Source organism: Streptomyces sp. NPDC048565, from assembly GCF_040650935.1.
Lineage (GTDB): Bacteria > Actinomycetota > Actinomycetes > Streptomycetales > Streptomycetaceae > Streptomyces.
The window spans coordinates 55,755-167,359 of the sequence record NZ_JBEZIH010000017.1 but is presented as its reverse complement, the minus strand read 5'-3'; the positions used below and the strand labels follow the sequence as shown (position 1 = coordinate 167,359).

108 protein-coding genes, 1 pseudogene and 1 riboswitch (2 of these 110 cut by a window edge) are annotated in these 111,605 nt (G+C 71.7%); of the genes and pseudogenes, 60 read left to right on the top strand and 49 right to left on the bottom strand.

All coding sequences use genetic code 11. From position 1 onward, the window contains the following. Positions 1-1,234 carry the 5' portion of an ABC transporter permease gene (locus AB0C75_RS21495; protein WP_362893131.1) on the bottom strand. 116 nt of this gene lie to the left of the window's left edge, so only the first 1,234 of its 1,350 coding nucleotides appear in the window; its start codon is at positions 1,232-1,234; the stop codon falls past the left edge of the window. Positions 1,235-1,237: 3 nt separating this feature from the next. After that, a complete protein-coding gene (locus AB0C75_RS21490) occupies positions 1,238-2,041 on the bottom strand; it encodes an ABC transporter ATP-binding protein (protein WP_362893129.1) in 804 nt (267 codons plus the stop codon). A 200-nt stretch (positions 2,042-2,241) separates the two neighbouring features. Between AB0C75_RS21490 and AB0C75_RS21485 the strand changes: the two genes are divergently transcribed. Beyond that, positions 2,242-2,520 (top strand): metal-sensitive transcriptional regulator, encoded by a 279-nt coding sequence (locus AB0C75_RS21485; protein WP_362893127.1) that lies wholly within the window; start codon positions 2,242-2,244, stop codon positions 2,518-2,520. 21 nt (positions 2,521-2,541) lie between these two features. On the opposite strand, the gene AB0C75_RS21480 is transcribed toward AB0C75_RS21485, so the two are convergent. The 3 genes from AB0C75_RS21480 to AB0C75_RS21470 all read right to left on the bottom strand — a co-directional run bounded on the left by AB0C75_RS21480 (position 2,542) and on the right by AB0C75_RS21470 (position 4,681). Next, positions 2,542-3,042, bottom strand: coding sequence for a hypothetical protein (locus AB0C75_RS21480; RefSeq protein ID WP_362893125.1), 501 nt, complete (start codon positions 3,040-3,042; stop codon positions 2,542-2,544). 97 nt (positions 3,043-3,139) lie between these two features. Beyond that, complete coding sequence (locus AB0C75_RS21475; RefSeq protein ID WP_362893123.1) at positions 3,140-3,292, bottom strand: hypothetical protein; 153 nt, start codon at positions 3,290-3,292, stop codon at positions 3,140-3,142. A gap of 162 nt (positions 3,293-3,454) precedes the next feature. Continuing rightward, on the bottom strand, positions 3,455-4,681 hold the full coding sequence (locus AB0C75_RS21470; RefSeq protein WP_362893121.1) for a S8 family peptidase: 1,227 nt from the start codon (positions 4,679-4,681) through the stop codon (positions 3,455-3,457). 332 nt (positions 4,682-5,013) lie between these two features. On the opposite strand from AB0C75_RS21470, the gene nadE reads away from it, so the two are divergent. The 4 genes from nadE to AB0C75_RS21450 all read left to right on the top strand — a co-directional run bounded on the left by nadE (position 5,014) and on the right by AB0C75_RS21450 (position 8,759). Then, a complete protein-coding gene (gene nadE / locus AB0C75_RS21465) occupies positions 5,014-5,862 on the top strand; it encodes an ammonia-dependent NAD(+) synthetase (RefSeq protein ID WP_362893119.1) in 849 nt (282 codons plus the stop codon). A 24-nt stretch (positions 5,863-5,886) separates the two neighbouring features. Then, positions 5,887-6,861 carry a prolyl aminopeptidase gene (gene pip, locus AB0C75_RS21460; RefSeq protein ID WP_362893117.1) on the top strand — a complete coding sequence of 325 codons (975 nt, stop codon included), beginning with the start codon at positions 5,887-5,889 and terminating at the stop codon, positions 6,859-6,861. Positions 6,862-6,906: 45 nt separating this feature from the next. After that, on the top strand, positions 6,907-7,902 hold the full coding sequence (locus AB0C75_RS21455; RefSeq protein WP_362893115.1) for an aldo/keto reductase: 996 nt from the start codon (positions 6,907-6,909) through the stop codon (positions 7,900-7,902). Between the two features lie 266 nt (positions 7,903-8,168). Further along, complete coding sequence (locus AB0C75_RS21450; protein ID WP_362893113.1) at positions 8,169-8,759, top strand: Uma2 family endonuclease; 591 nt, start codon at positions 8,169-8,171, stop codon at positions 8,757-8,759. A gap of 70 nt (positions 8,760-8,829) precedes the next feature. Here AB0C75_RS21450 and AB0C75_RS21445 read toward each other — a convergent pair whose 3' ends face one another. Together AB0C75_RS21445 and AB0C75_RS21440 are read right to left on the bottom strand one after the other, a co-directional pair. Next, positions 8,830-10,164, bottom strand: a complete 1,335-nt coding sequence (locus tag AB0C75_RS21445) for an MFS transporter (protein ID WP_362893111.1) — start codon at positions 10,162-10,164, stop codon at positions 8,830-8,832. Positions 10,165-10,254: 90 nt separating this feature from the next. After that, entirely contained in the window at positions 10,255-10,695 is a 441-nt protein-coding gene (locus AB0C75_RS21440) for a MarR family transcriptional regulator (protein WP_362893109.1), read from the bottom strand. Positions 10,696-10,828: 133 nt separating this feature from the next. Between AB0C75_RS21440 and AB0C75_RS21435 the strand changes: the two genes are divergently transcribed. Continuing rightward, the gene (locus tag AB0C75_RS21435) at positions 10,829-11,044 is read left to right on the top strand and encodes a hypothetical protein (RefSeq protein ID WP_362893107.1); all 216 of its coding nucleotides are present in this window, start codon (positions 10,829-10,831) and stop codon (positions 11,042-11,044) included. A 45-nt stretch (positions 11,045-11,089) separates the two neighbouring features. Here AB0C75_RS21435 and AB0C75_RS21430 read toward each other — a convergent pair whose 3' ends face one another. Further along, positions 11,090-12,541: an NCS2 family permease gene (locus AB0C75_RS21430; RefSeq protein WP_362893105.1), complete on the bottom strand. Its 1,452-nt coding sequence runs from the start codon at positions 12,539-12,541 to the stop codon at positions 11,090-11,092. A gap of 185 nt (positions 12,542-12,726) precedes the next feature. Here AB0C75_RS21430 and AB0C75_RS21425 point away from each other — a divergent pair, with 185 nt between their 5' ends. Together AB0C75_RS21425 and AB0C75_RS21420 are read left to right on the top strand one after the other, a co-directional pair. After that, positions 12,727-13,032, top strand: a complete 306-nt coding sequence (locus AB0C75_RS21425; protein ID WP_362893103.1) for a DUF2530 domain-containing protein — start codon at positions 12,727-12,729, stop codon at positions 13,030-13,032. 127 nt (positions 13,033-13,159) lie between these two features. Beyond that, complete coding sequence (locus AB0C75_RS21420; RefSeq protein WP_362893101.1) at positions 13,160-15,568, top strand: HAD-IC family P-type ATPase; 2,409 nt, start codon at positions 13,160-13,162, stop codon at positions 15,566-15,568. 27 nt (positions 15,569-15,595) lie between these two features. Here the strand turns inward: AB0C75_RS21420 and AB0C75_RS21415 are convergent, their stop codons facing one another. Next, positions 15,596-16,447, bottom strand: coding sequence for a DUF5707 domain-containing protein (locus tag AB0C75_RS21415; RefSeq protein ID WP_362893099.1), 852 nt, complete (start codon positions 16,445-16,447; stop codon positions 15,596-15,598). 255 nt (positions 16,448-16,702) lie between these two features. Between AB0C75_RS21415 and AB0C75_RS21410 the strand changes: the two genes are divergently transcribed. Further along, entirely contained in the window at positions 16,703-16,930 is a 228-nt protein-coding gene (locus tag AB0C75_RS21410; protein WP_362893097.1) for a hypothetical protein, read from the top strand. Positions 16,931-16,960: 30 nt separating this feature from the next. Here AB0C75_RS21410 and AB0C75_RS21405 read toward each other — a convergent pair whose 3' ends face one another. Both AB0C75_RS21405 and AB0C75_RS21400 read right to left on the bottom strand, forming a co-directional pair. Continuing rightward, positions 16,961-20,140, bottom strand: a complete 3,180-nt coding sequence (locus AB0C75_RS21405) for a molecular chaperone Hsp90 (protein ID WP_362893095.1) — start codon at positions 20,138-20,140, stop codon at positions 16,961-16,963. Between the two features lie 238 nt (positions 20,141-20,378). Further along, entirely contained in the window at positions 20,379-21,314 is a 936-nt protein-coding gene (locus AB0C75_RS21400) for a DUF3027 domain-containing protein (RefSeq protein ID WP_362893093.1), read from the bottom strand. A gap of 461 nt (positions 21,315-21,775) precedes the next feature. Between AB0C75_RS21400 and AB0C75_RS21395 the strand changes: the two genes are divergently transcribed. The 4 genes from AB0C75_RS21395 (at position 21,776) to AB0C75_RS21380 (ending at position 25,416) form a co-directional block, all read left to right on the top strand. After that, positions 21,776-23,239 carry an MFS transporter gene (locus AB0C75_RS21395; protein ID WP_362893091.1) on the top strand — a complete coding sequence of 488 codons (1,464 nt, stop codon included), beginning with the start codon at positions 21,776-21,778 and terminating at the stop codon, positions 23,237-23,239. A 27-nt stretch (positions 23,240-23,266) separates the two neighbouring features. Further along, positions 23,267-23,749: a DUF2771 domain-containing protein gene (locus AB0C75_RS21390; protein WP_362893089.1), complete on the top strand. Its 483-nt coding sequence runs from the start codon at positions 23,267-23,269 to the stop codon at positions 23,747-23,749. A gap of 70 nt (positions 23,750-23,819) precedes the next feature. Further along, complete coding sequence (locus tag AB0C75_RS21385; protein ID WP_362893087.1) at positions 23,820-24,539, top strand: futalosine hydrolase; 720 nt, start codon at positions 23,820-23,822, stop codon at positions 24,537-24,539. After that, positions 24,511-25,416, top strand: coding sequence for a 1,4-dihydroxy-6-naphthoate synthase (locus AB0C75_RS21380; protein WP_362893085.1), 906 nt, complete (start codon positions 24,511-24,513; stop codon positions 25,414-25,416). The genes AB0C75_RS21385 and AB0C75_RS21380 overlap by 29 nt, the downstream gene beginning before the upstream one ends. A 24-nt stretch (positions 25,417-25,440) precedes the next feature. Here AB0C75_RS21380 and AB0C75_RS21375 read toward each other — a convergent pair whose 3' ends face one another. Beyond that, a complete protein-coding gene (locus AB0C75_RS21375; RefSeq protein WP_362893083.1) occupies positions 25,441-25,824 on the bottom strand; it encodes a cold-shock protein in 384 nt (127 codons plus the stop codon). 165 nt (positions 25,825-25,989) lie between these two features. On the opposite strand from AB0C75_RS21375, the gene AB0C75_RS21370 reads away from it, so the two are divergent. Continuing rightward, the gene (locus AB0C75_RS21370; protein ID WP_362893081.1) at positions 25,990-26,226 is read left to right on the top strand and encodes a hypothetical protein; all 237 of its coding nucleotides are present in this window, start codon (positions 25,990-25,992) and stop codon (positions 26,224-26,226) included. Between the two features lie 25 nt (positions 26,227-26,251). On the opposite strand, the gene AB0C75_RS21365 is transcribed toward AB0C75_RS21370, so the two are convergent. Continuing rightward, complete coding sequence (locus AB0C75_RS21365) at positions 26,252-26,869, bottom strand: HAD hydrolase-like protein (protein ID WP_362893079.1); 618 nt, start codon at positions 26,867-26,869, stop codon at positions 26,252-26,254. Positions 26,870-27,038: 169 nt separating this feature from the next. On the opposite strand from AB0C75_RS21365, the gene AB0C75_RS21360 reads away from it, so the two are divergent. Genes AB0C75_RS21360 through AB0C75_RS21345 form a run of 4 tightly spaced genes read left to right on the top strand, consistent with a single transcriptional unit; the run spans position 27,039 to position 30,997 of the window. Then, positions 27,039-28,049: an iron ABC transporter permease gene (locus AB0C75_RS21360; protein ID WP_362893077.1), complete on the top strand. Its 1,011-nt coding sequence runs from the start codon at positions 27,039-27,041 to the stop codon at positions 28,047-28,049. Further along, the gene (locus AB0C75_RS21355; RefSeq protein WP_362893075.1) at positions 28,046-29,131 is read left to right on the top strand and encodes an iron ABC transporter permease; all 1,086 of its coding nucleotides are present in this window, start codon (positions 28,046-28,048) and stop codon (positions 29,129-29,131) included. Before AB0C75_RS21360 ends, AB0C75_RS21355 begins: the two co-directional genes overlap by 4 nt. Next, positions 29,128-30,006 carry an ABC transporter ATP-binding protein gene (locus AB0C75_RS21350; RefSeq protein WP_362893073.1) on the top strand — a complete coding sequence of 293 codons (879 nt, stop codon included), beginning with the start codon at positions 29,128-29,130 and terminating at the stop codon, positions 30,004-30,006. Before AB0C75_RS21355 ends, AB0C75_RS21350 begins: the two co-directional genes overlap by 4 nt. Before the next feature lies 1 nt (position 30,007). Beyond that, positions 30,008-30,997, top strand: a complete 990-nt coding sequence (locus AB0C75_RS21345; RefSeq protein WP_362893071.1) for an iron-siderophore ABC transporter substrate-binding protein — start codon at positions 30,008-30,010, stop codon at positions 30,995-30,997. 70 nt (positions 30,998-31,067) lie between these two features. On the opposite strand, the gene AB0C75_RS21340 is transcribed toward AB0C75_RS21345, so the two are convergent. From AB0C75_RS21340 to AB0C75_RS21330, 3 genes are all read right to left on the bottom strand, one after another. Then, on the bottom strand, positions 31,068-31,610 hold the full coding sequence (locus AB0C75_RS21340) for a TetR family transcriptional regulator (protein ID WP_362893069.1): 543 nt from the start codon (positions 31,608-31,610) through the stop codon (positions 31,068-31,070). Between the two features lie 13 nt (positions 31,611-31,623). Beyond that, positions 31,624-32,205 carry a sugar O-acetyltransferase gene (locus AB0C75_RS21335; protein WP_362893067.1) on the bottom strand — a complete coding sequence of 194 codons (582 nt, stop codon included), beginning with the start codon at positions 32,203-32,205 and terminating at the stop codon, positions 31,624-31,626. A gap of 140 nt (positions 32,206-32,345) precedes the next feature. Further along, on the bottom strand, positions 32,346-33,590 hold the full coding sequence (locus tag AB0C75_RS21330) for a hypothetical protein (RefSeq protein ID WP_362893065.1): 1,245 nt from the start codon (positions 33,588-33,590) through the stop codon (positions 32,346-32,348). Positions 33,591-33,654: 64 nt separating this feature from the next. On the opposite strand from AB0C75_RS21330, the gene AB0C75_RS21325 reads away from it, so the two are divergent. Beyond that, complete coding sequence (locus AB0C75_RS21325) at positions 33,655-36,165, top strand: helicase C-terminal domain-containing protein (protein ID WP_362893063.1); 2,511 nt, start codon at positions 33,655-33,657, stop codon at positions 36,163-36,165. Positions 36,166-36,279: 114 nt separating this feature from the next. On the opposite strand, the gene AB0C75_RS21320 is transcribed toward AB0C75_RS21325, so the two are convergent. Further along, complete coding sequence (locus AB0C75_RS21320) at positions 36,280-37,140, bottom strand: hypothetical protein (RefSeq protein ID WP_362893061.1); 861 nt, start codon at positions 37,138-37,140, stop codon at positions 36,280-36,282. 71 nt (positions 37,141-37,211) lie between these two features. Beyond that, positions 37,212-38,027, bottom strand: a complete 816-nt coding sequence (locus tag AB0C75_RS21315; RefSeq protein ID WP_362893059.1) for a uracil-DNA glycosylase — start codon at positions 38,025-38,027, stop codon at positions 37,212-37,214. 147 nt (positions 38,028-38,174) lie between these two features. Here AB0C75_RS21315 and AB0C75_RS21310 point away from each other — a divergent pair, with 147 nt between their 5' ends. Both AB0C75_RS21310 and AB0C75_RS21305 read left to right on the top strand, forming a co-directional pair. Then, complete coding sequence (locus AB0C75_RS21310) at positions 38,175-38,612, top strand: DUF5980 family protein (protein WP_362893057.1); 438 nt, start codon at positions 38,175-38,177, stop codon at positions 38,610-38,612. Positions 38,613-38,784: 172 nt separating this feature from the next. Next, positions 38,785-40,428 (top strand): DNA repair helicase XPB, encoded by a 1,644-nt coding sequence (locus AB0C75_RS21305; RefSeq protein ID WP_362893055.1) that lies wholly within the window; start codon positions 38,785-38,787, stop codon positions 40,426-40,428. A 53-nt stretch (positions 40,429-40,481) separates the two neighbouring features. Here AB0C75_RS21305 and AB0C75_RS21300 read toward each other — a convergent pair whose 3' ends face one another. Together AB0C75_RS21300 and AB0C75_RS21295 are read right to left on the bottom strand one after the other, a co-directional pair. Then, positions 40,482-40,673 carry a hypothetical protein gene (locus AB0C75_RS21300; RefSeq protein ID WP_362893053.1) on the bottom strand — a complete coding sequence of 64 codons (192 nt, stop codon included), beginning with the start codon at positions 40,671-40,673 and terminating at the stop codon, positions 40,482-40,484. 117 nt (positions 40,674-40,790) lie between these two features. Continuing rightward, positions 40,791-41,771, bottom strand: a complete 981-nt coding sequence (locus AB0C75_RS21295) for a zinc-dependent alcohol dehydrogenase family protein (RefSeq protein WP_362893051.1) — start codon at positions 41,769-41,771, stop codon at positions 40,791-40,793. 148 nt (positions 41,772-41,919) lie between these two features. On the opposite strand from AB0C75_RS21295, the gene AB0C75_RS21290 reads away from it, so the two are divergent. Both AB0C75_RS21290 and AB0C75_RS21285 read left to right on the top strand, forming a co-directional pair. Continuing rightward, entirely contained in the window at positions 41,920-42,300 is a 381-nt protein-coding gene (locus AB0C75_RS21290; protein WP_362893049.1) for a helix-turn-helix domain-containing protein, read from the top strand. Positions 42,301-42,614: 314 nt separating this feature from the next. Beyond that, the gene (locus AB0C75_RS21285; RefSeq protein WP_362893047.1) at positions 42,615-44,726 is read left to right on the top strand and encodes a UvrD-helicase domain-containing protein; all 2,112 of its coding nucleotides are present in this window, start codon (positions 42,615-42,617) and stop codon (positions 44,724-44,726) included. A gap of 58 nt (positions 44,727-44,784) precedes the next feature. Here the strand turns inward: AB0C75_RS21285 and AB0C75_RS21280 are convergent. Next, positions 44,785-44,973 (bottom strand): annotated as a pseudogene (locus tag AB0C75_RS21280) (PT domain-containing protein); the annotation flags it as partial. Between the two features lie 161 nt (positions 44,974-45,134). Between AB0C75_RS21280 and AB0C75_RS21275 the strand changes: the two are divergent. After that, complete coding sequence (locus AB0C75_RS21275; protein ID WP_362893045.1) at positions 45,135-46,094, top strand: lytic polysaccharide monooxygenase; 960 nt, start codon at positions 45,135-45,137, stop codon at positions 46,092-46,094. A 192-nt stretch (positions 46,095-46,286) separates the two neighbouring features. Here the strand turns inward: AB0C75_RS21275 and AB0C75_RS21270 are convergent, their stop codons facing one another. From AB0C75_RS21270 to AB0C75_RS21260, 3 genes are all read right to left on the bottom strand, one after another. Next, positions 46,287-46,976: a copper homeostasis protein CutC gene (locus AB0C75_RS21270; protein WP_362893043.1), complete on the bottom strand. Its 690-nt coding sequence runs from the start codon at positions 46,974-46,976 to the stop codon at positions 46,287-46,289. A 204-nt stretch (positions 46,977-47,180) separates the two neighbouring features. Beyond that, a complete protein-coding gene (locus AB0C75_RS21265) occupies positions 47,181-48,590 on the bottom strand; it encodes a lipase family protein (protein ID WP_362893041.1) in 1,410 nt (469 codons plus the stop codon). Positions 48,591-49,073: 483 nt separating this feature from the next. Further along, positions 49,074-50,540 carry an FAD-dependent monooxygenase gene (locus tag AB0C75_RS21260; protein ID WP_362893039.1) on the bottom strand — a complete coding sequence of 489 codons (1,467 nt, stop codon included), beginning with the start codon at positions 50,538-50,540 and terminating at the stop codon, positions 49,074-49,076. 63 nt (positions 50,541-50,603) lie between these two features. Between AB0C75_RS21260 and AB0C75_RS21255 the strand changes: the two genes are divergently transcribed. Next, complete coding sequence (locus tag AB0C75_RS21255) at positions 50,604-51,221, top strand: TetR/AcrR family transcriptional regulator C-terminal domain-containing protein (protein WP_362893037.1); 618 nt, start codon at positions 50,604-50,606, stop codon at positions 51,219-51,221. A 183-nt stretch (positions 51,222-51,404) separates the two neighbouring features. On the opposite strand, the gene AB0C75_RS21250 is transcribed toward AB0C75_RS21255, so the two are convergent. From AB0C75_RS21250 to AB0C75_RS21230, 5 genes are all read right to left on the bottom strand, one after another. Continuing rightward, the gene (locus AB0C75_RS21250) at positions 51,405-52,349 is read right to left on the bottom strand and encodes a CU044_5270 family protein (protein WP_362893035.1); all 945 of its coding nucleotides are present in this window, start codon (positions 52,347-52,349) and stop codon (positions 51,405-51,407) included. Further along, complete coding sequence (locus AB0C75_RS21245) at positions 52,342-53,103, bottom strand: RNA polymerase sigma factor (RefSeq protein WP_362893033.1); 762 nt, start codon at positions 53,101-53,103, stop codon at positions 52,342-52,344. Before AB0C75_RS21245 ends, AB0C75_RS21250 begins: the two co-directional genes overlap by 8 nt. Positions 53,104-53,188: 85 nt before the next feature. Beyond that, a complete protein-coding gene (locus tag AB0C75_RS21240; RefSeq protein ID WP_362893031.1) occupies positions 53,189-54,049 on the bottom strand; it encodes a biotin-dependent carboxyltransferase family protein in 861 nt (286 codons plus the stop codon). Continuing rightward, positions 54,046-54,702, bottom strand: a complete 657-nt coding sequence (locus AB0C75_RS21235) for an allophanate hydrolase subunit 1 (RefSeq protein WP_362893029.1) — start codon at positions 54,700-54,702, stop codon at positions 54,046-54,048. Before AB0C75_RS21235 ends, AB0C75_RS21240 begins: the two co-directional genes overlap by 4 nt. Beyond that, positions 54,699-55,448, bottom strand: coding sequence for a 5-oxoprolinase subunit PxpA (locus AB0C75_RS21230; RefSeq protein WP_362893164.1), 750 nt, complete (start codon positions 55,446-55,448; stop codon positions 54,699-54,701). Before AB0C75_RS21230 ends, AB0C75_RS21235 begins: the two co-directional genes overlap by 4 nt. Positions 55,449-55,598: 150 nt before the next feature. Here AB0C75_RS21230 and AB0C75_RS21225 point away from each other — a divergent pair, with 150 nt between their 5' ends. Together AB0C75_RS21225 and AB0C75_RS21220 are read left to right on the top strand one after the other, a co-directional pair. Beyond that, on the top strand, positions 55,599-56,243 hold the full coding sequence (locus AB0C75_RS21225) for a hypothetical protein (protein ID WP_362893027.1): 645 nt from the start codon (positions 55,599-55,601) through the stop codon (positions 56,241-56,243). 145 nt (positions 56,244-56,388) lie between these two features. Beyond that, positions 56,389-57,681, top strand: a complete 1,293-nt coding sequence (locus AB0C75_RS21220) for a Cmx/CmrA family chloramphenicol efflux MFS transporter (protein WP_362893025.1) — start codon at positions 56,389-56,391, stop codon at positions 57,679-57,681. A 113-nt stretch (positions 57,682-57,794) separates the two neighbouring features. Here AB0C75_RS21220 and AB0C75_RS21215 read toward each other — a convergent pair whose 3' ends face one another. Together AB0C75_RS21215 and AB0C75_RS21210 are read right to left on the bottom strand one after the other, a co-directional pair. Next, positions 57,795-58,094 (bottom strand): DUF4031 domain-containing protein, encoded by a 300-nt coding sequence (locus AB0C75_RS21215; protein ID WP_362893023.1) that lies wholly within the window; start codon positions 58,092-58,094, stop codon positions 57,795-57,797. Further along, positions 58,091-58,459 (bottom strand): hypothetical protein, encoded by a 369-nt coding sequence (locus AB0C75_RS21210; RefSeq protein WP_362893021.1) that lies wholly within the window; start codon positions 58,457-58,459, stop codon positions 58,091-58,093. Before AB0C75_RS21210 ends, AB0C75_RS21215 begins: the two co-directional genes overlap by 4 nt. Positions 58,460-58,630: 171 nt before the next feature. On the opposite strand from AB0C75_RS21210, the gene AB0C75_RS21205 reads away from it, so the two are divergent. The 3 genes from AB0C75_RS21205 (at position 58,631) to AB0C75_RS21195 (ending at position 62,303) form a co-directional block, all read left to right on the top strand. Further along, complete coding sequence (locus AB0C75_RS21205) at positions 58,631-59,548, top strand: MurR/RpiR family transcriptional regulator (protein ID WP_362893019.1); 918 nt, start codon at positions 58,631-58,633, stop codon at positions 59,546-59,548. Positions 59,549-59,652: 104 nt separating this feature from the next. Next, a complete protein-coding gene (murQ, locus tag AB0C75_RS21200) occupies positions 59,653-60,621 on the top strand; it encodes an N-acetylmuramic acid 6-phosphate etherase (protein ID WP_362893017.1) in 969 nt (322 codons plus the stop codon). A gap of 35 nt (positions 60,622-60,656) precedes the next feature. Beyond that, positions 60,657-62,303, top strand: a complete 1,647-nt coding sequence (locus tag AB0C75_RS21195; RefSeq protein ID WP_362893015.1) for a PTS transporter subunit EIIC — start codon at positions 60,657-60,659, stop codon at positions 62,301-62,303. A 38-nt stretch (positions 62,304-62,341) separates the two neighbouring features. Here AB0C75_RS21195 and AB0C75_RS21190 read toward each other — a convergent pair whose 3' ends face one another. Then, positions 62,342-62,947: a Uma2 family endonuclease gene (locus AB0C75_RS21190; RefSeq protein WP_362893013.1), complete on the bottom strand. Its 606-nt coding sequence runs from the start codon at positions 62,945-62,947 to the stop codon at positions 62,342-62,344. A gap of 226 nt (positions 62,948-63,173) precedes the next feature. Here AB0C75_RS21190 and AB0C75_RS21185 point away from each other — a divergent pair, with 226 nt between their 5' ends. The 3 genes from AB0C75_RS21185 to AB0C75_RS21175 all read left to right on the top strand — a co-directional run bounded on the left by AB0C75_RS21185 (position 63,174) and on the right by AB0C75_RS21175 (position 64,944). Further along, positions 63,174-63,341 carry a hydrophobic protein gene (locus AB0C75_RS21185; protein ID WP_362893011.1) on the top strand — a complete coding sequence of 56 codons (168 nt, stop codon included), beginning with the start codon at positions 63,174-63,176 and terminating at the stop codon, positions 63,339-63,341. A 162-nt stretch (positions 63,342-63,503) separates the two neighbouring features. After that, complete coding sequence (locus AB0C75_RS21180; RefSeq protein ID WP_362893009.1) at positions 63,504-63,857, top strand: PRC-barrel domain-containing protein; 354 nt, start codon at positions 63,504-63,506, stop codon at positions 63,855-63,857. A 97-nt stretch (positions 63,858-63,954) separates the two neighbouring features. Next, positions 63,955-64,944, top strand: coding sequence for a hypothetical protein (locus AB0C75_RS21175; protein ID WP_362893008.1), 990 nt, complete (start codon positions 63,955-63,957; stop codon positions 64,942-64,944). On the opposite strand, the gene AB0C75_RS21170 is transcribed toward AB0C75_RS21175, so the two are convergent. Next, on the bottom strand, positions 64,919-65,152 hold the full coding sequence (locus AB0C75_RS21170; protein WP_362893006.1) for a hypothetical protein: 234 nt from the start codon (positions 65,150-65,152) through the stop codon (positions 64,919-64,921). The genes AB0C75_RS21175 and AB0C75_RS21170 overlap by 26 nt on opposite strands. Continuing rightward, on the bottom strand, positions 65,142-65,381 hold the full coding sequence (locus AB0C75_RS21165; protein WP_362893162.1) for a hypothetical protein: 240 nt from the start codon (positions 65,379-65,381) through the stop codon (positions 65,142-65,144). Before AB0C75_RS21165 ends, AB0C75_RS21170 begins: the two co-directional genes overlap by 11 nt. A gap of 118 nt (positions 65,382-65,499) precedes the next feature. Between AB0C75_RS21165 and AB0C75_RS21160 the strand changes: the two genes are divergently transcribed. Both AB0C75_RS21160 and AB0C75_RS21155 read left to right on the top strand, forming a co-directional pair. After that, on the top strand, positions 65,500-66,342 hold the full coding sequence (locus tag AB0C75_RS21160) for a helix-turn-helix transcriptional regulator (RefSeq protein ID WP_362893004.1): 843 nt from the start codon (positions 65,500-65,502) through the stop codon (positions 66,340-66,342). Next, positions 66,323-66,589, top strand: a complete 267-nt coding sequence (locus AB0C75_RS21155; protein ID WP_362893002.1) for a DUF397 domain-containing protein — start codon at positions 66,323-66,325, stop codon at positions 66,587-66,589. The genes AB0C75_RS21160 and AB0C75_RS21155 overlap by 20 nt, the downstream gene beginning before the upstream one ends. An 85-nt stretch (positions 66,590-66,674) precedes the next feature. On the opposite strand, the gene AB0C75_RS21150 is transcribed toward AB0C75_RS21155, so the two are convergent. Continuing rightward, complete coding sequence (locus AB0C75_RS21150) at positions 66,675-66,914, bottom strand: hypothetical protein (RefSeq protein ID WP_362893000.1); 240 nt, start codon at positions 66,912-66,914, stop codon at positions 66,675-66,677. Between the two features lie 387 nt (positions 66,915-67,301). Between AB0C75_RS21150 and AB0C75_RS21145 the strand changes: the two genes are divergently transcribed. Next, positions 67,302-69,083: a histidine kinase gene (locus AB0C75_RS21145; RefSeq protein WP_362892998.1), complete on the top strand. Its 1,782-nt coding sequence runs from the start codon at positions 67,302-67,304 to the stop codon at positions 69,081-69,083. Between the two features lie 35 nt (positions 69,084-69,118). Further along, positions 69,119-69,772 (top strand): response regulator transcription factor, encoded by a 654-nt coding sequence (locus AB0C75_RS21140; protein ID WP_362892996.1) that lies wholly within the window; start codon positions 69,119-69,121, stop codon positions 69,770-69,772. Positions 69,773-69,859: 87 nt separating this feature from the next. Here the strand turns inward: AB0C75_RS21140 and AB0C75_RS21135 are convergent, their stop codons facing one another. Next, on the bottom strand, positions 69,860-70,813 hold the full coding sequence (locus AB0C75_RS21135) for an NAD(P)-dependent alcohol dehydrogenase (RefSeq protein ID WP_362892994.1): 954 nt from the start codon (positions 70,811-70,813) through the stop codon (positions 69,860-69,862). Between the two features lie 59 nt (positions 70,814-70,872). Between AB0C75_RS21135 and AB0C75_RS21130 the strand changes: the two genes are divergently transcribed. Then, positions 70,873-71,526 (top strand): helix-turn-helix domain-containing protein, encoded by a 654-nt coding sequence (locus AB0C75_RS21130; protein WP_362892992.1) that lies wholly within the window; start codon positions 70,873-70,875, stop codon positions 71,524-71,526. Positions 71,527-71,635: 109 nt separating this feature from the next. Here AB0C75_RS21130 and AB0C75_RS21125 read toward each other — a convergent pair whose 3' ends face one another. Continuing rightward, on the bottom strand, positions 71,636-74,380 hold the full coding sequence (locus AB0C75_RS21125; RefSeq protein WP_362892991.1) for an AAA family ATPase: 2,745 nt from the start codon (positions 74,378-74,380) through the stop codon (positions 71,636-71,638). Between the two features lie 337 nt (positions 74,381-74,717). Between AB0C75_RS21125 and AB0C75_RS21120 the strand changes: the two genes are divergently transcribed. From AB0C75_RS21120 to AB0C75_RS21110, 3 genes are all read left to right on the top strand, one after another. Next, a complete protein-coding gene (locus AB0C75_RS21120) occupies positions 74,718-75,377 on the top strand; it encodes a response regulator transcription factor (RefSeq protein WP_362892989.1) in 660 nt (219 codons plus the stop codon). A gap of 164 nt (positions 75,378-75,541) precedes the next feature. Continuing rightward, a complete protein-coding gene (locus AB0C75_RS21115) occupies positions 75,542-76,225 on the top strand; it encodes a DUF4255 domain-containing protein (RefSeq protein ID WP_362892987.1) in 684 nt (227 codons plus the stop codon). Continuing rightward, positions 76,222-78,351 carry an ATP-binding protein gene (locus AB0C75_RS21110; RefSeq protein ID WP_362892985.1) on the top strand — a complete coding sequence of 710 codons (2,130 nt, stop codon included), beginning with the start codon at positions 76,222-76,224 and terminating at the stop codon, positions 78,349-78,351. The genes AB0C75_RS21115 and AB0C75_RS21110 overlap by 4 nt, the downstream gene beginning before the upstream one ends. Before the next feature lie 34 nt (positions 78,352-78,385). Here AB0C75_RS21110 and AB0C75_RS21105 read toward each other — a convergent pair whose 3' ends face one another. Continuing rightward, positions 78,386-79,771 (bottom strand): hydrolase, encoded by a 1,386-nt coding sequence (locus tag AB0C75_RS21105; RefSeq protein ID WP_362892983.1) that lies wholly within the window; start codon positions 79,769-79,771, stop codon positions 78,386-78,388. Positions 79,772-80,029: 258 nt separating this feature from the next. Between AB0C75_RS21105 and AB0C75_RS21100 the strand changes: the two genes are divergently transcribed. The 4 genes from AB0C75_RS21100 (at position 80,030) to AB0C75_RS21085 (ending at position 82,787) form a co-directional block, all read left to right on the top strand. After that, positions 80,030-81,619: a phage tail sheath subtilisin-like domain-containing protein gene (locus tag AB0C75_RS21100; RefSeq protein WP_362892981.1), complete on the top strand. Its 1,590-nt coding sequence runs from the start codon at positions 80,030-80,032 to the stop codon at positions 81,617-81,619. Positions 81,620-81,685: 66 nt separating this feature from the next. Then, positions 81,686-82,129, top strand: coding sequence for a phage tail protein (locus tag AB0C75_RS21095; protein ID WP_104787890.1), 444 nt, complete (start codon positions 81,686-81,688; stop codon positions 82,127-82,129). Then, entirely contained in the window at positions 82,129-82,632 is a 504-nt protein-coding gene (locus AB0C75_RS21090; protein ID WP_362892980.1) for a hypothetical protein, read from the top strand. The genes AB0C75_RS21095 and AB0C75_RS21090 overlap by 1 nt, the downstream gene beginning before the upstream one ends. After that, positions 82,629-82,787: a DUF6760 family protein gene (locus AB0C75_RS21085; protein ID WP_362892978.1), complete on the top strand. Its 159-nt coding sequence runs from the start codon at positions 82,629-82,631 to the stop codon at positions 82,785-82,787. The genes AB0C75_RS21090 and AB0C75_RS21085 overlap by 4 nt, the downstream gene beginning before the upstream one ends. 53 nt (positions 82,788-82,840) lie before the next feature. Here AB0C75_RS21085 and AB0C75_RS21080 read toward each other — a convergent pair whose 3' ends face one another. Then, positions 82,841-83,113: a hypothetical protein gene (locus AB0C75_RS21080; protein ID WP_362892976.1), complete on the bottom strand. Its 273-nt coding sequence runs from the start codon at positions 83,111-83,113 to the stop codon at positions 82,841-82,843. A 1,627-nt stretch (positions 83,114-84,740) separates the two neighbouring features. Between AB0C75_RS21080 and AB0C75_RS21075 the strand changes: the two genes are divergently transcribed. From AB0C75_RS21075 to AB0C75_RS21040, 8 genes are all read left to right on the top strand, one after another. Further along, positions 84,741-86,576 (top strand): hypothetical protein, encoded by a 1,836-nt coding sequence (locus AB0C75_RS21075; RefSeq protein WP_362892974.1) that lies wholly within the window; start codon positions 84,741-84,743, stop codon positions 86,574-86,576. Positions 86,577-86,653: 77 nt separating this feature from the next. Beyond that, entirely contained in the window at positions 86,654-87,076 is a 423-nt protein-coding gene (locus tag AB0C75_RS21070; protein ID WP_362892972.1) for a phage tail protein, read from the top strand. Between the two features lie 28 nt (positions 87,077-87,104). Next, positions 87,105-87,827 carry a LysM peptidoglycan-binding domain-containing protein gene (locus AB0C75_RS21065; protein WP_362892970.1) on the top strand — a complete coding sequence of 241 codons (723 nt, stop codon included), beginning with the start codon at positions 87,105-87,107 and terminating at the stop codon, positions 87,825-87,827. Continuing rightward, complete coding sequence (locus tag AB0C75_RS21060; RefSeq protein ID WP_362892968.1) at positions 87,827-89,737, top strand: VgrG-related protein; 1,911 nt, start codon at positions 87,827-87,829, stop codon at positions 89,735-89,737. The genes AB0C75_RS21065 and AB0C75_RS21060 overlap by 1 nt, the downstream gene beginning before the upstream one ends. Before the next feature lie 142 nt (positions 89,738-89,879). Next, on the top strand, positions 89,880-90,335 hold the full coding sequence (locus AB0C75_RS21055) for a GPW/gp25 family protein (protein WP_362892966.1): 456 nt from the start codon (positions 89,880-89,882) through the stop codon (positions 90,333-90,335). Next, the gene (locus tag AB0C75_RS21050; RefSeq protein WP_362892964.1) at positions 90,335-92,293 is read left to right on the top strand and encodes a putative baseplate assembly protein; all 1,959 of its coding nucleotides are present in this window, start codon (positions 90,335-90,337) and stop codon (positions 92,291-92,293) included. The genes AB0C75_RS21055 and AB0C75_RS21050 overlap by 1 nt, the downstream gene beginning before the upstream one ends. A 23-nt stretch (positions 92,294-92,316) precedes the next feature. Further along, entirely contained in the window at positions 92,317-92,874 is a 558-nt protein-coding gene (locus tag AB0C75_RS21045; protein ID WP_362892962.1) for a phage tail protein, read from the top strand. Then, the gene (locus AB0C75_RS21040) at positions 92,871-94,274 is read left to right on the top strand and encodes a zinc ribbon domain-containing protein (RefSeq protein ID WP_362892960.1); all 1,404 of its coding nucleotides are present in this window, start codon (positions 92,871-92,873) and stop codon (positions 94,272-94,274) included. Before AB0C75_RS21045 ends, AB0C75_RS21040 begins: the two co-directional genes overlap by 4 nt. Before the next feature lie 113 nt (positions 94,275-94,387). Here the strand turns inward: AB0C75_RS21040 and groL are convergent, their stop codons facing one another. From groL to thrC, 4 genes are all read right to left on the bottom strand, one after another. Beyond that, positions 94,388-96,010 (bottom strand): chaperonin GroEL, encoded by a 1,623-nt coding sequence (gene groL / locus AB0C75_RS21035; RefSeq protein WP_362892958.1) that lies wholly within the window; start codon positions 96,008-96,010, stop codon positions 94,388-94,390. Positions 96,011-96,365: 355 nt separating this feature from the next. Then, entirely contained in the window at positions 96,366-96,572 is a 207-nt protein-coding gene (locus AB0C75_RS21030; protein WP_003967346.1) for a cold-shock protein, read from the bottom strand. 415 nt (positions 96,573-96,987) lie between these two features. Then, entirely contained in the window at positions 96,988-97,263 is a 276-nt protein-coding gene (locus tag AB0C75_RS21025; RefSeq protein WP_362892957.1) for a MoaD/ThiS family protein, read from the bottom strand. Positions 97,264-97,296: 33 nt separating this feature from the next. Beyond that, positions 97,297-98,595, bottom strand: coding sequence for a threonine synthase (gene thrC / locus AB0C75_RS21020; RefSeq protein ID WP_362892955.1), 1,299 nt, complete (start codon positions 98,593-98,595; stop codon positions 97,297-97,299). An 18-nt stretch (positions 98,596-98,613) separates the two neighbouring features. Continuing rightward, positions 98,614-98,741, bottom strand: a riboswitch (SAM riboswitch). A 153-nt stretch (positions 98,742-98,894) separates the two neighbouring features. On the opposite strand from thrC, the gene AB0C75_RS21015 reads away from it, so the two are divergent. Next, a complete protein-coding gene (locus AB0C75_RS21015; protein WP_362892953.1) occupies positions 98,895-99,845 on the top strand; it encodes a glucosyl-3-phosphoglycerate synthase in 951 nt (316 codons plus the stop codon). Positions 99,846-99,909: 64 nt separating this feature from the next. Further along, positions 99,910-101,286: a trehalose-6-phosphate synthase gene (locus AB0C75_RS21010; protein WP_362892951.1), complete on the top strand. Its 1,377-nt coding sequence runs from the start codon at positions 99,910-99,912 to the stop codon at positions 101,284-101,286. A 25-nt stretch (positions 101,287-101,311) separates the two neighbouring features. On the opposite strand, the gene AB0C75_RS21005 is transcribed toward AB0C75_RS21010, so the two are convergent. Next, the gene (locus AB0C75_RS21005; protein ID WP_362892947.1) at positions 101,312-101,737 is read right to left on the bottom strand and encodes a helix-turn-helix domain-containing protein; all 426 of its coding nucleotides are present in this window, start codon (positions 101,735-101,737) and stop codon (positions 101,312-101,314) included. A gap of 119 nt (positions 101,738-101,856) precedes the next feature. Here AB0C75_RS21005 and AB0C75_RS21000 point away from each other — a divergent pair, with 119 nt between their 5' ends. Beyond that, the gene (locus tag AB0C75_RS21000) at positions 101,857-102,501 is read left to right on the top strand and encodes an NAD(P)H-dependent oxidoreductase (RefSeq protein ID WP_362892945.1); all 645 of its coding nucleotides are present in this window, start codon (positions 101,857-101,859) and stop codon (positions 102,499-102,501) included. 2 nt (positions 102,502-102,503) lie between these two features. On the opposite strand, the gene otsB is transcribed toward AB0C75_RS21000, so the two are convergent. The 4 genes from otsB to AB0C75_RS20980 form a co-directional block, all read right to left on the bottom strand. Beyond that, positions 102,504-103,355 (bottom strand): trehalose-phosphatase, encoded by an 852-nt coding sequence (otsB, locus tag AB0C75_RS20995; RefSeq protein WP_362892943.1) that lies wholly within the window; start codon positions 103,353-103,355, stop codon positions 102,504-102,506. Positions 103,356-103,417: 62 nt separating this feature from the next. Then, on the bottom strand, positions 103,418-104,956 hold the full coding sequence (locus tag AB0C75_RS20990) for a hypothetical protein (protein ID WP_362892941.1): 1,539 nt from the start codon (positions 104,954-104,956) through the stop codon (positions 103,418-103,420). A gap of 128 nt (positions 104,957-105,084) precedes the next feature. After that, positions 105,085-105,429 carry a DUF3263 domain-containing protein gene (locus AB0C75_RS20985; protein ID WP_362892939.1) on the bottom strand — a complete coding sequence of 115 codons (345 nt, stop codon included), beginning with the start codon at positions 105,427-105,429 and terminating at the stop codon, positions 105,085-105,087. 22 nt (positions 105,430-105,451) lie between these two features. Then, on the bottom strand, positions 105,452-106,726 hold the full coding sequence (locus tag AB0C75_RS20980; RefSeq protein WP_362892937.1) for an extracellular solute-binding protein: 1,275 nt from the start codon (positions 106,724-106,726) through the stop codon (positions 105,452-105,454). A 197-nt stretch (positions 106,727-106,923) separates the two neighbouring features. On the opposite strand from AB0C75_RS20980, the gene AB0C75_RS20975 reads away from it, so the two are divergent. The 3 genes from AB0C75_RS20975 (at position 106,924) to AB0C75_RS20965 (ending at position 110,115) form a co-directional block, all read left to right on the top strand. Then, entirely contained in the window at positions 106,924-107,856 is a 933-nt protein-coding gene (locus AB0C75_RS20975; RefSeq protein WP_362892935.1) for an ROK family protein, read from the top strand. Beyond that, positions 107,856-109,010: an N-acetylglucosamine-6-phosphate deacetylase gene (gene nagA, locus AB0C75_RS20970; RefSeq protein ID WP_362892933.1), complete on the top strand. Its 1,155-nt coding sequence runs from the start codon at positions 107,856-107,858 to the stop codon at positions 109,008-109,010. Before AB0C75_RS20975 ends, nagA begins: the two co-directional genes overlap by 1 nt. 172 nt (positions 109,011-109,182) lie before the next feature. Further along, the gene (locus AB0C75_RS20965; RefSeq protein ID WP_362892931.1) at positions 109,183-110,115 is read left to right on the top strand and encodes a 1-phosphofructokinase family hexose kinase; all 933 of its coding nucleotides are present in this window, start codon (positions 109,183-109,185) and stop codon (positions 110,113-110,115) included. An 18-nt stretch (positions 110,116-110,133) separates the two neighbouring features. Here AB0C75_RS20965 and AB0C75_RS20960 read toward each other — a convergent pair whose 3' ends face one another. Next, on the bottom strand, positions 110,134-111,084 hold the full coding sequence (locus AB0C75_RS20960; RefSeq protein ID WP_362892929.1) for an NADP-dependent oxidoreductase: 951 nt from the start codon (positions 111,082-111,084) through the stop codon (positions 110,134-110,136). Between the two features lie 48 nt (positions 111,085-111,132). Here AB0C75_RS20960 and AB0C75_RS20955 point away from each other — a divergent pair, with 48 nt between their 5' ends. Next, on the top strand, positions 111,133-111,605 hold the 5' portion of the coding sequence (locus AB0C75_RS20955) for a helix-turn-helix domain-containing protein (RefSeq protein ID WP_362892927.1). The gene runs 148 nt beyond the window's last position; 473 of the gene's 621 nt are visible here — the first part of the coding sequence; it begins with the start codon at positions 111,133-111,135; the stop codon falls past the right edge of the window.

Sequence of the window (111,605 nt, the reverse complement as noted above, 5' to 3'; positions counted from 1 at the left end):
CGGGGCCCTGGTTCGGCAGGGTCCGGTCGGTGCGGACCATCGTGAACGGGATGATGCCCGCGATCCCGGCGAGCGTGCCGAGGACGAGGCCGGTCAGCGTGAGGATCGCCGCCTCGAGGCCGACCACACGCAGGACCTGGCCGGGGGTCGCCCCGGCGAGGCGCTGCTGGCCGAACTCACGGCTGCGGTAGGAGGTGGCGGCGTACAGGCTGTTGATGAGCATGATGCAGGAGAAGACGACGATGATGCCGACCACGACCAGGTTGAGCGTCTCCAGGTTCTTGTCCTCGACGGTCTTGTCCAGGCCGGACCTGGTGACCCAGTCACTCTCGACACCCTGGATGTAGAGGGTGGCGGTGGCCACGCCCGTGAAGATGATCATCGGCATGAGTACTCCGGCCGCTTCCGCGCCACGGCGGCGCAGATTGCTCGTACTCAGATGGGCGCCCGCGCCGCCGATCGCGGCGATGGGGCCTCGCAGCAGCCCCAGGAGCCCGCCCAGCAGGGTCGGGGCGAGGACGGCGAAGCCGACGGAGAGCAGGATGGCCCCGTAGGCGGGGAACATCATCAGCATCTCCTCGGTGCTGTCCATGGCGTACGTGGTCAGGACCGCCCCCACGCCGGCCACCACCGCGACGCAGCCCGCCACCGTACGGCCCCTGGACCTGCGCCTGACCGGGCCACCGCCGGCTCCGGCAGCGGCCCTGGTCGCGCGGCGTACGGCGAGGAACGCGGCGCCGGCGGAGGCGAGGAACGCCACGGCGAAGCCCGATCCGACGGCCATCACACCGAACGCGGGACCGACGTCCGCCGCGACCTGGCCGCTGTCCTTGAACAGGTCGAGCAGGATCCGGCCGCCGAGCACGGCGGGCCCGACGGCGAGCGCCGCGCCGATGAGTGCCACCACGGCGGCCTCTCCGACGACCATGCGCGTGACCTGGGCGGGAGTTGCCCCGGTGCAGCGCAGCAGATGGATCTCGTCGGAGCGCTGGCGGACGCCGACGGTGAGGGTGGACGCGATGGCGAAGAAGACGAGGAGGGAGCCGTATCCGCCGACGACGGTCGCGGAGAGGGTCATGGACTCCGAGCTGACCTCGTCGACCCCGGGGGCCGCCGCCGTGTCGTTGAGGGAGCCGAAGGTCATGATGATCACGGCGCCGAGGAACGCCGAGAGCAGGGTCGCGAGGAAGCGCCCCGGGCGCTTACGGATGGACCGCATGGCCAGGAAGAACATCGCTCACACCTCCATCAAGGGGCTGTCGTCCACGCGCCGTTCGGCCGCGCGGTCGCCGAGGTGGGTCATGCGTTCGGCGACGGCCTCGGCGGTGGGAGCGGTGAGATGTCCCGCAAGCCGCCCGTCCGCGAGGAAGAGCACCGAGTCGGCGTAGGAGGCGGCCACCGGGTCATGGGTGACCAGCACGACGGTGCCGCCGTGCAGACGGACGCTCTCCTTGAGCAGGCCCAGCACATCGCGTGCGCTGCGCGTGTCCAGGGCGCCGGTCGGCTCGTCGGCGAAGATGACGCCCGGCCGGGCGACCAGGGCGCGGGCGATGGCCACGCGTTGGCGCTGTCCGCCGGAGAGCTCGTCGGGGAAGTGACCGAGCCGCTCGCCGAGACCGACCTGCGCGAGGACCGCGCGGACGCGCGCCGGGTCGGCCCTGCGGCCGGCGAGCCGGAGCGGCAGCGCGGTGTTCTCCTCGACGGTCAGGGTGGGCAGCAGGTTGTACTGCTGGAAGATGAAGCCGATCCGGTCCCGCCGGAACTTCGTGAGCGCTGCCTCACCGCCGCCGGTCATCTCCTCGCCGTCGACGAGGATCTGCCCCCGGTCGGGGCGGTCCAGGCCCGCCGCGCACTGGAGCAGCGTGGACTTCCCGGAGCCCGACGGGCCCATGACCGCGGTGAAGCTCCCCCTCGACAGGCTCAGGGTCACCCCGTCCAGGGCGGTCACCGCGCCGTCGCCGGTTCCGTACACCTTGCTCACCGAAACCAGCCGCAGAGCCTCGGCGGACCGGCTCGTGGGCTGCCGCTTGCGATCGGACATGGCCATCCACCCTCTGCTCGTCGGACGCGCTCTGCGCCACGTCGACGACGCTACGGACGGGGGCCGGTGACCACACTGGGCCCCGCACCCGAGTACGGGAGGGGTGCTGGCTACACCCCGGCCGGGGACGGCACCCCGGGTACGATACCCCCCTGGGTATATACGTACGGGTATGCCCCGCCCCTGACGTGGGAGGAACCATGCAGCTCGACATGGCGGCCGACGAACTGAAGTCCGTCCTCAACCGGTTGCGCAGGGCGCAGGGTCAGATCGCCGGGGTCATCAGGATGATCGAGGAGGGCAGGGACTGCGAGGAGGTGGTCACACAGCTGGCCGCCGCGTCCCGGGCCCTGGACCGGGCGGGGTTCTCCGTCATCGCGACGGGACTCCAGCAGTGCCTGGCCGACGAGGCCCGGACACCTGCCGACAAGGACCGGATGCGCGCCCGCCTGGAGAAGATGTTCCTCTCCCTGGCCTGAGCCCACCCGCGACTCCCGCGACTACCGCTCGGGGAACGGCCCCCCGCACGCGCTGCAGAACTTCGGCGCCCGGTCCGCCGACAGCCGTCCGCACTCCGGGCACACCAGGTCCAGCATGCAGGGCGCCTCGCCGCCCTCGTACGCGGGAGTACGCACCGTCGGCTTGATCGTGAGCCCCGGACGCCGGCGGTGCACCGTGAGGTACGTCAGCCCGTCCGGCCCGGCCGCGAGCGCGCGACGCGAGGTACGCGGCAGCCAGGTGACCGTCGTCGGGGCCAGGTCCAGTCTCTCCCCACCACCCGTACGCAGGCTGCCGCCGCCCGCGAGGACGACGAGCAGCACGTCCAGGACGTCCTCCTGGTGCTCGGCGACCCCCGCGCCCGGCGGCAGACGCACGACATTGGCGTCCAGCTCCCGGCCCTGCTCGGCGAGGTGCCAGAGCGCGCCGCGCTCACCGGGTGCGGCGGACGCGAGGAGCTCGTCCAGCACGGCGAGCACCTGCGGGGTGGCTTCGTCGTCCATGCCGCGGCCTCCTGGTCGTCGCTCACAAGCCGTCGGGCCGGCCTGGTCGAAGCGGGCCGCCCAGTCTTTCACGGCGTGCGGCGTCCGGGAGCGTGCGTCACTTCTGCCGGGCGACGGTCTCCGGGAGCGGGGTGCAGAAGATGGTCGCGCCGACGTCGGCGAGCCCCTTCTTCACGCCGTACGTGGGGGCGTTTCCATGTGCTGTGGTGCCTTCTGGGGAGACGAGCGGGCGACAGCCGGGCCCGCGCATCCCCCGCACCACCAGATCTCGGTCGATCTCGCCATGACACCGAAATACCGCCGCCGCAAACGGTCCGGACATGTCCCGGCATGACCGCCGGTGGCGCGTACGGAGGATCGCCCCGTACGCGCCCGCCGGCACGTGCTCCCGGGTCGTCAGGTCGTCAGGTCGTTACGGGACGAGCTTGAGCAGCTTGTTCGGGGATCCGGTTCCGACGCCGGTGAGGGTGCCGGACGTCGCGCCGTTCACGAGGGCCGAGGCCACCGCCGCCGGGGAGGCGCCGGGGTGGTTCGTCAGGTAGACCGCCGCTGCACCGGAGACGTGCGGTGCGGCGAAGGACGTGCCGTCACCGGTGTAGGTGGCGGTGTCCGAGCTGTTCCAGCCGGCGGTGATGCCGGAGCCCGGCGCGAAGATGTCCACGGCGGGGCCGTAGTTCGAGTAGCTCGCGCGCGCGTCGGTCCGGGTCGTGGCTCCGACGGTGATCGCGGTGGCGACCCGTGCCGGGGAGTAACCCGATGCGGGCGCGCCCGAGTTGCCGGCCGCGATGGAGTACGTGACCCCGGACGCGATCGACTTGGTCACCGCCGCTTCCAGCGTGGTGCTGGCGGCGCCGCCGAGCGACACGTTCGCCACGGACGAGGCGACGTGGTTCGCGGTGATCCAGTCGACGCCTGCGATGACCCCGGCCGTGGTGCCGGAACCGTCGTCGCCGAGGACCCGCACGGCGACGATCTTCGCCTTCTTCGCCACCCCGTAGGTGCTGCCCGCGACGGTCGTGGCCACATGGGTGCCGTGGCCGTAACCGTCCTGGGCGGTGGTGTCGTCGTCGACGAAGTCGTAGCCGTACGAGGCCCGGCCGCTGATCTCCTGGTGGGTGATGCGTACACCGGTGTCCAGGACGTAGACGGTGGTGTCACCACCGGCCGTGTCCGGGTAGGTGTACGTGCCGCTCAGCGGGAGGGCGGCCTGGTCGATCCGGTCGAGGCCCCAGGGTGCGTTGCTCTGGGTGGCGGTCGCGTGGACCTTCTGGTCCTGCTCGACCGATGCGACCGCAGGGTCGGCGGCGAGCCGCTCGGCCTCGGTGCTGCTGAGCGTGGCCGCGTAGCCGTTCAGCGCCGAGGTGTAGGTGCGCTCGACCTTGCCGCCGTGGTCGGCTATCAGCTGCTTGCCCCGCGCCGCGGACGCCTTGAACCCGGCCGTCTTCTCGAGCGTGACGATATAGCTTCCGGGCACCGCCCCGGCTGCCCCCGCGTGCAGGACTCTGCCTTCGGTCTTGGCGGCCTGTGCGGGTAAGGCCGCGCCCACGCCGACCGCCAGGGCCAAGGTCGTCGCGGTCGCGATCGCTGCCGCGATCCGCCTCCTGGTGTGACGCACCGCTGTGTTGCGCACTGCTGCCATCGGGACTTCCTCCTCGAACACCGGCGCGTCAGGGGTTTGACGTGCCGTCGGGTGTGGCGTACGGGGTTCGTCCGCCGAGCACGACGATGTCCCGGTGCGTTCCGGCGGAGCAAGGAAGTCGAGGCAACTGTCATGAGCGCGCCACGGTGTTGACCGTGCGTCCACCCGGCGTCACACGCGGCAACACAGGCTTCGCCTGCCGGCCACGATGCGGACACCCCGCGCCGCCCCGGTCACCGGCTTCGCACGCATCGCCGCCGACCTGCGGGATGAGGCCCTGGGTAGGGTGGGCGCGACAGCGCGCATCGTGCAACCCGAACCGAGGAGCAGACGTGAGTGAGCCGGCGTCCATCGCCCCGCAGAAGGCGATCGCCCTGCAGAAGGCGATCGCCCAGGAGCTGGAGGTCGCCGAGACCTTCGACGCCGAGCAGGAGATCGAGCGCCGTGTGGCCTTCCTCACCGAGCGGCTGACCTCCACGGGGCTGCGCTCCCTGGTGCTCGGCATCAGCGGCGGCGTCGACTCCACCACCGCGGGCCGGCTCTGCCAGCTCGCCGTCGAGCGGGCCCGTGCCGCGGGCCACGAGGCCCGGTTCCACGCGATGCGACTCCCCTACGGGGTCCAGGCCGACGAGCACGACGCCCAGCTCGCCCTCTCCTTCATCCGGGCCGACCAGATACTGACCGTGGACATCAAGCCCGCGACCGACGCCACGCAGGAGTCCCTGCTCACCGGCGACGTCGCCTTCCGCGACCCCCACCACCAGGACTTCGTGGTCGGCAACGTCAAGGCACGGCAGCGCATGATCGCCCAGTACGCGGTGGCCGGAGCGCACAGCGGCCTCGTCGTCGGCACCGACCACGCGGCCGAGGCGGTCTCCGGCTTCTTCACCAAGTACGGTGACGGCGCCGCCGACCTGGTCCCGCTGACCGGGCTGACCAAGCGCCGGGTGCGCGCCGTCGCACAGGCGCTGGGCGCGCCCGCCGAGCTGGTGGGGAAGGTGCCGACGGCCGACCTGGAGACGCTCGACCCCGGCAAGACCGACGAGCACGCGCTCGGGGTCACCTACGACGCCATCGACGACTTCCTGGAAGGCAAGCCGGTCGACGAGCAGACCTTCGACACGATCGTCCGCCGCTACCGCCTCACCGACCACAAGCGCCGGCTGCCCATCGCCCCGTAGCGCGGTTCCGGAGGAGGAATCTTCATGCCCCGTGACCCCGACTCGCAGTACCCGCCGATCGAGCCGTACGACCGGGGCATGCTCGACGTCGGCGACGGCAATCGCGTGTACTGGGAGGTCTGCGGCAACCCCGCCGGCAAACCCGCCCTCGTCGTCCACGGCGGACCCGGCTCCGGATGCGGCGCCGGGGCGCGGCAGCGCTTCGACCCCGACCTCTACCGCGTCGTGCTCTTCGACCAGCGCAACTGCGGCCGCTCCACCCCGCACGCGAGCGACCCGGCCGTCGACATGCGGCACAACACGACGGCGCACCTGATCGCAGACATGGAGCTCCTCCGTGCCCACCTGGGCATCGAGCGGTGGCTGCTGTACGGGTGGTCCTGGGGCTCCACGCTGATCCTCGCGTACGCCGAGGAGCACCCCGAGCGCGTCTCGGAGATCGTGATCCCCGCCGTGACGACGACCAGGCGCAGCGAGATCGACTGGCTGTACCGGGGCGCGGGGCAGTTCTTCCCCGAGGCGTGGGACCTGTTCCGGGCGGGCGTCCCGGAGGCGGAGGGCCCCGGGGACCTCATCGCCGCGTACGCCCGGCGGACCGAGAGCCCCGACCCCGAGGTACGGGCGAAGGCCACGGCCGACTGGTGCGCCTGGGAGGACGCGGTGCTGTCCACGGAGACACACACGGGCCCGCCCCCCTTCAGCGGTCGGCCGGGCCGCGACCAGCTGGCGCTGGTCCGGATCTGCGCGCACTACTTCTCCCACGCCGCCTGGCTGGAGGAAGGACAGCTGATCCGCGACGCCGGCCGCCTCGCGGGCATCCCCGGCGTCCTGGTCCACGGCCGCTTCGACCTGGGCGGCCCGCTGGGCACCGCCTGGGAGCTGGCCAAGGCCTGGCCTGACGCCGAGCTGACGGTGATCGACGACGCGGGCCACCTCGGCTCCCCGGCGACCCGCCGCGCGGTCCTCGCGGCACTGGACCGGTTCGGGCGGCGCGCCTGAGCCGCCCTTGCTTCGAGCGCGCTCGAAGGAGTTGGCTTGGGACTCATGAAGTACACACAGCTTGGACGCACCGGACTCAAGGTCAGCCGCCTCGTGCTGGGGACGATGAACTTCGGCCCCCAGACCAACGAGAGCGACAGTCACGCGCTCATGGACGCCGCCCTGGAGGCCGGCGTCAATTTCTTCGACACCGCGAACGTCTACGGCTGGGGCGAGAACAAGGGCCGCACCGAGGAGATCCTGGGCACCTGGTTCGCGCAGGGTGGCGACCGCCGTGACAAGGTCGTCCTCGCCACCAAGGTCTACGGCAACATGGGGGCCGACGGCGAGGCGTGGCCCAACCACGACAAGCTGTCCGCCCTCAACATCCGCCGCGCCGTCGACGCCAGCCTCAAGCGCCTGCAGACGGACCACATCGACCTGTACCAGTTCCACCACGTCGACCGGGACACCCCGATCGACGAGATCTGGCAGGCCATCGACGTACTGATCCAGCAGGGCAAGATCCTTTACGCGGGCTCGTCCAACTTCTCCGGCTACAAGATCGCCCAGGCCAACGAGCGGGCCAGGCAGCGGGGCAGCTACGGCCTCGTCAGCGAGCAGTGCATCTACAACCTGATGGAGCGCGGGGCCGAGATGGAGGTCATCCCGGCCGCCCAGGAGTACGGCCTCGGCGTCATCCCCTGGTCGCCCCTGCACGGCGGGCTGCTCAGCGGCGCGATCCGCAAGGAGCGCGAGGGCGGCAGCTCCCGGTCCACCTCGGGCCGCGCCGGCGCCGCTCTCGCCGACCCGAAGCAGCGGGCGCAGATCCAGGCGTACGAGGACCTGCTGGAGAAGCACGGCATCGAGCCCGGCGAGGCCGGTCTGGCCTGGCTGCTCACCCGTCCCGGTGTCACTGGCCCGATCTCCGGCCCGCGCACCCGCGAGCAGCTCGACTCGGCGCTGCGCGCGGTGGAGCTGGAGCTTTCGGACGAGGTGCTGGCCGCCCTGGACGAGATCTTCCCGGGCCCTGGCCCGTCGCCGGAGAACTTCGCCTGGTAACACGCGACGCGCGTGGCCGTGGCTTCCGCCCCCGGGTTCAGCCCCCGAGGGCGGAAGCCACGGCCACGACGACGAACATCAGCACGAGCACGACCGCCATGATGCGGTTTCTGGTCTTGGGGTCCACCCGACGAGCGTAACCGCCCACCTCACCACCCCGACGCCCAGGCCCACACCATCCTGCGTCCCGGCGTGTCCTGGGGTCCGGGCCTATCGTTGTACCGCGCGGCTGCCCCGCACACGCGGCGGCGGGGAGGAGCGCCACGATGACCGTCGTAGAGACCGACAGGATCGAGATGGCCGAACCGAGCGACGAGCGGACTCTGGACTCCATGTTCGAGTGGCTCGAGAAGATGCCTGTCCCCGAGGGATTCAAGAGCGAGATCGTCGGGGGAAACATCTTCATGTCGCCGCAGCGGGACAACCACTGGGACATCATCGCCGACCTCTACGATCAGCTCCGGACCGTCTACCCGCGTAAGCGACTGAAGTCGGACGTACGAGTTGACTTCCCCGGTCATCTGAACGGGTTCTCGGCCGACCTGCTGGCACTGGCGGAGGACGCCCCGAAGGACGGCAAGGGGAATTGGCTGTTCACCGGCGTCGAGTTCGTCGCGGAGGTGATCTCGAGAGGGACCGCCGCCAATGACTACGGGCCGAAGAAGGACGCCTATGCGGCCGGTGGTGTCCCGGTCTATCTGATCGTCGATCCTTACGCGGGTAAGTGCCATCTCTTCCGTTCCCCGCGGAACGGGGAGTACGGAAGCGAACTGACCGCCGTCTTCGGCACAGCCATCGACCTCACCGAGTCCGGTGTGGGGGTCACTCTCGCCACCGAGGACTTCGGCCGCGACTGACACGCCCCGCACGCTGTGCGAAGCGGCTCCGGGGGAGTGCTCCGGAGCCGCTTCGCAGCGCGGGGACGGCTCAGACCGCCGTCGCCAGCTGCTCGCGCGGGACGAACCGCACGTGCGGGTGGCCGGGACGCAGGTCGACCTTGAGGCGCAGGCCGCCGACGCGGGTCAGCATGAAGCCGACACCCAGCGCGGCCACCATCGAGACCGCCCCTCCGGCCGCCATGCCTGTGCGGGCGCCGTAGGTGTCGCTGATCCAGCCGACGATCGGGGCGCCGACCGGCGTGCCTCCGGCGAAGACCATCATGTAGAGGCTCATCACCCGGCCCCGCATCTCGGGGTCGGCGGCCATCTGGACGCTCGTGTTGGCGCTGATGTTGGTCGTCATACCGATCATGCCGATCGGCACCAGCAGCACCGAGAACAGCCAGACGGAGGGCGACACGGACGCGGCGACCTCCAGCAGTCCGAACACCGTGCCCGCGCCCACCACCATCCGCAGCCGCGAGGAGCGGCGACGGGCGGCGAGCAGGGCCCCGGCGAGGGAGCCGGCCGCCATGAGGATGTTGAAGAACGAGTACATCCCGGCGCCGCCGTCGAAGATCTCGTCCGCGAAGGCCGTCAGGAAGATCGGGAAGTTGAACCCGAACGTGCCGACGAAGCCGACCAGGACGATCGGCCAGACCAGATCGGGCCGCCCGGAGACGTAGCGCAGGCCGTCACGCAGCTGACCCTTGGCCCGTTTGACGGTCACGGACGCGTGGAACTCGCTCGGGCGCATCATCGTCAGGCCGACGAGCGGCGCGATGAAGGACAGCCCGTTGAACATGAACGCCCAGCCGCTGCCGACCGACGTGATCAGGACACCCGCGACGGCGGGGCCGATGAGCCGGGCGGACTGGAAGTTCGCCGAGTTCAGGCTGACCGCGTTGCGCAGCTGCGCCGGGCCGACCATCTCGGAGACGAACGACTGACGCGCCGGGTTGTCGACGACGGTCACCATGCCGAGCAGGAAGGCGACCAGGTAGACGTGCCAGACCTCCACGACGCCGGAGAGGGTCAGGACGGCGAGTGCGATGCCGCACAGGCCGAGCGCTGTCTGGCTGAAGATGAGGAGACGCCGCTTCGGGAGCCGGTCGGCGATGACGCCGCCGTACAGGCCGAAGAGCAGCATCGGGAGGAACTGCAGCGCCGTGGTGATACCGACGGCGGTGGCGGACCCGGTGAGGCTCAGCACGAGCCAGTCCTGCGTGATGCGGGACATCCAGGTACCGGTGTTGGAGATCACAGCGCCCGTGGCGAACAGGCGGTAGTTACGGATCTTCAGCGACGAGAAGGTCCCGCCGGTCTTGCTCTCGTGGGTGGAAGTCGGTGCGGGGGCGGAGTCTGCTCCGGATCCCGTACTCAAAAGAGTTCGCCTCCTCGGGCGTCTACGGCGTTCCTGCTGACGGGGACGTGACTGCGGACGCTGCGGACCGGAGTCCGACGGCGCCCGGGGTCACAGGTGGGCGAGCTTCTCCAGCACGGGCGCGGCGGCCCGCAGCGTCTCCCACTCCTCCTCGTCCAGGCCGTCGGCGAGGTTGGCCAGCCAGGCGTTCCGCTTGTCGCGGCTCTCGGCGAGCATGGCTTCCGCCTGCTCGGTCCGGCTGACCATCTTCTGCCGACGGTCATCGGGGTGCGGTTCAAGTCTGACCAGGCCCTTGGCTTCCAGCAGCGCGACGATGCGGGTCATCGACGGAGGCTGTACGTGCTCCTTGCGGGCGAGGTCACCGGGAGTGGCGGAACCCCAACGGGCCAGTGTACCGAGCACCGACATTTCGGTGGGGCTCAGTGACTCGTCGACGCGCTGGTGCTTGAGGCGCCGGCCCAGCAGCATCACGGCTGAGCGAAGGGAGCTCACGGCGGCGGCACTTTCACCGTCGTGGATCAGGTCAGGCATGGTTCTTAGCGTAACTCATTAGCTATGCTAAATACCAACTGGTGGTACACGCGCGAGAAACTGATCACCCGAACGAGTGAGTATGAGGCGGAAAGAGCCTCGAAAAGGCCATGTGTGCCGCGACCCTGCTGGCATGGGATCGACAGTGCTCAGCCTGCGCATAGACGGTGAGCTGCTCGACCGGCTCCGCCAGCACGCCGCCAGACGCGGCATGAGCGTCCAGGACTACGTGGTCCAGACGCTCGTCCGCGACGATTTCGACGAGCGCTTCCACGCGGCCGTCGACGAGACGGAGAAGTTCTACGGGGCGGAGACCCGTCACCCGGACCCGGCCGACCGGGTCACCTGACGGGTCCCCGCCCCGCAGGGGTGGGACTTCGCGCACACGGCGCGGCTACGTGAGGCCCAGCGCCGGCATCGCGTAGTAGAAGACGAAGACCACGGACACCACGTACATGGCCACCGGCACCTCCCGGCCACGGCCCGACGCCAGGCGCATCGCACTGAAGGCGATGCAGCCGATACCGATGCCGTTGGTGATCGAGTACGTGAGCGGCATCATCAGCATGGCCATGAAGGCCGGGATGGCGAGCGTGTAGTCGCTCCAGTCGATGTCCCGCACATTGCCCGCGAGGATCAGGAACCCGACCGCGATCAGTGCCGGGGTGGCCGCCTGCGAGGGGACCATCGTCGCCAGCGGCGTCAGGAACAGCGCCACCGAGAAGAGCAGCCCGCTCACCACGCTCGCCAGGCCCGTACGGGCGCCTTCGCCGACCCCTGCCGTGGACTCCACGAAGCAGGTCGAGGCGGAGGAGGAGCTCGCGCCACCCACGGCGACGGCGACACCGTCGACGAGCAGGACCTTGTTGATGCCCGGGAAGTTGCCGTCCTTGTCCATCAGCTCGGCCTCGTCGCCGACGCCGAGGATGGTGCCCATCGCGTCGAAGAAGCAGGACAGCAGCACGGTGAAGACGAAGAGGACGCCGGTCAGGAGGCCGACCTTCCCGAAGCCGCCGAACAGACTGACCTCGCCGAGCAGCCCGAAGTCGGGCGACGAGACGGGGTTGCCGGGCCACGCGGGGACGGTCAGGCCCCAGGCGTCGGCCGGCAGGTCCGCGATCGCGTCGATGACCAGCGCGACGACCGTCATGACGACGATGGAGATCAGGATCGCGCCCGGCACCTTGCGGACGATCAGCCCCAGGGTCAGCAGCACACCGAGGACGAAGACCAGGACGGGCCAGCCGTTCAGGTGCCCGTCGTTGCCGAGCTGGAGCGGCACGGTGGTGTGCGCGACGTCCGGGATGCGGGAGACGAAGCCCGAGTCGACCAGGCCGACCAGCAGCACGAAGAGGCCGATGCCGATCGAGATGCCCTTGCGGAGCGAGCGCGGCACGGCGTTCATCACGCGCTCCCGCAACCCGGTCGCGACGAGCAGCATCACGACGATGCCCGCCAGGACGACCATGCCCATCGCGTCGGGCCAGCTCATCCGGGGGGCGAGCTGGAGGGCGACGACGGTGTTGACGCCGAGACCGGCGGCGAGCGCGATCGGCACATTGCCGATGACGCCCATCAGGAGCGTGGAGAACGCGGCCGCCAGCACGGTGGCCGTGACGAGCTGCCCTCCGTCGAGCTGGTGCCCGTACATGTCCTTCGCGCTGCCGAGAATGATCGGGTTCAGCACAATGATGTACGCCATCGCGAAGAACGTGGCGAGACCACCACGGACCTCACGCGCGACCGTCGACCCCCGCTCGGAGATCTTGAAGTAACGGTCGAGGCCGCTACGAGGCTGCTGCGGCATCGGAGGCTGATCGACCGGAGCGGTGGCCGAGGAGGACATGTATGACCTTCAGTCGTGCATCGAGGGAATGAAAGTGGTCAGATTTGGATGTTCACACGAATAATTTGAGTCACCCGTAAGCAGATTCAGTATGAATACATAAGGCAAAGATCGCTATCTCCGCGCGTAGACCCGTGGGCCGACTGGCCCGCAGCGCTCCGGCCACACACGGCTAGACTGGCCACATGGAGAAGTGGACACCGAAGCACGAGGCGCCCGAGCCCCTGGAGGGCCCCGTCGTCGCCACCGTCACCGGCGGCACGATCCTCTGGTTCGTCCTCTTCGTCGTGCAGGTCCCCTTCTACGGCTGGTTCGACGACCGGGGTCACGCCTGGTGGATCTGGGTCTGCCTGGCCGGCGCCGGACTGGGCCTGATCGGTATCTGGTACGTCCGGGGACGGGACGCAGCGCTCAAGCGCGCCGCGGCCGCACAGGCCGGGGCCCCACGGGCCGACGGGGCGACCGCTTCCGGCAGCACCGCCACCTCCTGACGTACACCCGCATCCCTGACCGCGCCCGCCCGTGACGTACACCCGGGGGACCATCCTGGTCCTCCCCCGGTCGGATCTTCCGGTCCCCGGCGGGTGAACCGCCCCCGCCGCCCGTACGGTCGGAATCATGACGCAGCGGGCACTCGATTCCTCCGGTGAACAGCCGGATTCCGTACGGACCCCTCCGGCGCCCGCGCCGACCGGCGGGCTGACCACCGCCGAGGTCGCCGAACGCGTCGCACGGGGCGAGGTCAACGACGTGCCCGTCCGCTCGTCCCGCTCCGTCACCGAGATCGTCCGCGCGAACGTCCTCACCCGGTTCAACCTGATCATCGGCGTGCTCTGGGTGATCATGCTGTTCGTCGCCCCGTTCCAGGACAGCCTCTTCGGCTACGTGATCATCGCGAACACCGGGATCGGCATCGTCCAGGAGTGGCGCGCCAAGAAGACCCTGGACAGCCTCGCGGTGATCGGCGAGGCGAAACCCACCGTGCGGCGCGACGGGAGCTCCGCCGAGATCTCCGTCTCCGAGATCGTCCTCGGCGATCTCGTCGAGCTGGGCCCCGGGGACAAGGCCGTCGTCGACGGCACGGTCGCCGAGGCCGACGGCCTGGAGATCGACGAGTCGCTCCTGACCGGCGAGGCCGACCCCGTGCTCAAGCGGCCCGGTGACCCGGTGATGTCCGGCAGCTTCGTCGTCGCCGGAGGAGGGGCGTTCACCGCGACCAAGGTCGGCCGCGAGGCCTACGCCGTCCAGCTCGCCGAGGAGGCGTCCCGCTTCACCCTCGTCCAGTCGGAGCTCCGCAGCGGCATCAGCACGATCCTCAAGTACGTCACCTGGATGATGGTGCCGACCGCGATCGGGCTCGTCATCAGCCAGCTGGTCGTCAAGGAGAACAACTTCAAGGACTCGGTGGCCCGCACGGTCGGCGGCATCGTCCCGATGATCCCCGAGGGCCTGGTCCTGCTCACTTCGGTCGCCTTCGCGATCGGCGTCATCCGGCTCGGCCGCAAGCAGTGCCTCGTGCAGGAACTCCCCGCCATCGAGGGCCTGGCCCGGGTCGACGTCGTCTGCCTGGACAAGACCGGCACCCTCACCGAGGGCGGCATGGACGTCACCGAGCTCCGCCCGCTGAACGGCTCCGACGAGGACCGCCTACGCCGCGTCCTGGGCGCTCTCGGCGCCAGCGACCCACGGCCCAACGCCAGCCTCCAGGCCATCATCGACGCCTACCCGGACGGCTCGGGCTGGGGCGTCACACGGACCGTGCCCTTCTCGTCGGCCCGCAAGTACAGCGGCGCCGCGTTCACCGAGGGCGACGGCACCGAGTCCGCCTGGCTGCTCGGCGCCCCCGATGTGCTGCTGGCCCCCGGTGACCCCGCCATCGCCGAGACCGGCCACCTCAACGAGCAGGGGCTGCGGGTCCTGCTCCTCGCCCGGGTGCCGGGCGAGCTGGACGCCCCGGACGCCGCATCGGGGGCGGCGCCCGCCGCGCTCGTCGTCCTGGAGCAGCGGCTGCGGCCCGACGCCGGGAGGACCCTGGCCTACTTCGACGACCAGAACGTCGCCGCGAAGGTCATCTCGGGCGACAACGCCGTCTCGGTCGGCGCGGTCGCCCAGAAGCTGGGGATGCCGGGCGCCGAACACCCCGTGGACGCCCGCCGGCTGCCCGACGACAGCGACGACATGGCGACGGAGATCGAGCGGAACGCGGTCTTCGGCCGGGTCACCCCGCAGCAGAAGCGGGACATGGTCGCGGCCCTCAAGTCACGTGGGCACACGGTCGCGATGACCGGGGACGGCGTCAACGACGTGCTCGCGCTCAAGGACGCCGACATCGGGGTCTCGATGGGCTCGGGCTCCGAGGCGACCCGCGCGGTGGCCCAGATCGTGCTGCTCGACAACAGCTTCGCGACGCTGCCCTCGGTGGTCGCCGAGGGCCGCCGGGTCATCGGCAACATCACCCGGGTCGCCACGCTCTTCCTCACGAAGACCGTGTACTCGGTGCTGCTGGCGATCCTGGTGGTCTGCTTCCAGGTGGAGTACCCGTTCCTGCCGCGCCATCTCACCCTGCTGTCCACACTGACGATCGGAGTCCCGGCGTTCTTCCTGGCGCTCGCCCCCAACAAGGAACGGGCCCAGCCGCACTTCGTACGCCGTGTCATGCGGTACGCGATCCCGTCCGGGGTCATCGCTGCGGTGGCCACCTTCGTCACGTATCTGATGGCCAGGCACGCCTATTCGGGGCCGGGCTCGCTCGACGCGGAGACGAGCGCGGCGACCCTCACGCTGTTCCTGGTCTCCATGTGGGTCCTGGCGATCATCGCCCGTCCCTACACCTGGTGGCGGGTGACGCTGGTGGCGACGATGGGCGCGTGCTTCCTCGTGGTGCTCGCGGTGCCCTGGCTCCAGAAATTCTTCGCGCTGAAGCTGGTGGGGGTGACCATGCCGTGGACGGCTGTGGCGATCTCGGTGGTCGCGGCGGCCGTCCTTGAACTGGCCTGGCGTATGGTCGGCCGCCGCTTCCGCTCGTGAAGAGCCTCTCCCTGCTGGGGAGGGCCGCTACTTCACGTCGACGAAGTCACCCGCGGCCTTGACTGCGGGCGTGGTCGACGTGCCGGCGAAGGCGTAGCGCCAGTAGCCGTCCACCGAGGCCTTGGCCGTGGTCTTCAGCGCACCGGTGCTGCTCGACTTGATCGTCTTGACGGTGGTGTAGGTGCTGCTGTTCTTCTTGCGGAACTGCAGCTTGACGGACTGGGTGGCGTAGCCCTTGTAGGTGCCGGTCTCCCAGTTGGCGCGCGAGAGCTTGCCGGTGATGGTGAGGGTCTTGCCCTTCTTGACCGGCTCCGGCGCGGCGTTGACGGTCAGCTTGGAGAGGCGCTGGAGGTTGGTCCTGGCGAACGCGTCCTTCTGGACGACCTGACCGTCGTTGCTGAGCACCGCCGCGCCGACCTTCCAGGTCTTCGAGTCGGAGTTGAGCAGCCACGCAGGATCGACGGTGACCGTGAGCGTGCAGGTCGACGTCGTCGCGCCGGCCGCCTTGCACTTGGCGGACTCCTCGTTCTGCGCGAAGCCGAAGCTGTCCTCCGACTCCAGGGCACTGCCGATCCACAGGATCGTGCCGGCGTCGGCGATGCCGGAGTCGTCCGTGGCGGTGATGGCCACGGTGACCTTCTTGGGAGCCGTGGTACCCACCACGATGGCCTTGCCACCGTTCACCACGGCCTTGGTGATCTTCAGGTCGCTGCCGGAGGTGACCGAACGGGCAGCCATGCGCCCGGTGGACTGCTCCGGAGCGGAGAGTCCGAAGTCGGGCGTCCAGGAACGGCCGTCGTCGGCCGTCGCGGCCGGAACGGCGAGAGCGGAAAGAGCCAGGGCGCCGGAAACAGCGGCGACGGTGGCACGAATACGCATGTGGTCCCCTGTGGGGCCGGGGGACCCGCCGAGGTGGTTTCCCCCTGGCAGGTCCCAACTGGTCGGTGAGTCTGGTGACTCGCACGGTCAGACAGCGCACAGGAGTGAATAGTTGTGCCCGAGGCATGTATTTCTGGTGAAGATCACTCAGGAGTGCCTGGTCGGGCAGGTATCAACACCTGTACACCGGGGCAGGTGTCCCGGAACGGAGAGGGGACACCAGTGATCGGCCCGCTGACAGGAACCATCGCATTCGTGATCTTGGGGGCGCTGGCCATCGTCGGCGAACGCGCCACCCGCAAGCGGAAGCGCGCGTTCTGGGACCGCTACGGGAGCTACGAAGGGTTCCGCGGCCAGGTCGACGAGGACAAGGTCCGCTCCGTGCGCGCCGCCCATGGCGACATCGCCGCGGTCAAGGCCGTCCGGGACGACCACCCGCTCGCCTCGCTGGTCATCGCGAAGCGGTACGTCGAGGAGCTGTGAGACCCGCCCGGTCGCGGGCCCCCGACAGCCTCAGTCGAACCAGCGGTCCCGGGCCAGCTCCTCCGTGCGCGACGGGTCCTCCAGCAGGGCGGCCACCTCGAAACGGCGCGGCCACTGCCCCGCCGCCCAGGCGAGACCGGCCGCCACGCCCTCCAGGGTGGACGCGTGGACCACGCCGTCCGGGGTGCGGCGCCAGTCCAGCTCGACGCCGCCCGCGCGCAGTTCGCCGTGCTCGACGTACGAAGCGGGGGTCCCCGCGCCGAGCAGGATCCGTACAGACTCCGGTACCCGGTGCTCCTCGCCCTCCGTCGTCACCACCGCCTCGACGCTCTCACCGAGCCGCCGCACCTGGAGCAGGTCCGCCAGGTCGGCCGCCCGCGCCGGGGCCACCGGGAGCAGCGGCAGTCCCCCGGTCAGCGGCAACAGGTCGGGGGCGTCGGCGATCACCACGTCCGCCGCGTCGGCGACCCGCACCTCGTCGTCGACGACGGCCCGCAACTCATCGGGCAGCGTGACCTGTTCGGGGTCCAGCTCGGCGAGCGCCGTGTAGAGCGAGTGCAGTTGAACGGGCCCGACGGGACGCTCGTCGTCGGCGAGCCGGCCCAGCAGCTCGGCCGCCCCGCCCGGCTCGTCCAGGAGCGCGGCCACCGAGGTCCGTACGCCGAGGGCGCGCAGCACCTGCGCGTCGTCGAAGCCCGTCGCGTCGGCGGAGTCGTAAAGACCCGCCAGACGCGGGTCGCCGCCCGCAGCCCGCAGACCGGCCGGGCGGCGGCCGTCGAGCACGGGGTGGTCGCGCAGCCACCACGCGGTGTAGGGCCGCACCGACTGCGTCGTACCGTCCGGGAGCAGCACCCGCACCGGCTGAGTCAGCGCGTCGCGCAGCGGCGGGCGGGCGAGCATCGCCAGCGCCTGCGGCCAGGCGTCGTCGTCGACGAGGTCCAGATCGCGTACGGCGACGAGTTCGGTGGCGACCGGCGGAACGGGGGTGTCCGGGAGCTGGTCCAGGACGTCCTCGCACCACACGTCGACGGCGTCGAGCAGACCCGCGTCGTCGGGCTCGGCGAAGTCGCTGTCACGGGGCTCCAGTTCATCCGGGTCGAGGACGACATCGGTGGCCCGCACGAGCGCGAAGGTGGCGAGCACCCCGCAGGCGGTCAGCGGCTGTTCGCCCCAGCGCCCGGTCAGCTCGGCGTCGCACAGGGCGAGTTCACCCTCCCGCATCACCTGGGCGAACGGGCTGTCCCGCAGCACGAGTTCACCGGCGGGCGCGGGCTCGCCTTCCTCGTCGGGCAGGGCGAGCGCGCCCAGCCACGGCTCGTCGCCAGGCGCGAGGTCCGCGTCGCGTACGAGGGTGAGGACGGTGTCGGCGAGCTCGTCCGCGTCCAGGGCGTCCTCGTCCCAGATCTCACCCGCGTCCAGCGAACCCGCCACGGCGGCGCGGACCTGCGGGGTCGTCAGGACGGCGCGCGGGGTGGCGGGCAGCGCGCCCAGCTTCTCCAGCAGGGGGTGGGCGGCGTCCGGGTGGGCCACCTTGAGACCGAGCCTGGCCAGCCGGGCCAGCACCGGCGCGGTCAGCGCGTCCGGCAGCGGCAGCAGCACCTGGCGGGGGCCGATGGTCGTGCGGGGCGGCGCGTCCTCGGAACCCGCCAGGGGCACGGGCAGTCCGGAGAGCCGGTCGGGGTCGACGCCGGCCAGGCTGTCGTACAGCCGTCGCCACCAGGCGGGGTCACGCTCAAGACCGGCCAGTCGGTCGATGGCCTCGGTCAACGGCACCCGGGCGACACCGAGGGTGCGCAGCTCGGGGCGGCGCTCAAGGCCGGCGGGCAGCAGACAGGGCAGGACCTCGGCGAGTACCCGCACGGTCCTGTCGCCCACCCCCTCGACCACCTCGGCCTCGACGGGCCGCAGCGCGGTCGTCACCGGGCCCGGGGCCCCCGATCCGTCCCAGTCGTCCCACTGGGCGGCGGCCTCGGCCGGGTCCCTCGGCGCGGCGGGCTCCAGGAACGCGATCCGGGGCAGCCGCTCCAGGACCGCCGCCCGCAGCGCACCGTCGAGCGGCCCCTTGCCGAGCACGGCAGGCACCAGCGCGATCGTCGCGACGGACACGGGCTCCCACCCGGCGAGCAGCTCGGCGTACGCGTCGGCCGCGCGCTGCACCAGGAAGTCGGTCAGCGGTCCCGGCGCGGGGTGCCTGCGGGTGGTGTCCAGCGGCAGCGAGGCGATCAGCAGCGCGGGGACGCCGAGGGGCTCGTCGGTGGGGGTCGGGGCGTGCACGACCGGCGCCGTACGGGGATGCTGCGGCGCCCCGTCCTCACCGACGGGCACGGCCCACGTCACCGACCAGTGCGGACGCAGCCGCTCCTCGACGGGCCTGTCGGCCAGCAGCGCGGGATCCAGGGGGCCCTGGGCGGCGACACTGCGCCAGCGGTGCAGCCCGTGCGCGGAGTCGTCGATGTGCGTGTACGGGCCGTGCTGCGAGCGCCGTAGCGTCCGTACGCCCTCGGGGGTCTCGATGACGACCTCGGCGAGGCCGGGCAGCGTCAGGAGCAGCGCGTCGTCGACTCCGTCGAGCAGCCTGCTCACGAGGTCCTCGGCGACGCCGTCGCGGAGCGGCAGGACGACGACGGTGTCGTAACCGTCGGGCGCGGTGCCCTCGGCGGGCAGCGGAAGCCTGAGCAGCGGTACGTGTCCGTCGCGGCGCCGCAGCTCGTCCCCGAGACCGGGACTGCCGACGGCCGCCTGCCGCGCGAGGTCGCGGGCCTCCGCGAGGGACCAGCGGACACCGCCGTGGCGCCCGATCACGGCGGGCTCGTCGCTGACGGCCAGCACGGCGGCGAACCCGACGCCGAAACGGCCGACCGACGACTCGTGGCCCTCACGCTTGGCGGACGCCCGCAGCGTGCTCAGCGACTCGACGCCCGTCGCGTCCAGCGGGGCACCGTTGTTGGCGGCGGCCAGGACGGCGGGGCTGCCGTCGCCCGCCTCGTGCAGGGTGAGGCGGAGCCGGCCGGGGACACCGGTGCGGGCGGCGGCGTCGGCGGCGTTCTGGGCCAGCTCGACGACCAGCCGGTCGCGGTAGCCGCCGAGCGCGAGGTCCTCCTCGGCGTTGGCGTCCTCCCGGAAGCGGGCGGGCCCCGCGCCCCAGGCGTCGAGCACGCCGCGCCGCAGTCGCGCCGTCCCGAACGGATCGGCCCCCTCGGTCGCATTCATGCCCACGCTCGTACTCCGCTCTTCCGGTGACCCTGTCGCCCAGTGTGCGCCCGAAGGTACCGCGAAGGGACAGCCCTCAAGACCAGCCGTCCAGCGATCGAGGCCGGCCCCTCGCCGAAAGCCCCACCCGGGCAGCATCAAGCCCGTCCGGCGATCGAGGACAAAACCCGCACCGGGAGCTCCCGGGCTCCGCGATGCCCGGGCACCGCAAGCCCGGACCCCACAGCGGGCAGGAGCGTCAGGAGTGGCCGAGGTCCTCCGTCGAGCCGTCCGCCCGGTCCGGGACCGAGCCCGAGTCGTCGGCCGGACGCAGGGAGTAGTCGTCCACCCGCATCGTGTCCAGCGCGTGCGGCGTCGGCTTCGGCGGCTTCGGCATGACCGCCGCCTCGGAGTGCCCCCCGCAGCCGTACGCCAGGGAGACCACCCGGCCGTCCGCCGGGGCGAACTCGTTCGCGCAGACCCCGAAGGCCTGCTTCAGCGAGCCCGCCATCGGCACCAGGAACGCACACGTGACGCACGACGCGGGCGCGGCCTGCGCCATGGGCGTCTTCGCGCCGAACTCCTCGTCCCACCGGTCCGCCGCCAGCCGCAGCCCGTACCGGGACAGCACCCGCGCACGCCGCGTCCCGAGCTCGTCCGCGACCGCGGCGATCGAGCCGCGCCGCGTCCCGGGCAGCGTCGTCAGCTCCGCGTCCTCCGCGTCGGCGAGGGCCGCCAGCTCCTGCGACACCTCCGAGACCGGCGAATTCGGCAGGGGCTCGTCCTCGCCCGTCCAGCCGGGCTCAAGGCGCGGGTCCTCCGCCTCGGTGGGCAGGAGGTCGCCGGGGCCCATGTCGCCGGGCCGCAGCCGCTCGCTCCAGGGCACCCACTCGGGGGCCAGGAGCGCGTCGGAGCCGGGCAGCAGCACCGTTTCGTCAAGGGTGACGTTCTTGGCGCGGGAGGCCCTGGCGACGGTCACCGCCCAGCGCCAGCCCCGGTAGCCGGGCTCCTTGGACTCGAAGTAGTGCGTGACGACCCGGTCCCCCTCGGAGACCAGCGCCACATGCTCACCCACCACTCCGGGTGCGGCAGCCTCTTCCGCCGCCGCGCGTGCGAGGTCTACCGCCTCGGCGCACAGGCGGTCTGGGGCGGGGGTACGGGCCGTACGGCTTCGCGTCGTCGTCGCAGCACTCACAGGTCTCGCTTCTCTCCATACGCCGTCTCACGAGCGCGCCAGCAGCTCCATCGATGTCCGATTTCGGCCATGACAGTTGTGGGCGGAGCGGACCTGGGGGCCGCGTCGACGTCCACACCCGTTGTGCCTGCCTCGGGCGCGCCTTCTGCCACCCATTCTGCGGGATCGCGGAGAGGCGCGCGGCCAAGAACAACCGCCGGTGGCGCGTGAGTGCACGCTACCCTCTCCGCCGCCCGCCGCCCACCTGCCCGTCCCAAACAGAACGGGAACCCTTCCGTAACGGTCCGGATCCGCCCCCGGGCGGCAGGCAGGACCGCCCGGAACCCCGCCCCCGACCAGCGGCGGGTCCCGGCCGCATCCCGGCCGTTTCCGGACGGGACGACTCACCCGACGGAGCGGCCCGCGCCGCGCCCCGGCCGATCATGGGTTCGTGACCGCGGGGGGTGGGGCACTATGACCACGTGACCGCCGCCAGGTCGTCCGACGGATCCGGTCCGCTCCGCAGGGCGGGCCGGGCGATGGCCCGTGCCCTGCGCGCCCCGTTCACCGGAACCGCGCGGGGAATCCGGAAGGCGACCCACGCGCACGGGGCGGGTGAGTCGGGCCTCGGTAAGCTGATCGAGCTGCACGCGGTCAACGGCGCGGGTGACGTCATGATCACCGTGGCCCTCGCCTCCACCGTGTTCTTCTCCGTACCGACGGACGAGGCGCGGGGGCGCGTCGCCCTCTACCTCGCCGTCACCATGGCCCCCTTCACTCTGCTCGCCCCGGTGGTCGGCCCGCTCCTGGACCGTCTGCCGCACGGCCGCCGCGCCGCGATGGCCGGTGCGATGTGCGCGCGGGCGGTGCTCGCGATCACGATGTCCGGCGCGGTCGCCACGGGCGGCCTGGAGCTCTATCCGGCGGCCCTTGGGGTCCTGGTCTGCTCGAAGGCGTACGGGGTCGTGCGCAGCGCCGTCGTGCCCCGGCTCCTGCCGCCCCGCTTCTCCCTGGTGAAGGCCAATTCGCGGGTCACCCTGGCCGGCCTGCTGGCCACCGGTGTCGCGGCGCCGATCGGTGCGGTGCTGCAGAGCGTCGGGTCCCCCTGGCCTCTCTACGGGGCCTGCGCGATCTTCCTCGGCGGGACCGTCCTCGCCTTCACGCTGCCGCCCAAGGTCGACTCCGCGAAGGGTGAGCACAAGGCCCGCCTCGTCGTCCCGCACGAGGACACGGTCCCCGCCCCCGCAGGGCCTGCCAAGGACACCGGGCACGAGAAGAGCGGCAGGACGGGCAGGACCGGCAAGAACGGGAGCACGCTCTCCGGCCGGAGGAACGGGCGGGAGAAGCCACCCGGACTGCGTTCCGTCGGGCCGTCCGTCCTGCACGGCCTCCAGGCGAACGCCGCGCACCGCGGGCTCTCCGGCTTCCTCATCTTCTTCCTGGCGTTCCTGCTGCGCGAGCACCCCATGTCGGGGCAGAGCGCCGCCGTCTCCCTCGGCATCGTCGGGGTGGCGGCCGGCGCCGGGAACGCCTTCGGCACTGCGGTGGGCGCATGGCTCAGGGCACGCGGCCCCGAGCTGATCGTCGCGACGGTGCTGGGGCTCGCCCTGGGGGTCGCCGTGCTCGCCGCGGTGCTCTTCAGCACGGTGCTGGTCGCCGCCCTCACCGCGACCGCGGGTTTCACGCAGGCCCTGTCGAAGCTGTCGCTCGACGCGATGATCCAGCGCGATGTGCCGGAGGAGGTGCGTACATCCGCCTTCGCCCGGTCGGAGACGCTGCTTCAGATGTCCTGGGTCGTCGGCGGCGCGATCGGTATCGCGCTCCCCCTCAACGGAGTACTCGGCATGTCCGTCGCCGCGGGGCTCCTCGCACTCGGCGCCGCTGCCTCCGTACGGGGCCTGCTCGGGGCCGCACGGCGCGGCTCGCCGCACCCCCGCGTGGCATGAGCGGCACCGACCGATACCCTTCGGCGCATGACCGTTGCGTTCTTCTCCGGTAAGGGCCGTCGAATCGGCGTCGCTCTTGGAGCCGTGTCCGCGGGACTCCTTGTCCTGTCCGCCTGCGACAAGCCGACGCCGCTCGCCACCGTGACGGTCGGCGACAACTCGGTGAGCACCGAGGCCGCCTGCTACAACGACGGCGACGCCCTCAAGGAATCCGAGATCCAGGGCTGCCTCAACAAGAAGGCGGACAAGACCGTCAAGGTCGCGATGGACGACAAGGTCCACTTCGGGGTCGACCCCGAGGTCGCCGACCACGGCTGGACCCTCTTCATCAACGGCCAGCAGGCCGAGCAGGAGCCGTACAAGAAGACCTACCGGACGATCCCCGGCAGCGCCTTCTTCGCCAGCCAGACCGGCGAGACCACGTCGGACAAGACGCAGGTCAGCGTCGTGGAGACCAAGGGTCAGAAGCTCACGGGCGTCTGGCACTTCCAGCTCACGAAGACGTCCTGACGCCCTGTCGTCCTGACGCCCCGCCGTCCTGACCCTTCCGATCCGCCCTCCGAACCCGAGGACCACCGCCGTGCGGGTGCTTGTCGTGACCGCTGTCCCGGCCGAACGGGACGCGGTCACGCGTGCGTTCGGGGGTGATCCCGCGATACGTGAGGTGCCGGGCGCCGAGCTGCACAGGGCCGGTCCTTTCGATGTCGTGGCGGGCGGCGCGGGACCGGCCGCCGCCGCCGCGGTCACCGCCTTCGCACTCGCCGCCGCGCCCGGCGCCACGCCGTACGCGGCCGTCGTCTCGGCCGGTATCGGCGGCGGATTCGCACCCGCAGCGCCCGTCGGCTCCCTCGTCGTGGCGACCCGGATCGTCGCCGCGGACCTGGGCGCCGAGACCCCGGACGGCTTCGTTCCTGTCACCGGTCTCGGCTTCGGCAGGGACACCTTCCTGCCGCCCGAAGCCCTCGTGGGGGACGTGACGGAGGCCACCGGCGCCGTGCCGGGCCCCGTCCTCACCGTCTCCACCGTGACCGGCAGCGCGGCCCGCACCGCCGAGCTGCTGGCCGCGCACCCCGGAGCCGTCGCCGAGGCCATGGAGGGCTTCGGCGTCGCGGAGGCCGCCGACAGGTTCGGTGTGCCGGCGCTGGAGCTCCGGGCCGTCTCGAACACCGTGGGGCCGCGCGACCGCGAGGCCTGGCGGATCGGCGACGCCCTGGCGGCGCTCACCGAGGCGTTCGGGAAGACCGCACCCGTAGTGGAAAGTTGGAACCGGCATGACCGACTCGACCGACACCGTCACTGACACCGTGACCGGCTCCGCCGGCGCCCCGCTCCCCGCGCTGCGGATCGCCTTCTCGCCGTGCCCGAACGACACCTTCGTCTTCGACGCCTGGGCGCACGGAAGGGTCCCGGACGCTCCGGCCCTCGATGTCACGTTCGCCGACATCGACCTCACCAACGGCATGGCCGAGCGTGGTGAGCTCGACGTGCTGAAGGTGTCGTACGCCGTCCTGCCGTGGGTGCTCGACGAGTACGCGCTGCTGCCGTGCGGCGGGGCGCTGGGGCGCGGCTGCGGTCCGCTCGTCCTCACGAAGGAGCCGGGCGCGGACCTGACGGGGAAGACCGTCGCCGTGCCGAGCGAGCGCTCCACCGCCTATCTGCTGTTCCGGCTGTGGGCGGCCGAGGTCGTGCCGGACGGCGTGGGCGAGATCGTCGTCATGCCGTTCGACGAGATCATGCCGGCGGTGCGCGACGGCCGGGTGGACGCGGGGCTCGTGATCCACGAGGCCCGGTTCACGTACCAGGACTACGGGCTGCACAGCCTCGCCGACATGGGCGAGCACTGGGAGTCGACCACCGGCCTGCCGATCCCGCTCGGCGCGATCATCGCGAAGCGCTCGCTGGGCGAGGAGACGCTGAACCGGCTGGCGGATGCGATCCGTACCTCGGTGCGGATGGCCCTGGACGACCCGGAGCGCTCGCGTCCCTACGTCGCGGAGCACGCCCAGGAGATGGACCCGTCCGTGGCCGACCAGCACATCGGGCTCTACGTGAACGAATTCACCGCCGACCTCGGCGAGAGCGGCTACGCCGCGATCCGGGGCCTGCTGACCCGGGCCGCGGCCGAAGGCCTCGTACCCGCGCTGGCCCCGGACGCGCTGTCCTTCACCGGGCGCTGACACCAGGCACGGACCGGAGCGCCCTCAGACGTCGAGCTGGTCGGCGACCGCCCTCAGCAGGCCGGCGATCTGCGCACCCGCCGCCTTGTCGGGGTAGCGGCCCCGCTCCAGCATCGGCGTGATGTTCTCCAGCACCGTCGTGAGGTCCTGCACGATCGAGGCCAGCTCGTCGGGCCTGCGCCGCTGCGCGGCGGCGACGGACGGCGTGGGGTCGAGAATCGCCACGGAAAGGGCCTGGTCACCGCGCTGGCCGGCGACCACGCCGAATTCGACGCGCTGACCGGGCTTCAGCGCATCGACGCCTGCCGGGAGGACGGAGGAGTGGACGAAGACGTCGGCGCCGTCGTCACGCGAGAGAAAGCCGAAGCCCTTTTCCGAATTGAACCATTTGACCTTACCCGTGGGCACGTCTGTCCTCGTCCTCGTCCTCGTCGGTGCGCGGGGGAGCCGCGAAACGGCTCCGGATAGCAGTACAGCGGGTCCGAGACCCGCCACGCCCCAGGCTAATGGCCCAGGGGCCGGACACAAGACGGCACCGAACGGTGCCGCCGAGCTGGGAACTACCCTGACCGGGTGAGTACTACTCCTTCCGGCGCAGGCGACCGGCTCGTACAGGTCGGCGCGATCGTCTTCTTCATCGGCGCACTGGCCACACTGGTCACTGTGGCCCCACTGTTCCTGGGCACCGACCCGTTCCCGTCCATCGCCTACGCGGTGTGCATGCTCATGGGTCTCGGCTTCCTGATCGCGGCCGCGGGGGTGGTGCGGTCCGTGTGGAAGAGCTCCCCGAAACGCGCCGCGGCGAGGTAGTGACCCGCGGCCGGCGCGGTACGTGTCACCCCGCCACGTAGGCGCGCAGCCAGGCGGGGAACGCCGTGAGGTCCGGCAGGATCACATCGGCTCCGGCGTCCCGCAGCTCCTGCTCGTCGCACGGACCGGTGGTGACCCCCACCGACAGGGCGTTCGCCGCGCGTGCGCCCCGTACGTCCCCGGTGTGGTCGCCGACGTAGATCCGCGCACCGTGCTCCAGGAGCGCCTCCGCCTTCCCCTCCGCCCAGAGCCCGCCGATCAGCAGGTCGGCCGCTATGCCGAGGTGGTCGAGGTGGAGCTTGGCGTTCGGCTGGTACTTGGCGGTGACGACCATCGCCCGTCCGCCGAGCGCCTGGACGGCCTCGACGGCCTCCCGGGCGCCGGTGAGCGCGGTCGTCCCGGTGATCGCCGTCTCCGGGTAGAGCGCGCGGTACCGGTCGGCGACCTCCGCGATCTCGTCGGCCGGGAACCAGTGCGCCATCTCCTCCTCCAGGGGCGGGCCGAGCCGGGTGACGACCAGGTCGGTGTCGATGTACACACCGGTCTCGGCGGCCAGTACCTCGTAGGCGGCCTTGATGCCGGGCCGCGAGTCGATGAGCGTCATATCGAGGTCGAAGCCGACCGTCGGAGCGTGTGTAGGCATAAGCCCCATTGTGCCGAGCACCCGGACCCGGCCGACCGGCCGCCCACCATCCGGAAGCCCTGACGGACCCACAGGCCACCCATACACTTAGCCAAGCCTTACTTCGCGCCCGCCCGGGGCCCGGACCCCTGGCCCGGACCCCTGATCCTCGCTCACCCGATTGGTTCCGATGGCAGCTGCCGCTCCCCGCCTGTCCCGACGCGCGACGGCGACCGCCGCCGCAGTCGTGGCCCTGCTGCTCGCCGTGCTGCTCAGCCTCGCCGTGGGGGCGCGGACCATCGCGCCGTCGGCGGTCCTGGACGCCCTGCTGCACGGCGGGCACTCGGACGCCGCCGAGGTGATCCGGCAGATGCGGGTGCCGCGCACCGTGACCGGTCTGATGGTCGGCGCGGCGCTCGCCCTCGCCGGCACCGTGCTCCAGGGCATCACCCGTAACCCCATCGCCGACCCGGGGATCCTCGGGATCAGCCAGGGCGCTTCGGCGGCCGTCGTCCTGGCCATCGCCTACGCCGGGATCCACACCCTCACCGGCTATGTGTGGTTCGCCTTCGCGGGGGCCGGCGTCGCCTCCGTCGCCGTGTACGCCATCGCCTCCCGGGGCCGTGGCGGCGCGACACCCGTGAAGCTCGCGCTGGGCGGAGCCGCCATCAACGCGCTGCTGGTGTCGGTGACCATGGCGGTGCTCACCACCAGGGCGGCGGCGCTCGACGAGTTCCGCTTCTGGCAGGTGGGCTCGATCGCCGGCCGTGAGGACCGGGTCGCCCAGCAGATCTGGCCGTTCCTGCTGATCGGCGCGGTCCTCGTGGTGTCCGTGGCACGCGGCCTCGACGCACTGGCGCTGGGCGATGACGTCGCGAAGGGCCTCGGGCAGAACGTCGCCGCCGTCCGTGTCGTCGGCGGCATCGGCGCCACCGTGCTCACCGGCGCGGGCGTCGCCGCGGCCGGACCGATCGCCTTCGTCGGCCTCGCCGTCCCGCACATCGCCCGCGCGATCGTGGGTGGCGACCACCGCTGGCTGCTGCCGATGGCCGCCCTCGTCGGGCCCGTGATGCTCCTGGTCTCCGATGTCGTCGGCCGGATCCTCTTCCCGCCCGGCGAGGTCCCCGCAGGGGTGATGACGGCCCTGATCGGTGTGCCGTTCCTCGTCGCCCTCGTACGCCGGAAGGCGGTGCCCGCGTGACCACGGACACGGCGCCACCCGTGCGGACCCCGGCCCGCCCCGCCGGCTACCGGGTCCTGCGGCTCGGGAAGCGGGCCGGCTTCCTGCTCCACCGCCGGGCGGGCCTCGTCGCCCTCGCCCTCGCCCTGCTGCTCGCGGCGGCCTGCGTCGCCTACCTGTGCGTCGGCGAGAGCTTCGTGGCACCCGCCGAGGCCGTGAAGGTCGTACTCGGCCGGCCGTCACCGGCAGAACTGGTCGTGGGCACCCTGCGGCTGCCCCGCATGGTGGTCGGGCTGCTCGTCGGCGTGGCCTTCGGGATCGCCGGTGCACTGATCCAGACCGTCGCCCGCAACCCGCTCGCCAGCCCCGACATCATCGGCGTCAGCCAGGGCGCGAGCGCCCTCACCGTCGGCGCGCTGACCTTCGGCCTCACCTCCTACACCGTCCTGCCCCTCCTCTCCGTCGCCGGCGGCATCGCCGCAGCCGCGCTCGTGTACGTCTTCGCGTGGCGCGGCGGCCTCCACGCGACCCGCTTCGTCCTCATCGGGATCGGCTTCGCTGTCGCCCTGCGGTCGGTGACGACCCTGTTCCTGACGAAGGGCGACTACCTGGTCGCCCAGCAGGCGCAGATCTGGATGACGGGCTCGCTCAACGGCCGCGGCTGGGACGAGGCCGCCCCGATCGGCTGGACCCTCCTCGTCCTGCTCCCCGCCGTGCTGTGGGCGGCACGCGCGCAGCGCACCGTTTCGCTGGACGACGACACCGCGACCGCCCTGGGCGTACGCCTCGGGCGCGTACGGCTGGGCCTCGTCGCCCTCGGGGTGGTCCTGGCGTCCGTGGCGACGGGCACGGCGGGACCGGTCGACTTCGTGGCGCTGCTCGCCCCGCAGATCGCCCGGAGGATGACACGTACGGCACAGATCCCGCTGCTGTGCTCGGCCCTGCTCGGCGCCCTGATCGTCGTCATCGCGGACCTGCTGGCCCGCAGGCTCTTCTCCCCCACCGAACTCCCGGTGGGCGTGCTGACGGCGGCGGTCGGCGCCCCGTACCTGATCTGGCTGATCATCCGTGGCCACGGCGGCCGCACAGGAGGCAACGCATGAGCACCACCTGTCCCACGGACACGGACACGACGACGCAGTCCAGGCTCACGGCGCACGCCCTGACCCTCGCCTACGACGACCGCACCGTCGTGCACGAGCTGGACCTGGCCGTGCCCGACGGATGCGTGACGGTCATCGTCGGCCCCAACGCCTGCGGCAAGTCGACGACCCTGCGTGCCCTGGGCCGGCTGCTGAAACCGGCCGGCGGTTCGGTGCTCCTGGACGGTACGGAGCTGTCACGCATCCCCACGCGCACCATCGCCCAGTCGGTCGGGCTGCTCCCGCAGACACCCGTGGCACCCGACGCGATCACCGTCTCCGACCTCGTCGCCCGTGGCCGCCAACCACATCAGCGCTGGTGGCAGCAGTGGTCGGACGCGGACGAACGCGCGGTGACGGACGCCATGGAGCGCACGGACATCACCGCGCTCGGCGACCGGGCGGTGGACGAACTGTCCGGGGGCCAGCGCCAGCGGGTGTGGATCGCGATGGCACTCGCGCAGGACACGGACCTGCTGCTGCTCGACGAACCGACGACGTATCTCGACATCGCGCACCAGGTCGAGGTCCTGGACCTGGTGCGCAGGCTCGCCGCCCCGGCGGCGGACGGCAGCCGGGGACGGACCGTCGTCACCGTCCTGCACGACCTCAACCAGGCCGCCAGGTACGCCGATCACCTCGTCGCGATGAAGGCGGGCCGCATCGTCGCCGAGGGGCGGCCCGGGGACATCGTCACCGCCGGACTCGTACACGAGGTCTTCGGCCTGGAGGCCGTCGTCATCCCCGACCCGGTCACCGGCTCACCGCTCGTCGTACCGGGCGCGCCCTGGAACCCCACGCTTCCCTCCCCTTCCCCCTCCGGAAAGGCTCTCTGACATGCCCTCACCTTCCACGGCCCGTCCGCTCGTCACCGGCTCGCTGGCCGTGGCCGTCGCGCTGGCGCTCACCTCCTGCGGCTCGTCCGACTCCGGTTCGGGTTCCGGTTCCGGCTCCTCGGGGTCGTCGGCCGGCGGCAGGACGCACACGGTCGCCACGGCCATGGGCAACATCAAGGTGCCCGTCGCCCCGAAGCGGGTCGTCGTCCTGGACACCGCCGAGCTGGACTCCGCGCTCACCCTCGGCGTCAAGCCGGTCGGCGCCACGCACACCGGCACCGAGTCGGGCTACCTGAGCTACCTGCCGAAGGACGAGGTCGCGGGCATCAAGGACGTCGGCGAGATGATGACGCCGAATCTGGAGGCCATCGCGGCGCTCGAACCGGACCTGATCCTCACGAGCAAGATCCGCCACGGCGACAAGTACGACGAGCTCTCGAAGATCGCGCCGACGGTCATGACGGAGAACACGGGCTACCCCTGGAAGGAGAACTTCCAGATCCACGCCAACGCACTCGGCAAGGTACCGGCCGCCGAGAAGGCCATCGCCGCGTACGACACGCACGTCGGTGAGGTCACCGAGGCACTCGGCGGCAAGAGGAAGGCGGCGGCCACCGAGGTCAACCTGGTGCGGTTCGTCGAAGGCGCTGACATCCGCGTCTACGGCCGCGAGAACTACATCGCGACGATCCTCGCCGACGTCGGTCTCGGCAGGCCCGCGATCGTGGACAAGGCCAAGGACGGCTTCTCGTACGACGTCAGCCCGGAGAAGATCGACCAGGCCGACGCGGACGTCATCTTCCACTCGACGTACGGGGACGCGAAGAAGTCCGGGGAGACGCAGACGATCGGCAGCGGCCTGTGGAAGAACATGGCCGCGGTGAAGGCCGGCCAGGTGTTCCCCGTCGACGACGAACTGTGGGTCCAGGGCATCGGCTACACGGCGGCGGACAAGATCCTCGACGAACTCGAGGCGGACCTGACGAAGTAGGAACTGAAGCCTGTGGGGCGCGGTGTCAGGTCCGCGCCCCACAGGCGGTCGGGGGGAAAGCCGGGCACGCTCAGGGGCTCGTCATCCGCAGCACCGCCAGCCGCGTCAGCTCGCGGCCCTGCGGCTCGGTGTCGAGCGAACGGTGCAGGGCGAGGCCCTCGATCAGCGCGTCCAGCTGACGGGCCGTATCCGGGTCGAAGTGCTGCTCCAGCAGGCGGCGGCTGCGGTTCATCCACGCATGGGTGAGCTCACGGTACTCGTCGCGCCGCGCGGCCAGCGTGTAGAGCTCCTGGGTGAGGACGAGGTCCCTGCGGGGTCCTTCGGAGAGCACATGGATGAGGTCGGCGACGGCCTCACGGGCCTGTTCGGGGGTGCCGGCCCGGCCCAGGTACAGCTCGAAGACCGCCACGATGTGGTCGGCGAAGCGAGTGAAGGCCTCCCGCAACAGGTCGTCCATGCCGTCGAAGTGATACGTCATCGACCCCAGCGGAACATCGGCCCGCGCGGCGATCTTCCGGTGCGACACACCGGCGACCCCCTCCTCGGCGATGTGGTCGAGCGTGGCGGCGAGGATGCGTTCGCGCCGCTGCGGGTCCGCACGTCCGGTGGCCATGGGGCGGCCCCGGTCAGACGCCGCGGATGACGCGGGCGGGGTTGCCCACGGCGACGACGTCGGCGGGAACGTCCTTCGTGACCACGGCTCCCGCGCCGATCACCGAGTTGTCGCCGATGCTCACCCCGGGGCACACGATGACTCCGCCGCCGAGCCAGACGTTGTCACCGATGGTGATGGGGAGCGCGGCTTCCAGCTTGTCGCGGCGGGGCCCCGGCTCCACGGGGTGGGTGGGCGTGAGGAGCTGGACGTTCGGGCCGATCTGGCAGTCCTCGCCGATGGTGATGCGCGCGACGTCCAGTGCGGTGAGGTGGTAGTTGACGAAGGTGCGGGCTCCGATGGTGATGTTGCTGCCGTAGTCGACGTACAGCGGGGGGCGCAGATCGACGCCTTCGCCCACGGAACCCAGCAGCTCGGCCAGGATCGCCCTGGCGGCGTCGGCGTCCTCGGTGTGCGCTGCCTGGAAGCGGGCGGCGAGGCGCATCGCCCGCTGCTGCCGCTCGGCGATCTCCGGATCGTCGGCGATGTAGAGGTCGCCCGCGAGCATGCGCTCGAGGTTGGTGCGCGGATCGTTGGCGAAGTAGTCCGTCGGCATGCGCACGATCGTAACCCCTGGGATGTACGAACGTACACTTCCGCGCGCACCTCGCGCACCCCACGCCTCGCTTCTCCCCGCGTCCCCGCTCTTCCGCGTCCCCGGGCCTCCGGGCCTCCGCCTCCCCGCACCTCCGCGCCTCACTGCGACAGCCTGCGCGCCCGCCACACCAGATACAACGCCGACGCCACCGCGGCCACCCGCACCACCACGGGCCAGACGTCCGCGACCGCGTCACCCAGGGTGCCCTCCGCGATGGGTTGACCCCAGCGGCCCTCCAGGCGCCCCCACAGCCAGACGAAGGCCCCGGCCACGACCACACCCGGCAGGCCCATCGCGACCCACTTGGCCTCCGCGCGCGAGAACTTGCGTGAGCTGTACGCCAGCAGCCAGCCGCCCGCGAGCGCCAGCCACGCCCCGAACACGGCGCCGGCCACGAGCAGCGCGGCGGCCAGCAGCAGCAACGGGTTCGAGAGCCGGGGCCGCGCGGCTCCCTCGCCGCCCCCTCCGCCCCGGCGCAACCGCGGCCTCCACCGCCGCCGGGAGCCCGGCGCGGCGACGCCCTCCCCCAGCCCCTCTCCCCCTTCTCCGGCTTCTCCGTCTTCTCCGTCTTCTCCGTCTTCCTCCGCCGATCCGGGCTCCTCGGCCTCGACCGGCGCGCGGGGCCCTGGGGGCCTGGGGGTGCCCGGCAGTCCGAACAGCTCGGGGCTCTCCAGCCCGCCCACGAACCCCGGCACGGCGGTACCGGGCCCCATGGCCCCGGGCACGCCCTGCGCACCCTGCCCGCCCTGCGCGCCTTCACCGAAGGGCCCGGGCTCGATCCGCCACCACTCGGGCCCGGCCCCGGACGGCGCCTGGTCCAGGCCCGCCATGTGCGGGGCGGAAGCCGCCGGCCAGTCGGGCGCGGGCTCCTCACCGCCGTCCGAGGCCGCCGCCGCACCCCCGGCCCCCTTCTTGGCACTCCCCTTCGAACCGCTCTTCGCGCTCCCCCTCGCACTCTCCTTCGTGCTGTCTTTCGCGCTCTCCCCCGGCGACGCGCCCTTACGGGAAGCGGCTTTCCGGAGCACTCCCCGCCGCGCCCGAGGCACCCCGCCCGATTCCGCCGCACCCTTGGCCGCATTCGCCCGCGGTGACGGCAGCGGCACCGTCCCGTCGCCCGACTCGGCCGCGGCGGCCACGAGTTCACCCGGGGCTCCGAGCCTGCCGATGATGCGCCGGACCACGGCGGGAGAGTCCGAGCCGTCCGTGCCACGCTGCCGGTCGATCTCGCCCCGGAGCGTCGCCACGAGCCTCATCCGGGCGCCGGATGACAGCTGTTGCTGCTGCGCCAGGTCACCGACCCGGCTGAGATAGTCGTAGACAAGCTGGTCGCTCTCGATGCCCACGCGATCGTTCTCCCTCCACCGGCCCTGCCCCGACGGTAGCGTTCCAGGGGCTACCGTGGGACGGATGGGGACGACCACACCACCGCGCACGCTCGCCGAAGCTCTGCGCGCCCGGGGCGACGAATCGCTGGCAGGGCTGCTGCGCGCCCGCCCCGACCTGCTCAGCCCCGTGCCGAACGACATCACCCAGCTGGCGACTCGGGCCGGCACGCGTGCTTCCGTCGTACGCGCGCTTGAGCACCTCGACCGCTTCGCCCTGCAGACCGCCGAGGCACTGGCGGTGGCACCGGACCCCGCCCCGTACGACACGCTGCTCGCGCTCCTCACCGGCGACGGCCAGGACGACGGCGACGGGCGCGACGACGCGGGAGCCGCGATCACCGCCGCGCTGCCCGCCGCCCTCACGACCCTGCGCGAACAGGCCCTGGTCTGGGGCGAGGACACCGGACTGCACCTCGTACGCACCGCACGCGAGCTGCTCTCCCCCTCGCCGCAGCACCCCTCCCCCACCGGCCTCGGCCCGACCGTCGCCGAGGCCACGGCCGGCATGTCGCCCGGCAGGTTGCAGGAGATCCTGACCGCCGCCGGGCTGCCGGCGACGCACGACCCGGTGTCCGCCGTGACCGCGCTCGCCGGGCTCTTCACGGACCGGGCCAGGATGGCGGAGCTGCTGGACACCGCCCCGGTCGAGGCGCTAGCCGTGCTCGACCGCCTGGTCTGGGGCCCGCCCTACGGCGAGGTCACCCCGAATCCCGCCCCGCCCGTGCAATGGCTGCGCGACCGCGGGCTGTTGCTGCCCGTGTCCACGCGCACCGTCGTCCTGCCACGCGAGGCGGCACTGCACCTGCGCGCGGGCCGCGCCCACCGCGTACCCGAACCCGTACCCCCGGCGCTCGTGGCGGCGGCCGAGCGGGATCCCCAGGCTGTGGACAGAGCGGCCGCGGGCCAGGGCTTCACGGCCGTGTCCACCGTCGAGGAACTCCTCAAGCTCTGGAACAACGGCGGTCCGGCCATCCTCCGCGCGGGCGGCCTGAGCGTCCGCGAGCTGAAACGCGCCGCCGTCGCGCTCGACGTCCCGGAGCCCGTCGCCGCCTTCTGGATCGAACTCGCCTACGCCGCGGGCCTGCTGGCCCCCGACGGCGAGACCGACGAGCGGTACGCCCCCACGCCCGCGTCCGACGAATGGCTCGACCTCCCCGCCCAGGACCGCTGGGTCCACCTCGCCACCGCCTGGCTCGCCGCCACCCGCACCGCGGGCCTCATCGGCGGCCAGGACGCCAAGGGCCGGGCCCTGTCCACACTCGGCCCCGACCTCGACCGCTCGGCCGCACCCGAGGTACGCCGCCGGGTACTGGCCCTGTTCGCCTCGCTCCCCCCGGGCACCGCGCCCGACCCGCAGTCCCTGCTCGCCCGGCTCCGCTGGGAACGCCCACTACGCACCCCGGCACCGAGCGGCGGCGGAGCAACCGCACCGACGACGCCACCCCAGAGCGGCAGCGACCCCACCACGACACCCTCCGACCTCCGCTCACGCATCGCCCTGTGGACGGTCAACGACGCGGAGCAGCTCGGGATCACCGGCCGCGGGGCCCTCTCCTCCCAGGCCCGCGCCCTGCTCGACGAGGGCCCGGCGGCCGCCGCCGCCCTCCTCGCCCCGCTGATCCCCGAGCCCCTGGACCACGTGCTGCTCCAGGCCGACCTGACGGCCGTCGCCCCCGGCCCGCTGGAACGCCCGCTCGCCGACACGCTCTCGGTGCTCGCCGACATCGAGTCCAAGGGCGGCGCGACGGTCTACCGCTTCACCCCAGGCTCCGTACGCCGGGCACTCGACGCCGGGCGGGCCGCGACGGACCTGCACGCCTTCCTGGCCACCCACAGCCGCACGCCCGTACCGCAGCCGCTGAGCTACCTCATCGACGACGTGGCGCGCCGCCACGGCCATCTGCGGATCGGCGCCGCCTCCGCCTACGTACGCTGCGACGACGAGGCCGTGCTCAACGAGATCCTCGCCGACAAGCGCTCTGCCACCCTGCGGCTGCGCAGGCTGGCACCGACCGTCCTGGCCGCGCAGGCCGACCCGGGCTCGCTCATCGACGGGCTGCGCGAGATGGGGTACGCCCCCGCCGCCGAGTCCGCCGAAGGCGATGTCCTGATCACCCGCGCCGGCGCCCGCCGCACCCCACCGCGTACGCCTCCCGCCCCCGTACCCGAGGGCCCGCCGGTCCCGGACACCACCCTGCTGAGCGCCGCCGTCCGGGCCATCCGGGCCGGCGACACGGCCGCCAGGGCCGTCCACAGGGACGCGGACGCCCGGGACACGGCCACCACGGGCTCACTCCCCCGCACGACCCCCGCCGAGACCCTGGCCACGGTGCAGGCGGCCGCGATGACCGGCTCGGCCGTCTGGATCGGCTACGTCAACGCGGACGGCGCGGCGAGCCAGCGGGTGATCGCGCCGGTCAAGGTGGAGGGCGGCTTCGTGACGGCGTACGACCACACGGCCGACGAGGTCAGAACGTACCCCCTGCACCGCATCACGGGCGTAGCAGACCTCCCGGACGACCAGACACCGTAACGGCCCCCACCCCGCCGCGCGCCCGCCCCCGCCGCGCCCCTTCGCTGGGGGTTACGGACGCCTATCTGCCCGTTATGCCGGATATCAACGTCCGTAATCCCCCCCACCAGGGACCTACGCCGGGTCGAGGTCCCTGACGCGGTCGAAGGTCTCCGTGCCCGTGGCGCCCTTCTTCCACTCGACCGACAGCGTGTCGCCGGTCTGCTTCAGATTGCCGACGCGGTCCTTGGTCTTGACCCGGACCTCGTCCTCCTTGCAGAGCAGGGCCATCTCCAGGAAGTCGCCGCTCTCGTCCTTCTGCCACCGGCCCTCGCAGTCCAGGCCGTCGGACGTGGTGAGGACCGCGTTGATCCGGGTGGGCTCGTCGAGATACTCCTCGCCGATCCCCAGCGTCGTGGAACCGCCGGAGGTCTGCCAGACCGCCTGGAGCCCGGTCCCGGTGGGCGAGGGGACCAGCGAGGGTGAGGGGGACTCCATGGGCGGTGCCTGGCCCCTCGCGCTCGGGGCGGGGGAGGCGCTGGCGCTCGCGGAGGCGCTGGCGCTCTCCTTCGCGACGGGGCTCTTGGAGTCGTCGTCCCCGCCGGTGCCGAGCGCGAACCACACCCCGCCGCCTATCAGGACGAGCGCCACGAGGCCGGCTCCCACGATCAGCGGGGTGCGGCGGCGCCCGGGAGCCGCGGGCGGCGCCATCCCCGGGGGCGGGCCCTGCGGCGGTGGGTACGCGGCGTACGGCGAAGGCGGCTGCAACTGGGGCTGCTGAGGTTGGGGTTGCTGCTGCGGCTGCTGCTGCGGCTGCTGTTGCGGCGGGGGTTGCGGCGGGGGTTGCTGCTGCGGCTGCGGCTGCGGCTGCTGGGTGGCGTACGGGTTGTCCGGTACCGGTTGGCCTCCGTGCGGGTTTCCCTGCCCGGTCTGCGGCGGACCGTACGGTGGCTGGGCGCCGGGCTGTTGCGGCGGCCAGGGCGGTGGCTGGGTCATGGCGTTCCTCCCCCGCGGCCGACGACCTGCCGGCACGACATTCCTTTCTATCAGCAGCTCCTGATCAGCCATCAGTCGAGGGGATGCCGGTCAGGGGCCTCCGCGGGAACCGGGAGGCCGCCTGCCGTGGCCGCCTTCCGGAGCACGTCGATCAGCATGGGCATGGTGAGCTTGCCGGTGAACGTGTTGCGTTGGCTCGGGTGGTAGCTGCCCAGCAGATGCAGCTCCTGCCTGCGCTCCGTGGCGGGCAGGACGACATGCGCTCCATGACCGAAGGCAGGACGCGGGCGCGGGATCTCCCAGCCGGCCTCGACGAGCACCGGGAGCACCGCCTGCCAGCCGAAGCCGCCGAGGACCACCACCGCGCGCAGCCCGGGGCTCAGCAGGTCGAGCTCGGCGGCCAGCCACGGCCGGCAGGTGTCGCGCTCCCGGGGGGTGGGCTTGTTCGCGGGGGGCGCGCAGTGAACGGGAGAGGTGAGGCGGACACCGTGCAGGGTGAGCCCGTCGTCGGCGTGGACGGCGGTCGGCTGCGAGGCGAGGCCCAGGGTGTGCAGTGCGGCGAAGAGGAAGTCGCCGGTCGCGTCACCGGTGAACATCCGGCCGGTCCTGTTGCCGCCGTGCGCGGCGGGCGCGAGCCCGACCACCGCCACCGCGGCGTCCGCCGGACCGAAGCCGGGGACGGGCCGCGCCCAGTAGTCCCAGTCCTGGAAGGCCGCCCGCTTGACCTCGGCGATCTCCTCCCGCCAGGCGACCAGCCGGGGGCAGGCACGGCAGTGCGTGACCAGCGCGTCCAGCTCCCCCAGGCCGGCACACCGCGTCGCGTGGTGGGCCGGGAAGCCCGGGTCGTCGGGGTCCGGCACCCGCCCCGCCACTTCCGCTCCGTCCATCCCTCCACGCTACGGCGGCATCGCGCCTTGTCAGTGGCTACCCGCTGGGTGACACTCCTCGAAATGGCTTCCCGGCCGGTGCCGACCGGTAGACAGCCGGTATCGGCCGGCAGCAGTTCCTCATGTGCACATGACCAGGAGGTATTGATGAGATCAGCCCATCGCGGGGCCGGCTTACTGTTCGCTCTGTCCGCGGCATGTGTGATGACACTGTCCGGCACGGTGCAGGCCTCGGCGGCCGACCCGACGGCGACCTGGACCCTGAGTCAGACGGAACAGCGCATATGCGTCGCCCCCGAGCGTGGGTGGCCGGACACCTACTACCTGGCCTCCGTCACCGGAAGCTCGGAGAGCCCCATCGACCACGCGATCCGGGAGCTGCCCTCCGGCTCGTTCAGCAACGGCGGCACGATCCACCCCGGCGAACTGAACCCCAGCGGCAAGTTCCTCGGTTTCGGCCACATATCGATCGCCCCGGCCCCGGTCGGCGAGTACATCGCCCAGCTGTGGGCCTCGGACGGCACGAGCACCCAGACCGCCCCTCTGCGGATCAGCGTCAAGGAGGACTGCCTGAGCGGGACGTGACGTGACGTGTCTGTGCCGTGGCGCCCGGGTGATCGCCCGGACCTCACGGCACGCCCTCTGTACCGTCCCTCACGCACGGGCCCGCCCTGCCTCGCCCTCCGATGCGGCACACTGGATGTTTGGCCGTTCGCACCCGGGCAGCCACCCCGTAGGAACAGGAAAGGGCCGACGCGTGACCGGACCCCTCATCGTCCAGAGCGACAAGACGCTGCTCCTCGAAGTCGACCACGACCAGGCCGAGGCCTGCCGCCGTGCCATCGCACCCTTCGCCGAGCTGGAGCGTGCCCCCGAGCACATCCACACCTACCGCGTGACTCCGCTCGGCCTGTGGAACGCCCGCGCCGCGGGGCATGACGCCGAGCAGGTCGTCGATGCCCTCGTGGAGTACTCGCGCTACCCCGTGCCGCACGCGCTCCTCGTCGACATCGCCGAGACGATGGCACGGTACGGCCGTCTCACCCTGTCCAAGCACCCCGTCCACGGTCTTGTGCTGACGTCCAACGACCGGCCGGTGCTTGAGGAGATCCTCCGCTCCAAGAAGGTCCAGCCGCTGGTCGGGGCGCGCCTCGACCCGGACACCGTGGCCGTGCACCCCTCCGAGCGCGGCCAGATCAAGCAGACACTGCTGAAGCTGGGCTGGCCCGCCGAGGACCTCGCTGGTTACGTCGACGGCGAGGCGCACCCGATCGAGCTCGACCAGGAGAGCTGGTCGCTGCGCCCGTACCAGAAGCAGGCCGTCGAAGGCTTCTGGCACGGCGGCTCGGGCGTCGTCGTCCTCCCCTGCGGCGCGGGCAAGACCCTGGTCGGGGCTGGTGCCATGGCCGAGGCCAAGGCGACCACGCTGATCCTGGTCACCAACACCGTGTCCGCCCGGCAGTGGAAGCACGAGCTGGTGAAGCGGACCTCGCTGACCGAGGAGGAGATCGGCGAGTACAGCGGTACGCGCAAGGAGATCCGGCCGGTCACCATCGCCACGTACCAGGTGCTGACCACTCGCCGTAAGGGGGTCTACCCGCACCTGGAGCTGTTCGACTCGCGCGACTGGGGTCTCGTGATCTACGACGAGGTGCACCTGCTGCCCGCGCCGGTCTTCAAGTTCACCGCCGACCTCCAGGCCCGCCGGCGCCTCGGGCTCACCGCGACGCTGGTGCGTGAGGACGGGCGGGAGTCGGACGTCTTCTCGCTCATCGGGCCCAAGCGGTTCGACGCCCCGTGGAAGGAGATCGAGGCGCAGGGCTACATCGCGCCGGCCGACTGCGTCGAGGTCAGGGTCAATCTCACGGACACGGAACGCCTCGCCTACGCGACGGCGGAGGCCGAGGAGAAGTACCGGTTCTGCGCGACGACCGCGACGAAGCGGAAGGTCACCGAAGCGCTCGTACGCAAGCACCAGGGCGAGCAGACCCTCGTCATCGGGCAGTACATCGACCAGCTCGACGAGCTCGGTGAGCACCTGGACGCCCCGGTGATCAAGGGCGAGACGAGCAACGCGCAGCGGGAGAAGCTGTTCGAGGCGTTCCGTCAGGGCGAGATCAGCGTGCTGGTCGTGTCGAAGGTCGCGAACTTCTCGATCGACCTGCCGGAGGCGACGGTCGCCATCCAGGTGTCGGGGACGTTCGGCTCACGCCAGGAGGAGGCGCAGCGGCTTGGTCGGGTGCTCCGGCCGAAGGCGGACGGGCACGAGGCGCGGTTCTATTCGGTGGTCGCCCGCGACACGATCGACCAGGACTTCGCGGCGCACCGCCAGCGGTTCCTGGCCGAGCAGGGATACGCGTACCGGATCGTCGATGCGGACGAGCTGCTCGCGGAGAGCTGACAGGGCGGGGCTGACGGGACAGGGCTCAAGTGCTGGGCCCGTCGAGGTCAGGGTCAGTGGTGGCGGCGGACGATGCCCGCCTCCTCCTCGTACTCCCCGAGTACGGCCACACCGAACGCGGCGCGTGCGAAGACCGATACGGCGCGCACCGCGTTTCCCATGCGGTGGCTCTGCGGTTGACCGGTGGCCGCGGTTGCGCCGTGCGCGGGGCCGGTCCTGCGGGGGTTCAGGTAAACGGTGCTCATGTACCCATGGTGCTCCGGGCGACCGCGTCCCTGCATCGGCCCACGGGGCTAAAGTCCCGGGCATTCGTATCGGCCTAAAGTTGCACGCCGTCCCCTACGGGGGAGGGACGGGCCCGTTCACACGGTGACGACGATCTTGCCGACCTGGTGGCCCTCCTCCAGGTGCCGGTGCGCGTCGACGATGTCGTCGAGGCTGAACACCTTGTCGACGGTGGGCCGCAGCACGCCGGCGCGCAGTCCTGCGTTCAGGAACGCCGCGATGCGGCGCACCACGGTGGGGTTGAGCGTGTGCTCGAAGCTGGCGTAGCGAAGGATGGTGCGGGGCCCTGCCATCGGGAACGGCGCGGGCCGGTTGTCCAGCCAGCCGACGGTGACCAGGGTTCCGCCGGGCCCGGCCGCCTTGGCCAGATCGGCCAGGCCAGGCCCCATGACCGAGTCGAGGATGATGTCGGCTCCCGCCCCGCCGGTGTGCCGCTGGGCGGCCTCGGCCACGTCCTCCTGGTCGGTGGCGATGACGGCGGCGGCTCCGGCGGCCAGCAGGCCGTCCTTCTTCGCGGTGTGCCGGGTGACCGCCAGGGGTACGGCGCCGATCTGGCGGGCCACCTGGATGGCGGCCAGGCCGACGGAACTGGAGGCCGCGGTGATCAGGACATGGTCGCCCGGACGCATCCCGGCCTTCTCGATCAGCGCCCCGTACGCCGTGGAGTACGCCACCCACAGTGCCGCGGCGGCGGTGGCGTCCAGTCCGGCGGGCCGGGCGATGACGGTGCCGGCCGGCACGGTGACGTATTCGGCGTAGGTGCCGTTGAGGTCCATCTCGGGGACCGCGGTGACGATGACCGCGTCCCCGACCGCGTGGCCCTCGACTCCGGGACCCACGGCGTCGATGACGCCGGTCCCTTCGCAGCCCAGGCGGGCGTGCGGCAGCCGGAAGGGCCCGGGGTAGTGGCCGGCGCGCATCATCTGGTCGAGCCGGTTGACACCGATGGCCTCGATCTTGATCCGCACCTCGCCGGTGGCGGGCTCGACGACCGGTTCATCGACGATGTGCAGAACGTCCGGGGCACCGGTCTCGTCGAATACGACTACGCGTGGCATGGGGTGAACCGTCCTTCTGTCAGTCGGGTGCTGTGTGGTGGTGCGTGTTGTGCCGCTGCTGTGTTGCTGTGCCGCTGCTGCTGTGCCGCTGTGCCGCACACAGACGAAATTACTGAGCCGTCAGGTACCTCCTGGTACCTTCCCCTCCATGACTCACCCGGCCGGAGACGTCTTCCTCGCCGATTGCCCGGCCCGGCTGGCGATCGAGATCATCACCGACAAGTGGGCCGTGGTCGTGGTCTTCGCACTGAGCCGGCGGCCGTGTCGACACGGCGAACTCGTCGGCCTCATCGGCGGCATCTCACGCAAGGTCCTCACCCAGACACTGCGCAGGCTCCAGGGCTACGGCCTCGTCGAGCGCCACGCGTACACCGAGGCGCCCGCGCGCGTCGAGTACAGCCTGACCGACCTCGGCCGGACGCTCGTGGTTCCCATCGCCGCCCTGACGGAGTGGGCGACCCTGCACGGCGAAGCCGTCGTCGACTTCCAGGAGTCGGAGCAGGAGGAGCGGGAAGAGCGGGAAGAGTAGGAGGAGCGGGACAGGCGGGGGCTCGTCGAGCCGTAGTCGGCGGGCGGCGGGCCGGCTGCGGGGGCCGCGGACTATTCGTTCGCGCCCGGCGGCGGCGGTCGATACAATCGCCGGTCTGCCCGCCTCCCGCACCGTGGTACCGGCCAGCCCTTCGAGCGGCCGGCAGCCGGGGGAGCGCCGCCGACCGGACGGAAACCGGCCGACAACAGCCGCACGCACCCCACCCGCGTGCGCATCTGTGTGTGAACGTCCCCGAGCGGACCGGGCGGTGAGCCCTGTCCGCCGTCCTGCGTCGAAAAGCCGGAGGCAACACCGTGCCCGCGCACGAAGAGTCAAGCAATCCACTGGTCAGGGAGCGGGAGCATCTCGCCGCGTCCCGTGCCGCGCTGCGCGCCATGCGCGAGGACGTGCAGGCACTCGATATCCGCGACGTCACCGCGAACTGGGTCAACGCCGCGGTCCTCCAGGCACAGATGGACGACCGCATCAAGGCGCTCGCCGACCTCGCCCACACCCCGCTGTTCTTCGGGCGCCTCGACTATCTGCACGAGGTCGGCGCGGAGAAGGTGGAAGGGTCATCAAAAGGGGTGGCGCGTAGCGCCTCCGCCAAGGGCGGTGGGGGGCGACGGGAGGGAGAGCAGTTCTACATCGGGCGCCGCCATGTCCACGATGCCCAGGGCGATCCGATGGTCATCGACTGGCGCGCGCCGGTCTCCCAGCCCTTCTACCAGGCGTCCAGGAACAACCCGCTGGACGTCGACCGCCGCCGGCGCTTCGGTTACACCGGCGGTGAGCTGACCGCGTACGAGGACGAGCACCTCACCGATCCGGCGGAGACCGAGCAGACCAGCAAGCTCCTCCAGACGGAGATCGAGCGGCCCCGTGTCGGTCCGATGCGCGACATCGTGGCGACGATCCAGCCGGAGCAGGACGAGATCGTCCGCAGTGATCTCGGCGGAACGGTGTGCGTCCAGGGAGGTCCCGGGACCGGAAAGACGGCTGTCGGCCTGCACCGTGTCGCCTACCTCCTGTACGCGCACCGGGAGCGCCTCGCCCGTACCGGGACGCTCGTCGTCGGCCCGAACCGGTCGTTCCTCCACTACATCGAACAGGTCCTGCCCGCGCTCGGCGAGCTCGATGTGCGGCAGGCGACCGTCGAGGACCTGGTGGCGGCGCGCGTCGAGGTGCGCGGCCAGGACGAGTCCGGCGCGGCGGTGATCAAGGGCGACGCCCGGATGGCGGAGGTACTGCGGCGGGCTGTCCGCTCGTACGTGACACCGCCGGTGGAACCGGTCGTGGTGGTGCGCGGCTCACGCCGCTGGCGGGTCCCCGCGTACGAGGTCGAGGAGATGACCGCCGAGCTGCTGGCCCGCGGCATGCGGTACGGAGCCGCCCACGAGGCTCTTCCGCAGCGGATCGCCCACGCCGTCCTCGTACGGATGGAGGAGGCGGGCGAGGCGCCGGACGACCGGGTGCAGAGCGCGGTGGCGCGTAATCCGGCGGTGAAGGCGGCCGTGAAGGCGGTCTGGCCCGCAGTGGAGCCCGCGAAGCTCGTGCTGCGGCTGCTGACCGACGCGGAGTTCCTGGCCACGCACGCGGAGGGGATCCTCACCGGCGACGAGCAGAAGCAGATCCTGATGGCCAGGCCGGCCCGCAGCGTGAAGTCGGCGAAGTGGACGGCGGCCGACGCGGTCCTGATCGACGAGGCTGCGGACCTGGTGGCCCGCACCCACTCACTGGGCCATGTGGTCATCGACGAGGCCCAGGACCTGTCCCCGATGCAGTACCGCGCGGTGGGCCGCCGCTGCTCGACCGGTTCGGCGACGGTGCTGGGCGACCTGGCGCAGGGGACGACACCCTGGTCGACGGAGAGCTGGGAGCAGGCGCTGTTCCATCTGGGCAAGACGGACGCGCTGGTGGAGGAGCTCACGGCCGGGTTCCGTGTGCCGCGCGAGGTGATCGCGTACGCCTCCCGGCTGCTTCCGGCGATCTCACCCGGCCTCGCGCCGGTGGAGTCGGTGCGTGAGACGCCCGGCTCTCTCGCGGTGCGTGAGCTGGCGACGGCCGGGGAGCTGGACGCGGCGGTGGTCGCGGCGTGCGAGGAGTCGCTGCGCCATGAGGGCTCGATCGGGCTGATCGCCGCCGATGCCCGCGTACCCGCACTGGCGGCGGCACTGGACGCCGCCGGGCACGCGTACCTCTCCCCCGGTGAGGAGACGACGGCAGCCTCCCGGCTGACGCTGGTGCCGGCCTCGCTGGCCAAGGGCCTGGAGTACGACTACGTGGTGCTGGACGAACCGGCGGCCGTGGTCGACGGCGAGCCCGACGAACGCACGGGCCTGCGCCGGCTGTACGTGGCGCTGACCCGCGCGGTGTCGGGCCTGATCGTGCTGCACGCGGCGCCTCTGCCGGAGCGGCTGGCGTAGGGGGACGACGGGGCTTGCGGCCTGGTGGGCATCTGCGCGCCCACCAGGCTGTGGGCCGGGCCGTGGGCCCGGCCGTGGGTGCGGCCGTGGGCCCGGCCGTGGGTGCGGCCGTGGGCCCGGCCGTGGGTACGGCAGTAAGTCCCGGGCTTTCCGGGGAAGTTGAGGCAGGCGCTGCACGGGCGTTTACAGACCCCCCGGCGCGCGCTACGTTGATGGGAGCGCTCCCATAAGCCTCTGCTCCCCCCATCCGCACGACCCGACGAGAGGTCGGCCGCCGGGCCAGGGACAGCCCGGGGGCGCACAACTCAATGCGCACGAGCGGGTCACCAGGGTCATCTGCCCCAACAGAGAATCCCGAAGGAGATCAACCTCATGGCCATGCGAAACATCATCCGAAGAGCGGCTCGGATGCGCACACCACGCACGCTGAGCTTCCTGGGAGCCGGCCTCCTGGCCCTCACCCTGGCCGGGCTCCCCTCCCCCGCGTCCGCCCACGGCGTCGCGATGGAGCCGGGCTCACGCACCTACCTCTGCTACCAGGACATGGTCGCGAGCTCCAACCAGACCCCGTCCAACCCGGCCTGTGCCGCCGCGGTCGCGGAGACCGGCACCACACCGCTGTACAACTGGTTCGGCGTCCTGGATTCCAACGGCGGCGGCAAGACCACCGGTTACATCCCCGACGGCGAGCTGTGCAGCGGCGGCACCAAGGGCCCGTACGACTTCACCTCGTACAACGCGGCCCGCGACGACTGGCCCACGACGCATCTCACCTCGGGCTCCACCATCGAGGTGCAGTACAGCAACTGGGCCGCCCACCCGGGCAAGTTCAACGTCTACATCACCAACGACGGCTGGTCGCCCGACCAGCCCCTGGCCTGGGACGACCTGACGCTCACCCAGACCGTGGACAACCCGCCGCAGGTGGGCGGTGCGGGCTCGAACGGAGGCCACTACTACTGGGACCTCCAGCTCCCCGCGGGCAAGTCCGGCAAGCACATGATCTTCATCCACTGGATCCGGTCCGACAGCCAGGAGAACTTCTACTCCTGCTCCGACGTCGACTTCGACGGCGGGAACGGCGAGGTCACCGGCCTGAACGGCGGCCAGATGTCGGGCGAGGAACTCGCCGCGGCCGCGGAGAAGTCCGGCACCCAGGCCGCACCGGCCCACGCCGAGCACGCCGCACACGCGGGTGAGGCCGTAGCGGCCGACAAGGCCGACCTGGTGGCCTCCACGCAGGACTCGTCGGCCGGTTATCTGCCCGCCGCGACGGCGGTCTCCCTGACCGGCGCCGCCCTGGTGTTCGGCGCGGGAGCGGTGGCCCAGAGCCGACGCCGCCGCCGACAGGCCGGACAGAGCCACTGACCGGACCCGGAACCCACTGACCGAGCAGAACCACTGACCGAGCAGAACCACTGACCGAACGGAACCACTGGCCGGTCGGATCCACCGACCGAGCCGCTGATCGTGGGGCACCCGTCCCCGGACCCGAGCCGTGACCCCCGGCCCGGGTTCGCCCCACCGGCCCCCGGCGCCTGGACGCGGCCCCGGGGGCCTTCAGCTGTCCAGCACCGTGCGCCATTCGCGTACCGCGTCGAGGTCCACCGGGCCGCTCCAGCCGCCGGGCCGCGCCGCGCTTCCGATGTGGAAGGCGTCGATGCCCGCGGCACGCAGGCGCGGCAGGTGGTCGAGGCGCAGGCTGCCGCCCACCATGATCCGGGGTTCGTAGCCGGGCAGGTCCGCGCGCGCCGCCTCGACGAGCAGCGTGTCCATGCCCTCGTCGACACCGTTCGGCGAGCCCGCCGTGAGGTAGGTGTCGAGGCCCGGCAGGTCGGCGAGGTGCTTGCGCAGTACGTCGCGGTCGGTCGCGCGGTCGATGGCGCGGTGGAAGGTCCACGCGCAGCCGTTCAGCTCGGCGACCAGCCGCTCGACGGCCACCAGGTCGGCGTGACCGTCCTGGTCCAGAAAGCCCAGGACGAACTCCTCGGCACCCGCGGCGCGCAGCGCGCGGGCCTTCCCCACGAGGACGTCGATGTCACCGGCCGCGAACCCGTCCGCGACCCTCAGCATGACCCGCAGCGGGATCCGGACGGCGTCCCGGATCGCCGTGAAGTCCGCGAGCGAGGGCGTCAGGCCGTCGGCCGCCATGTCGGTGACCAGTTCGAGACGATCCGCACCCCCCGCCTGCGCCGCGACCGCGTCCTCCGCGTCGAGAGCGATCACCTCCAGGAGTGCACGGTTGCTCATGGTGTTCCCATCCTTCGGAGCGGCACGGACTACAGGTCTAGTCCAATAACCAGACTACGGGTCCGCCACCCGAGGCGCAGCTCCCCATGTGAACGCACACGTGAAGATACGCGAGGCCGCGGCGGCATCCCGTGACGTATCGGGACGCGCCGCGGCCTCAGGGGTCGCAGAGGGGGCAGGGAAGGGTCCGTGGAGGGGGGAACGTCAGGGCTGGATCGGCATCGACGAGCAGTTCGAGGACGCCTTCTCGCCGGCGAGGCGGTCGGTCAGCCAGGAGATGGCGCTCCCCTGGTCGGCGAGGTACGGGGCGAGGTGGTTGGTGAGGAGCTTGTCGCCGAGGTTGGGCAGCAGGACGGCCTTGTACGTCACGTCGCCGCCCCGGCCGCACCAGTCGACCGCGAGCTGCCTGGCCTGCTCGTGGCCGACGATGTCGTCCTGCACACCGGTCGCCAGCCGCACCGGGGCCGTCGGCTTCAGCTTGCCGATGCGCTGCTGGTCGAGGATCGCCTGCAACTTCGGCTCGGCCGCGATGATGTCGGCGATCGGCTTGCCGTTCGCGGTCCACTTCTTGCTGTTGGTGAAGGCGTAGCCGAGGATCGCGTCGCCCACACACATGGTCGAGGTGTCCTTCAGCGCGGCCTTGCCCGCGTCGTTCGTGTTGGCCTCGACGACCGCTTCCAGGGACGGGTCGGACTGGGCGAACCCGTTGATCGACCAGCCCAGCGCACCGGCGAGCGCGCTGCCGTCTATGCCCTTCATGACCTCGGTGAGGTCGGCGGGCGGCGCGCCCGCGTAGGTGCCCGCCAGGTTGACGTCAGGTGCGTACGACGCCTGGAGCTCGGCGGCCGCCGCACTGGCACCGCCGCCCTGGCTGTATCCGTAGAGCCCGACCCGCGATTCGGAAGTGATCGAGGCACCGGCGACGGAGCGCGCCGCGCGGGCCGCGTCCAGGAGGGCGTGACCCTCGTCGACGCGGTTGACGTAGGTGTGGAGCCGGTCGGTCGCGCCGAGGCCTGCGTAGTCGGTGACGACGACGGCTGCGCCCGAGGCCAGGAGGCGGTAGACCGCGATGTTGTCGTAACCGATGGACACCGTCCCCTCACCGATGCTCAGCGGGTGCTCGAGCGCCAGCGAAGGGGCGCACTGGTCGCCCTGACCCATGGTCCCCGAGGCCAGCGCCACCAGGGGGCGGGGGCCGTCGCCCTTCCAGGCGGCGGACGGCTCGATGTACGCACCGGTGACAGCGACGGGCCCGCCGCCCGCGTCGGTGGACTTGTACATCAGCCGCGTCGCGGTGCCGGGCATCTGACGGCCGTCCAGGCCGGGGAGGCTCAGCCCGAGGGGCAGCTCCTCCGTACGGACGAGGTCCCCGTCGGCGGAGGGCAGCTGCGCCGGCGGGTCGTAGAAGTCGGGGACGGCCGCTCCCCGGGAGGCGGCCGGCGCCGATCCGGCAGTGGCGTCGGCCGCGGAGGCCGGCAGGGCCACCGCGCCCAGACAGGCGGCGGCCACCGACGCGGCCAGCAGGCGGCCCGTACGGCGTCCCGGCCGACGGGCTTCCAGAAGGTGGGGGGTGTTCACGGTCGAGCTCGAACGGGTGGTCTTGCGCGGACTCACGGCTCACTCCTCGCTCTGCTCCGATGAATGTCAGCGCAAGCTAGCACCGAGGAGTTACCCGAGGTAACTCCTCGGTAAGTTACGCTTCGGTAACGTGAAGGGGGGCTGGGGCACCCGATGCCGGGTCGCGGTACGCGCGTTCGCCCACCTGCACGGGTTCCACCGGCTGCGGATCCACCGGGAGATGCGCGACGACACCCACGAAGCCTCCCTCACCCTCGGATGCGCACCGATCTGCCGGCGACGCCTGAACGCGTCGCACCGGCCTCGCGCTTTCATGAGTGGGCCACCGACCGCGCCCCGCCTCATCGACGCGCCTGCCGCCGCCGAGTCGAAGCCCCTCCCGCGATCCGCACCGCACGGACCGAAGTACGGACGCGGGTCTGGAAGTTGGCCGGTGCGAACGGTGCGAACGGTGCGAACGGTGCGAACGGCTGCCGATGGCAGGTGGCCAGGTGGCCGTCGACATTCACGGCCACCTGGTCAGCGGTGAGTGGCGGATGCCGCCGCGTGCGCATCGGCCCGCAGAACTTCGGCGTCGGGCTGTTCGCTCGCCCAGGCGACATGGCCGTCGGGGCGGATGAGCGCGGCACGCACGGTGGACCAGGCGGGGCGCGGGTCGGGCCGGTGTGCTGTGTGCGTGATGACGTGGCGGGTGGAGGGCGGTGCCGGGGTGCCGGTGAAGTGCAGCAGGACGTGGCGGCCGGTCCGGAGCAGCGTGAAGAGGTCTGTGCTGTCGGAGAGTTCGAGGTTGGGCGCGCGGTGGCCGGTCAGGGGGTGGTGGTGTGCGGGGGCCGGGTAGGTGACGGCCAGTGCGGAAAGCCGTTCGGCCAGGCTTCGGGAGAAGCCCGGGACGGTGGCTATGAGTTGGCTCAGCAGTGCGCGCAGGTCCTGGCCCTCCGCCGAGTAGGCGTTCATCAGCGCCGTCTGGGCGCGGGTGCTGAGCAGCAGGTCGGCGCCGACCGGATGGCGTTCGGTGTGGTAGCTGTCCAGGAGTCCGGCGGGGGCGGTGTCTGCGACTGTGGCGGCCAGTTTCCAGCCGAGGTTCGTGGCGTCCTGGACGCCGACGTTGAGGCCCACGCCCCCGGCCGGGTAGTGCATGTGCGCCGCGTCGCCCGCGAGTAGGACGCGGCCCCTGCGGTACTCGGCGGCCTGGCGGGTGGCGTTGCCGAACCGAGAGAGCCAGCTCGGGTCGCGCATGCCGAAGTCGGTGCCGGCGATCCGGGTCACCTTGGCGCGCAGCGCGTCGAGGGTGAGTTCGCCGGGGTGGCCGGCGCCGGTGCTGTCCGGGTCGCCGCCGACGATCCGGTGGATGCCGCCCGGCATCGGGACCACCATGACGCCGCCTGTCGGGCCGGACACGGCGGACACCGCTCCCCGTGGCGGGTTGTCCAGGATGACGTCGCCCAGGAAGCCCCAGGTGGTGGCGTCGTTGCCGGGGAAGTCGATGCCCGCTGCTTCGCGCACGGTGCTCCGGGTCCCGTCACAGCCGACGACGTAGGCGGCGCGCAGCGTGTACGGGCCGTCGGGGCCGGTTGCCTCGACGCTCACCCCGTCCTCGTCCTGGGCGAGTCCGGTCACTTGGTGCCCACGCCGGATTCCGGCTCCGGCCGCAATCGCGTGCTCCTCCAGCAGCTCCTCGGTGCGGGCCTGCGGCAGGGCGAGTGTGAAGGGGTAGGGGGTGTCGAGGGCCCCGAAGTCCATCCGGTCGTCGAGCCCGCCGAAGTGGCCGCTGGGGATGCGCCGCCCCTCCGCGAGGAAGGGCTCCTGCACGCCCCGGGTGGCCAGGACCTCCAGTGTGCGCGGGTGGATGGTGAGGGCCTTGGAGTGGGGATCCCGCTCGCGGCGGGTTTCCAGGACGGTGACGGGTGTCCCGCCCAGCCGCAGTTCGGCGGCCAGCCACAGCCCGGTGGGGCCGCCTCCTGAGATGACTACGTGCTCGTGCTCCATGGCAGCTCCTCGAAAAAGTCTTGGTCGGTGACCAAGGTTCGCCGCGTCCAGTAGACTGGGTCAGTGACCAAGAAGCAAGCGGAGGATCTCGCCCGGCCCCGGCTCGACCCCGGAACGGTGGTGCGGACGGCCCTGGAACTGCTGGACGAGAAAGGCGCGGACGGGCTCTCGATCCGCGGCGTCGCGGACCGGCTCGGCGTCCGGATGAACACAGTGCTCTGGCACGCGAAGACCAAGGCGCGGCTGCTGGAGTTGATGGCGGACACGATCGTGGCCGGGGCGCCGGTGGACGGGCTGCCCGAGCCCTGGGAACCACGGGTCCGCGAACTGTTCCACCGCTACCGCCGCGCCCTGCTGGCCCACCGGGACGGGGCCAGGATCGTGGCCGGTACGTACGCCGCCGAACCCGCCACACTCCGCTTCGCCGACCTGATGACCGAGGCGCTGCTGGCCGGCGGGCTGGCGGAACGCGAGGCGGTCTGGACCGGCTGGAGCCTTGTTTACTTCACCCTGGGGCTGACCCAGGAGGAACAGGCGCTTCCTGACGTGATGGGCCCGGCGTTCGTACGACGGCTGGACTCGGGCGAATACCCCTCGCTCTCCCGGGCCGCCCCCCACTTCGAGGACACCTCCTTCGACGAGCGCTTCGACTACGGGCTCTCCCGCATCCTGGGGGTGTGAAACGGAACGGCACTCGAACCTGCCGGGCTCTCCACCCCTGATGGAGACCCGCCGCGGCCCCCCGACCGCACTGCCCCGGCTCTGATGCGTACGTCAGCTCCGGCGCGCACGTCAGCTCCGGCGCGCGCGTGAGGTCCGGCGCGCGCGTGAGGTCCGGCGCCCAGGTCAGCTCTGATGCGTACGTCAGCGGGGCCGCTGCCCCGGCCCGTCCACGACGCCGGACTTCACGAGCGCCCTGACCTCGATGTACTTCTCGCCGCCCACCAGCTCCTTCCCCACCGGGCGCGCCCCCTTCACCCCCTCCGTCCGCAGGCCCAGATAGGCGTACGTATCCCGCTCGAAGACGGGGCCGAACGACTGCCGACGGTGCGAGACGCCGATTCCGTGCCGGTCCAGCGCGTCCACCTCGTCGTCCTCCAGCACGATGCCGGGCAGCTCTGCGAGCGCCTCGAAGGCGGCGGCCTGCAGCCCAGGCGGCATGACCCGGGGGCCCCGCATCAGCATGACCAGGTCCATGTAGGCCGACTGCTCGTCGAGTTCCGTGGCCAGGTCCCCGTGCCCGAGCTCCCGGAGCAGCCCCTCCGGATCGGTCGGCAGCTTCGCCAGCTTCGCGTACTCGGTGGGCGGCCACTGCACCGAGTGGGCCTCCGGGGGCTCGTCCTTGACCCGCCCGTTGTAGACGTACCGCGAGAGCCGGGAGCCGTCCACGGAGATCCAGAACTCGTCCATGTGCGTCGTCTGCTTCCCGCCCTTCAGGGGGGTCCGCGTGCAGACCTCCATGGCGTAGAGGTACTGGTCGTTGCGCGGCACCTTCGTCCCGGCGCCGTCGGCGCGTGTCCGGTCCGCCGCGCGGTGCAGCACCTGCGCCGCGGACAGCATGGACCCGCCCGTACGACCGCCGGTGCCACCGTCGGGACCCCCCTTGGCCACGACGACCGTCCCGGCCACCGCTGCGGCGGCCAGCGCGGTGAAGGAGGTCCGCAGCACCAGCCGCCTGGACAGCAGACCGGTCCGCCGGCCCTCCCGTTCCATGGCGTCCGCCAGCCGAGCGCGGCCCGCGGCACGTGCATCCGTGGTGAGCGCGGGCACATCGGCCTCCAGCTCCCGCAGCGCGGTGAGGTCATCCATGGCCGGGCTCCTCGTGTTCGTCGTACAGGCGGGTGGGATCCGAACCGCCCAGCGCCTCGCGGAGCTTCTTCCTGGCCCGGTGCAGCCGCGAGCGCACGGTGCCCACGGGCACTCCGAGCGCCTCTGCCGCCTCCGCGTAGTCCAGGTCGCCCCAGGCGATGACCAGCAGCACGTCCCGGTAGCGGGCGGGCAACGCCGCGAGTGCGCCGGCGAGTTCACCGCGTACGCCCTCGGCGCTGACCCGGGCGGCCACCCGGTCCGCCAGAGACTCTCCGTCACCGCTCGCGTCGCCGCTCCCGTCGCCGGGGTCCGTGGACGCGGCGCGTGACAGCGCCCGCAGCCGCCGGGCCTCGGCACGCCGGTGCCCTCCCACCAGGTTGGTGACGATGCCGTACAGCCAGGGGCGGGCCTGCGGCCTCGAAAGGTCGTACCGTCGGCGCTGCTGGAAGGCGATCACGAAGGTCTCGGCCATCAGGTCGTCGGCCGCCTCGGTGCCGAGCCGCCGGGCCGCGTACCGGTGGATGTCCTGCGCGTACCGGTCGAACAGCGCGGCGAAGGCATCGGGGTCCTCCAAGGACCGCCGGACGACCGAGGCATCGGACTCGGCATACTCCCCCTCCGCCTCCCGTGCCCCCTCCGCCTTCCACGCCGTCTCTGCCTTCCACGTCCTCTCCGCCTTCCACGTCCTCTCCGCCCGCTCCGCACCGGGGCGTTCGGTCGGCTGCCGGACTTCGAGGCCCGGTGGGACGGTCACTGTTCGGCTCCTGCGCACATGGGCTTCCCTCGGAGAGGCGGGCTCGGTCACCTCCTGTTGGCCGATCCCCGCTTCCGGGTTCCCGTCACGCCCGTACGAACCGCACGGGCGTCCCCGGGACCGCCTGTGCCGCCCTCGCCAGCGCGGCTTCGGCGACCACACCCACGACCGGATAACCGCCCGTCGTCGGATGGTCGTTGAGGAACACCACGGGAAGCCCGTCCGGCGGCACCTGCACGGCGCCCAGCACCATGCCCTCGCTGGGCAGTTCACCGTCCCTCGCGCGCCGCAGGGCGGGTCCCTCCGTACGCAGCCCGATCCGGTTGCTCCGCTCCGAGACCCGGTACACGGCGGTCGTCAGTGTGCGCAGGGCATCCTCGGTGAACCAGCCGTCGCGCGGGCCCCGGTGCAGGGGCAGCACCAGTTCGGCGGGGGCTCCCGGCCAGGGGACGGTGTCGGCGTGCGGAACACCGCCCGGCCACCCCAGCGGCAGCACGTCACCCTCACGCAGGACCGGCGGGCCGAGCCCCGAGAGCAGGTCTGCGGACCGGCTGCCGAGCACCGGCTCGGGTACCAGGCCGCCCGCGAACGCCAGATAGCCGCGCAGCCCGTACTCCGCGGGCCCGGCCTCCAGCACCGCGCCCCCGGGCACCAGGACCGGCGTGCCCCAGGCGGCGGGGCGGCCGTCCACGGTGACCCGGCATCCGGCCCCGCCGACGACGGCGAGCACCGGCCGCGCTCCGGTGACCCGGACCGCGCACCCGGTGAGTGTGGTCTCCAGCACGGCCGCGTCCCGCGCGTTGCCGACCAGCCGGTTGGCCAGTCGCCGGGCGGGCCCGTCCAGCGCCCCGGCCCTCGGTACGCCGAGGTGTGCGAAGCCTGCCCGCCCCTCGTCCTGCACCGTGGTCAGGGCGCCGGCTCTGACCACCTCCAGCCCCGGCCTCACCCGGACACCCCCGCCGGTACGAAGCGCACCCGGGCCCCGGGCCGGAGCAGCGCCGCGGGCTCCCGCCCCGGATCCCACAGGGCCTCAGGGCCCGCCATCCGGCCGATGAGCTGCCAACCGCCGGGCGTGGGGCGCGGATAGACCCCGGTGTACGGCCCTGCGAGGGCCAGCGCCCCGGCGGGCACCCGGGTCCTGGGCGTGGCCCGCCGCTCGACACTCAAGTGCGCCGGCAGGCCCGTGAGATACCCGAAGCCGGGTGCGAACCCGCAGAAGGCCACCCGGAATTCCGTACGGGCATGGATGCGGGACACCTCACCGACATCGACACCCCACGCCCCCGCCACATCGGCGAGATCCGGACCGTCGTAGACCACGGGTATCTCGACGGCCTCCCCCGCACCCCGCTCCAGCGGCGGCACGGTCCACTCCCGCAGCCGCCCCGCGAGCGTCCGGTCCGCCACCCCGTCCAGCAGCACCGTCCGGGCGCCGGGGACGATCTCGCGTACACCGGGGAGCTCCCCGGCGGCCCGGCGGCGCAGCAGCTCCGCGTGGAAGGCCTCCGCGTCCTCCCCGGAGTCCAGCTCCACGAGCAGCGCATGCGGCCCGGCCGCCAGCACCCGTACCCCACACCCCCCACCGCCCCCGCCGCTCATGCGAAGGCCCGTATCCGCACGCCCGCCTCTTCCAGCGCCGTACGGATCCGCTGGGCGAGCGCGGCGGCGCCCGGGGTGTCCCCGTGGACGCACAGCGACCGGGCCGCGACGGCTATCCGGCTGCCGTCCACCCCGGTCACGGCCCCCTGCACGGCCATGCCGACACTGCGCCGTACGACCTCGTCCGCGTCGTGCACCACGGCGCCCACCTCCCCGCGCGGGACGAGCGTGCCCTGCGGGGTGTACGCGCGATCGGCGAAGGCCTCCTCGACGGCGGTCAGGCCCGCCGCCTCCGCGTGGGCGAGCAGACGCGAACCGGGCAGCCCGAGCACCGCAGGGCTGCCGCCCGCGAGCCGCACACCCGCGACGACGGCGGCGGCCTGCTCCTCGTCCCGGACAACACGGTTGTAGAGAGCGCCGTGCGGTTTCACGTACGAGACCGTGGAGCCTGCCGCCTCCGCGAACACCCGCAGGGCGCCGATCTGGTAGGCGACCTCCGCCGCCAGTTCGCCCGCCGGCACATCCATGGAGCGCCGCCCGAACCCGGCCAGGTCGCGGTAGGAGACCTGCGCCCCGATGCGTACGCCCCGCTGCGCCGCCGTGTCGCAGACCCGCCGCATCACGGATGCGTCGCCCGCGTGAAAACCACAGGCCACATTGGCGCTGGTGACACAGGTCAGCAGTGCCTCGTCCTCGGTGAGGGTCCAGCGTCCGAACCCTTCGCCCAGGTCCGCGTTGAGATCGATGAGATACGGGGACTCGGGAGGGGACTTGAGATACGGGGACTCGGGATACTGGGACTCGGGATACGGGGACTCCGCCGGTTCCGTCACGGCCGAACGCTAACCAGCGGCCGCCCCGCCCGACAAGGACCCCCCGGCCCTACAGTTCGGACCATGACCGACGCCACCGCGCTCCGCACCCGCTGGCAGGACACCCTCGTCGCCGCCCGGGGCGGCGCACCGGGCCCCGACCCTCTGCCGTACGCCGACAACCTCCTGGACCGCTGGGCCGAACCCCAGCGCCGCTACCACACCACCACCCACCTCACCCAGGTCCTGGACCGCGTCGACACCCTGGCCGGCCACGCCGCCGACCCGGACCTGGTGCGCCTCGCCGTCTGGTTCCACGACGCGGTGTACCGCCCCGACCGCTCCGAGAACGAGGAACGCAGCGCGGCACTCGCCGAGCTCGCCCTGCCCGAGGCGGGCCTCCCCGACACCGCGACGGCTGAGGTCGCACGGCTGGTCCGGCTCACGGTCACGCACGACCCGGCGGACGGCGACACCAACGGCGAGGTGCTGTGCGACGCGGACCTCGCGATCCTGGCGTCGGCCCCCAAGGACTACGCGGCGTACGCGGCGCAGGTACGGGAGGAGTACGGCTTCGTCCCCGACGAAGCGTTCCGCGAGGGCCGCGCCTCCGTACTGCGCCAGCTGCTGGAGCTGCCCCGGCTCTTCCGTACGCCGCACGGGACGGCGGAGTGGGAGCCGAGGGCCAGGCAGAACCTGACCACGGAACTGGACCTGCTCACCCACTGAGACGGCGGAATGGCAGGGAATGACAGGGCCGAAACCACTGTTGGCCACTGTCATGCCCGACTCCGTCTCCGACTCATTTTCCGACTCCGTTCCTGACTCCGCTCCCAGCCCCACCCCGCCCTCTTCGCCCTCTTCCCGCGCCCGTATGCCGATGGCCGTGTACATCCTCGGCCTCTCCGTCTTCGCTCTCGGCACCAGTGAATTCATGCTGTCCGGGCTGCTGCCGCCCATCGCCGACGACATGGACGTGTCCATCCCGCAGGCCGGACTCCTCATATCCGCGTTCGCGATCGGCATGGTGGTCGGCGCCCCGCTCCTGGCCGTGGCCACGCTGCGGCTCCCCCGGCGTACGACCCTCATCGCGCTCATCTCGGTCTTCGGCCTCGGCCAGATCGCGGGAGCGCTGGCACCGACGTACGAGGTGCTGTTCGTCTCCCGGGTGGTGAGTGCGCTGGCGTGCGCCGGCTTCTGGGCGGTGGGCGCGGCGGTCGCCATCGCGATGGTGCCGGTGAACCAACGGGCCAGGGCGATGGCCGTGATGATCGGCGGACTGTCGATCGCCAACGTGCTGGGCGTGCCGCTGGGCGCCTTCCTCGGCGAGAGCTTCGGCTGGCGTTCGGCGTTCTGGGCGGTGGGCGCCGCGTCCGCCGTGGCACTGGTCGGCGTCGTCACACGCATCCCGCGCATCCCGCTGCCCGACAAGAAGCCGCAGCTCAGGCGCGAGGTCGCGATCTACCGCGACCGCCAGGTGTGGCTGTCGATCGTGATCACGGCCCTCGCGGCCGGCGGTGTGTTCTGCGCCTTCAGCTATCTGGCGCCGCTGCTGACGGACGTGGCCGGACTGAGTTCGAGCTGGGTGCCGTGGGTACTCGCCCTCTTCGGCGTCGGCGCACTGATCGGCACGACGATCGGCGGCCGCGTCGCGGACGCCCACCTCTTCGGCGTGCTCCTGACCGGTATCAGCGCCTCGACGGTCTTCCTCGTGGCCCTGGCTCTCTTCGCGTCGAACCAGGTCGCCGTCGTCATCCTCGCGTTCCTGCTGGGCCTTTCGGCGTTCTACACGGCCCCTGCGCTCAACGCCCGCATGTTCAACGTCGCGGGCGTCGCCCCGACGCTGGCCGGTGCGACGACGACGGCCGCGTTCAACCTGGGCAACACGAGCGGCCCGTGGCTGGGCGGCGCGGTGATCGACGCGGACTTCGGCTTCCGCGCCACGGCCTGGGCGGGCGCCGCGATGCTGCTGCTCGGCCTCGTCGCGGTGACGGTCTCCCTGCGGCTACGCGGCGACGGCGGCACGCCGTCCCGCCGCGTAGCGGGCGGCGGCGCACCGACACACACGGACGCGGCACGGACGGCCGACGCGCAGCAGACGGCCGCAGCGGAACGGGCGGCCGGCGCGGAACGAGCGGTCAGCCCGGGCCAGTCGATCACCTCATAGCCGACTACCGGCTGCCGGCTGCCCCGGGTCACCGGCTACCGCCCCCCGGCTGCCGGATCACCGGCTGCCGGATCACCGACGCGGCACGAAGAGTGGGCCGCAGCGCGAGGCCCTCAGCGCGAGGCCGGTGAAGCCGACGATGTCGGCGAAGCCGGCCGCCCCTTGGGCCTCCGCAGCCCCGCGTCGGTGATCCGGCGCACGATCTCCTTCGACCCGACCTCCCGCGCCCCGGCGCGCACCGCGTCCGCGTAGTGCGCCTCGGGCACATCGTAGTGATCGCGCTCGAAGGCGCGGGGCGGGCAGCCGATCGAGGCGGCGAAGGCATGCAGCTCCTCGAACGACACATCGCTGACCAGGTGCGACCACATGCGGCCGTGCCCCGGCCAGGTCGGGGGGTCGATGTAGACGGTCACCGGCCGAGCACCTGGGCGAGCCCGCCCACCCGTGCGACGGACACCGTCGCCTTCGTACACACCCAGTGCGGATCCGGTCCGAGCTCCGGCTCGACGTCCAGGGCGTGCGGCCCTTCGTCCGTACACACCGGGCACAGCGGCCAGCGCCCGTAACGCTCCAGGAGCGCGTCCTGGACGTCCTGTGCCACGAGTCCCGTCACGAAGGCCACGCCCTCGGGCCACTGCTCGACCCACCACCGCCGGTGGACCACCGCGTCCTCGACCATCGAGACGATGCCGGCCTCGGCCACATCGCCCGCGACGAGGTCAGCCATCACCAGCGCACGCGCGGTGTGCAGCTCCTGCTCCAGCCTGTTCAACTCCATGCCCCCATTGTCCCCGCCGCCACACCCCGCAGGCGGCCCGTGGCGGCGGTCGGCGGAGGGGGGCGGGGTTACGGACGCGAAGACCGGACATTTCGGCTATTTTCGCGTCCTCAACCCCCCATCACCCGGTGAGGGATTGACGGAACCGGGGGGTGGAAATAACTTTCAAGGGTGACCAATGACGTGAAGGAAAGTTTCAACCCGGACTCACCGCCCGCCCCCGCCGCGCTGGCGGCGAAGGTGCGGACCCTCGCTCCGTCCATGACCCGTTCGATGCAGCTGGTCGCCGAAGCGGTGGCGGGGGACCCCGCCGGGTGCGCAGCCCTCACCGTCACCGGTCTCGCCGAGCTCACCGGCACGAGCGAGGCGACCGTGGTCCGCACGGCCCGCCTCCTCGGCTACCCGGGCTACCGCGACCTGCGCCTCGCGCTCGCCGGCCTCGCCGCCCACCAGCAGTCCGGCAGGGCGCCTGCCGTCACCGCGGACATCGCGGTCGACGACTCGATCGCCGACGTCGTGACGAAGCTCGCCTACGACGAGCAGCAGACGCTCGCCGACACGGCGGCCGGACTGGACACGGTGCAGCTCGGGGCGGCCGTGGCCGCCGCCGCGACCGCGCGCCGCATCGATATCTACGGCGTCGGGGCGTCCTCCCTCGTGGGGCAGGACCTGGCGCAGAAGCTGCTGCGGATCGGGCTGATAGCCCACGCCCACATGGACCCGCACCTCGCCGTGACCAACGCGGTGCAGCTGCGGTCCGGGGATGTGGCCATCGCGATCACCCACTCCGGTTCCACGGGTGACGTCATAGAGCCGCTTCGGGTCGCCTTCGACCGGGGCGCGGCGACGATCGCGATCACCGGCCGTCCGGACGGGCCGGTCTCGCAGTACGCCGACCATGTGCTGACGACGTCCACCGCGCGGGAGAGCGAGCTGCGGCCTGCCGCGATGTCGAGCCGTACGAGCCAGCTGCTGGTCGTCGACTGCCTGTTCATAGGGGTCGCCCAGCGGACGTACGAGACTGCGGCGCCCGCCCTGTCCGCGTCGTACGAGGCCCTGGCCCATCGCCATACCCCGCGCGTTCGCTGACGACCACGACCGCGATACCGCGACCGCGACCGCGTCCATTCCCACGGCGACACCGCACCACACCACCCGCACCCGTACGAGCACGAGAAAGCAGAGCACCGTCCATGACCTCCACCACCGACGCGAACGCCGATGAAGCCACTCCGGATGGTTACGGCGAACTCCGCGCCCAGCTCGCCACCCTCACCACCGAGGCGTTCCGGCCGGAGCTCGCCGAGATCGACCAGCTGCCGACGCGGGAGATAGCCCGCATCATGAACGGCGAGGACACCACCGTCCCCGCCGCCGTGGCCGAGAAGCTGCCGGAGATCGCCGCGGCGATCGATGACACCGCCGAGCGCATGGCGCGCGGTGGCCGGTTGATCTACGCCGGTGCCGGCACCGCGGGGCGTCTCGGTGTGCTCGACGCCAGCGAGTGCCCGCCCACCTTCAACACCGACCCGTCCGAGGTCATCGGCCTGATCGCGGGCGGCCCTTCCGCCATGGTCACGGCTGTCGAGGGGGCCGAGGACAGCAAGGAGCTGGCCGCCGCCGACCTCGACGCCCTGGGGCTCACCGCTGACGACACGGTGGTCGGGATCTCCGCCTCCGGCCGCACGCCTTACGCCATCGGGGCCGTCGAGCACGCCCGCGGCAGGGGCGCGCTCACCATCGGCCTCTCCTGCAACGCGGACTCCGCGCTCGCCGCCGCGGCGGAGCACGGCCTGGAGATCGTCGTCGGCCCCGAGCTGCTCACGGGCTCGACCCGTCTCAAGGCGGGCACGGCGCAGAAGCTCGTCCTGAACATGCTCTCGACGATCACGATGATCCGGCTCGGCAAGACGTACGGGAATCTCATGGTCGACGTGCGCGCTTCCAACGAGAAGCTGCGCGCCCGCTCCCGCCGGATCGTCTCCCTCGCCACCGGCGCCGGTGACAAGGAGATCGAGGCGGCGCTCGCCGCCACCGACGGCGAGGTGAAGAACGCCATCCTCACCATTCTCGGAGCGGTCGACGGTCCCACCGCCGCCACGCTCCTGGCCGACTCCGACGGCCACCTCCGCGCCGCTCTCGCGGCTGTCCGAACCACCTGACGCACCACTCCCCGCACAGCAAGGCACCACGCACCATGGCTACTGAAGACAAGAACCGCGCCACTGCCGCCGCGATCCTGCCGCTTGTCGGTGGCGCCGCGAACGTCAGCTCGATCGCCCACTGCATGACCCGGCTCCGGCTGGGCCTGCACGACCGTTCCCTCGTCGACGACGAGGCGCTCAAGGCGGTCCCCGCCGTGATGGGCGTGGTCGATGACGACACGTATCAGATCGTCCTCGGCCCGGGCACCGTCGCCCGGGTCACCCCCGAGTTCGAGCGCCTGGTCGAGGAGGGCCGGGCTTCCGGGGAACGGGCTCCCGAGGGCCGGGCGTCCGAAGCTCCCGCATCGGGCAGTCCCGCGTCGGGCAGTCCCGCATCGGGCAGCGCCGCGCTCGACGGCTCCGCGCCCGACGGCTCCGCGTCCGTCCCCGTTCACACGGCCGAGGAGCTCGCCGGTAAGGGCGCGGCTCTCAAGGCGCAGCAGAAGGCGAAGAACGCCACCCCGTTCAAGCTGTTCCTGCGCAAGATCGCGAACATCTTCGTCCCGCTGATTCCTGCCCTGATCGGCTGCGGCATCATCGCCGGTCTCAACGGGCTGCTGGTGAACCTCGGCTGGCTGACGTCGGTCACCCCCGCCCTGGCGGCGATGGCCTCCGGCTTCATGGCCCTGATCGCGGTCTTCGTCGGCTACAACACGGCGAAGGAGTTCGGCGGTACGCCGATTCTCGGCGGCGCGGTCGCGGCGATCATCGTCTTCCCCGGTGTCGCGGACATCCATGCGTTCGGCCAGACCCTCGCCCCGGGCCAGGGCGGCGTCCTCGGCGCGCTGGGTGCGGCGGTCCTCGCGGTGTACGTCGAGAAGTGGTGCCGCCGCTGGGTGCCGGAGGCCCTCGACGTCCTGGTCACTCCGACGCTGACGGTCCTGATCTCCGGCCTCGTCACGATCTTCGGCCTGATGTACGTGGCCGGTGAGGTCTCCTCCGCCATCGGTACGTTCGCCGACTGGCTGCTCTCCACGGGCGGCGCGGGCGCGGGCTTCCTGCTCGGCGGCTTCTTCCTGCCCCTGGTGATGCTGGGCCTGCACCAGGCCCTGATCCCGATCCACACGACGCTGATCGAGCAGCAGGGCTTCACGGTCCTGCTCCCGATCCTCGCGATGGCCGGAGCGGGCCAGGTCGGTGCGGCGGCTGCGGTCTACCTCCGTCTCCCCCGCAACGAGTCGATCCGCAAGACCATCAGGTCCGCGATGCCCGCGGGTCTGCTCGGTGTCGGCGAGCCCCTGATCTACGGCGTCTCGCTGCCGCTGGGCCGCCCGTTCATCACGGCGTGTGTGGGCGGCGCGTTCGGCGGGGGCTTCGTGGGGCTGTTCAACCAGCTCGGCGACTCGGTCGGCTCGACGGCCATCGGCCCGTCCGGGTGGGCCCTGTTCCCGCTCCTGGACGGCAACCACGGCCTGGGCTCCACGATCGCGATCTACGCGGGCGGGCTGCTCGTCGGGTATGTCGCGGGATTCGTGGCGACGTACTTCTTCGGCTTCAGCCAGGCGCTGCTGACTGAGTTCAACGTCTCCCAGGAACGGGACCCGTCCCTGGTCTCGGCCGACGACAGGTCCGCTTCCGGGTCCGACGGGAGCGGCACCGCCTCGGGCGACTCCCCCGCGAAGGAACCAGCGGGCGTCTGAGCCGAGCGACGCCGGGGGGGGCGGCGGCGCCAGGGGGTTCAGGCCGGGAAGTCCGCCGTGGGCAGGGAGACGTCGAAGGGGGCGGGGAGCACCAGAGGCTTGCCGAACGGCACGGGGTCCGAGTGCTTGTACGTCCCGTCCTCATTCGGCTCGGTGAACAGCGTGGCCATCGCACCACGGGTGTCGAAGCGGTCGATCAGGAGGTACATCGGCACGCCTGCCCGCGCATAGGCCCGGTACTTCTTCGTCCTGTCCTCGCGGGCGTTCCCCTTGGACGTGATCTCAACGATCAGCAGCGCCTCGGACGCGTCCATCGGGTCGCTGGTCTCCGGGTCCGCGGCCGCGATCAGCTCTGCCGGCATCACGACGAGATCCGGAACATAGAGCTTGTCGAGTGGCGCGACGTGGACGCCCAGCGTCTGGTAGACCTCCAACTCTTCGGGGAGGTTCGCGTAGAGCCGGCGCTGCACCTTCGCGGCGATGCCGTTGTGATGCGCGTGAGGCGGCGGTATCAAGACGATCTGCCCTTCGTCGATCTCGGCGCGCCACCCCTCGGGCACGTCCAGTTCCTGCCAGGTCCGCAGCAGGTAGTCCCACGGGCGGCCTTCGGAGTCCTGATCGTTTTCGACCATCGCGGCGGTCATCGCAGGTCCCTTCTCCTGTGGCCTGGCATCGAAGCGTGGATCGACGTCGGTGCGGCGTTCCGCCGCTCCCACCAGCGTCCCACGATCGTGTGACGCACGCACCGATCCCGGACCGGGTGTCCTGCACGCCGAAAAAGGCTCGGGAGGGCCGGGAATCGCAAGTTCGAGCGAGCGGGTGTGTAGGGAACTGCTTTCAGGGCACTAGGTGCTGCGGAGGTTGATAACAATGGTTCCCCTGCTTCTCGTTCTTCTGCTCGCCCTGATCCTTTTCGGTGCGGGTTTCGCGCTCAAGGCACTGTGGTGGATCGCAGTGATCGTGCTCGTGGTATGGGTGGTCGGATTTCTCGTCCGCCCGACGACCGGCGGCAAGCGCGGCCGGTGGTACCGCTGGTAGAGACCTCGACCAGCAACGACGCGGGTGGCCCAGGCCCTTCGGGACCTGGGCCACCCGCGTTTTTCTGTGGCCGCGGCATTCGCCGGGTGTGGGCCGGATGATTGCGGGCAGCCGAAATGGTGAGCGGTACAGCTCATTTATCCGTCGCGGAAGGAGCCAGTTATGCGCGACAATCTGTGGAGCTTTCCTCCCACGAGCGGTCACACCGCCGGCGCCGACCTGACCGGATTCTCGGTCGAGGCGACGGACGGAAGTATCGGAAAGGTCGACAAGCAATCCGACAAGGCGGGTTCCTCTTATCTCATCGTCGACACCGGAGTGTGGATCTTCGGCAAGGACGTCCTGCTTCCGGCAGGCACGATCAAGGGGATCGACACGGAGCAGAAGAAGATACGCGTCGACCTGACCAAGGACCAGATCAAGGACTCCCCCGAGTTCGACAGGCACTCGCACGCGAACGATCCGGGCTACCACGCCCAGGTCAGCGGCTACTACGACCACTACCGCATCCTGTGACTCCTGGTCATCCGGAGAACCGATCGCCGGTCCGTCGGCATCTGTCTGTGTAGAAACCCACAGCTCAGAGACGACAAGCGGCGGAAGAGCAACAGACATGACGCACGGGCCGGCAGCAACACCCGACGAGGGACGACGCACCGAGGGGGAGCACGGGACACGACCCGGCGTCGTCCGCACGACGCTCGCCGTCCTGCGCCGCGACGGGCTCACCCTGTACGGCCAGGCCGCCCGTGCCGCCGGAGTCGCCGCGCTGGGCGGCCTGCTGGTGACGGTCGTGGCGTTCCTCGTCACCTGGCCCACGTTCACCGCGATCCGCCTGGGCGCGATCCAGGCCCACATCGACGAGGACTCCTACGCCCCCGACGGCAGCCGGGTGCACGACATGTGGCTCACCCTCCTCGCCTGCCTGCCGTTCCTGATCCTCCTGCTCCACCTCGGATGCACCGCCATCCAGACCGCGTCCGCCCGTGCGGCCACCGGCGGCCAGGGGCACGGCCCCTTCCGTACGGTCCTGGGCGTGTACGTGCTGCGCGGAGTGCTCGTGTGGGCCCCGTTGGTGCTCGGCATCCTGGTGGAGGAGTACTTCACCACCACCACGTTCCGGGAGTACACCGCGATCGTCCCCAAGTGGGAGTACCCCCATCTGTTCCCCCTGCTGCGCTACGGCCCGCCTCTGCTGGGCCTGGTGCTGACGCTGGTGCTCCGGTTCGGCTGGGCCCTGGCCCCCGCCACCGCCGCGACGGAAGGCCTCGCACCCCTTGCCTCGCTGCGCCGCTCCTGGTCGCTGACCTGGGGCCGGATCGGCGCCTGGTTCCGGACCATGGCCCTCGCCCTGCCCCTGGGCGCACTCGCCGTCGGGCTGTACCTGCTGCTCCACCTCGCCGCCCGGCCCCTGCGCTCCGCGACGGTCTCCGTCTTCCTGGAGTGGGGCCCGGACAACACCTACGCCGCGTACGTCGTCGGGCTCCTCGTCCCGATCGCCGTCGCCCTGCTGCTCGCCGGCGCCCTGATCCTTCCGCCGGCGCACACCGCCCTCACGGTCCTCCACCGGCGGCTCCTCACGGCAGCCGCCCCTCGCGGTTGATCTCCCGCACCCGAGCCCGCAGCACGAGCCCCGGCGGGGCCGGCCGGACGGCTTCGGGCGGGCAGTCCCACTCCGCGCCGCCACCCGGCGGACGCAGCTGTACGTACGGTCCGACTCGGCCCATCACCCGGCCGATCCGCCCGTCCCTGCCGTCCACGGCGAACGTCCCCGGCTCGGGCGTACACGGCTCCAGTCCTTCAACTGTCATGTGCGGCCTTCGCTTCGAGCTGCGCGCTCAGCCGCAGAGCCGTCTCGACCGAGCACCGACCGAGGTCGACGAGCGGGGTCGGCTCGTTGCTCGCGCACGACACCGGGTCGATCCGCAGCGACGGCAGCTTCACGCCGACCCCCGCGAGCCCGGCCCGCAGCCGGGCCGCCGCGTCCTCCGCCGCCCGCACTCTGCTCGCTGCTTCCTTGCGCCGTTCCGTAGCCGTCATCATGATCTTCCCCATTTCCACGCTGAGTAGTTGCTATGCGTACTCAGCGTGGTCAATTCCTCGCTACCGTGGAAGAGGCGCAGTTCCAACACCCGCTGATGTGTCACAGGGAGTCGCCTTGCCCGGACCGAAGAAGCTGGACCCCTCCTCCTCACCCCGCGCCCTCCTCGGCGCCGAACTCCGTCACCGAAGGGAGGCCGCGGACCTCTCCCAGGAGGACCTCGGCGCTCCGCTGTTCGTCAGCGGCTCCTTCATCGGACAGCTCGAATCCGGTACGCGACGCATGCAGTTGGACCAGGCCCAGAAGCTGGACGAGGTCCTGGGCGCGGGCGGCTTCTTCGTGCGGAACTGCGCCGCCCTGAAGAAGTCCAAGTACCCGGACCACTTCGCGGAGGCTGCGGAGGCGGAGCGCGAAGCGACTTCGATCCGGGAGTACGCGCCCCTGCTGATCCCGGGGCTCCTCCAGACGGAGGCGTATGCGCGGGCCGTGTTCCGTGGCGGTCTGCCGACTGCGACCGAGGAGGCCATCGACGAACTGGTAGCGGCACGGCTGGAGCGAGCACAGCTACTGGCAGATCCAACAACGCCCTTGGTTTGGGCGGTTCTCGATGAAGCGGTGCTGCGCCGCCACAAGGGTGGCAAGGCTGTGATGGCCACGGCGCTCAGGCACGTTGCCGCCCTGGCTCACCGGCATCGCGTGATCGTGCAGATCCTGCCGTTCTCAGCCGGTGCGCACATGGCCCTCGAAGGCCCCTTGAAGTTGATGTCCTTCTCCGGCGCTCCTCCTCTCGCCTATCTGCAAAGCCTGGGCGCAGGGCAGTTGCGGGACGATCCGGCTACCGTCCGGCAGTACGAACTGACCTACGATCTAGTCGTGGCCAGCGCATTGTCACCGGAAGCGTCCCTGGCCCTGATCGAAGCGGTGGCGGAGGATTACGCCCATGAAGATCAGCAGCTCTGACTACGACCTGACCACGGCGACCTGGCACAAGTCCTCGTACAGCGGTGCAAGCGGCGGCGACTGTCTGGAGGTCGCCACCTGGCGCAAGTCCACCTACAGCGACGGCAGCGGCGGCAACTGCCTCGAAGTCGCCGACGGTCTCCCCCACGTCGTCCCCGTCCGCGACTCCAAGGTCACCGACGGCCCCGCGCTCGTGTTCCGGGCAGACGCCTGGTCCGTCTTCGTCGCCGGCCTGAAGCGCGGCTGAGCCGACCCGGCCGGCTACTTCCCCGGCGGGCGCGCTCCGCCGGGGAAGCCGGTCTGGCCACGGCAGGCCGGTCAGTCGGAGCGGATCAGCTCGCGTAGAACGGGGTCAGCTCGAACGTGTTGGGCTTGGAGCCCACCATGCAGGCGAAGTCCTCGACCTCGCCTGCGCTCTTGAGCGCCTTGCCCCAGTTCGTGCAGTCGTCGAGGTTGCCGGTTCCGATGAGGTCCGGGCCCTGCACGGACGCCTGGGCCGCTCCCGCGGTGATACCGGAAAGCGCCAGGACGCTGGCGCCGACAACTGCGGCCTTGATGAGGGTCTTGCGCATGTTTTCGCTCTCTTTCGCCTGAGGGCGCGCGCGCCGAAGGGCACGCGGCCACGGATGGGGACGGGCTCGGTGCAACACGCGGCCCGTCCTACCGCCCCGGCCCGCGTCGATACCGGGCCGGAAGGGCGACGCAGCTGATACGCCTCGCGCTTTGCACAACGGTCATGGATCGCGACCAGGCAAAACACTGGTACGCACCGGGGATTCCCCGGGCGCTGGTCATCTGATCACATCCGCAACGGCTGCCACAAAGATCGCCAAGCCCTGTTACGCCCCCCGGACGAACCCCTGAAGAAGGCATTACCCGGAGGTGGAACGACCTTCGTCGCCCTGCGTCGCGACCAATGGCTACAGCGGTGTCGGGTCGGCGGTCTCTACCGTGAGCGTGTGACTCGTCTGGATTCCATGACCCCCGCGCGCCCGACCCCCCTCGCATCGGCGGTGAGGACGCGGCTGGCGTCCTGGTCGGCCGTACCGGGCCGCGCTCTGCTCGCGCCCGGGATGTGGCCGACCGAGCGCATCGTGGCCGAAACGTTCCTGAGCCTGGTACTCGCCCTGCTGGGGGTGGGCGCCGGGCTTGTGGACGACGAGAGCACGGCGGTTGCCGTCGGTGTCGGCTTGCTGGCCGGGCTGTTGTCGCTCCTGCGCCGAGGACTGCCCGCGTCCGTGCTGCTGGCGGCCGCGGCCGGTTCCGGGCCGTTCTTCGGGTTCGCGCCTCTGCTCGTCGTCGTCGCCTGGTCGGCCGGGCGACGGATCGACGGTATCGGCAGGGCGAGCGGTGTCTTCGCCCTCGCCTACGGCCTCGCCCTCGGCCTGACCGCGGCCTGGGAATCGCACGCGTCGTTGCCGGTCCTGGCCATCGCCGGGATGTTCATCCTGTTCGCGGTCGTCGTCCCGGGACTCACTGGACGCTACTGGTCGCAGCGCAGGACCCTGACCGACACCCTCCACGAGTACAACGCCCAGCTCCTGCGCGAGCGAGCGATGATCGCGGGGCAGGCCAGGATGCTGGAGCGTCAGCGCATCGCGCAGGACATGCACGACAGCCTCGGCCACCAGTTGGCGCTGATCGCGGTGCACACCGGTGCGCTGGAGGTGGACCGCGAGCTGATGGGCCGGCAGCGCGAGGCCGTCGGCGTGCTGCGTGAGGCGTCGGTGGCCGCGATGCACGAACTGCGCGACGTGGTCGGCGTACTGCGGGACGGTGTGGGGGCGGAGGCCTCCCCCGCCGGGGCGGGTCCCCTGGGCGCGGGCGGTGAGGGCCCGGGGGCGCCGTCCCGTGGGGTGGCGGGCATCGACGACCTGGCCGAGACGTCCCGGAAGGCCGGCACGGCCGTGGAGATACGGCGCTCGGGCGAGGTACGCCCGCTCGCGACCACCGCCGACCACGCGGCGTACCGCGTGGTCCAGGAGGGCCTGACCAACGCCCATAAGCACGCGCCGGGCGCGTCGATCACCATAGGCCTGCGGTACGAGCCGGACTCACTGGTCGTGGAGGTCGCCAACGGCCCGGTGGCGGAACCGGCACCGGGCAGTGTGGCGAGCGGCGGCCAGGGGCTGACCGGCCTGGAGGAGCGGGCGCGGCTCGTCGGCGGCATGGTGCACGCGGGTCCCACGGCCGACGGTGGGTTCCGGCTGGCCGGCGTCCTCCCGTACACCTCGCCCGGTGAAGCGAGGAAGACGTTCGTCGCTCCGCCGGACGACTTTCGGGCGCAGAATCCGGCGGACTCCGGGGGTGAGGCTGGACCGGTCATCGAGTGGAACGGTCTCCCGAAGGAGTTGGCCAAGGCAGTGAACAGGACCAAGAGGAGCAACGGCATAGCCATCGGGTGCGGGATCGCGGCCCTGGTCGGCGTCGTGATCGTGATCGCGGTGATCGTCGGGGTCGTCTTCCTCGTACGCGAGTCGGACAAGGCGATGATCGAACCCGCGCAGTACGACGCGGTGAAGATCGGTCAGTCCGAGCAGTCCGTCCGCGACTCGCTGCCGCACGGCGACTCGTTCATGAACACGGACCCGGGTGCCGGAGCGCCGCCGGAGCCCGACGGTGCGACCTGCCTGACCCTCATGTCCACGGAGCTCGGGGACGGCTGGGACGCGGACCCGGTGTTCCGGTTCTGCTTCAAGGACGGCAAGCTGGTCGAGAAGAAGTCCTTCGATGCCGGCTGAGGGAATATGACCGATCAGAACCACTCAGGAGAGTCGTGATCAGGGTGCTGGTGGCCGATGACGAGCCGCTGATCCGGGCAGGCATCCGGATGATCCTCTCCTCGGCCGACGACATCGACGTCGTCGCCGAGGCCGCCGATGGCCATGAGGCGGTCGAACTCGCCCGCTCCCAGCGGGTCGACGTCGCGCTGCTGGACATCCAGATGCCCGTCATGGACGGGCTGACGGCCCTGGGTGAGCTGCGCCGGGCGGCCCCTCAGGTGAGGGCACTGATTCTGACGACGTTCGGGGAGCGGCACAACGTGCTGCGCGCCCTGACCGGGGGAAGCGCCGGCTTTCTGCTGAAGGACTCGGCCCCCGCAGAGCTCATACGCGCGGTGCGGGCGGCTGCGGGCGGGGAGGCGTATCTGTCGCCGGGTGCCACCAGGCACGTCGTGGACTCGCTGGCCACCGGCGGTACGACGCAGCGGGCGGAGGACGCCCGTCGGAGGCTGGAGAAACTGACCGGCCGCGAGCGCGACGTCCTGGCCCTCCTCGGCGAGGGCCTCTCCAACGCGGACGCGGGTCAGCGGATCCATATGAGCGAGGCGACGGTGAAGGCGTACGTGAGCCGCATCCTTGCCAAGCTGGAGTGCGAGAACAGGGTGCAGGCCGCGCTGCTGGCCCGGGACGCGGGCCTGGGCGTGTGAGTGCCGGGCGGCTCGGACCACCAGGGTTCGGAGCGCCAGGATTCGGAGCGCCAGGGTTCGGACCGCCAGGATTCGGAGCGCCAGGGTTCAGACCACCTGGATGACGTGCTTGCCGCGTACGCCGCCCGCTTCCAGTGCCCGGTGGGCGGCGGCGATCTCGGAGAGCGGGTGGACGGTGTCCACCACGGGGCGGATCTGGCCGCTCTCCACGTAGGCGGCCAGTTCGGCGAGCCGGTCGTGCTTCGGGTTGTCGCTGAAGAACTGGACGCGTCCACGGCCGTGGACCGTCGAGGCGAGGATGTAGCCGAGGCTCGCGGCGAGGTGGTCGATGTCGAAGGAGATGGAGATCATGCGGCCACCGGGGGCCAGCAGCCGCCGGAAGGCCCGGAGTTCGGTGCCTGCGGTGTCCATGATGACGTCGAAGCGGCCCAGGTCGGACGGCCCGGTGGTCGTGTAGCTGAAGGCCTCGTCGGCGCCGAGCTCCCGGACGAAGTCCAGGTTCTTCGGGCCCGCGAGCGCCGTGACATGGGCGCCCAGTACCTTGCCGAGCTGGACGGCGATGCTGCCGACCCCGCCGCTCGCGCCGCGTACGAGCAGTCGCCGGCCCGGCTTCAGGCGCCCCCTGGTCCTGAGCGCGGTGATGGCGGTCACGCCCACGGGGAGGGATGCGGCTTCGACGAGGCTGATGTTCTCGGGGGCGTAGGCCAGATTGCGAGGGCGGACCGCGATGTATTCGGCGGCGCTGCCGAAGGTGCGGGGCAGGACGCCCCATACGCGGGCGCCGGGCCGAAGCCCGGTGACGGCGGGGTCCACCTCGGCGATTTCGCCGGCGAAGTCGATCCCGGTGCGCTGGGGGAACTTGCGGCCGGTCACCAGGCGGACGCGCCCGGCCCGGCCGTAGAGCTCGCCGCCGTTGACGCTCACCGCGTGGACGCGGACCAGCACCTGGCCCTGCTGGAGTACCGGGACCGGGACCGTGCCGACGTGGAGCACCTCGGGAGGTCCGTAACTGTCGTAGAGCGCCGCGCGCATGTCGTTCATGTCTTCCAGGCTAAGCGGGTAAACGGATGGACCCCTCCGTTTGGGCTAAAGTGAGAAACATGCCTGATCAGACCTCTCACAAGCCGCCAGGTGACGGCCTGCGCGCCGATGCCAGGGAGAACCGTGACCGGATCCTGAGGGCCGCGCGTGAGGCGTTCTCGCAGCAGGGCATCGATGTGCCCATGGCGGCGATCGCCCGACGGGCGGGGGTCGGGGTCGCCACGCTGTACCGGCGGTTCCCCACCCGCGACGCGCTCGTGACGGAGGCGTTCGCGGAGGAGCTCACCCACTGCGTGTCCGTGCTCGACGAGGGGCTGGCGGACCCGGACCCCTGGCGGGGGTTCTGCACGGTGCTGGAGAGGGTCTGCCTGATGCAGGCGGTGGACCGGGGGTTCACGCAGGCGTTCCTCACGGACTTCCCCGACCAGCTGGACTTCGCGGGCGAACGCGCCCGCGCCGAGGAGAGCCTGGCCCTGCTGGTCCGGCGGGCCAAGGACGCGGGCGGGCTGCGCCAGGACTTCGAACCCAGCGACATCACCCTGCTGCTGCTCGCCAACTGCGGCGTCGCGACCGGTGCGGGCGAGGAGGAGGCGGCGGTGGCGTCCCGGCGCCTGGCCGCCTACCTGCTCCAGGCCTTCCGGGCGGAGACGGTCGCGGCCCTGCCGCCGCCGGCGCGGCTGGATCTCGGCCGGATCCACGGAGCCGGTGGCTGAGCGGGGGCACGGACCGGGCCCCGGCTCCCAGGTCACGCCCTGGAGTCACGTCCCGGGTTCACGTCCCGGGTTCACGTCCCGGGTGACGTCCTGGGGTCACGTCCTGACGTCACGTCCTGGGGTCCAGCGCGCCCGTGAGTTCGGCGCGCCGTCGTATCCGCAGCTTGCGGTAGGCGTGGGTGAGGTGGGTCTCCACCGTGCGGCGGGCCAGGTGCAGCAGTTCGGCTATCTCCGCGTTGGTGCGCCCGTCGGCCGCCAGTTCGGCGATGCGGCGCTCGCTCCCCGTCAGGGCGGCGGACCCGGTGCGTGCCGAGGCGGGGAGGCGTCCGCCTCCCTCGCGCAGCGCTCGGCAGGCCTGGGCGTGGAGGCGGAACGCGCCTTTGCGTTCCGCGCGTTCGGCCGCCTCGCGCAGGCAGTCCCGGGCGCGGGAGCGCTCCCCCACGCCGATGAGCTGGCGGCCCTGCGCGAGCAGCGCCGGGATCAGCTCCATCTCGGTGTCGGCCGGGGCGGCGCGCAGGGTGCGTACCGCCTCCCCGACGAGTTCCAGGCCGTGTCGTCCGCCGGTCACGGTGCCCAGGGCCCGTAGGGCGCGGCCCACCGTGCGCGGGGTGTTCCAGATGCGGGCCAGCCGCAGTTCCTCCTCCGCCAGACGCAGGGCCTCCCGGGTGCGCCCCGTCGTGGGCCCGCATTCGACGATCGCGGAGCGCCACGGTGTGACGACGGGGCTGATCACTTCGCGTGCCAGCTGGCGGCGCCCGCACTCCAGTAAGTCGTGCAGCGCGCCCGCCGAATCGCCCACGGCGGCCCGCAGCAGGCCCCGGGCGTACAGGAAGCGGTTCAGCTCCCAGGAGTCCCGCGCACGGCGCAGATCGAACCCGGCGGCGAGCCGCTGTGCCTCGTCGGTTCGGTCGGCGTGCACGAGCGCCATCAGTACATGCGCGTCCGTGTTGTCGGGGCCCGTGCCCGACCGTGCGACGCGCAGGTCGGCGACGTCGGCGAGCAGTACGGCCTGGTCGCCCCGGGCCGCGGTGATGTCCGCACGGATGTTGACCAGGGCGAGGCGCATCGGGTGCAGCCGGGAGCAGCTCTGGAGTGCGAGGCCGCGTTCCACGAGCCGTTCGGCTTCGTCGAGTTCGTCGGCCCACTGGGCGACGGCCGCCGCGGTGCCCACCAGGAAGGGTTCGCCGGTCGGGTCGGCGGGCTCGGCGAGCAGCGCGTGCAGTTTCGCCATCGCGTCCTGTGCCGAGATCAGCCCGGCTGTCGCGGCGTACCGGACGAGGAGGGCCTGTCCGGCGGTGCCGACGAGCTCCGGGGAGCGCGCGGCGGACTCGCCCAGCCACCGGTACGCCTCCTGCCGTTGGACCTGGTCGTGGTCGGAGAGCATCGCCGACGCCGCCTGCACGGTACGGGCGAGCCCCGGGTGCCCGGACAGACCTGCCTCGGTCCGGCGCAGCATGCCCATGGCCGTACGGACCTCACCCTGGCCGGCGAGGGCGGTGCCGAGGGCGATGGCGGTGTGCACCCGGTCGCTGGGCTCGCCCTCCAGGTCCAGGGCCTCGGCCAGGCGTGAGATGGCCGCGCCGGCGTCGGCCGAGAGGTATTCCAGGGAGCCGAGTTCGGTCAGCAGCCGCTGCCTGCGGCCGTCGGACAGCGGCTCGTCGAGCGCCCGGCGCAGATAGCGGACGGCGTCGTCGGCCCGGGAGGCGTCGATGGCCACGGTGACCGCGTCCCGCAGGACGCGCAGCGCCCACGGCCTGCCGACGGCAGGGGCGCGCAGCAGATGGCGGGCGACGGCCTCCACCCGACCGCCCCGGGACAGCAGCGCCTCGGCGGCGGCCAGATGCACCGCCTGCCGGCGTGAGGTCGGCCAGCCGGTGAGCACCGCGTCCCGCAGGAGCGGATGGGCGTAGTGGCGCTGCCCGGCGGCATCGGTGCGCAGCAGCCCGAGCCGGGTCATCGCGGTGAGCCAGCCGGCGACCCGGGCCGGGTCGGCGCCGGTCGCCTCGGCGAGCAGGACCTGCTGATCGGCGGCGCTGTCCGGTGCGGCCACCTCCTCCAACGCGGCGAAGGCACGGGCCACATCGGCGGTCGCCTTCCCTGCGCTGTCCAGCCACCAGGAGACCGCCGCCGGATACGCCCCCGGGTACAGGGCGGCGCAGGTCTCCGGCAGCGGGAGGGGCGGAGTGCCGCGCAGATCGTCCAACAGGGCGAGCAGCAGGAGCGGAAGGCCGGCGCCGGCCCGTACACAGTCCGCCGTCCACTCGGGGTCCGACCCGGGGAACAGGGTTTCGACCATCTGTGCCGCCGCCATGTCGGTGAGCGGGGCGAGGGTGTGCGTGCGGACGAAGGACGCGGAGAGCGCGTGGGTGAAGCCGCTGGGCTGCGGGTCGATGTCGTACTGGCGCCGCTCGGTCGCCACCAGCAGCACCGGCAGCCGGTCCAGTTGGCGGGCCGCCTCCGCGAGCCAGCGGCGTGAGGACCGGTCGGCCAGGTGGATGTCGTCGACGGCCAGCAGCAGGGGGGACTGTGCGGCGAGTGTGTCCAGCAGCTCCCACAGCCGGGCCGCTCTGCGGTGGTAGTCGGCGGACGGCATGCCCGCGTATTCCGGTACGTGGCCGAGGAGTCGGCCTGCCGTGGAGAGGGGCGCGCCGGTGTCCTCCGGGGAGCAGCGGGCACGCAGCACCCGCAGGCCGCGTTTCTCCGCATGCGCGGCGGCGGCGTCCAGCACGGCGGTGCGGCCGGTCCCGGTGGCGCCGCTCAGCAGGACGAGGCCGCCCGCGCCGTCGAGGGCGCGGGCGCTCTCGGCCGCCAACAGATTGTGTGCGTCGCCGCGTTCGCGCAGCACGTGGATCATCGAGGCCTCCCGAGAAGATGGTGCGCGCCGTCGCTGTGTCAGAGGTACAGACGCGGGCCGGGGTGGCGTGATATGACCCACACACCGGGTCGGCAACCGGCCCGCCGACCGGCGGTGTGTCCAGGCTCACTGCGGGTTCCGCATGCCGCGTCCGCGAGGCTCTCGCACGTCGCTGACCAGCCCTGATGTAATGCCGGACGGTGCCTCCACCTTTCTCTCGTGGTCCGCCTCGTGGTCCTCCACGATTGCGAACGCTGCGACACTCGCAGAAGTGTGGATCACGTCCCATCCGTGGTGGCGTTTCGCTCACAACGGATCCGTGAACAGAGGAAATCGGTTGCTCAGCTCACCTCGGACCACCTCGGACACCGCCGCCCAGGGCGGCCGGGTGCCCGTGTCCGTGACCGCCCCCGACCCGATCAGCCGCGAAGGTGCCATCAGCCAGCTGCGCCGGCACCCGGAGGTCGAACTGCGCGAGGAGTCCCGCCCCGGCACGGTGGCTCTGCTGATCGAGGACGTGCTCGACGAGACGGCACTCACCCGGCTGCGCAGAGTCGTGCGCAGTGAAGGAGCGCGTGCCGTGCTCGTCGTGGACACGATCCGCGAGAACGAGCTGCTGGACGTCATCGAGTGCGGCGTCGGGGCCATCGTGTGGCGCCGTGAGGCCACCGCCCACCGGCTGGTGCAGGCGGTACTCGCTGCCGCCCGCGGCGAGGGCGACCTGCCCGCCGACCTGCTCGGCCGGCTGATCAACCAGGTGGGCACCCTGCACCGGGGCGGCGCCGGACGCCACGGCAGTCCCTCCCTGGGACTCACGGCCCGCGAGGTGGACGTGCTGCGGCTCGTCGCCGAGGGACTCGACACCGGCGAGATAGCCGGAAAGTTGGCTTATTCCGAACGCACCGTCAAGAACGTGATGCACGGACTCACGACCCGTCTGCATCTGCGTAACCGTGCGCACGCCGTCGCCCACGCCCTTCGGGAGGGCTACATCTGACCGTCGGGGCAATCGCAGGCGGGCTCCAGGGCAGAACCGCTGTCCGCCGGCCGTCCCCGGCGTGCCTGGGTTCCGGGCGGCACACAGGGCACGATCGGTGGTGGACGGCACCGGACGGAGCCGGACGGTACGACAGGCACCACGGCAGGGCGGGAGCGGCACGCGTGATCCACGAGGTGGACGAGGTCCTCAAGCGGCTCCTGACCGGCGGGGCGCTGACAGATTCCGGTATCGAGGTGTCCTTCGAGGCGCCCACCCGTGACTGGGCGGCCCGGCGCAATGCCCCTGTGGTCAACACGTACCTGTACGACATCCGGGAGGACGTGGCCCGGCGGCAGCGCGGCCAGACGTCGGTGCTCGACGAACGGAACATCGTGGTGCGCCGCAGCCAGCCGCCCCGCTGGTTCCGGCTCTCGTACCTGGTGACGGCCTGGACGAAGACCCCGCAGGACGAACACCGGCTGTTGTCCGCCGTGCTCGCGACGCTGCTCCCCCGGGAACTGCTGTCGCCCGACGAACTCCCCGGCTCACTCGGACGGCTCGGACTGACCCTGCCGCTGACGGTGGCCGGCCTCCAGACGGAGTCACGTTCCTTCGCCGAGATCTGGTCCGCGCTGGGCGGCGAGCTCAAGCCGTCCCTGGACCTCGTGGTGACCGCGCCCTTCCCGGCCTTCCCCGAGTACGACGTCGGGCCGCCGGTCACCGAGGGCGCGACGGTCGGGGTGCGCGACATGGACAGCGACAGCCGTGAGCCCGTGGGACGCTCCCACCGGCCCCACCATGTGGCGGCGGCCCGCGCCGCCCGCGAGGAGGCGGTGGCCGCCCGCCGAGCGGAGAAGCAGCGTTGAACACCTCGCTCAAGGCCCCTGAACGCCACCCCTCGCTCCCCCTGCTCACCCGGCTGGACGCGCTGCGGAGGTCGGTGGCCACGCTGGTCGAACGCCGCTCCGCCACCGACCCGACGGCCGACGACCCGCTGCGCGGCCTGTACCTGTCCGACGAGACGGTGCTGCGGCTGCTGCACACGGACACGGGCGCGGATGCGGCCGGGGGCGCGGACCGGGACGCGGACGCGGATGGCGGCACCCCGGCGGCGGACGGGCGGGCTGATGACGCCCAGGCCCACGCCGACGACCGGCTGGCCAGGACGGCCGCCAGGCTGCGGCTGACCGAGCTGGACACGGCCATCCTGCTCATCGCACTCGCCCCCGACCTCGACCGCTCCTTCGAACCGCTCTACGGCTACCTCAACGACGACGTGAGCCGACGCCGCGCCACGGCCGGCCTCGCCTTCGACCTGTGCGGGCTCCCCGCCCATCTGCCGGACGCCCGCGCACGGCTCCATCCCACGGCGCCGCTGCGCGCCTTCGGTCTGCTGGACGTCGAAGATCCAGAACGCCCCTTCCTCTCCCGTACGTTGTCCGTGCCCGACCGGGTGGCCGCACACCTCATCGGCGACGACACCCCGGACGCCACGCTGCGGGGGCGACTGCACCCGATGCCGGACCCGCTGTCCACGGCCGAGCACGACGAGACCTTCGGCCGGCAGCTGGCCACCGGGCTGTACGACGGGCCGCTCGCCGTCTACCTCCGGGAACACCGGGAGGGTGACGGCCTGGCCGCGCTCGCGGCCGCCCTGCGCACGGTGGGCATCGACGCGCTGCGCTTTTCGAGCCACACCGGCAACTCGGGCCCGGCCGGCCCCACGGACCCCCACGACCCGTCCGGCGCGTCCGGCTCCCCCGTCGCCCAGGGCGACGACGACCACCACGTACGCGCGCTGCTGCGCGAGGCGCGCCTCAGCGGGCGGGCGGTCGTGGTGTCCGGTCTGCCCGACCGGCCGGGCCCGCTGGTCGAAGCGCTGACCGGGGCGACGGACGTGACCGTGCTGCTGGCGGACCCCCGCCCGTACGACCCGCAGTGGTCGTCGCGCGACCCGCTCGTGCTCCAGGCGCCGCGGCGCCCGGCCGGCGGCACCGACGCCTGGCAGGCAGCGCTGGGTCCTGGCGCCGGCCATCTCGACCTGGCCGCCACCGTGGCCCCGTACCACCTCGGCGGTGAGCGCATCGGCCGCGCGGCCCGTGCCGCCCTGGCGCTGGCCGACTTCGACGGAACCCCGCTCACCGCCCACCACATCCGGCTCGCCGCTCGCCAGCAGTCGGCGTCCGGCCTGGAGAAGCACGCCCGCCGGATCCAGCCCGCGGTGGGCTGGGAAGACCTCGTCCTGCCCGACAAGCCCCTGACCCAGCTGCGCGAACTCGCCCTGCGCGCCCGTCACCGCGACCGGGTGCTCGGCGACTGGCGCCTCAGCGCGGGCGGAGGGCGCGGGCGTGGCGTCGTCGGCATGTTCGCGGGAGCGTCCGGCACCGGGAAGACACTGGCGGCGGAGGTCGTCGCGGCCGATCTGGGCCTCGACCTCTACGTGATCCAGCTGTCGTCGATCGTCGACAAGTACATCGGTGAGACCGAGAAGAACCTGGAACGGATCTTCACCGAGGCCGACAGCACGGACGCCGTGCTCCTCTTCGACGAGGCCGACGCGGTCTTCGGGAAGCGTTCGGAGGTCAAGGACTCCCACGACCGGTACGCCAACATGGAGAGCTCCTACCTCCTCCAGCGGCTGGAGTCCTTCGACGGCATCGCGCTGCTCACCACCAACCTGCGCTCCAACATCGACGAGGCGTTCACCCGCCGTCTCGACCTGGTGGTCGACTTCCCGTTCCCGGACGCCGGCCAGCGGCTGGCCCTGTGGCACCACAGCCTGTCGCACGTCCCGTCCGTCGCCGAGATCGACGCCGCCCCCCTGGCCGAGGACTTCGAGCTGGCCGGTGGGACGATCCGCAGCGCGGTGGTCACGGCCGCCTACCTCGCCGCGGGGCGGGACGAACCGGTCAGCGCGGACGACCTGCTGGAGGGCGCCCGCCGCGAGTACCGCAAGGCGGGACGGCTGGTGCCGGGCGAGGCGAACTGGTGAGAGCGGTGGCCCGCCTCGCGGCGGGCCGCGCTCGTCACACGTTGAGCCTGATGGCTTCCAGCGGGATCTTCAGATTCATGGGGCTGCCGCTGTAGACCCATTCACCGGGCTTGGTGCAGGAATGGCCGTACCATCCCTTGTCCTTCAGGTTGCTGTCCTGGCAGACGCTCCCGTCGGCGACCCCGATGGTGAACCCCTCCATCGCGGAGTCCCTCTCCTTGGTACTGCCGAGGTACAGGTTCTTGTCGGCCTTGGCGCCCGTCCAGTCGGGTGTCTTCCAGCCGTCGGCCACATAGGCGCCGTTGCCCCGGATGTCCCCGGCCTTGGAGACCGCGATGTTGATGGCCTTGATGGGCCGGCCCTCGCCGATCCTGCCGGCCGTGTCACCGTCGCACACCGGGTCCGTCCAGCCGCTGTCCGTCACGTAGACGCGGTAGCAGATGTGGCGGCCCTCGCTGAGTGCGGCGATCTCGTGCACCGCGACGGCCGCCGTCCGCTCCGGCGGCTTCGCCGACTTCGAAGCGCCGCCACCGCCACCACCGCTGTCCCCAGGGCCCTTGTCCTCGGCCGTGGGGGAGTCCTCGGGCGCCGGGGCGGAAGCCGAGGACTCGGGCGGGGCACTCTCCTTGGGCGGCGGGATGGCGCTGACGGACTGATCGGACTTCTCCCCCGCCAGGCTCTTCACCTGAGGCTTGTAGGCGATCCAGATCGCGACGAACGCGATGGCCAGCGTCACGACAAGACCGAGCACGGTCGCCAGCCAGCGCGGCAGGAACCCACGCTGGACATAGGTGCCGTTCACATCCACGTTGTTCGCGCCGGAGCGCCGCAGCGCCACCGCGTAGGGCTGCTCCTCCTTCGGCCCGAACCAGATGATCTGCTTCGGCTTCAGTGTCGCCTTGACGAACACGGCCCGGCCCGGCTCGACCTGGACGTTGCTCGGCTGGATCTCGTACGAGATCCGGTCACCGGAGTCGCTGCCACTGAGCGAGGCGGTGACCTTGGTGTTGCCGAGGTTGTCGACCGCGAGCTTGGGCCGGCCGCGGAAGCGGCCCTTGACGACCGGCGGCACCAGCTCGGCCCGCACCTCGGTGAACGGGGTGATGGTGAGGTTGCCCTCCGGGACGGTCACCGCCTCGGGATGCTCGGTGGGCGTGATCCGCACGGCGTACGGATTCGGCCCCGCGGTGGCGTCCGAGGTGCGTGGCGGGGCGAACGTCAGGTCCACCGAGCCCGTGGTGCCCGGGTAGAGGCGCAGCGACTGCGGCTCCACCATGGTCCAGGGGGCGATGGCACCGATCGGTTCGAAGCGGTATTCGTCCACCACGTCACCGGTGTTGCGCAGCCGCAGCCGTACTGTCGTGCTGCTGCCGGGGTCGACGGTGGTGGAGACGGGCTCGAGGGAGGTCCAGAGGCTCACCTCGCGAGGCTATGGCGGGCCCAGGCGTCGAGTCAGCAAGCTCAGGGGCACCGTCGTTGCCCGATCGTCACGCCGAGCGCGCACAACTGCCTCGGCAGAGACCGGGATCCGGTCGCACAGGACTGCCCCGGTCGTACAGAAGTGCCCTTGTGGGCAATGGAAGTGCCCCCGATCAGGCCCCATAGGACGTTTCAGGGGACGCGCTTCGCGCGTGAGGGTGAGAGGACGTCCTGTCTCGTACCCCGAGGAGAGCAGAGCATGCCGTCCTACCTGTCGCCCGGTGTATACGTCGAGGAGGTGGCAAGCGGTTCGCGCCCCATCGAGGGAGTGGGCACTTCGGTTGCGGCCTTCGTCGGTCTCGCGTCGACCGGCCCCCTGAACGAGCCCACCCTGGTGACCAACTGGACGCAGTACGTTGCTGCATTCGGCGACTTCACCGATGGGTACTACCTGGCGCACTCCGTCTACGGTTTCTTCAACAACGGCGGCAGTGCCGCCTACGTCGTGCGGGTCGGCGGCACCTCCGAGGGTGCGTCCGACCAGGCCCCCGCCGCGGTGGCCGGCTCCAAGGCCCCCGCCGCGCTGACCACGGGCGAACCGCAGCAGCTGGGCACCTTCACGGTGACCGCGCTCGCGCCCGGTCAGAGCGGCCCGCTGACCGTCGAGGTCGCCGACCCCGAGGGTGAGGGTCCCGCCGAGCGGTTCAAGCTGGTCGTCAAGGACGGCGAGAAGACCGCCGAGACCTTCGACGTGACCGCCAAGAAGAGCGGCCGCAACTACGTCGTCACCCAGGTCAAGGAGCGCTCCAAGCTCATCACCGTGCAGGAGGCCGCGCCCGCCGCGCAGCTCGCACGGCCCGACAACCAGACGGTGGCGCTCGCGGCCCCCGCCCCTGCCGCCTCCGCACCGGCCGTCCCCGCGGTCGGCAACACGTCGAGCCCCGGGCCCGCCCAGTACCTCGGCGACTCCGCGGACCGCACCGGCTTCGGCGGCCTGGAGGCCGTGGACGAGATCTCCATGGTCGCCGTCCCCGACCTGATGGCCGCCTACCAGCGCGGCGCGATCGACCTGGAGGCCGTCAAGGCCGTCCAGCTCGGCCTGATCGCGCACTGCGAGCTGATGGGCGACCGCGTCGCGGTCATCGACCCGCCGCCCAGCCTGAACGCCCGTGAGATCCGCGTCTGGCGCCAGGAGACCGCAGGCTACGACTCCAAGTTCGCGGCCCTGTACTACCCCTGGATCAAGGTCTTCGACCCGGCGTCCGGCCAGTCGAAGCTGGTCCCGCCGAGCGGCCATGTCTCCGGCATCTGGGCCCGTAACGACTTCGAGCGCGGAGTGCACAAGGCGCCCGCCAACGAGGTCGTACGGGGAGCGGTGGACCTGGAGATCCAGATCACCCGTGGCGAGCAGGACCTGCTCAACCCCATCGGCGTCAACTGCATCCGCGCCTTCCCCGGCCGCGGGGTCCGCGTCTGGGGTGCCCGCACCATGTCCTCGGACCCGGCCTGGCGCTACCTGAACGTACGCAGGTACTTCAACTACCTGGAGGAGTCGATCCTGATCGGCACCCAGTGGGTGGTGTTCGAGCCGAACGACCAGAACCTGTGGGCCCGTATCCGGCGCAACGTCTCGGCGTTCCTGGTCAACGAGTGGCGCAGCGGCGCCCTGTTCGGCTCGCGGCCCGAGGAGGCCTTCTACGTCAAGTGTGACGAGGAGACCAACCCCCCGGAGTCCGTCGACGTCGGCCGGGTCATCTGCGAGATCGGCATCTCGCCGGTCAAGCCCGCCGAGTTCGTGATCTTCCGGCTCGCGCAGTTCTCCGGCGGCAACGGGGAGCTGGAGGAGTAGGGCGACAGCCCACCCCGACAGCACCCGTACGTGATCCACCAAAACTTTCGGTAGGACGGACAGAAGATGAGTATCGGCCCAGGTGACGCGTTCACCTCACATAATTTCGGCCTCCAGATCGACGGCGTGATGGTCGAGTACCTCGCGGAGGTCAATGGCCTCACCATTGAGCAGGACGTCATCAAGCACCTTTCCAACTCCGCGCAGGGCAAGCCCGAGGTCAGCCTCATGCCCGGCACGCAGAAGGACGGGCAGTGCACGGTCGTGCGCGGTATGACGCCCTCTGCGTCGTTCACGACGTGGATCAACGACTCGATCGCCGGTCAGATGTCCACGGCCCGCAAGAACGCCTCCATCATCGTGATGGACTACCAGAACAACCCGACGAAGCGCTACAACATGCGCAACGCCTGGTGCAGCAAGATCGACGCCAGCGCCCTGAAGGCCGGTGAGGCCTCGGCGCTGACGGAGACCGTGACCATCGTCTTCGAAGAACTGGTCATCGAGTAATGCGGCGCACTTCGGCCAGGGCCGGCGCGGGCCAGCTCGCGGACGTACCGGCGCCCCAGGCCGTGGAGGGGCCGGAGCAGACACCTGCTCCGGCCCCTGCACCCGCCCCCGCCCCCGCTCCGGTGGTCCAGCGGATGCAGACGGAGTTCCCCTTCGAGCTGCCGCGCGGCTACGTCGACGAGGCGGGGACCGTGCACAGGGACGGCGTGATGCGCCTGTCCACGGCCCGGGACGAACTGATCCCGCTGCGGGATGTCCGTGTCCAGGAGAACCCGGCGTATCTGTCGGTGGTGCTGCTGGGCCGCGTCATCACGCGGCTCGGTACGCTGTCGATGGTGCACGACGGGACGGTGGAGAACATGTTCGCCTCCGACCTGGCGTTCCTGCAGGACTTCTACCGGCAGATCAACGCCGAGGGCCACACCAGGGCAGCGGTGGAGTGCCCGCACTGTTCCGAGCCCTTCGAGGTGGAACTCGGCGGGAGCCGCCTGGGGGAATCGTGACGTACGCGACCGACCGGCTGCATGAGGAGATCGCGTACGTGGCCTATCACTTCCACTGGAGCCTGGACGCGATCCTGGATCTGGAACACCCGGACCGCCGCCTGTACGCGGACCAGATCGCGTCCTTCGTGACAAGGGCCGGGGCGGAGGGCTGAGCCGTGGGGTTTCTGGACCGGTTGCGCGGCCGTGAGGATCGCGCGGAGACACATCACACCGCCCCTGCGGGGCCGGTCGGGCCCGCAGGGCCTGTCGGTCCGGCCGGGTCCGGCGGGGCTTCCGACGAGGCGGGCGCGGTGCCGGCGGTCGTCGCCGCCGCCGCGTGGACGGGCCTGCCGCCGATCCAGCGGGCCATGGACGCGGGGCGGCCTGTGGTCGCCGACGCCGGGTTCGGCGGGCGACTGCCGACCTGGCAGAACCCGTCCTTCACGGGGTCCGCGGCCCGGCCCTCCGCTGGGCTGCCGTCCCTCGGCGTCATGAACACGGCGCCGGACAGCCTCCTTTCGGGGCCGCCGTCCGGCTCGTCCCGCCCTGCTGCCGGACTCGAAGGGCCCTCGCGCGCCCTCCCGTTGGCGACGAGTGCGGCGGAGCCGGCCGTGCAGCGGGCCCCGGCGGTACCGCTGCGGGCCCTGCCTGGGGCGGGCTCCCAAGGCAACGGCGGGGCCGCGCGAGCGGCCGGGCGCGGTGCCGCGGCCCCGGCGGCGCCCGCCGTTCCGGCCCCGGCCCCTGCTCCCCTGCCGGTGTCTGCGGCCCCTGCGGAGACCTCGGCAGCATCCGGGCCGGCCGCATCCGGTCCCGCTCCCGCTCCCGGCCCCGCTCCTGTTCCCGTACGAGCGGTACGGGACGCGGGCCAGGGCCCAAGGAACGCCCCGGCTCCGGCGCACGGTGTCCGGGTGGCGCCCGTACCGCCCACCTCGTCCAGGACTCAGCCCCTGACCAGGGCACCGGCGGTGCAGCGCCGGGTGCTGCCCTCAGCGGCACGGCGACAGCCCGCAGCGCCAGGGGGCGCCGGAGGTACGCAGGGTGCGCCCGGCGGAACCACGGCATCGACCGAGCCCGACCGAGGGGGAGACGGCACGCCCGGCTCCCCCTACACAGCACCCCTGCCGCAGACCTCCGACGCCCGTGGACCGGCCGGCGGCGGCGCCGCAGTGCAACGAGCCGTGGCCCAGCGGTCCGGCACCGCCGGCACGGAGGCGCACCGTGCGGGGGCATCCGGTGCGGGGACGCCCAGCACGGGAACGCCCGGCGCGGGAGCTTCCGGCGCGGGAGCTTCCGGCGCCCGGACGTCCGGCTCGGGAACGCCCGGCGCCGGAATACCCGTTGCCCGAAAGCGTGCCGCCGGAACACCCGGTGCGGGGACGCCAGGTGCGGGGACGCCAGGTGCGGCAACGCCCGGCGCCCGGACGTCCGGCTCGGGATCGCAGAGTGCCGCAACATCCGGCGCGGGATCACGCAGTGCCGGAACACCCGTTGCCCGAAAGCTTGCCGCCGGAACCTCCGGTACGGGATCACCCGCGGCAGGGACGCCTGGCGCCCGTACGCCTAGCCCTGGTTCGCCCGGTTCGGGTACGCCTGGTGCGGGATCACCCGGTACGGGAGCTTCCGGCACCCGGACGTCCGGCGCGGGAACGCCCAGCGCGGGAACATCCGGAGCAGCGACGTCCGGTGCGGGAACGCCCGGCGCGGCGACGTCCGGCGCCCGGGCGTCCAGTGCGGCATCACCCGGCGCCGGTACCCCCGGAGCGGGATCAGCCGGTGCGGGCAAGCCCAGCGTCCAGAGGTCCGGCGCAGGGGCACCCGCCGGTCTCGGAACTCCCCGTGCCGGATCACCCGGTGCAGGAACGCCCGACGTCCAGAGGTCCGGCGCAGGATCACCCGGTGCCCGAACCCCCGGAGCGGTGTCACCCGGTGCGGGTACGCCCAGCGTCCAGAGGTCCGGCGCAGGGGCACCCGCCGGTCTCGGAACTCCCCGTGCCGGATCACCCGGTGCAGGAACGCCCGGTGCAGGAACGCCCGACGTCCAGAGGTCCGGCGCAGGATCACCCGGTGCGGGAACCTCCGGCACGGGATCATCCAGTGCCCGAACACCCGGTGCAGGGAGGCCTGGCGTGGGATCGCCCGGTACGGGAGCTTCCGGCGCCCGGACGTCCGGCGCGGGAACGCCCGGCGCCGCAACACCCGCCGCCGGCCCGAGCACTGCCGGGACCCCCGGCGTCGGCACCCCCGGCGCGGGGAAGCCCGGTGGCGGCACGCACGGAGCCGGAGCACACGGCGCAGGAACCCCCGTCGCCCGAAAGCCCGCAGCGGGATCCAACACCGCCGCGACACGCGGACCCGCCGCGCCCGGACCCGCAGCGCGCCCCGCAGGGGCGGACGCGGCACGCGGCAACGCCGGCCCCGCCGCCCTGTCCTCCGCCCCCGTGCAGCGGGCCGTTGCCGACGGCGCGGCGTCCTCGGCCCCTGGTCCGCGCGATCCGGCCGGGCCCCCGCCCGTACGGCCGGCAGGCCCCCGCGGTACGACACCCGCCGGACCGGGCGCCCCGCGCGGCCTCGGGCGTCCCGTCGACGCGCCCAGGACACCGCCCACGAGCCCGCAGGGCCCCCCGGCCGCCGGTCTGCCGCCCACCAGCGGTCCGGCCCCGGCCGGGCCGACGGCTGCTGCCTCCGCGCCCAGCAGCGGCGCCGCCGCCGTACCGCCGGCCGGGCAGCCCCAGGTGCAGCGCTCCGTGACGAGGACGGCTGCGACCCGGCCCGTGGCGGCAGCCGGCCCCGGCGCGACCGAGGCCCGCCGCACCACCGCGCCGGGCCCCTCCTCCGCCGGCCCCTCGGCCACGGCAACCCCCGCTCCAGGCGCCGCCGTCCAGCGCGCGGATTCGGGCAGCCAGAAGCCCGCCACGTCAGCCACGCCAACCCCGCGCCCCGCACCGGCCATCGGCGACCGGCCGGTCGGCCCGCGCGCCACGGCGCCGAACGCGGCCCGCCCGGGTCTCGGCGCACCGGTGCCCTCCGCGCCGCCCCACATGCGTACGGCCGCCGCTCAACCGCCGCCCGTCGCCGGGCAGCCGCAGGGCCCGCGTACCCCAGCCGCATCCCCGGCCCCGCCCGCCGCTCCCGTCCAGCGCCGCACCACGCTCGGCGCACCCCTCGGCACGGCGCCCAGGGACGCGGCCCCGCTCATCGCCCCTCCCGCGCCGTCGGCCACCGCCTCCCGGACTGCCGCGCCGACAGCGCCGGTCGTCCAACGGGCCTCCGCCGCCCCCGCGCCGAACGCCCCCGCCCCGGCACCCCTTCCCGTCCCCGCACCTGCGCAGACCCCGCCGCCCCTACCCCTCCCCGTACCTGCGCGGACCCCGCAGGCCCCGCCGCCCCCGGCCGCCGTCCCGCCCGCACCCGCCGACCGCACCCGCGTCCAGCGCCGTGCCGCGCCCCTCACGGCCCTACCCCTGCGCGGTCTCACACCCCCCGGTGCCGCCGCCGCTTCGCCTCTGCCCGTTGCGGTCCTCACCCCGCCCCCGACGTCGCCGCCGGCTCCCGCGCGGCCCGTCCTGTCCGGCAGCGCGTCGGATCCGACCGTCCAGCGTCTCGGCAAGGGTTCGGCCATCGGGGCGCTCGCCGCAGCGACCGTCGACACCGTGTCCTCCACCCTGGGCCGTATGCGACCCCACCGGAGCAGCAACAACGCCAAACCGCCGCCCTCCGAGCCGCCCGTCGGCCAGAACCCCCCGCCCCCGCCCGGCGGGAGCGGGAGCACCCCGCTCCGGCAGGAGGAGCCGCCGCCCGAGTACGCGGCGGTCCAGCAGGGCGGATTCGACCCCCGTGACCTCACCGACTTCCAGCTCGACGAGCTCGTACACCGGATCATCGGCCGCATCACCCGCCTCATCCGTACCGAACTGCGCCTGGACCGCGAACGGATCGGCAAACTGCGCGACCCCCGTCACTGACCGGCGAGCCCACGGGCACCGGCACCTTCTTCCACCACCGCCCCCGACAGACGTATCCGACGAAAGGCCCACCCGCGATGCCCCGCCAGGACCCGGGCTCCACCATCTGGTTCACCCTCACCATCGACGGCGAGAGCCTCGGTTTCTTCAACGGGTGCGAAGGCCTGGCGTCCCAGGTGGAGATCGAGCAGCGCCAGGAGGGCGGCAACAACGGGTTCGTGTGGCAGCTGCCGACCCGCGTGTCCTTCTCCAACATCCGGCTGACCCGCCCCCTCACCCCGGACACCGCCAAGGTCGCCAAGTGGATCTCCTCCGTCCAGACGGGGGTCAAGCGGCCGACCGCCCAGATCTCCGCCCTGCGCGCGGACGGCTCGCTGGTAGCCCGCTGGGGGCTGATCGACGTCCTGCCCGTCAGCTGGCAGGGCCCCAACCTCGACCCCGGCAACCCGTCCGTGGCCAACGAGGTCCTGGAGATCGCCCACCACGGATTCACGGACTGACGGCGCCCCGGAGGAGAGAGGAAGACCCATGGCAACCAGCAGCAAAGGCGCCGGCAAGAGCCTCGTACGCGCCGGCCTCGCCATCCACGAGCCCCCGGTGGGCACGAGCACCACGCCCGGCGCGCTCATGCGGACGTTCGACTTCGAGTTCAACCCGTCGCAGCTGTCCCTCACCCAGCGTGCCCAGTGGAAGGCGACCCCGACCGCGGCCGTACGCGACGGCTCCAAGCCGGAGTTCATGGGCGCCGAGCCCCGGGAGATGACTCTGGAGATCTTCCTGGACTCCTCCACCGAGCCGACCGGCAACTCCGTGCTCAAGAAGGTGGAGTCGCTCCTGGGCTGCTGCGAGGTGACCGCCAAGAGCATCGCCGCCAACCAGCCGTCGCCGCCGTGGGTGGTGTTCCAGTGGGGGTCGTTCTCCACGTCCCGCTTCACCGCGTACGTCAGTTCCATCGAGGCGTCGTACAGCCTCTTCGGCACCACCGGCGTGCCCATCCGCGCCACCTGCCAGGTGGCGCTGCACGAGATCCCCGGCAAGACCAGGGGCCAGAACCCGACCTCCGGCGCGCTCAGCGCCCAGCGTGTGCACCAGGTCGTCGCGGGCGACTCGCTCCAGTCGCTGGCCTGGCGTGAATACGGCAACGCATCGGCCTGGCGTGACATCGCCGAGGCCAACGGCATCGACGACCCGTCCAAGCTGCCCACCGGCACCGAGCTCGTGCTCCCGGCGGCGGAGGAGGTGCGTCACTGATGGTGCAGACCGCGTTCTCCAGCATCATGCAGGTCACCTTCGGTGGCGCGAAACTGCCCACGGCCATCGCCCCGATGCTCGTCGAGGGCTGGGTCGACCAGGGCGTCGGTGTGCCCGCGGCGTTCCGGCTGACCTTCCGGGACCCCTACCACCTGGTGCTCGGCGAGCTGAGCGTGAAGTTCGGCACCAGGGTCGTCCTCACCCCGATCGCGGACGGCCAGGGCATCGGCAAGCCGCTGCTGACCGGCGAGGTCACCGGCATGGAGGCCGACTACGACGGCACAGGCAGCTTCACCGTCGTCCGCGGCTACGACTTCGGCCACCGGCTGATGCGCCAGCGCAGGGTGGCGGCGTACCGGAACCAGACGGCCTCCGACATCGCCCGTAAACTCGTCGGCCTGGACGGTGTGCCCGTCGGCCGGATCCAGTCGACGAAGGGCGCGTACGGGTTCATCAGCCAGTCCAACATCACCGACTGGGACTTCCTCGCCCGGCTCGCGGACGAGAACAACATGGTGATGTCCCTGGACCCCAAGGGGAAGTTCCGGTTCGTCAAGCCGAACCCGTCGTCCGGCGCGCCCTCACCGAGCACGGACGGCGACAAGAGCGCCTTCGTCCTCCAGGCCGGCCATGACATCCTGCGGCTGCGTGCCGCCGTCACCGCCGCCGACCAGGTCGGCGAGGTCGAGTCGCGGGGCTGGAACGTCACCACGAAGAAGAAGATCACCGAGACCACACCCGCCCTCACCGACCCGGGCATCACCATCGGCCTCACCCCCGGCGAGGCCGCGGGCAAGTTCAAGTCCGCCAAGCTCGTCGAGACCGGCACCCCCTACGACAAGCAGGACGAGGTGGGGCACGCGTCGAAGGCCCTTGCCGCCGACGTCACTTCCTCGTTCGCCGAGCTGGAGGTCGCGGTGCGTGGCAACCCTGACCTGCGGCCCGGGGTGGCCGTGGCGCTCGCGGACGTCGGTGAGCCCTTCGAGGGCAAGTACACCGTCACCTCCGTACGCCACGTCTTCGGCGACGGCAAGCACTACGAGTCCTGGGTCACCGTCAGCGGACGCCAGTGGCGCTCGCTGTACGGTCTCGCCTCGGGCGGCGGCAACGCGGACGGCGGGAGCTCCCGGCTGCCCAGCGTCGCCAACGCCATCGTCACCGATGTGCAGGACCCGCTGAAGCAGGGCAGGGTCAAGCTCCAGTTCCCGTGGCTGGACGACACCTACGTCAGCGACTGGGCGCGCAGCGTGCAGATGGGCGGCGTGGGGGGCGGCGGCGTCTTCCCCATGGACGTCGGCGACGAGGTGCTGGTCGCCTTCGACCGGGGGGCGCTGGACCACCCGTTCGTCATCGGCGGGCTCTACAACGGCCGCGACGTGCCGACCAAGGTCAACGACGTCCCTCTGCACGACGGTCTGAAGAAGAAGGCCACCCGGCACACCCTGTCCGACCGGCAGAGCAACCGCGTCGACCTGCTCAGCCAGCGGACCGGCGGGCGGAAGCAGGGTGTCCGGATCGCCAGCGGCGACGACAAGCTGACCATCAACCTCGACCGCACCAAGACCGAGATCACCGTCGACAGCAAGGGCTCGGTCAGCATCAAGGGCAGCCGCTCGGTGTCGGTCGACGCGGGCACCGACCTCTCGCTGAGCGCACGCCGCGCGGTGACGATCAAGAGCGGCGGTCCGCTCACCCTCCAGGGGCAGGGCATGGTCAACCTCAGGTCCACGGGCGGCGTGGTCAGCGTGAACGCGATGGGCGCCCTGAACCTGTCGGCGACCGGCGCCGCTTCGCTCTCCGCCACGGGGATCGTGTCGGTCCAGTCCGTGGCCAACGTGAACATCAAGGCCGTGAAGCTCGACCTCATGGGCGGCTTCTTCGTCAACACCATCAAGTACCCGTTCGGATGACCGGCCACCCGCACCGGCACGCCGGGCCCGTGCCGAGAACAGGTCCCGCGCCGAGAAGAAGTCCCGGCGCGGGAAGTCCCGTGTCGAGAAGGCCCGTGTCGAGCAGAAGTTCCGTACCGAGAAGAAGTCAGGTGGCTCTCTGATGGCCGAACAGTTCGTCGGCTCCGGCTGGGCCTTCCCGCTGCGCATCGGCCCCACCGGCGGCATCGCTCTCGTCAGCGGGGAGCGGGAGGTCGAGGAGGCCATCAGACTCGTGCTGTCCACCGCCCCGGGTGAGCGGCCGATGCGCCCCGAGTTCGGCTGCGCCATCCATGACCTCGTCTTCGCACCGGTCAACGAACAGACCGCGGGACGCATCCAGCACGAGGTCCATGTGAGCCTGGACCGCTGGGAGCCCCGCATCGAGGTCCACGAGGTCGAGGTCACCGCGGGCGGCGAACAGAACATCCTGTTCATCGACGTCCGTTACGCGATCCGCGGCACCAACAACCCGCGCAGCCTGGTCTTCCCGTTCTACGTCATCCCCTCCCACGAGGAACCGGGAGATCCGGGCCCCTCCGGCGGCCCCGGTGCTGCCCCCTCCGAAAGCGAAGGCTGATGTCCCTGCCCTCCCCCAATCTCGACGACCGCCGCTTCCAGCAGTTCGTCGATGACGCCAAGCGCTACATCCAGCAGCGCGCCCCGGAGTGGACCGACCACAACGTCTCCGACCCCGGCGTCACCCTCGTCGAGACGCTCGCCCACATGGCCGACCAGATCGTCTACCGCCTCAACCGGGTGCCGGAGAAGAACCACCTGGCGTTCCTCGACCTCGTCGGCATCACCCTCTTCCCTCCGGCCGCGGCCCGTACCGACGTCACGTTCTGGCTGTCCGCACCGCAGGAGGACGCGATACCCGTCCCGGTCGGCACAGAGGTGGCGACCGTCCGCACGGAGCGCGACACCGCCGTCGTCTTCGCCACCGAACGCGAACTGACCGTGGTGCCCTGCACGCTCAGCCACCTCGTGGTGCAGCACCAGGGCAAGCCCGTCACCGACCGGACGGCGGACCTCGCCGAGGGCAAGGACCTGATGTGCTTCGCCGAGGCGCCCGCCCCCGGCGACTGCATGCTGTTCGGCCTCACCGCCGCCGTCCCGCACTGCGCCCTCGCCCTCGAACTCGACAGCCGCGTCGACGGTGTCGGTGTCGACCCCCGGCAGCCTCCGCTCGTGTGGGAGGCATGGACCGAGGACGGCTGGCGGCCCTGCGAGGTCGACCGCGACGGCACCGGTGGTCTCAACCGGCCCGGTGACGTCGTCCTGCACGTCCCCGGCGGCCACGTACTCTCCCGCAACGGCGGGCACGAGGCCGGCTGGCTGCGCTGCCGTGTCACCGAACCCCAGCAGGGCCAGCCCTTCTACGCCACCTCACCGACCATCAGGTCCGCCGAGGGCTACACGATCGGCGGCACCACCCGCGTCATGCACGCCGAGTCGGTGTACGACGAGACACTCGGCGAATCCATCGGGCTGCCCGGCCAGCGGCTGCGGCTCGTCCACACCCCCGTGGTCGGCGACAACCCGCCCGTGCTGCTCCAGACCGCCGGACGCGACGGCTGGGAGGACTGGGAGGTCGTCCCGCACTTCGCCGCGTCACGGCCCGACGACCGCCACATCACCCTCGACGCGGTCACCGGCGAGATCGCCTTCGGCCCCTCCGTACGCGAACCCGACGGCACGCTCCGCCAGTACGGCGCCGTCGCCCCCAAGGGCTCCGTCATCCGTGCCCGCCGCTACCGCACCGGCGGCGGCCGGGACGGCAACGTGGCCCGCGGGACCATCCAGGTGCTGCGCACCTCCATCCCGTACGTCTCCGAGGTCGTCAACCGCGAAGCCGCACGCGGCGGGGTGGACGGGGAGACGGTCGAGGAGGCCAAGCTCCGCGCCCCCATCACCCTGCGGGCCCAGGAACGCGCGGTGACCTTGCGCGACTACGAGGAACTCGCCCGCAGGGCCGCCCCCGAGACCGCCCGCATCACCTGCCTCGAAGGCAAGGAGAGCGAGTACGGGGCGTACGCGATACGGGTCCTCGTGGTGCCCCAGGCCGTCCCCGACCCCGGCGGCCGGCTCCGCTTCGAGCAGCTCGTGCCGGGCGACGCGCTGCTCGACCGCATTACCCGCCACCTCGACGAACGCCGTCTGATCGGCACCAGGGTGGCCGTGGGTCCGCCCTACTACCAGGGCGTCACCGTGGTCGCCACCGTCCACGCCTTCCGCGGCGTCGACACCGACCGCGTACGCCGGCAGACCCACGACGCCCTCTACCAGCACCTCGACCCGCTCACCGGGGGCGCGGACGGACGCGGCTGGCCCTTCGGCCGCCCGGTCCAGGCCGGCGAGGTGTTCGCCGTCCTGCAACGGGTGCCTGGCGTGGAACTCGTCGACGAGGTCATCCTGCACCCCGCCGACCCGCTGACCGGCAAGCGCGGTGACCCGACCGACCGCATCGACCTCGAATCGCCGTCCCTGGTCTTCTCCTTCGACCACCGCGTACGGGTGATCGGGGACGGGGCGTGAGCGACCTGACACGGAAGCAACCGATGAGGGGCTCCATCGACGGCCTCGGCTCGTCGACGCCCATCAGCACGATGCTCCCCGCCGTCTTCGCCGACGACGATCTCGCCCAGCGCTTCGTCGGTGGGCTCGACGACGTCCTGGCACCCATCCTCAATGTGCTGGACTGCCTGGACACCTACTTCGACCCCGCCCTCACCCCGGCCGACTTCGCCCAGTGGCTCGGCACCTGGGTCGGCGCCGAGACCGACGGCACCGAACCCGAGGCACGGCTGCGCGCCGCCGTGGCCGCCGCCGCGGGCCTGCACCGCGTACGGGGCACCAGGCGCGGCCTCTCCGAAGCCGTACGGCTCGCCTTCGGCGCCGAACCGGAGATCTCCGAGAGCGGCGCCGCCGACTGGAACGCCCGGCCGCTCGGCCCCGTACCCGGCACTCCCAGACCCCATCTCCACGTCACGCTCAGCCTCCCCGACCCCACCCCGACGGACACGCACCGCCTGGACGCCCTCGTGGCAGCCGCCCGCCCCGCGCACATGCCCTACACCGTCACCGTGACGGCCGCCGAAAGGACCCCGGAGAGATGACCACGCAGAACTGCGCCGAGTGCGGCACACGCGCGGAACCGGGTCAGTCGTTCTGCGACGCCTGCGGCGCCGTGCTCGGCTGGGACCAGTCCGGCTCCCGCGCCGGCCAGGCCCAGACCTCAGGTTCCCCCTCGTCCGCCTCCTCCGGCACCGCCGCCGGTTCCACGCCCGCTGAGGGCACAGGAGCCGGCTGGGACGCCTTCGGGAGCCCCGGCGGCGCCGGGGTCGCCCGCACCCAGCGCCCGCTGCCCGACCTCGGCCCCGACTCGACGCCCCCCACCGGTACCGGGGAATTCCACACGGGCTCCACTCCCGCGTCGGCACCCGGCGAGGCCGCATCGGCCGCGACACCCGACGCATCGCGCCTGCCCAACCCCCGTGAGACCGACGGCTGGGCCGCGGCGGCCTCGCACACGCCCGCCGGCGGCCCCACGGCCTCCGGCGGCCGGAAACCCGGCGAGAACGACCCCACCGTCCCGCTGCCCACCTCACAGGAGAGCGCGGCCGACCGCGCCCGCTCGCTCCTCGTCCCGCTCAACGAGCCCGAGCCGGCCCATGACTCGCCGCCCCCGGCCGCCGCTCCGGTCCTGCCTGGACGCCCGGACACCGACCGGCCGCAGGTACGCGCCCCCGGCCCCCTCCAGGACACCGGGAACGGCCCGCCCTGCTCCTGGTGCGCCACCCCCAACCGGCCCGACCGGCACTTCTGCGTCCGCTGCGCGATGCCGCTGGCCGACAACGACGAACGCCCGCCGGCCCCCCGCCCCTGGTGGCGCCGTCTCACCGGCTCCCGCCGGAACGAGATCCCGTGGGCAGGCGACCGGCCCCGCATCCGGCGCGCCTTCGACCGCATCGGCACCTGGATCACCGCGGCCGTCGTGGCCACCCTCGCCATCCTCGGCGTGGTGTACATCCCCGACGGTGTCCAGGCCACCCAGGACCACTTCGCCAAGCGCGCACCGGTCTCACCCAGCAAGAAGGTGGCGTCCCGCTCCTACAGCGGCCACAAGCCGCAGCTCGCCTTCGACAAGCTGAACAACACCTGGTGGGGTCCCGGGGTCTCGGGTGCGGGCAAGGGCGAGTGGATCGAGGCGGAGTTCGACCAGCCGACCCGCCTGCTGAACGTGATCATCACTCCGGGTGTGTCCATCCGCCCCGACGATCTCGACGAAGCCACCCTTCCGCAGCGCATCAAGGCGACGGTGACGACGAAGGACGGAAAGAAGACGGAGCACTCACTCACCCTGGACCAGGGATCGGGCGAACAGAAGCGCAACTTCCGCTTCCGTGACGCCGTGAAGGTGCGGTTCACCGTCGAGTCGGCCTACATCGTCTCCGAGAAGAAGCAGGTGGCCATCGCCGAGATCGAGTTCTTCGGCCCGGCGAGCTCGGACTCCTGACCTCACGACCCTCCTGACCTCCTGAACACGACGACGCCGGCCCCCGGGAAGAATCCCGGGGGCCGGCGTCGTACGGATACTGCGGGTACCGCCTGGAGTTCCTGATCCGAGGATCAGAAGTCCATGTCACCGCCCGGCATGCCGCCCGGAGCGGCCGCAGCGGCCTTCTCCGGCTTGTCGGCGATGACGGCCTCGGTGGTGAGGAAGAGCGCGGCGATGGACGACGCGTTCTGCAGGGCGGAGCGCGTGACCTTCGCCGGGTCGATGATGCCCTCGGCGATCATGTCGACGTACTCGCCGGTCGCGGCGTTGAGGCCGTGACCGATCGGCAGGTTGCGCACCTTCTCGACGATGACGCCACCCTCGAGACCACCGTTGACGGCGATCTGCTTGAGCGGGGCCTCCAGCGCGAGCTTCACGGCGTTGGCGCCCGTGGCCTCGTCACCGGTCAGGTCGAGCTTCTCGAAGACGGCCGAGGCCTGGAGCAGAGCCACGCCACCACCGGCGACGATGCCCTCCTCGACGGCGGCCTTGGCGTTGCGCACCGCGTCCTCGATGCGGTGCTTGCGCTCCTTGAGCTCCACCTCGGTGGCGGCGCCGGCCTTGATGACGGCCACGCCGCCGGCCAGCTTCGCGAGGCGCTCCTGGAGCTTCTCGCGGTCGTAGTCCGAGTCGGAGTTCTCGATCTCGGCGCGGATCTGCTTGACGCGACCCTGAACCTGGTCGCTCTCGCCACCGCCGTCGACGATCGTCGTCTCGTCCTTGGTGATGACGACCTTGCGGGCGGTGCCGAGCAGGTCGAGGCCGGCGTTCTCCAGCTTGAGACCGACCTCCTCGGAGATGACGGTGCCACCGGTGAGGATGGCGATGTCGCCGAGCATGGCCTTGCGGCGGTCACCGAAGCCCGGAGCCTTGACGGCCACGGACTTGAAGGTGCCACGGATCTTGTTGACGACCAGCGTCGACAGAGCCTCGCCCTCGACGTCCTCCGCGATGATCAGCAGGGCCTTGCCCGACTGCATGACCTTCTCGAGCAGCGGAAGGAGGTCCTTCACGTTGCTGATCTTGGAGTTGACGATCAGGATGTACGGGTCGTCGAACGACGACTCCATGCGCTCCATGTCGGTGGCGAAGTACGCCGAGATGTAGCCCTTGTCGAAGCGCATACCCTCGGTGAGCTCAAGCTCCAGACCGAAGGTCTGGGACTCCTCGACGGTGATGACGCCTTCCTTGCCGACCTTGTCCATAGCCTCGGCGATCTTGGCGCCGATCTCGGTGTCAGCAGCGGAGATGGAGGCCGTCGAAGCGATCTGCTCCTTGGTCTCCACGTCCTTCGCCTGCTCCAGCAGAGCGGCGGAGACGGCCTCGACGGCCTTCTCGATGCCACGCTTCAGAGCCATCGGGTTGGCACCCGCGGCGACGTTGCGCAGGCCCTCGCGGACGAGCGCCTGCGCGAGAACGGTTGCGGTGGTCGTACCGTCGCCGGCGACGTCGTCCGTCTTCTTGGCGACCTCCTTGACCAGCTCCGCACCGATCTTCTCGTACGGGTCCTCGAGCTCGATCTCCTTGGCGATGGAAACACCATCGTTGGTGATCGTGGGCGCGCCCCACTTCTTCTCGAGGACGACGTTACGGCCCTTGGGGCCGAGGGTGACCTTGACGGCGTCGGCGAGCTGGTTCATCCCGCGCTCGAGACCGCGCCGTGCCTCCTCGTCGAACGCGATGATCTTGGCCATGTGAAGTGGTCCTCCCGGACAGGGGTGGATTTCTCCGGACCGAGTGGCGCCCGCGACGGACGGCCAGCGTGCTCGGTGGTTCATTGCTCCACCGCGCCTGCGGGCCTCACCGGCCCGGTCCAAGTTTCTGTCACTCTCACCTGGAGAGTGCTAACGCCAATGATTAGCACTCGACCCCTGCGAGTGCAAGCGCCTTCGAAGAAGGGGCGGCGGCCGGGCGACGGATGGACGCAGGCGTCTCCCTCCGGTCGTGGACGACCGCAGGGCACGCGGAGGACGCACGTGAGGCCCGTACCCCGGTGGGAGGTACGGGCCCCGCGTGTGTGAGTAGCGTCGTCGGCCGACCGCGCCGAGCTCAGCCGACGGCGAGCTTGACCATGTCCGCCTGCGGCCCCTTCTGGCCCTGCGAGATCTCGAATTCAACTCGCTGACCCTCTTCGAGGGTGCGGTACCCGTCCATCTGGATCGCGCTGTAGTGGACGAAAACATCCGCACCACCGTCGACCGCGATGAAGCCGTACCCCTTCTCCGCGTTGAACCACTTGACGGTGCCCTGAGCCATGCCCAACTCCCCTATTACTGGCCCTTGCACGAGCCCGCACTTCGCGGGCCCGGGTCAGAACTCACCCTCCGACAGGAGAGGGTGGCGTGCGCCGGAACGCGTCGACCGCGGCCGAATGTATCTGCCCAACTGCCCTCTGCAACAGGTCAATCGGACGAGAATTCTGGGCACAGGGGATCGCACGCATGGGGCGGATTCACAGGATTCCCGGGCAAGTCGGGCCCGACAAAGGCCACTTATGCCACAAGGAGTTCACTTACTTTGGCTGCATCTTGTCGCGGCCGGGCGCATTCTCATATGCGGGCGGCATGCGCGGCGGCGGGGACTTCCCCAACGGTACCGCGCTCAACCATGCAGAATGACCCCCTCCGCTTCTCTCGCGGACGGGGCCATTCTGCTCACGCTGTGCGGTCGGTCAGCCTCCGGCGACGGCCGGGATGATCGAGACGCCCGCGCCGTCCGGAGTGGCCGCGTCCAGGCCGCCTTCGAAGCGCACGTCGTCGTCGTTGACGTACACGTTGACGAAGCGGCGGAGCTTGCCCTCGTCGTCCAGGACACGGCCGCCGATGCCCGGGTGGTTCTGCTCCAGGGACGCCAGGACCTCGGAGAGGGTCGTGCCCTCGGCCGGGACCTCGGCCTGACCGCCCGTGTAGGTGCGGAGAATGGTGGGGATACGGACCTTGACGCTCATGTGGGTGCCTTCCTCGGGTCTCGGGTGGTCGGGTCAGCCGGCGGCGGCGAGGCCCGCGTCGCGGAACGCGTCCAGGCTGGGCCGGATCGTCGCCGACAGGCCGGTCGTCGGGGCGACCGCGTCGAGCGTCTTCAGACCGTCGCCGGTGTTCAGGACGACGGTGGTGAGGGCCGGGTCCAGCAGACCGGCGTCGATCAGCTTCTTCGTCACACCGACCGTCACACCGCCCGCGGTCTCCGCGAAGATGCCCTCGGTGCGGGCCAGCAACTTGATCGCGTCGACGACCTGCTCGTCGTTCACGTCCTCCACGGCCCCGCCGGTGCGCCGGGCGATGTCCAGGACGTAGGGACCGTCGGCCGGGTTGCCGATCGCCAGGGACTTGGCGATGGTGTCCGGCTTCTGCGGGCGCACGACGTCGTGGCCGGCCTTGAAGGCGGTGGACACCGGCGAGCAGCCCTCGGCCTGGGCACCGAAGATCTTGTACGGCTTGTCCTCGACGAGGCCGAGCTTGATCAGCTCCTGCAGCCCCTTGTCGATCTTCGTGAGCTGCGAGCCCGACGCGATCGGGATGACGATCTGGTCGGGCAGCTGCCAGCCGAGCTGCTCGCAGATCTCGTACGCCAGGGTCTTGGAACCCTCGCCGTAGTACGGGCGGAGGTTGACGTTGACGAAGCCCCAGCCCTCACCGAGCGGGTCGCCGATGAGCTCCGAGCAGAAGCGGTTGACGTCGTCGTAATTGCCCTCGATGCCGACCAGCTCGCCGCCGTACACCGCGGCCATGACGACCTTGCCCTGCTCCAGGTCGTGCGGGATGAACACACAGGACCGGAAGCCGGCGCGGGCGGCGGCGGCCCCCACCGCACCGGCGAGGTTGCCGGTGGAGGAGCAGGACAGGGTGGTGAAACCGAAGGCGCGGGCGGCCTCGACGGCGATGGCGACGACACGGTCCTTGAAGGAGTGCGTCGGGTTGCCGGAGTCGTCCTTGACGTACAGACCGCCGGTCACGCCCAGCTCGCGGGCGAGGTTGTCGGCCTTGACCAGCTTCGTGAAGCCGGGGTTGATGTTGGGCTTGTCCGCGACATCGGAGGGGACCGGCAGCAGCGGCGCATAGCGCCAGATGTTGTTCGGCCCATCGGCGATGCGCTTCTTCAGCTCTTCCGGGGAGCCGCTCGGCAGGTCGTACGCCACTTCGAGCGGCCCGAAACAGGACACGCACGCGAAAATGGGGCCGAGCTCGAAACGTTCGCCGCATTCGCGGCAGGAAAGCGCCGCGGCGGGACCGAGGTCCACTGCGGAAGAATTGGTGTTCGCTGCAACTGTCTGCACAGCCATGATGGCGGAGGCCCTTTCTCCTCATCTTCCCTGCGACGTATTTCGCCACAAGACGGAATTGGCACCTTCCCCACCGTGACCTCGCGGTCGGCAGGAGGGTTGCCGGGACTTCGACGGGCCGTTCCCTCTGTCCCTCTGGATGAGCGCTGTGGCACCGGACCATGGATCCGGGCGTTTATTCGCGGACCGACCCCGACATGCGAGGGTCATCCGCGTTGTTCAAGACTGTAACCGAAGCAGTGGACGGTTGAGATAGTCGTCCGAACCGCGAGATGGATCACATACAGGGAGTACCGACCGTGCTGGAAGAGGTGGAACGCTGGCTGACCAGGCGTTCCTGGTCAGCCGCCGAACGCCCGCTCGGCCTGCTCACAGCCGCGCGGGCGAGGGATCCGCACCGCTCGCGCGTCAGCGTCGTCCTGCCCGCGCTGAACGAGGAGGCGACGGTCGGCGCGATCGTCGCGGAGATCCGGCGCGAGCTGATGGAGAAGGTCCAGCTCGTCGACGAACTGGTGGTGATCGACTCCGGATCCACCGACGCCACGTCCGACACCGCGCGGCGGGCCGGCGCCCACGTCGTGCACCGGGACGCGATACTCCCCCGGATCCCCGCCCTGCCCGGCAAGGGAGAGGTCCTCTGGCGATCACTGCTGGTGACCGGCGGGGACATCGTCTGCTTCGTCGACGCGGACCTCAAGGACTTCTCCGCGGACTTCGTCTCCGGGATCATCGGCCCGCTGCTGACCGACCCCTCGGTGGACTTCGTCAAGGCGATGTACGACCGCCCGCTGGGTGAGGCCGCAGGCCAGGGCGGCCGGGTGACCGAGCTGGTGGCCCGCCCGCTGCTCAATCTGCACTGGCCGCGCCTGGCCGGTTTCGTCCAGCCGCTGGGCGGCGAGTACGCGGTGCGGCGCTCGCTGCTGGAGCAGCTCCCCTTCCCTGTCGGTTACGGAGTGGAGCTGGGCCTGCTCGTCGACGCGCTGCACACCGTCGGCCTGGACGCGCTGGCCCAGGTCGACGTCGGGGTACGCAGACACCGCCACCAGGACGGCCAGGCGCTCGGCCGGATGGCAGCCACGATCTACCGCACGGCGCAGCTGCGGCTCTCCCGCGGCCCCCTGGTGCGCCCCGAGCTCACCCAGTTCGAGCGGGGTCCGGACGGATTCGTCCCGCGCACCCATGCGGTGGACACCGAGGAGAGGCCGCCGATGCGGGAGATCGCGGAGTACGCCTCCCGCCACGCGGCTTAGCCGGTCCGGCGGGAGGGACCCGCTTCACGTTTGGCGGCTTCCCCGACGGGCTAGGTTCGGGTACATGGTCTCCGAGCACGCTGCCCAGGTCCTCGTCGCGTCCAACCGCGGCCCGGTGTCGTACGCACGGCGGGAGGACGGCACGCTCCACTCGAAGCGGGGCGGCGGCGGGCTCGTCTCCGGTCTGAGCGCGGTCGACGACAAGCTGTGGGTGTGCGCGGCCCTCGGCGACGGCGACCGCGAGGCGGTCAGGCGCGGTGTGTCCGAGCCCGGCGTCCGGATGCTCGACATCGACGCCGGGGTCCACGCCGACGCGTACAACGGCATCGCGAACTCGGTGCTCTGGTTCGTCCACCACATGATCTACGAGACGCCGGTGGAGCCCGTCTTCGACGCGGAGTTCCGTCGGCAGTGGGCGTCCTTCGAGACGTACAACCGCGCCTTCGCCGACGCGCTCGCCGAAGAGGCGGGCGAGGGCGCCTCGGTCCTGGTGCAGGACTACCACCTCTCGCTGGTCCCCGGCATGCTCCGCGAGCTCCGCCCCGACCTGCGGATCGGCCACTTCTCGCACACCCCCTGGGCGCCCGTCGACTACTACCGGCTGCTGCCCGACGACATCGGCGAGCAGCTGCTCAAGGGCATCCTGGGCGCCGACCGCGCGGCGTTCCTGACCCGCCGCTGGGCGGACGCCTTCATCAGCTGCTGCACGGAGATCATCGGCGGCACCGGCCGCACCCGGATCGGGGTGCACGGTCTCGGTGCCGACGCGGACTTCCTGCGCCGCCGCTCCCACGAGGCGGACGTGGACGAGCGCATGGAGATCCTGCGGGAGCAGGTGGGCGAGGGCCGGCGCACTATCGTGCGCGTGGACCGCACGGAGCTCTCGAAGAACATCGTCCGCGGACTGCACGCCTACCGGGCGCTCCTGGACGAGCGCCCCGAGTGGCGCGAGCGCGTGGTGCACATCGCCTTCGCCTACCCCTCCCGGCAGGACCTCTCGGTCTACCGCGACTACACGGCGGAGGTCCGGAGGGTCGCCGACGCGATCAACGCGGAGTACGGCACCGAGGGCTGGACGCCCGTCCTGCTCCATGTCGACGACGACTTCGCCCGCTCCCTGGCGGCGTACCGGCTGGCGGACGTGGCCCTGGTCAACCCGATCCGCGACGGCATGAACCTGGTCGCCAAGGAGGTCCCGGTCGTCTCGGACCACGGCTGCGCGCTGGTGCTCTCCCGCGAGGCCGGGGCGTACGCGGAGCTGGGCGAGGACGCGCTCGTGGTCAACCCGTACGACGTGTCGGCGACGGCCGCTGCGCTGCACGAGGCGCTCACGATGGACCCCGACGAGCGGGGCGCCCGCTCGAAGCGCCTGGCCACCGCCGCGACGGCGCTGCCGCCGCAGCAGTGGTTCCTGGACCAGTTGGACGCGTTGCGAGCCTGAGGGCTGTCGTCCGGATCGGGCCGGCTCAGGAGCGGGACGACGCGGTGACGGCGCCGGCCCGGGAGCGGTGGGCGTGGATCTCCCCGTGGTGGTCCGAGACCCAACCGATCAGCTGCATGGCGATCGAGTGCAGGCCCCGGCCGAGCGGGGTGAGGGCGTACTCCACACGCGGCGGGACCTCGGCGTAGGCGGTGCGCGTGACCAAGCCGTCCTCGACGAGCTGGCGCAGCGTGTGGGTGAGCATGCGCTGGGAGATGCCGGGGATCTGGCGCTGCAGGTCGGTGTAGCGCAGCGGGCCGTTCTCCAGGACGACGATGATCAGCATGCTCCACTTGTCGCCGACCCGGTCCAGCACCTGCCGGATGAAGGCCATGTGCTCGGCGGGGATGCTCGCGCACGGCCCGTTCGCCGCCGCCATCTCCGTATCGGTGCTGTCCGGCATGGCACCCATTCCTCTCCGTCGCGCACACCCGTGTGCCTTTTGTAACGACTTCCATACTGACGCATCATGGCGCTACGAACAAAACGTAGGAATTGACGTTCCCCGTCTCTTCGAAAGGCCCAACCGCCATGTCGTACCTGCTGCACATCGACTCCTCCTCGCTCGGCGAGGCCTCCGTCTCCCGTCAGGTCGCCAGGTCCTTCCGCGACCGGTGGCAGGGCCCGGTCGTCCACCGCGACCTCGCCGTCTCACCGGTGCCGCACCTGACGGCGGCGGGCGTGACCGCGCGCGACACCGACCCGGCCCGGCTGACCCCCGAGCAGACCAAGGCCCAGGCGCTGCAGGACGAGCTGATCGACGAGTTCCTCGGAGCCGGCGCGTACCTGTTCACGGTGCCGCTGTACAACCTGTCCATGCCGTCGGTGTTCAAGGCGTGGCTGGACCAGATCCTCGTCATGGGCCGCACCTTCACGCACACCGGCGCCTCCCCGGCCGCGGGCCGCCCCGCCCTGGTGATATCCGCCCGTGGCGGCAGCTACGGCCCCGGTGCCCCCAGGGAGGGCATGGACCACCTGGTGCCCACGCTGGAAGCCGTCCTGGGCCACGAGGACCTCCTCGGTCTGGACGTCACCACCGTGACCCCGGAGCTGACCATGGCCCCCGACGCGCCGGCCCTCGCCCACCTCCTCCCCCTCCACGAGGCGTCCATGACCGCCGCCCACGCTCGCGCCGACGCTCTCGCCACGGACTTCGGCGCCCGACGGGCCGCCTGACCCTAGGAGCCCTGAGCGATCTGCCGGGCGACGGCGTGGAGCAGGCCCGCCACCGCTGCCGGGTTCGGGAGCAGCAGGTCGGCGCGATCGGCGAGTTCGGGGACCCCGGTGCCGCTGCACACCAGCAGCCCCGCGGTCCCATCGGCGCGGAGCTTCTCCACGGCGGCGTACGCGGCGAGGTCACCGAGGTCGTCGCCGGCGTACAGCACCGCCTCCGCGCCGGTCTCCTTCACGTACTCCTCCAGCGCCACCCCCTTGTCCATGCCCGGCGGGCGCAACTCCAGGACGAGGCGGCCCGGTTCGACGATCAGGCCGTGCCGCGCCGCCAGGCTGTCCAGCGGGGCACGCAGGGCCTCGAAAGCCGCCTCCGGGTCCGCGGCGCGGCGGGTGTGCACCGCGACCGCGCGGCCCTTCTCCTCGATCCAGGTGCCGTCGTCGGCGCCGGTCTCCGCCAGCACGGCCGGGAGCTCCGCCAGGGCGGCCTCGACCCCCGGGTCGGGCGGCGGGGCGTGGACGGTGGCGGTCGCGGCGTCCCAGCGTTCGGCGCCGTAGTGGCCGAGCACCACGAGATGGTCGAGGCCCGGCGCTCCCGCGAAGCCTCCGTAGCGCACGGCCGTGCCGGCCGGGCGGCCCGTGATCACGGCGACGGCGGCGATCTGGGGAGCGAGTGCGGAGAGTGCCGGAACCACCGAGGGGTGCGCCCGGGACTGCTCCGGGTCCGCGACGATGTCGGCGAGCGTGCCGTCGAAGTCCAGCGCGACGACCGCGCGGGCGGGACGGGCGAGGAGTGCGGCGAGGCCTTCGCGGCCGGCCTGGGTTGACGGGGTCGGGATGGGGTGTGCCGGGTTACCCATGGCCCGAGCGTAGCGGTGACCGGGCGGGCGGTGGGGTCCGCGCCGCGCCCGTTCCCCTGCGGTCACCCCGACGCCAGCTGCTCCGCTATCTCCTGGATCCAACCGGAGGTCTTCGCCGGGTCGTTGAGGGTCTCGACCCACGCATCGGGCTCCAGCTTGTGCTTGGCGGGGCCGGCTTTGAGGGCGATGAGCAGGGCCCTGGCGGACTCCCGCATCTCGTCCGTCGTGCCGCCGCTCCCGGAGATGCCGGGACCCGCCGCCAGGGCGTAGATCTCGCGTGCCATGGCCTGGCGCTCGCCCTTCGACACCTTCTTCCAGAACTTCAGGGCATTCGCCAGCGAGTCCGTGCGGGACCCCTCCACCGGACTCCCGCCCTCGGGCGCCCAGCGCTCCGGGTGGCGGACCTCCTCGTAGCGCTTCGTGGCGGCGCGGAGCGCCTTGTACATGGTGACGCCGAAGACGAGACCGGCCCCGGCTCCGGCGAGGCCCCATCCGACCGGGTTGCTCGCCAGCAGGCCCGTTCCCGCCGCGACCGCCGTCACGATGCCGGCCGCGGCCTTGGTGGACTCGCCGCCGCCGCTGACGGCCTCCTTGCCGATCTTGGTGAGCTGCTTCTTCTTGGCGTACCCCTGCACCGTGCTCAGCTTTTCCACGTCCTTCTCGGCGCGCTGGAGGCTCTCGGCGGCGTCACGCGCCTCGCTCATCGACTCCCACGCCGCGTCGACGGCCTCGGAAACGGCCTCAAGACCGCCCCCCTGGTCCTCGGGCCTCCAGTAGGCGTCCAGCGCGACGTACGCCTTCGCCGCGGCCCAGTTGGCCTGCACCCGCGACTCGTCCAGCCTGGCCAGCGAGGCCTCGTGGACGAGACGGGGATCTCCCAGCGCCTTGACCTGCTTGTACTTGCGGGCCGCGCCCCCGATACGGAAGGCGGACCGGGTGGCCTTGATCGCGCCGATGGAGGCGCTGGCGACGCCGCTCGCCTCGGAGGCCATCGCGGCGTCCGCCGCCTTCTGGACCTTGGTCGCCTCCTTGGCGATGGCGGCGCTGTAGCTCCCCGAACCGGCGGCGCTGATGGCCGCGTCCGCCCCCTTGGTCTTGGCCTTCTTCCCCGCGACGTGGTGGCGGGCCCCGGTCTTGTGCTCCCTGGCGCCCAGCAGGTTCTTGTACGAGTCCATGCCGCTGGCCAGGGCGCCGGCACTCTCCGTGAGGAGGTTGCCCGACGCGGCGGAGACTCCCGAGACCGCGGCGGAGTTCTTGAGCCCCTCGTCGGCCGCGGCTGCGGCCTGCTGGGTGAGGCCCGCGTTGGTGGGGGTCTGGAAGCCCTTGACGAAGGTGTCGATCGGTTCGAGGTTCTTCTTGAACCTGTCGATGAGGCCGGCGATCCGGTCGCGGTAGTTCTTCTTCCCCTGGGCTCCCTCGGGGCCCCGGGCCCGCTGTACCGCCGCGGTCGCGGCCCGGTTGCCTGCGCGGGACTGCATCGCCAGGAGGGCGTGCTCCGTCGGGCGTACGGAGGTACCGACGGTCCCGCTCCCCGTCCGGCGCTGCCGGACCGGCGTAGGGGCGGACTGCTGTGCCGGGGAGCGAGGGACCGCGGTGCTCATGGACGTGCCTCTCCTGCGACGGACCGGGAGAGGGGAGAGTAGCCAGGCCGGGCCAACGGAAGGCGTGCGGCAGGGAAACTCTGCGGGTGGCGCGGAACGCGCCTGCCGTGGCCCGGGCCACGGGCGCCTCAGCGGCGCCCGCGCCTCGCGTCCCTGACCCGCCGCAGGCGGTTCACCGTCACCGGGTCCGCCTCCAGCGCGCGGCGGTCGTCCAGGAGCGCGTTGAGCAGCTGGTAGTAGCGGACCGGCGAGATGCCCAGCTCTTCCCTGATCGCCCGCTCCTTCGCCCCCGGGCCCGGCCAGGAGCGCCGCTCCACGGCCAGCACCGCGCGATCCTGGGCGGAGAGCGGGGCCGCGGAGTCGGAGGAACCGGAGTCGGGGGAGTCGGATCCGGAGTCGGCGGAGTCGGGGTCGGTCGGGGAGTCGGGGTCGGCGGAGTCGGGGTCGGGGGAATCAGGAGGACCGACGGTCATATGAACCAACCTACCCAGCCGCCTAGCGCGCGCTCTCCGCCTGCCGTGCCTCGGTCGCGATCTCCACGAGCACGCTCTCCGGGCTGCCACCGGGCTCGACCGCGGAGCCGATCTTCTCCTTGATCGTCTCGCTGGCCTGCGCCCAGGACGTCTTGCCGAACGGGTACAGCTGCGAGTTCGGCAGGGCCGACAGGAACGGGCGCAGCGACTTGTGCTTGTCGTCGGTCTCCATCGCGGCGGACGCGCTGGTGGTCACGGGCAGCAGGTCGTACTGGTCGGCGAAGGACAGCACGTTGTCGTCCGTGTAGGCGAAGTCGAGGAACTTGCCGATCTCCGCCCGGTGGCCGTTCTGCTTGAAGCCCATCATCCAGTCGGCCACGCCCATCGAGCCCTCGGTCGGCCCGTCGACCCCGGGCAGCGGGACCATGCCGACCTCGATGCCCTTCTTCTCCGCGTCCTGCATCAGCGTCGGGTGGCCGTTGAGCATGCCCACATCGCCCTTGGTGAACGCGTCGAAGGCCTTCGCCCGGTCGAGCTTGCCGGGGGCGACGGGGCCGGTGAGGCCCTTGCCGACGAGGTCGTTCTTCAGCCACTTGAGGGTCGCTATGTTGGCCGCGGAGTCGATGTCGTAGTTGCCGACGTCGTCCGTGTAGCCGCCGCCCCCGCTGAGCAGCCACACCAGGGTCTCGGCCTGGGACTCCTCCTGGCCGAGCGGCAGGGCGAAGGGATAGGTCACACCGCCCTGCTCCAGCGCGGCGGCGTCACTCCTGATGTCGTCCCAGGTCCGCGGGGCCCCGAGACCCGCCTTGGCGAACAGGCCCTTGTTGTAGAAGAGGAGCCGGGTGCTGGCCACGAACGGCATGCCGTACACGGTGCCGTCGACCTCGCCCGCGTCGGTGAGCGAGGGCAGGAAGTTGGACCCGGTGCGGATGGCGACCATGTCGTCGGCGGCGTAGAGCTTGTCCGCCTTGGCGTAGTCGGCGTACGCCCCGATCTGCGCGATGTCGGGGGCGTTGCCGGCCTTCACCATCTCGGCGACCTTGCGGTCGACGTCCTTCCACGAGTAGACGCTGACCTCGACCTTGATCTTCGGGTTGGTCTTCTCGAACTTCGCGGCCACGTCGTCCCAGTACTTCTGGGAGCTGTTCTGCGCACCGGTGCCGTAATCGGCCGCCACCAGCCGCAGGGTGACGTCGCTTCCGGTGTCCGAGCCGCACCCTGACAACGTTGCCGTCATACCGAGTGCGGCCACCGCCGCGGTCAGTCCCACAATGCGCCGCTGCACAGCCTTGCCCATCTCTTGATCGTTCGACGCAGGGCACCGCATGAGGCGACGTTCCCGCGTTCCTTGCTCGCCCCCGCCGCGGAGGTCTACACCAGCTGCACGGGGACCGGTCAATCTAGCAGGGCTGTTCAGGGCGTTTTGTATGGGTGCTCAACAAACCGCGCTAGTGGACTAGACCTTTTAGGGGTCGACGGGCGAAACTGTCTCCCGTGAGACACGTCATCGCCCTCGATGTGGGCGGCACAGGAATGAAGGCCGCTCTGGTCGGGGCCGGCGGCGCCCTGCTCCATGAGGCGCGCAGGGCCACCGGCAGGGACCGCGGGCCGGAGGCGGTCGTGGAGTCGATCCTGGACTTCGCCACCGAGCTGTACGCCTACGGCGAGGAGCGCTTCGGCGAGGGCGCCGTCGCCGCGGGGGTCGCCGTGCCCGGCATCGTCGACGCGGACCGGGGGACCGCCGTCTACTCCGCGAATCTGGGCTGGCGCGACGTGCCCCTGCGCAAGCTGCTCGGCGGACGGCTCGGCGGCACGCCCGTCGCGCTCGGCCACGACGTCAGGACCGGTGGCCTCGCCGAAGGGCGGATCGGCGCCGGCCGGGGAGCGGACCGCTTCCTGTTCGTGGCGCTGGGCACCGGGATCGCTGGTGCCATCGGCATCGCGGGCACCATCGAGGCGGGCGCCCACGGTTACGCGGGCGAGATCGGCCACATCGTGGTCCGTCCCGACGGGCCGGACTGCGGCTGCGGCCAGCGCGGCTGTCTGGAGACCCTCGCCTCGGCCGCCGCCGTGTCGAAGGCATGGGCCGCCGCGTCCGGCGACCCCGGCGCGGACGCCGCCGGCTGCGCGGAGGCCGTCGCCTCCGGCGACCCGGTGGCCCTGCGCGTATGGCAGGACGCCGTCGACGCGCTCGCCGCCGGACTGGTCACCGCACTCACTCTGCTGGACCCCCGCACGCTCATCATCGGTGGCGGTCTTGCCGAGGCAGGAGAAACCTTGTTCACACCACTGCGTGCGGCCGTCGAGGAACGGGTCACGTTCCAGAAGCTGCCCCACATCGTCCCGGCGGCCCTCGGGGACACCGCCGGATGCCTGGGCGCAGGGCTGCTCGCCTGGGATCTACTCTCCACGGAGGTATCCGCCTGATGGCCGGACGCGCAGACAGCACGGTTCTCACAGGTGCCCGGGTGGTACTTCCCACCGGGACCGTCGAGAACGGCCGGGTGATCGTCGAGGGCACCCGGATCGCCGGCAGCACGCGGGAGGACGCCAGAACCGTCGACCTTTCGGGCCACTGGGTGGTCCCCGGATTCGTCGACACGCACAACCACGGCGGCGGCGGCGCGTCCTTCGCCACCGGCACCGCCGAGGACGCCCTGACCGGAGCGCGGGCGCACCGCGAACACGGCACGACGACCGTCGTCGCCTCCACCGTCACCGGCGACATGGACTTCCTGGCCCGTCAGGCCGGCATGCTCTCCGAACTGGTCGAGCAGGGCGAGCTCGCCGGAATCCACTTCGAGGGCCCCTTCATCTCCCCGTGTCGCAAGGGCGCCCACAGCGAGGCGCTCCTGCGCGACCCCGACCCCGCCGAGGTCCGCAAGCTGCTCGAAGCGGCACGCGGGAGCGCCAGGATGGTCACCCTGGCCACCGAGCTCCCGGGCGGCATCGAGTCCGTACGGCTGCTCGCGGAGCACGGGGTGATCGCCGCCGTCGGCCACACGGACGCGACGTACGAGCAGACCGTCGAGGCGATCGACGCGGGCGCCACGGTCGCCACGCACCTCTTCAACGCGATGCCTCCCTTCGGCCACCGCGCCCCTGGCCCGATCGCGGCGCTCCTGGAGGACGAGCGGGTCACCGTCGAGCTGATCAACGACGGTACGCACCTGCACCCCGCGGCCCTGGAGCTCGCCTACCACAGCGCGGGCGCCGACCGGGTCGCGCTGATCACCGACGCGATGGACGCGGCCGCCTCGGCCGACGGGCTCTACGAGCTGGGACCGCTCGCCGTCGAGGTCAAGGACGGTGTCGCGCGGCTGGTCGAGGGCGGTTCGATCGCGGGCTCCACGCTCACCCTGGACACCGCCTTCCGCAGGGCAGTGACGATCGACCGGATCCCCGTCGACGACGTCGTCCGGTCCATCTCCGCCAACCCGGCCAGACTCCTCGGCCTGTACGACAGGGTCGGCTCGCTGGACCCGGGCAAGGACGCCGACCTGGTGGTCCTGGACGCGGACTTCGTGCTCAAGGGCGTCATGCGCCGGGGCGAGTGGATCGTGGAGCCCCCTGCCGTGTGACAGCCCGGCGCCGGGCCGGCCCTGGCGGCGACAGTCTGTGGAACACGTAACGAAGAGACGGCGGTTGTCCCGGAAACCTGGGACGACCGCCGCCTCTTTGGCATGATCACGGAGACAGTGCCGCGGGGAGACGGCGCGCGACGGACGACCAAGGAACCGGGGGACGGTACAGGTGATACTCACCGTCACGCTGAACACGGCACTCGACCTGACGTACTCCGTACCCGCCCTCGTCCCGCACACCAGCCACCGTGTCCACGAGGTGAGCGAACGCCCCGGCGGCAAGGGCGTCAACGTGGCCCGGGTGCTCGCGGCGCTCGGCCACGACACCGTGATCACGGGCTTCGCGGGCGGCGCCACCGGGGCCGTCCTGCGCGAGCTCCTCGGGTCGCTCCCCCACCGCCCCGCCGACGCACTGGTCACCGTCGCGGGCAACACCCGCCGCACCCTCGCCGTCGTCGACCGTTCCAGCGGTGACACGACCCAGCTCAACGAGCCCGGCCCGCACATCGGAGCCGGTGAATGGGCGTCCTTCCTGGGGACGTTCGGGGAGCTGCTGCCCGGCGCCGATGCCGTCGCCCTCTGCGGCAGCCTGCCACCCGGCATCCACGTCGGCGCGTACGCGGAGCTCGTCCGGCTCGCTCGCTCCGCCGGCGTACCCGTACTCCTGGACACCGGCGGCGAACCCCTGCGCCGTGGCATCGCCGCCCGCCCCGATCTCGTCAAGCCGAACGCCGACGAACTCGCCCAGCTCACCGGCGCCCGCGAGCCCCTGCGCGCCACCCGCGACGCCCGCCGGCGTGGCGCGCACAGCGTCGTCGCCTCGCTCGGCGCCGACGGGCTCATCGCCGTCACCCCCGACGGCGTCTGGAAAGCCGCACCGCCGTCCGCCGTACGGGGCAACCCGACGGGCGCGGGCGACTCCGCCGTGGCCGGGCTGCTGTCCGCCCTGGTCGAAGGGCTGGGCTGGCGCGAGCGGCTGACCCGCGCGGTGGCCCTGTCCGCGGCGACCGTACTGGCCCCGGCGGCCGGCGAGTTCGACCTCGCCGCCTACGAGGACCTGCTGACCCGGGTCAGCGTCGACCAGCACACCACCGCCACCTGAACCGTCCCGCGCGGCCCGTCAGTTCACCAGCACGATCTTCCCCCGGGCATGCCGGCCCTCACTCAGTTCGTGCGCGGCGGCGGCCTCGTCGAACGGGAACGCCCCCGCGACCGGCACCCGCAGCCGGCCTTCATGGGCGAGCGTGACCGCCGCCGCGAGACCGTGCACCGCCAGCGGGTCGGCCGAGGCCCTCACCGCCTCGCCCGTGTCATCGGCCGGCGCCCCGTGCGACAGGTGCACCCCGTGGGCCGCCGCGCCGAGATCCGCGATGGTCACCACGCGTGCCGGGTCCCCCGCCACGGCGACCAGGTCGGGCAGTGCCCCTCCGGCGCAGTCGAACACGGCGTCCACCCCGGCCGGCGCCAGTGCGCGCACCCGCTCGACGAGCCCCGTGCCGTACGTCGTCGGCTCCGCGCCGAGCGAGCGCAGAAAGGCGTGGTTGCGCTCGCTCGCCGTACCGATGACCGTGGCACCGCGCGCGAGAGCGAACTGGACCGCGACGCTCCCCACCCCGCCGGCCGCACCCTGCACGAGCACGGTGTGTCCGGCGTCGACGGCGAGCCGGTCGAGCACCCGGGTGGCCGTCTCCACGGCGCCCGCGGCGCCGCCCGCCTCCTGCCAGCTCCACCCGGCCGGCTTGGGCGCCCACGCCGTCAGAATCGCGAAGTCGGCGTTGGCGCCCCGGGCGGCCGGGTCGGTCATGCCGAACACCTCGTCGCCGGTGCGCACACCGGTGACGCGATCGCCGACCTCGTCGACCACCCCCGCGGCGTCGAACCCGGTCCGGTAGGGGAACGTCAAGGGCACCACGTCACGCATCGCCCCGGACCTGATGCGCGTCTCCCCGGCCGAGACCCCGGAGGCCCGTACCGCGACGCGGATCTCGTGCGGTCCGGCGTGCGGCGCCTCCACCTCGGCTACATGCACGACGTCGGGCGGACCGTATGTGTCGAACTGAATCGCTCTCATGCGCCGAACGTAACGGAGCACCCCGTCCGTTTGGCTAAAGTGAGAGTGATGACCCGACAAGTGGGAACGCCCCTGCGCTCGGACGCCCGCGACAACCGCGGACGCATCCTCGCGGTCGCCCGCGTGGCGTTCGCCGCCGAAGGCATCGATGTGCCGATCCGGGAGATCGCCCGGCGCGCAGGGGTCGGGGTGGCCACCGTCTACCGGCACTTCCGGACCAAGGAGGACCTGCTGGCCGATGCCTTCGCCGAGCAGATGGCCTCCTGCTCGGCGGTCATGGAGGAGGGCCTGGCGGAGCCCGATCCCTGGCGTGGGTTCTGCCGGGTGATCGAGGGGCTCATGGAGGCGCACGCCCTCGACCGGGGCTTCGCCCGCGCGTTCACCTCGCGGCTTCCCCGGGTCGCCGGCTTCGCCGAGGAACGCGACCGCACGCTGCGCATGATGTACGAACTGGTGCGGCGCGCGAAGGAGACGGGCTCCCTGCGGGCGGATTTCGTGGTGGAGGACATCAGCCTGGCGCT

Coding starts and splice junctions, on each gene's coding strand:
- AB0C75_RS21295 (WP_362893051.1), bottom strand. CDS start 41,771: ATGCCACGCGTAGTCGTATTCGACGAGACCGGTGCCCCGGACGTTCTG.
- AB0C75_RS21100 (WP_362892981.1), top strand. CDS start 80,030: ATGCCGTCCTACCTGTCGCCCGGTGTATACGTCGAGGAGGTGGCAAGC.
- AB0C75_RS21325 (WP_362893063.1), top strand. CDS start 33,655: ATGGGGACGACCACACCACCGCGCACGCTCGCCGAAGCTCTGCGCGCC.
- AB0C75_RS21210 (WP_362893021.1), bottom strand. CDS start 58,459: ATGGAGTTGAACAGGCTGGAGCAGGAGCTGCACACCGCGCGTGCGCTG.
- AB0C75_RS21340 (WP_362893069.1), bottom strand. CDS start 31,610: ATGGCCACCGGACGTGCGGACCCGCAGCGGCGCGAACGCATCCTCGCC.
- AB0C75_RS21440 (WP_362893109.1), bottom strand. CDS start 10,695: ATGCCTGACCTGATCCACGACGGTGAAAGTGCCGCCGCCGTGAGCTCC.
- AB0C75_RS21220 (WP_362893025.1), top strand. CDS start 56,389: ATGCCGATGGCCGTGTACATCCTCGGCCTCTCCGTCTTCGCTCTCGGC.
- AB0C75_RS21130 (WP_362892992.1), top strand. CDS start 70,873: ATGCCTGATCAGACCTCTCACAAGCCGCCAGGTGACGGCCTGCGCGCC.
- AB0C75_RS21415 (WP_362893099.1), bottom strand. CDS start 16,447: ATGCGTATTCGTGCCACCGTCGCCGCTGTTTCCGGCGCCCTGGCTCTT.
- AB0C75_RS21150 (WP_362893000.1), bottom strand. CDS start 66,914: ATGCGCAAGACCCTCATCAAGGCCGCAGTTGTCGGCGCCAGCGTCCTG.
- AB0C75_RS21125 (WP_362892991.1), bottom strand. CDS start 74,380: ATGATCCACGTGCTGCGCGAACGCGGCGACGCACACAATCTGTTGGCG.
- AB0C75_RS21090 (WP_362892980.1), top strand. CDS start 82,129: ATGCGGCGCACTTCGGCCAGGGCCGGCGCGGGCCAGCTCGCGGACGTA.
- AB0C75_RS21030 (WP_003967346.1), bottom strand. CDS start 96,572: ATGGCTCAGGGCACCGTCAAGTGGTTCAACGCGGAGAAGGGGTACGGC.
- AB0C75_RS21045 (WP_362892962.1), top strand. CDS start 92,317: ATGAGGGGCTCCATCGACGGCCTCGGCTCGTCGACGCCCATCAGCACG.
- AB0C75_RS21480 (WP_362893125.1), bottom strand. CDS start 3,042: ATGGACGACGAAGCCACCCCGCAGGTGCTCGCCGTGCTGGACGAGCTC.
- groL (WP_362892958.1), bottom strand. CDS start 96,010: ATGGCCAAGATCATCGCGTTCGACGAGGAGGCACGGCGCGGTCTCGAG.
- AB0C75_RS20980 (WP_362892937.1), bottom strand. CDS start 106,726: ATGGGCAAGGCTGTGCAGCGGCGCATTGTGGGACTGACCGCGGCGGTG.
- AB0C75_RS21190 (WP_362893013.1), bottom strand. CDS start 62,947: ATGACCGCCGCGATGGTCGAAAACGATCAGGACTCCGAAGGCCGCCCG.
- AB0C75_RS21185 (WP_362893011.1), top strand. CDS start 63,174: ATGGTTCCCCTGCTTCTCGTTCTTCTGCTCGCCCTGATCCTTTTCGGT.
- AB0C75_RS21175 (WP_362893008.1), top strand. CDS start 63,955: ATGACGCACGGGCCGGCAGCAACACCCGACGAGGGACGACGCACCGAG.
- AB0C75_RS21390 (WP_362893089.1), top strand. CDS start 23,267: ATGACCGTTGCGTTCTTCTCCGGTAAGGGCCGTCGAATCGGCGTCGCT.
- AB0C75_RS21180 (WP_362893009.1), top strand. CDS start 63,504: ATGCGCGACAATCTGTGGAGCTTTCCTCCCACGAGCGGTCACACCGCC.
- AB0C75_RS21095 (WP_104787890.1), top strand. CDS start 81,686: ATGAGTATCGGCCCAGGTGACGCGTTCACCTCACATAATTTCGGCCTC.
- AB0C75_RS20960 (WP_362892929.1), bottom strand. CDS start 111,084: ATGAGAGCGATTCAGTTCGACACATACGGTCCGCCCGACGTCGTGCAT.
- AB0C75_RS21170 (WP_362893006.1), bottom strand. CDS start 65,152: ATGACAGTTGAAGGACTGGAGCCGTGTACGCCCGAGCCGGGGACGTTC.
- AB0C75_RS21310 (WP_362893057.1), top strand. CDS start 38,175: ATGAGATCAGCCCATCGCGGGGCCGGCTTACTGTTCGCTCTGTCCGCG.
- AB0C75_RS21225 (WP_362893027.1), top strand. CDS start 55,599: ATGACCGACGCCACCGCGCTCCGCACCCGCTGGCAGGACACCCTCGTC.
- AB0C75_RS21405 (WP_362893095.1), bottom strand. CDS start 20,140: ATGAATGCGACCGAGGGGGCCGATCCGTTCGGGACGGCGCGACTGCGG.
- AB0C75_RS21290 (WP_362893049.1), top strand. CDS start 41,920: ATGACTCACCCGGCCGGAGACGTCTTCCTCGCCGATTGCCCGGCCCGG.
- murQ (WP_362893017.1), top strand. CDS start 59,653: ATGACCTCCACCACCGACGCGAACGCCGATGAAGCCACTCCGGATGGT.
- AB0C75_RS21070 (WP_362892972.1), top strand. CDS start 86,654: ATGCCCCGCCAGGACCCGGGCTCCACCATCTGGTTCACCCTCACCATC.
- AB0C75_RS21135 (WP_362892994.1), bottom strand. CDS start 70,813: ATGAACGACATGCGCGCGGCGCTCTACGACAGTTACGGACCTCCCGAG.
- AB0C75_RS20985 (WP_362892939.1), bottom strand. CDS start 105,429: ATGACCGTCGGTCCTCCTGATTCCCCCGACCCCGACTCCGCCGACCCC.
- AB0C75_RS21320 (WP_362893061.1), bottom strand. CDS start 37,140: ATGACCCAGCCACCGCCCTGGCCGCCGCAACAGCCCGGCGCCCAGCCA.
- AB0C75_RS21350 (WP_362893073.1), top strand. CDS start 29,128: ATGAGCACCACCTGTCCCACGGACACGGACACGACGACGCAGTCCAGG.
- AB0C75_RS21235 (WP_362893029.1), bottom strand. CDS start 54,702: ATGAGCGGCGGGGGCGGTGGGGGGTGTGGGGTACGGGTGCTGGCGGCC.
- AB0C75_RS21430 (WP_362893105.1), bottom strand. CDS start 12,541: ATGTCCTCCTCGGCCACCGCTCCGGTCGATCAGCCTCCGATGCCGCAG.
- AB0C75_RS21425 (WP_362893103.1), top strand. CDS start 12,727: ATGGAGAAGTGGACACCGAAGCACGAGGCGCCCGAGCCCCTGGAGGGC.
- AB0C75_RS21155 (WP_362893002.1), top strand. CDS start 66,323: ATGAAGATCAGCAGCTCTGACTACGACCTGACCACGGCGACCTGGCAC.
- AB0C75_RS21260 (WP_362893039.1), bottom strand. CDS start 50,540: ATGGAGCACGAGCACGTAGTCATCTCAGGAGGCGGCCCCACCGGGCTG.
- AB0C75_RS21060 (WP_362892968.1), top strand. CDS start 87,827: ATGGTGCAGACCGCGTTCTCCAGCATCATGCAGGTCACCTTCGGTGGC.
- AB0C75_RS21345 (WP_362893071.1), top strand. CDS start 30,008: ATGCCCTCACCTTCCACGGCCCGTCCGCTCGTCACCGGCTCGCTGGCC.
- thrC (WP_362892955.1), bottom strand. CDS start 98,595: ATGGCTGTGCAGACAGTTGCAGCGAACACCAATTCTTCCGCAGTGGAC.
- AB0C75_RS21455 (WP_362893115.1), top strand. CDS start 6,907: ATGAAGTACACACAGCTTGGACGCACCGGACTCAAGGTCAGCCGCCTC.
- AB0C75_RS21010 (WP_362892951.1), top strand. CDS start 99,910: ATGGTCTCCGAGCACGCTGCCCAGGTCCTCGTCGCGTCCAACCGCGGC.
- AB0C75_RS21485 (WP_362893127.1), top strand. CDS start 2,242: ATGCAGCTCGACATGGCGGCCGACGAACTGAAGTCCGTCCTCAACCGG.
- AB0C75_RS21380 (WP_362893085.1), top strand. CDS start 24,511: ATGACCGACTCGACCGACACCGTCACTGACACCGTGACCGGCTCCGCC.
- AB0C75_RS21360 (WP_362893077.1), top strand. CDS start 27,039: ATGGCAGCTGCCGCTCCCCGCCTGTCCCGACGCGCGACGGCGACCGCC.
- AB0C75_RS21250 (WP_362893035.1), bottom strand. CDS start 52,349: ATGGATGACCTCACCGCGCTGCGGGAGCTGGAGGCCGATGTGCCCGCG.
- AB0C75_RS21270 (WP_362893043.1), bottom strand. CDS start 46,976: ATGAGCAACCGTGCACTCCTGGAGGTGATCGCTCTCGACGCGGAGGAC.
- AB0C75_RS21490 (WP_362893129.1), bottom strand. CDS start 2,041: ATGTCCGATCGCAAGCGGCAGCCCACGAGCCGGTCCGCCGAGGCTCTG.
- AB0C75_RS21365 (WP_362893079.1), bottom strand. CDS start 26,869: ATGCCTACACACGCTCCGACGGTCGGCTTCGACCTCGATATGACGCTC.
- AB0C75_RS21300 (WP_362893053.1), bottom strand. CDS start 40,673: ATGAGCACCGTTTACCTGAACCCCCGCAGGACCGGCCCCGCGCACGGC.
- AB0C75_RS21195 (WP_362893015.1), top strand. CDS start 60,657: ATGGCTACTGAAGACAAGAACCGCGCCACTGCCGCCGCGATCCTGCCG.
- AB0C75_RS21435 (WP_362893107.1), top strand. CDS start 10,829: ATGGGATCGACAGTGCTCAGCCTGCGCATAGACGGTGAGCTGCTCGAC.
- AB0C75_RS21065 (WP_362892970.1), top strand. CDS start 87,105: ATGGCAACCAGCAGCAAAGGCGCCGGCAAGAGCCTCGTACGCGCCGGC.
- AB0C75_RS21025 (WP_362892957.1), bottom strand. CDS start 97,263: ATGAGCGTCAAGGTCCGTATCCCCACCATTCTCCGCACCTACACGGGC.
- AB0C75_RS21165 (WP_362893162.1), bottom strand. CDS start 65,381: ATGACGGCTACGGAACGGCGCAAGGAAGCAGCGAGCAGAGTGCGGGCG.
- AB0C75_RS21050 (WP_362892964.1), top strand. CDS start 90,335: ATGTCCCTGCCCTCCCCCAATCTCGACGACCGCCGCTTCCAGCAGTTC.
- AB0C75_RS21005 (WP_362892947.1), bottom strand. CDS start 101,737: ATGGGTGCCATGCCGGACAGCACCGATACGGAGATGGCGGCGGCGAAC.
- AB0C75_RS21475 (WP_362893123.1), bottom strand. CDS start 3,292: ATGCGCGGGCCCGGCTGTCGCCCGCTCGTCTCCCCAGAAGGCACCACA.
- AB0C75_RS21470 (WP_362893121.1), bottom strand. CDS start 4,681: ATGGCAGCAGTGCGCAACACAGCGGTGCGTCACACCAGGAGGCGGATC.
- pip (WP_362893117.1), top strand. CDS start 5,887: ATGCCCCGTGACCCCGACTCGCAGTACCCGCCGATCGAGCCGTACGAC.
- AB0C75_RS21450 (WP_362893113.1), top strand. CDS start 8,169: ATGACCGTCGTAGAGACCGACAGGATCGAGATGGCCGAACCGAGCGAC.
- AB0C75_RS21335 (WP_362893067.1), bottom strand. CDS start 32,205: ATGCCGACGGACTACTTCGCCAACGATCCGCGCACCAACCTCGAGCGC.
- AB0C75_RS20990 (WP_362892941.1), bottom strand. CDS start 104,956: ATGAGCACCGCGGTCCCTCGCTCCCCGGCACAGCAGTCCGCCCCTACG.
- AB0C75_RS21055 (WP_362892966.1), top strand. CDS start 89,880: ATGGCCGAACAGTTCGTCGGCTCCGGCTGGGCCTTCCCGCTGCGCATC.
- AB0C75_RS21000 (WP_362892945.1), top strand. CDS start 101,857: ATGTCGTACCTGCTGCACATCGACTCCTCCTCGCTCGGCGAGGCCTCC.
- nagA (WP_362892933.1), top strand. CDS start 107,856: ATGGCCGGACGCGCAGACAGCACGGTTCTCACAGGTGCCCGGGTGGTA.
- AB0C75_RS21420 (WP_362893101.1), top strand. CDS start 13,160: ATGACGCAGCGGGCACTCGATTCCTCCGGTGAACAGCCGGATTCCGTA.
- AB0C75_RS21275 (WP_362893045.1), top strand. CDS start 45,135: ATGCGCACACCACGCACGCTGAGCTTCCTGGGAGCCGGCCTCCTGGCC.
- AB0C75_RS21040 (WP_362892960.1), top strand. CDS start 92,871: ATGACCACGCAGAACTGCGCCGAGTGCGGCACACGCGCGGAACCGGGT.
- otsB (WP_362892943.1), bottom strand. CDS start 103,355: ATGGGTAACCCGGCACACCCCATCCCGACCCCGTCAACCCAGGCCGGC.
- AB0C75_RS21315 (WP_362893059.1), bottom strand. CDS start 38,027: ATGGACGGAGCGGAAGTGGCGGGGCGGGTGCCGGACCCCGACGACCCG.